This window comes from Bradyrhizobium acaciae, assembly GCF_020889785.1.
GTDB classification, from domain to species: Bacteria; Pseudomonadota; Alphaproteobacteria; order Rhizobiales; family Xanthobacteraceae; genus Bradyrhizobium; species Bradyrhizobium acaciae.
This window is the reverse complement of sequence record NZ_JACMYK010000008.1, coordinates 1-113910: the sequence shown is the minus strand read 5'-3', so window position 1 is coordinate 113910 and position 113910 is coordinate 1. Positions and strand designations below refer to the sequence as shown.

The window sequence follows — 113910 nt, the reverse complement described above, 5'->3', positions numbered from 1 at the left end:
CCCGCCAGTTCATGCACGAGATGGCGACCGATGAACCCGTTCGCGCCGGTAACCCAGACGATCATTGTTCAGGCCTTGTGACAGACAAAGGAGTAGAGCCGGCCGGGCCGATTGTCGAAACGTTCGGCCATCGAGAGCAGCGATCCGAAGACACGCCGCGACCCGAGCGCGGTTCGCCACAGCGGCGCCACCGGAATCTTTTGCGACAGCTTGGTCACGATCGCGGCCTTCAGTGTCTCGAGCGTGTAAGGAAACAGGTTGATCGGGCTTTGCAGCGGCGCCAGCGTGTCGATCGCGGAAAATCCGGCGCTGGTCAGCGCGCCAGTGTAGCGATCGAGCAGGAAGGCATGCTCGCCGCCGTAGAGGTGGTGCAACGGATGCTGCGCGAGGAACTGCGGAAGGTCCGCCTCCTTGCTGATGACATGCTCGCGCGCGGCGATCAGCATGCCGCCGGGCCGCAGCACGCGAAACATCTCCCGGCATGCCCCTTCGAGATCGCGCGTATGGTGCAGCACGGCTCGGGCGAAGACGAGATCGAATGTCGCATCGGCGAACGGCAGCCGCTCGGAAAATTCCTCGGCCACCCGGATCGGCAGCTGGGTCTGCTGCGCCAGATCCCGGATCGCCGCCGCGCCGACGATCGCGCTGGGATCCGGCTCCAGCGCCGTCACGGCAAAGCCGTTCCTCGCGAGCGCGTAGCTCGCAATGCCGCGGCCGGCGCCAACGTCGAGCGCGGTGCCGGACCGGCCGATGAGCAGCGCCGCGACCGCCTGCCACTCCGAACTCTGGAAATAGCGTTCAGCGGCACCGACCAGCGGATCGTCGTAGAATGCGTCGAGCACGAGCTGGCGCTGCTCCGGCTGATTGCGCAGCCAGACCACCGCCTCCTCCCAGGTGGTAAACTTGCGCTCACCGTTCATCGGGGCCGAGCTCCCTCACCAGCACGGCCGGATTGCCCGCCACGATCGAGAACGGCGCGACATCCCTTGTGACGACCGCGCCTGCCGCGACGATAGCGCCCTGCCCGACCGTTACCCCGCGCAACACCATCGCAGCCGCGCCGATCCAGGCATCATCGCAAATCCTTACCGGGCTCTCGTCAAGCGAGATATCGTTCGGATGCCCGCGCGTGAAAATCTGCTGGACCTGCCGGTGCCGCTCCGCCGCCCGCAGCGGATGGGTGAGATTGTCGAACACATTCGCCGAATGCGAGATCAGAACGCGGTTGCCGATCTCGATCGAGGCCGCCGACCAGATCCGGGTTCCCTCGCCGACGTAGCACCACTCGCCGATCTTGATCTCCCCACCATGCGCGAAGGTCAGAAGCTCACCCAGGATCCGGCTATTGCGGCCGACGACGATCTTGTCGGAATCGCCGCGGATGTTTCTGATCCTGGCATGGCGGCCGAGCGCCGCGTCCTCCTGCAACCGGCAAGTCGCGCGACCGATCAGACGCTGGACCAGGTAGTCGAAATTCATGCCGTCAACTGCAGGCAAGCGACGGCGCGCGACGACGCAGCAAGATCATCGCCCTGTCCCTTGCCGGTGTGGATGTCGAATACGGTCGCCTCGGCGAGCGCCTCGGCGCTCTGGCGCGCCCAGCCTTGTCGCGAATAGCCGAAATAGTCGACATGATGAGATGTCGCGCCGAATGCCTCGATGATCCGCTCGATCATGGCAAGATCGAACACCTGATACCAACCGAGATTCCCGCGCCTGCCGAACGGCACGGAGATCAAGCAGGTCCCGCCGGGCTTGAGAATGCGCTTGAATTCCTTCACTGCCGGAACGAAGCCGTCCCGATCGGTCTCGGCGTCGCGCGGATCGTCGGTGTACAGCATCTGATTGTCGAGGCCGATATGCTCAATCGTCGAAATGCTGGCGACGGTGTCAAAGACATGATCGCCGAACATCGTCTTCCGGAGATCGCCGAACACGTAGGAATAGCCATCACGCCAATAGCACCGCCGCTCCGGCGCCAGCGTCATGATGGTGAGATCCGCGCCGCGCAGCGGCGGACGCTGCAGCAGGAAGTCGTGATTGAACGTCGATCCCGCGTCCAGCATCTTGCCGACATTGTTCAATCGGCCGTAGACCCAGGGATATTCCACCACGCGTTCATCCATGGCGATGCCGTAGCCAGGCGGAAGCTCCTTCCCCGCCTGAAGCAGGCCGGCGTCGATGGCGGAGGTGATGGTATCGCGCTTGACCGTCTGATAACCCGGGCCGAACGGCCGCGGCCGCAACCTGAACAGCGGCACAGCAAGTCCGTCTGCAACCCATTTCAGCTGATAGATCAAGTCACTTGCAGACATCATTCCGGTCCGATCGCCCGCCCTCAGGCCGGCTCTTTGCCCCGTCTAGCACGGCTCAATCCGCGCGACGAGATCGATAAACTTTGCCCATTGCATGGCCTTGCCATAGGTCTCCTGCACGCGGCTCCGGCCAGTTGCAGCGATCGCGGCCCATTGCGGCCAATCCTGCAGGCTGCTTGAAATCGCCCCGGCTGCCCTCTCAGGCGCGTCGTAGGTGCGCATCGTGACGCCGTCCTGCATCGCCTCCGGATAGTTGCCCGCATCCGACACCAGCAGCGCCCCGCAGCCCATCGCCTCGAAGCAGCGCATATTGCCGCGATCGTTACCGGCCATGTCGATCGCGCCGTTGAGCACGATCTTGGCTGATCCGAACAGTTCGTAGAGGTCCCGGCCGAACACGGGCGGCCTTGCGATTCGCGCGATGACGTCGGGGCGCCGGTGTTTCGCGAGCGGCAGCAATCGACCGACCGCGCTTTCGGCGAGCCGTGTCAGCCGCGACGCATCGAGACAGAACACGATGTTGCGGTCAGCCGCAAGCGCCGCGACCTGTTCGAGGGTCCTGCCCCGCGCGCTATGATGCCGTGAATATCCACCGACAAACGCTACGTCGATCGGCCGTTCGCCGTGGCCGTACTGCTCCATGACAGGATCGATCGCGGGGAAGAAAAGCTCCGCCCGGCAGCCCTTGCCGCGCCAGGCCTCGAGGATCGAGGGGAAGTTTCCAAGCACCGCGCCATAGGCGCTCAAATCGGCATTTCCCGATGGCGCAGCGCGCCAGCACAGCGTCTTCTTCACACAGCCGGGAAGCTTGGCGACGAACACACTGGGATAGCGCACCGGATCGAGATTGTAGAACACTTCGGTTCTGTGGTGCTCGATCTGCGCCAGTAGAATGGCCTCGAGCGTCGGCGTGCCCTGCATGCCTTGCTCGCGCGCCCACTGCCGCTGCAGCGCTTCGTCGTCGCCATTGGTGAAGAAGGCGTCGGATGCACCGTCAAGCACGGGCTTGAGAATATGCGCCGCGCCAAAGCGATCGTGCAGGAACACGTCGCGGCGCGCCGCGAAGGTCGAGGCTTTTGCCGCCAGCTGATTCAATCGCGGCAGATAAGACGGATAGAGACCGCTATTCTGGAACAGACGCATCGGTTACGCGGCCCTCGCCAACATCCATTTCATGTTCAGGTATGGCCAGATCCGGCCGACGGATTCCCAATCCCAACCCTGCGACGCCGTCAAGCGGCCGACCGCCGTTCGAAGCGGTGCTTCGTCGACGAACTCGGCAAATGCCGGGACATTCCGATCGAGCAATTCCGCGGTCCAGCCTGCCAACGGTCCGTTCAGCCATTCCGGCATCGGCGAGTTGAATCCGACCTTGCGGCGCGCGGTGCGGATGCTTTCGGGCATCAGGTTCGCCATCGCCTGCCGCGCCACCACCTTGGTCATGCCATCGGCCGATTTGCTGGTTTCAGGCAGCGCCATCGTATAGGTCACCAACCGCCAGTCCATGAACGGCATGCGCACCTCGATCCCGTGCGCCATCGAAAGCCGGTCGAAATTGCGCAGGATGGTCGGCAGCGTGGTCGAGTGGAACATGCGGTAGAGGCGTCGGTTCAGCGCGCCCCACGTATCAGGCAGTTCGTCATTCTCGGCGACCAGCGGCAGCGGCGCCGGCATCGCCGTCAGGCCGCCGCGCAGGAAATAGTGTCCCTGGCGCCTGATCATCAGCGCCCGCAGGAAGTCGATGCCGCGCTGCGCAAGTTGCGATCGGGACGTGAGCGCGGCCGCCGCGTTGCGGATTTTGAATGCGGCCGACTGTCCTTCCTGCAAATAGGCCCCCATCAATTCGTCCGCACCGTGGCCGTCAAGCGAGACAGTGACGTTCTGGCGCCGCAGTTCGCGATAGATCAGCCAAGGCGCGCTCGGCAGCCCGATATAGACGTCGTCATTGTCGTCAAGGATGCGATCAAGGTCGGTGAGCGCATCGGAGCGACCGATCTCGAGAAAGCTCGGCGCCACTTTGGCCCACGCGGCCGCCTCCTCGGCCATCGGCCGCTCGTCATTGCTGGCGCCGGGAAAGGTCGCGACAAAGGCGTGTCGCCAGGCGGTCGAGTCACGCGGTCCCATGCCGGCCTTCTCATGGCTCGCCATGGCGCAGATCACCGCGGACGAGTCAAAGCCGCCGGACAGGCAGGTGCCTATCGGAACGTCGCTGCGCATGCGGAGCGCGACGGAATCCTGGAACAGGTCGCGAAAGCGCGCGACGCGTTCAGCTTCGGTATCCGGGATATCAGGCAGGTGATCCACCGTCCGCCACCAGCGGCGCAGCTGCACGCGCCCCTGGCGCAACCACATGCAGTGGCCGCCCTGGAGGCGGCGCAATTGCGCGAACAGGGTCCGCTCGCTGCCTTCGATCCCGAACGGGTCAAGCAACAGCCGCCGCGCCACGTCGACGTCGAGCGACGTCTCGACCAGCCCGCTCCGCGCCAGCGCGCGCTGCTCGGACGCGAACACGAACCGCTCGGACGACAGCGCGTACAGCATCGGCTTGATGCCGAAACGATCGCGCGCGAGAAACAGATCATCCGTGACTGTGTCGTAGATCGCCAGCGCCCACATGCCGTTGAAGCGCAGCAACATGTCTTCGCCCCACGCCTGCCAGGCGGCAAGGATCACTTCGGTATCGGACTGGCTGCGGAAGACTACTCCCTTCGCCTCGAGTTCGCGGCGCAGCTCGAGGAAGTTGTAGATCTCGCCATTGTAGACGATCACATGGCGGCCATCGCCCGATGCCATCGGCTGATAGCCGCCCTCGCCGGGATCGATGATGGCAAGCCGGCGATGGCCGAAGGCGACGTTTCGCTTCGCGTTGAACCAGGTGCCCTCGCCGAACGGACCGCGATGCGCAATCAAAGCGGTGAGCCGCGAGATGTCGGCCGGCTCCACGGGGGCGCCGCGCAGATTGACGATGCCTGCGATACCGCACATGTCTAGACGGCCTTGAACGGCAAGAAGCGGGTGATGATGATGCGGAGATCCCGCCAGCAGACGGCGCGATAGGGACCCAGCTGCGACACGGCGACGGCGGCGACAAAGATCACCGCTGCCGACACGCCGTAGAGCGACACCACATACCACCATGACGGCGCGTGGTCGAACGCCACATGGCCAAGCTGGGAGCGCAGCGCCAGCGCAATGGCTATCCCTGTGCCAAGCGGGATCAAGACGAAGTGCACCATCCGTGACCATATCCCCGAAAGCCTGAAGGTACGTCGCAGCAGCAGCACCGTGACCACCATCTGGGCGACCATGCCGACGCAGGAGCTCCAACCAGCCGCCTGCCAGCCGAAATACGGCAGCGCGACGGCGCTGGTTGCCAACGTGAAGATGCCAGTGACGAGCGAGATCAGCGCATTGGAGCTGGAGCGCCCCTGCGACAAAAGATAGAACGCGAACACGTTGGCGCTCGACCCCAATATTCCGCTGATCGCAAGCACCACCAGCACCAGCTGCGCCTCGGCGGCGACCTCGGCGCCGGTCCATCGATACAGCAGTGCGCCGGCGACCGGGATCAGGCCGCCGAGCGCGCTCGCGGCCAGCACGTTGAGAATCCAGGACGAGCGAAGCAGCAGGTCGACCTTGCGATCGTCATCCTCCTTCTGCAGCGTGCTGAAGAACGGGAACAGGATCTCGCCGATCTTCAGCACACCGATATAGACCGCCTCCTCCAGCCGCTGGGCGACGCTGTAGAAGCCGACGAATTGCGGTTGCAGCAGCGCGCCGAGCAGATAGCGGTCCGCCTGTCCGGCAAACAGCGCGCCGCTTTGTGCCGCAACCTGCCAGCCGCCAAGCTTGACCAACGCGCGCAGCGTACTGCGATCGAGCGCCGGCCGTGCCAGCCAGTCACTGATTGCATGCCGCGACCAGGCGGACGCCATCAGGAGATTCGTTGCGAAGCCCAATGCCTGACAGCCGAGAAAGGTCGAGGCGCGCGGCGCGTACGGGATGAGCAGCAGCATCGACATCGTCGTCACCACAGTGCCCGTGATGCTGATCGACGCGATCCGCCGATAGTCCTGACGCGCCGTGAACAGCGAGAGGAAGACCGCGAACACGCACTGGCACAGCCATCCGGCACCGGCCAAGGCGAAGGCAAGCCCGAGGTCGTCGGCGGCCGGGCCGCCGAGGTGAAATCCCAATCGCGCGAGTGGCGCGCCTGCAAGGCCGAGCAGGGCTGCGATCAGGCAGCCCACAACGATGGCGAGCGCAAGGGCGGTCGCGAAGAAACGCCGCGCCTCGTCGCGATCGGAGGGTTCCAGCCGTTGCGCGAGCTCGCGCGCGGTCGAAAGGCCGAGCGCATTGCTGAACATCAGCGCCGGCGCCACGCAGGCCGTCACCAGCCCTGCAACACCGAACGCGGCGAGGCCGAGACGGAAAATCACGAACGGGAGAATCGCGAGATTGAGCAGCACCGCGACCGCGAAGGCCGTCGCGTTCCATGCCGAATTACCGAGCAGATGGGATGGACCTTTCTTCACCGCCATGCCCGCTTTTGGTCCATCGCCTCGATACGCCTCAAGTGCCTCTTCCATAAGGGCAAAACCCATTCGGCATGGCGAGGGGCTAGCAGCCGGCGGGGTGATTGTCGAGGGTCGGCCGACGGCCGGCCCGCGCAAGGCAGGTCTAAACGACGGCCAAGGCAGAAGCCGGTCTCCACGGAACCATGACTGTTCGTTTCCTGCCCGATTTGTCGTCCCCGTAACAGTTGGAAAGGCCTGCCAAATTGTCTAAGGCAGAGGGGCTGTAGCCCCAGAGCGGCCCGCCAAACAAGAAGGTGTCTCAATGCCCTTTCCCCGCGCATCCCAAGCCCTGTCCCGTTTCACCGTGCTGGATTTGACCCGGGTCCGGTCCGGGCCGACCTGCGTGCGCCAGCTCGCCGATTGGGGTGCCAACGTCGTCAAGATCGATGCACTCCTTGAGGACGGCGGCGGCGAGCAGCCGGGCGGCCCGCGAGGCGGGTCCGATTTCCAGAACCTGCACCGCAACAAGCGCGCCATGACGCTGAACCTGAAGGACCCCAAGGGGCTCGAGGTGTTCAAGCGGCTGGCCGAGCAGGCGGACGTCGTGGTCGAGAACTTCCGGCCGGACGTCAAGGCCAAGCTCGGCATCGACTATGAGAGCATCCGCAAGATCAACCCGCGGATCGTCTATGGCAGCATCTCCGGTTTCGGCCAGGACGGCCCCTACCACAAGCGCCCCGGATTCGATCAGATCGCACAGGGCATGGGCGGTCTGATGTCGGTGACCGGCGCGCCCGGCGGCGGACCGATGCGGGTCGGCATTCCCGTCGCCGACCTCACCGCCGGACTGTTCTGTGCGATCGGCATCCTCACCGCGCTGCTGGAACGCGACGTCTCCGGCGAAGGCCAATGGGTGCAGACCTCGCTGTTGCAGGCGCAGATCTTCATGCTGGATTTCCAGGCGGCGCGCTGGCTGATGGAAAAGGAAGTCGCCAAGCAGGCCGGCAACAACCATCCGACCTCGATCCCGACCGGCGTGTTCAAGACCTCCGACGGCTACATCAACATCGCCACGACCGGCGGGCGGATCTGGGAGCGCTGCGCCCAGGCGATCGGGGCGCCCGACCTGATCACCGATCCCGACTATGCGACCGCACCGGCGCGCTCGAAGAATCGCGACGCGCTGAATGCCAGGATCGACGCCCTGACCGCGAAGAAATCGACCGAGACCTGGGTGCAGGAACTGAATGCCGCCGGCGTGCCGTGCGGGCCGATCTACTCGATCGACCAGATGTTCGAGGACGCCCAGGTCAAGCATCTCGGCATCGCCCAGCATGTCCCCAATGACGAAAACCGCGATATTCAGCTGGTCGCACAGCCCGTGACGCTGTCGCGGACGCCGAGCAGGATGGCGGCCCGCCCGCCGGAATTCGGCGAGCAGACCGAAGAACTTCTCGCCGAATTCGGCTTCGGCCAGGACGAGATCGCCGAGCTGCGGCAGCGCAAGGTGGTCTAGAGATTCTAGTCTCGACGCGTTTTCTTCACGCGAACCGGTGTCCACTTCGCTCGAAAACGCTCCGGAACCTCACGCCTTTGCCGGACGCACCAGACGCGCGACGCCGGCAAAGGCCCGATCGATCACCGGCCAGAACAGCAGCACGATCGCCAAGGTCGTGATGGTGCCGACAAGGCCGTTCGACCAGAACACCTTCATGTCGCCGCCCGAGCCGATCATCGAGAGCCGGAACGCGTCCTCGGCCCGGCTACCGAGCACCAATGCGAGCGTGAATGGCGCAAGCGGGATCCCGATCTTCTTGAAGACATAGCCGACCACGCCGAAGCCCAGCATCAGCCAGATATCGAACATCGCATTCTGGATCGCATAGGCGCCGATCGCGCAGGACACCACGATCATCGGCGCCACGGCCGCGAACGGCACGCGCAGGATCGAGGCGAAGATCGGCACCGTGGTCAGCACCAGCACGAGGCCGACGACATTACCGAGATACATCGAGGCGATCAGGCCCCAGACGAAATCCTTGTGCTCGACGAACAGCAGCGGCCCAGGGTTGAGGCCCCACACCATCAGGCCGCCGAGCAGGATCGCCGCGGTCCCCGAGCCGGGAATGCCGAGCGCGAGCATCGGCAACAGCGCCGAGGTGCCCGAGGCGTGGGCGGCGGTCTCCGGCGCGAACACGCCTTCGATGCGGCCCTTGCCGAAACTCTCCTGATCCTTGGCGAAGCGCTTGGCGAGGTTGTAGCCCATGAACGACGCCGCGATCGCGCCGCCCGGCGTGATACCGAGCCAGCAGCCGATCACGGACGAGCGCAGCAGCGTCACCCAATATTTCGGCAAGTCCTTCCACACCGACAGCACCACGCGCAGGCTGATGCCGGCGGCGTGCCCGCGCAGCGCCAGGCGCTCTTCCATCGTGAGCAGGATCTCGCTGATGCCGAACAGGCCGATCACGGCGACGAGGAAGTTGATGCCGCGCAGCAGCTCCGCAGAGCCGAAGGTCATGCGCAACTGTCCGGACACCGTATCCATGCCGACGCCGGCGAGCAGCAGGCCGAGCGACATCGAGATGACGGTCTTGTGCTTGGCTTCGCGACCGAGGCCGACGAACGAGCAGAACGTCAGCAGATAGACCGCGAAGAATTCCGGCGGGCCGAACTTCAGCGCGAACGACGAGATCATCGGCGCCAGGAAGGTGATCAAGAGCACCGCGACCAGCGAGCCGATAAAGGACGAAGTGAACGCGGCGGTGAGCGCTTCGGCCGCCCTGCCCTGCTGCGCCATCGGGTAGCCGTCGAACGTGGTCGCGACCGACCAGGCCTCGCCGGGGATGTTGAACAGGATCGAGGTGATGGCGCCGCCGAACAGCGCGCCCCAGTAGATGCAGGACAGCATCACGATGGCCGACGTCGGGTCCATCGTGAAGGTCAGCGGCAGCAGGATCGCGACGCCGTTCGGACCGCCAAGCCCGGGCAGCACGCCGACGAAGATGCCGAGCACGAGCCCGACCATCATCAACAGCAGCGTCTTCCAGGTCAAAAGGACGGCGAAGCCGTGCAGCAGGAGACCGAAGGCTTCCATGGTTCGAAATCCTGTCGGTTAGCTAGCGGCCGAGAGCCGCTTCGAGCGGCCCCTTCGGCATGATGACGTCGAACGCGACGTCGAAGGTCACGAACATCGCGGCGGTGAAGACGAAGGCAGTCAGCAGCGACTTCCACAACGCGATCTTGCCGACGAGACGCATGAAGCCTGCGATCAGGAGAAAGCTCGCGACATAGAGGCCGAGATATTGGGTGGCGAGGCAGAACAGGAATGTCGGCACGAACACCGCCATCACCCGGCGCAACTGGGCCCGGGTGACGAAGGTCTCGGCGGCTTCCCGGCGCGAGACGAAGGCAGCACCCAGGCCGTAGAGGCTGGCGGCGCCGAGGATCACCGAGAGATAGAACGGAAAATAACCCGGCTGCGGCCCGGTCGAGTCCCACGAGGCGCCGGTGCGCCAATTGTCCCAGCCGAGCACCGCGGCGAGCGCAAGCAACAGCAGCGAGGCGACGACATCGACGACGCCGGTCGCGACGACGGCAGGCGAATTTTCTTCAGGCGCGGTCGGATCGTCGACGACGATCTCAAGTTCGGTGTTGGACATGGACGAGACGGTCTGGGTTGCGAGGGCAACGATTGGGATAGCGTGCGGATACAATCGCCGTCAATGCAGCCTTCAGCTAACTGGAACGATCGGGAAATGCGCTCGCAAGCGCAGCACGATTCGCATCGAGAACGCCGCGCTCGGTGATCAATCCCGTCACCAGCCTCGCCGGTGTGACATCGAAGCCGAAATTGGCGACCGTTGAGCCGTCCGGAACCACGCACACGGTCTCGATCCGTCCATCCGCCGTCCGCCCGGTGAGGTGCGTAACCTCGCTTGCCGCGCGTTGCTCGATCGGAATCTGCCTGATGCCATCATCGATACTAAAGTCGATGGTCGGCGACGGCAGCGCAACATAGAACGGAACGCCGTTGTCATGCGCGGCGAGCGCTTTGAGATAAGTCCCGATCTTGTTGCAGACGTCGCCATTGGCGGCAACGCGGTCGGTGCCGACGATCGCGAGGTCGACCATGCGATGCTGCATCAAATGGCCGCCGGTGTTGTCGGGGATCACGGTGTGCGGCACACCGTGGTGACCGAGTTCCCAGGCGGTGAGCGAGGCGCCCTGATTGCGCGGCCGCGTCTCGTCGACCCAGACATGGACCGGGATGCCGCGATCATGCGCCTGATAGATCGGCGACGTCGCCGTCCCCCAATCGACGGTTGCAAGCCAGCCGGCATTGCAATGCGTCAGCACGTTCACTGACTCGCCCGGCTTCTTGGTCGCGGCGATCGCCTCGATCAGGCCGAGCCCGTGACGGCCGATCTCGCGGTTGATCTCGACATCTTCATCGGCGATCTCGCGGGCACGGGCGTAGGCCGCATCGGCCCGGGCTGAGGCAGCGAGCGGCGCGAGCGCGCGCTGCATCTCGTCGATCGCCCACTTCAGATTGATCGCGGTCGGCCGGGTCGCGGCCAGCATCTTGCCGGCGCGCTCAAGCGCCGCGTCGGAGGCATCGGCGCGCATCGCCAGCGCCATGCCATAGGCTGCGGTCGCGCCGATCAGCGGCGCGCCGCGGACCAGCATCGAGCTGATCGCCTCGCCGGCCTCGTCGGCGGTGGTGAGTTTGGCGACGACGAACTCATGCGGCAGCCGGCGCTGATCGATCGCGCCGACCGACCAGCCGTCGGGCTCGAGCCAGATACTGCGAAAATGCCGACCATCGACCTTCATGCCCTGCGCCCTTCGCGTCGCGCGCTCCTGGAGGACTTCTTCACGACCGCAACACCCTTCCAGCAACGGCATCGAGTTTGGCAAGCAGTTGCGGATCGCGCGCCGTGGGCGCCGTGATCAGCGCGGTGTCCAGCGCGCGGTCCGAACCGATCGGACACGGCTCGTGCTCGCGCGGAAAATCCCGCGCCAGCCGCGCGACCAGCGCCTTTGCCTTCTCGGCGTTCGAATTCAGCACGCGGATGATATCCTGCACGGTCACGGCATCATGCGCCGGGTGCCAGCAGTCGAAATCGGTGACCATCGCGACGCTGGCGTAGCAGATCTCGGCTTCGCGGGCGAGCTTGGCTTCCGGCATGTTGGTCATGCCGATCACCGAATAGCCCTGCGTCTTGTAGGTCAGGCTCTCGGCGAGCGAGGAGAATTGCGGCCCCTCCATGCACAAATACGTGCCGCCGCGCGCGAACGCGATGGCTTCCGCTTCGGCCGCGGCGGCGAGATGTTTCGCCAGCAACGGCGACACCGGATGCGCCATCGACACATGCGCGACGCAGCCCTTGCCGAAGAACGAGCTCTCGCGCTTATAGGTGCGATCGACGAACTGGTCGACCAGCACGAAGGTGCCCGGCGGCAGTTCCTCCTTGAACGAGCCGCAGGCGGACAGCGCGACCAGGTCGGTGACCCCGGCCCGCTTCAGCACGTCGATATTGGCGCGATAGTTGATGTCGGACGGCGACAGCGCATGCCCCTGGGCGTGTCGCGGCAGGAACACGATCGGCAGTCCCGCCATCTCGCCACGGCGCAGCGGCGCCGACGGTTCGCCCCAGGGGCTCGTGATCGCCTCATCGCGGACATTTTCCAGGCCCGGCAGGTCGTAGATGCCGGATCCGCCGATGATCCCGAGAACGGCTTTGGTCATGATTGCTCCTCACGCTCCCGCAACGGCGCCTTACCGCGGCGCAATATCGATGGCGTGACCGCGCGATGCAAGGCGATTCCGAGCGGAAGGTAAAGCAACGAGGGATGCGTAGCGCACGTCGAGCCAGCGCCGCTGGCCATTTGCTCCGTCATTCCGGGGCGATGCGAAAGCATCGAACCCGGAATGACGAAGTATGTGTGGACGGCAAACCACGACCACTACTTCGCGACGAAGCCCGCCGCATTCATCAGCGAGGTATTGAGCTTGTCGTCATCCTGCAGGAACTCGACCATATCCTTGCCGGTGAGGAAGATCGGCTTCAACGCCTGCTTCTCCATGTAGTCCTTGTATTCGGCCGTCTGCGTCACTTTCTGGAACAAGTCGACATAGAACGCCTGCTGCTCCTGCGTGACCTTGCCGGGCAGGAACATCGCGCGCAGCATCAGATACTGCACGTCGAGCCCCTCTTCCTTGCAGGTCGGGATATCGTTCCAGGATTGCGTGTCGGTGACCTTGGTCTTGTAGGAGATGCGCTCCTTGTCGAACACACAGAGCGCGCGAACCTGCCCTGCGCGCCAGACCTCGAGGTTTTCGCTGGGATTGTTGACATTGGATTCGGTGTGGCCGCCGACCAGCTGGGTCGCGGCCTCGCCGCCGGATTTGTACGGCAGATAGGAGAACTTCGCGCCGGTCTTCTGCTCCATGAACACGGTCAGCACGTGATCCTCGCGCTTGGAGCCGGTGCCGCCCATCTTGAACGGCGCGCTCGCAGCCTTCGCGGCATCGATGAACTCCTTCACGGTCTTCGGCCCGGACGCGTTGTCCCACAACACGAACTGGTCGAGCGCGATCACCGAAACCGGCGTGAGGTCATGCCAGTTGAACGGAATCTTGGCCGACAGAGGCAGCATGTAGATCAGCGAATAGGCGATCAGCACCTTGTTGGGATCGCCCTCGCTGGACTTCATGTACATCAGCGCTTCCGCACCGGAGGCACCGCCCTTCAGCGAGACCACCATCGGCTGCTTCATCAGATTGTTCTTCTGGATCGCCGCCTGCATCATGCGCGCCATCTGGTCGGAGGCGCCGCCGGCGCCGGCCGCAACCACGATCTCGACCGGCTTGCTCGGCTCCCAGCCGGCAAAGGCCGGCGTGCTCAGCAGCAAGGCCGCGATGGCAGCCGTGGCTTTCACAATCTGTCCCACGTGTTTCTTCCCTATCTATTTGTTCGGCTTGGCAAAACCTGCGAAGCGGCGGGTCGCGTCATTGTGCCGAGAATAAAGGTGAGTTCAAGCCGCCGAACTGCCGCATGGCGTATGACTTTGGAATGAGGGGGGTGCGTCATTGCGAATGGAGTCTCAATGGGGCGGCATACACCATCGTCGTCCCGGCGAAGGCCGGGACCCATACGCCGCAGCCAGAGCTGTAAGCGGGACCGTCGTTCCGGTATCGCGCAACGATGATCATTGGGGTTGTGGGTCCCGGCCTTCGCCGGGACGACAGCGAGGACGTTGCGCGGCCGATGAGTCGTATCCGCCGTCATTCCTCGGTACGCAGTTGCGCACCTGAGGGCTCGCGCTTCGCACGCCCCGGGATGACGACGGACAGTCGTGCGCGTCCCAAGCCTCTCGCCGCCGTTACTTGCCCTTGAAGTTGGGCGCGCGCTTGTTGAGGAACGCGTCCATGCCTTCGCGGAAATCCTCGCTCATATAGGCACGCAGGATGAGGTCTTCGCCTTCCTCGCGCGACAGCGTGCGGCGGATGCGGCGCACCGCTTCCTTGGTCACCTCGAGTGTGATCGGCGCATGGCCGGCGACAAGCTTGGCGGTCTCGGTGGCGCGGCGCTGCAGGGTCTCGACGTCGGGCACGACTTCGTTCAACAGCCCGAGCGCCAGGGCTTCCGGCGCCTCGACGAGGCGCGCCTTGAAGATCAGGTCCTTGGTCCGCGCCGGACCGATCAGCGACACCAGACGCGAGATGTTGGACATCGAGAGGCAGTTGCCGAGCGTGCGCGCGATCGGGAAGCCGATCCGCGTCGCCTCGGTGCCGATGCGGATATCGCAGCATGCGGCGATGCCGGCGCCGCCGCCGGTGCACGCGCCGGCAATCGCCGCGATCACGGGCACGCGGCACTGCTCGAGCGTTCCCAGCACGCGGTCGATCCGCGCCTCATAGTCCAGTGCATCCTGCGCGGTCTTGAACGCGCGGAACTGGGAGATGTCGGTGCCGGAGGCGAACGCCTTGTCGCCGGCGCCGGTCATGATCAACGCCTTGATGGAGTGATCCTGATTGATGTTCTCGCAGATCGAGGCCATCTGCTCATACATCGCAAAGGTCAGCGCATTGCGGGCCTGCGGCCGGTTGAACGTGATGCGCGCGATTCCGTCCTCGACGGAATAGATCAGGTCTTCAGTCGGTGCGACGGGCGCGTTCATGTCTCGCTCTTTCTGTTCTTTGCGATTCGATTTCAGCCGACGGCCTTTTTCAAGCGACGGCCTTGGAGGCCTGCGCGGCTTCGCGGCCCTTCAGGACTTCCATCGCCGCCAGCACGCCGCCAGCGCGATGCGGCACCTTGGCCAGATCGAGACCCATTTCGACGCCGGACAGCGTGCCCATCAGCATCAAATCGTTGAAGTGGCCGATATGCCCGATCCGGAACACCTTGCCCTTGACCTTGTTGAGGCCGGTGCCCAGCGACATGTCGAAATTATCCAGCACGACCTTGCGGAAGTGGTCGGCATCATGGCCATCAGGCACCCGCACCGCGGTCAATGCCGGCGAATGCGCGCCCTGCTCCTGGCACTGCGTCTCCAGCCCCCAGACCTTGACGGCCGCGCGCGTCGCTTCGCTGTGGCGCTTGTGGCGGGCGAAGACGTTCTCCAGCCCCTCTTCCTCCAGCATCTTCACGGCCTCGCGCAAGCCGAACAGCAGGTTGGTGGCGGGCGTGTACGGCCAGGTGCCGGCCTTGTTGATGTTGATGACCTCCTGCCAGTCCCAATAGGAGCGCATTCCCGGATTGGCCCTGGCCACCGCCAGCGCCTTCTCCGACACGGCGTTGAAGCCAAGGCCGGGCGGCAGCATCAGACCCTTCTGGGAGCCCGCGATCGAGACGTCGATGCCCCAGGCATCATGCTCATATTCGAGCGAGCCGAGGCCCGAGATGGTGTCGACCATCAGCAGCGCCGGATGTTTGAGGGTGTCGAGGATCTTGCGGACGTCGCGCGGATAGGTGACGCAGGCGGTCGAGGTCTCGTTATGGACCACGCAGACGGCCTTGATCTTGTGCGCCTTGTCGGCCGACAGCCTGGCCTCGATCTGCTCGAGGTCGGCGCCGTGGCGCCAATCGCCCGGAATGAAGTCGACGTCGAGTTTGAACTTGTCGGCGATGCCATGCCACAGCATGGCGAACTGCCCGGTCTCGCACATCAAAACCTTGTCGCCGGGCTGCAGCGTGTTGACGATTGCGGCCTCCCAGGCGCCGGTCCCCGACGAGGGATAGATGATCACGGGCTGCTTGGTGCGGAACACCCGCTGCATCGACGACATCACGGCAAAGCCGATCTCGGCGAATTCGGCACCGCGATGGTCCATGGTCGGCATGTCCATCGCCCGCAGCACCCGGTCCGGCACGTTGGTCGGTCCCGGAATCTGCAGAAAATGCCTTCCAGTATGCACGGTCATGAGCGTCTTTCCCGGTCTTGCCTTGGTCTTGGTAAGCCGCTCGCATATCACTATTCGCAGGCTTTGTCCTCGGCCCGGCGGGGGGCCGTCATGCATATCTGACGGCGCTCCAATGGGGCCGGCAGCCGCTCATTCGGCGGCCACCACCTTGCCCGGAGCGGCCGATTCGCTCGCCTCCTCGAACGGGCACTCGGGGTGCATCAGGAACGCCGAGAAGCCGCCGAGCAGCAGCAGGCCCATCGACATCAGAAACGGCAGGTACCAATTGCCGGTGGCGTCGATGACGAAGCCGGCGACCAGCGGAGAGACGATGGCCGCGAAAGCCGAGCCGGTGTTCATGATCCCCGCAGCGGTGCCGGAATATTTCGGTGCGATATCCATCGGGATCGACCACATCGGGCCGATCACGAGCTCGGCGCAGAAGAAGCCGGCCGACAGGCAGAGCGCGACCACCGTGATGTCGTGAACGAACAGGATCGGCATCAGCGACAGCAGCGCGCCCGCGAATCCCACGACCGTCACGCTGAGCCGCGCCAGGCGCACATTGCCTGATCGTTCCAGGATGCGGTCGGAGATCACGCCGCCGATGCTGTCGCCGATCACGCCGGCGAAGAACACGCCGGACGCGAACAGCGCCGAGTTCTTCAGATCGAGGCTGTAGTTGTTCTTGAAGAACAGCGGCAGCCAGTTGAGGTAGAGCCACAGGCTCCAGCCGTAGCAGAAATAGGTCAGCGTCACCGGCCACATCCGCTGCAACAGCGGTCCCCACGGCACCTTCGGCCGCTCGCCTTTCGGCCGCGGCGGCAATGTCGCGAGTTCGGCGGCGGTGATCGAGCGATGGTCCCGCGGCTCGTTGCGGAAGTACCAGACCCACACGATACCCCAGATGAGGCTGACGATGCCGAGCACGACGAATGCGCCGCGCCAGGTCAGCCAGAGGATCAGGAGCGCGACGACGGGCGGGGTGATGGCATTGCCGAGCCGCGCGAACGAATGCGTCAGACCTTGCGCGAAGCCGCGGCGGTTGGCCGGCGTCCAGTACTGCATGGCGCGCGTCGCGGTCGGGAACGTCGCGCCTTCGCCGAAGCCAAGCGCGAAGCGCGCGACGAACAGCGCGGCAAGGCCATGGACAAAGCCGGTCATGACGGTTGCCGCGGCCCAGATCATGCCGCACCAGAACAGGGTCTGGCGCGGCCCGAAGCGATCGCCGACCCAGCCGCCGATCACCTGGAACAGCAGATAGGGATAGGCGAAGGCCGAGAACACCAGGCCGAGCTGGGTGTTGGAGAGACCAAGCTCCTTCTGGATGTCGCCGGCGGCGGTGCCGATGTTCACCCGGTCGACATAGGTGATGAAATACATCACGCAGAGCATGGCCAACACGACATGGGTGGCCTTGAACCGAAGCCTCATATCCTCCCCTTCCCTGATCTGCGTTGTTGTTTGTCTTGTGGGTGGACGGCTAGGTGCCGACCACCTTCAGATGCGACGCGTTGCGCTGATCGCGCTGCTCCAGCAGCCGCATGGCGGCCTCGACGCCGCCTGAGCGATGCGGCACGCCGGCGACCGACAGCCCCATCTCGACACCGGTGAGCGCGCCAAGCAGCGTCAGCTCGTTGCATTCGCCGAGATGACCGATGCGGAACACCTTGCCGGCGACCTTCGACAGGCCGGCACCGAGTGACATGTTGAAATTGTCGAGCACGACCTGGCGATACTGATCCGCGTCATGGCCGGGCGGCATCAACACCGCGGTCAGCACCGGCGAGAACTCCGAAGGCTCCTGGCAAAGCACTTCGAGTCCCCATTGGTTGACGGCGGCGCGCGTGGCGGCGGCCAGCCGCTGATGGCGGGCGAACACGTTGTCGAGCCCCTCCTCCAGCAGCATCGCGATCGCTTCGCGCAACCCGTAGAGCAGGTTCGTCGCCGGCGTATAGGGGAAGAAGCCCTTGGCGTTCGGCTTCAGCATTTCCTCCCAATCGAAATAGGAGCGCGGCATCTTGTTGCTGCGCGACGCCGCGCGGGCCTTGTCCGAGATGGCATTGAAGCCGAGGCCGGGCGGCAGCATGAAGCCCTTCTGGGAGCAGCTGACGCTGACGTCGACCTTCCACTCGTCGTGGCGGTAATCGACCGAGCCCAGCGACGAAATCGTATCGACCATCAGCAGAGCCGGATGCGAAGTGCGGTCGATGGCGGCACGGATGTCACCGATCCGGCTGGTCGCGCCGGTCGAGGTCTCGTTGTGGACGACCATCACCGCCTTGATGCTGTGCGCGGTGTCCTCGGCAAGCCTTGTTTCGATCTGGGCGGGGTCGGCGCCGCGGCGCCAGTCGCCGGGAATGAAGTCGACCTCGATGCCGAAACGGCCGGCCAGTTGCCGCCACAGCGTGGCGAAGTGACCGGTCTCGACCATCAGGACCTTGTCGCCGGGCGACAGCGTGTTGACGATCGCGGCTTCCCAGGCGCCGGTCCCCGACGACGGGAAGATCACCACCGGCCCTTTGGTCTGGAATATCCTGGCGCTGCCCTCCAGCACCGTCCGGCCGAGCGCGGCGAACTCCGCGCTGCGGTGGTCGATGACCGGCATGTCCATCGCGCGAAGAATGCGATCCGGGACCGGGCTCGGCCCTGGAATCTGCAAGAAATGGCGCCCTTGATGCATGAGAACCTCCCTATCGCCGGATTTTGACCCTTCGAGAACCTATTTTGCATTCATTTTTTGTATTTTCAATCCAATTTTGGTATTCGATTGAGAGCATCGACGCGACCGCACCGACAAACTATTGTTCAGAATATGAAATCTGAGATTCCCGAAACCGGGGTTCCGATCACCCAACCGGCCGCCGGCAACGGCAGCGATCGCCAGGAAGCCTCACTTCACGGCGAGGTGCTGCTGCGCCTGCGCGACTACGTGGTGGAAGGCAACATTCCCGAGGGCGCCCGCGTTCCGGAACGGCAGCTCTGTGAAATGCTGGGGATCTCCAGGACGCCGCTGCGCGAGGCGCTCAAGGTGCTGGCCGCCGAAGGCCTGATCGAGCTCTTGCCCAATCGCGGCGCGCGGGTGCGCCAGCTCAGCCAGCGCGACCTCGAGGAATTGTTCGACGTGATGGCCGGGCTGGAGAGCCTCGCCGGACGACTGGCCTGCGAGCTGATCACCGACGAGGAAATCGCCGCGATCGAGCGGCTGCATTACGAGATGTACGGCCACTATCTGCACCGCGACATGCACGGCTATTTCCAGATCAACCAGCAGATCCACGAGAGCATCGTCGCGGCTGCGCGCAACGAGACGCTGAAGACGACCTACGTCAATTTCGCGGGCCGGATCCGGCGCGTGCGCTATTCCGCCAATTTCGCCCGCAAGCGGCAGCGCTGGGGCGAGGCGATGCGCGAGCACGAGGCGATCCTCGATGCGCTGCGCCGCCGCGCGGCAAGCGAGCTCAGCGACACCCTGTTCCAGCACCTGCGCAACAAGCGATCCGCCGCGATCGATCACCTCGCTGAAGGCCAGAACGCCGGCCTGGAAACGACGCCTCAGGGCGACTAATGGATGGGCCCGAGGGTCGCGAACGGAGTGCGATCCTTGCTCATTTTGAATTCATAATGTAACTCTCAAATCGAGAGATTGCATAATCCATGAGCAGGCGCCCGCGTCGCGTCGTGGATCACATCGGATCTGGGATGAAGAACGCCTCATCGCTCGAACAGCGCCTGCGGTCCGAACTGACCGGCGACGTCTTGTTCGATGCCTTCAACCGCGGCCGCTACGCGACCGACGCCTCGTTCTACCAGATCATGCCGGCCGGCGTGGTGGTGCCGCGCACCGTCGATGAGGCACTGCGGACGCTTTCGATCGTGCGCGACGCCGGGCGGATCGTGACCCCGCGCGGCGGCGGCACTTCGCAATGCGGCCAGACCGTCAATGACGGCATCGTGGTCGACCTCTCCAAGCACCTGAACCGGATCGTCTCGCTCGACGTCGAGAATCGCATTTGCGTGGTCGAGCCGGGCATCGTGCTCGACGACCTCAACCGCCAACTCAGGAAGCACGGGCTGTGGTTTCCGGTCGATGTCTCGACCGCGTCGCGCGCCACCATCGGTGGCATGGCCGGCAACAATTCCTGCGGCGGCCGCTCGTTGCGCTACGGCACGATGCGCGACAACACGCTGTCGATGGATGCGGCGCTCGCCGACGGCACGCTGCTGCATTTCGGCGAGGTGCCGCGCGATCTGACGCGGATCAACGGCTCCGACAACGGATTGAAGCTGTTCCGCGACATGCTCGATCTCGGCGAGCGCGAGGCGGCCGAGATATCAGACAAATTTCCCAAGGTGCAGCGCCGCGTCGGCGGCTATAACCTCGACGCTCTGGTGCCGCGCAACGCGCCGAACAACATGGCACATCTGCTGGTCGGCTCGGAGGGCACCCTCGCCTTCACGACGCAGGTCGAGCTGAAGCTGTGGCCTGTGATCCGTAACAAGGCGCTCGGCGTCTGCCATTTCGGCAGTTTCTACGAGGCGATGGACGCGGCCCAGCATCTGGTGAAGCTGCGGCCCATTGCCGTTGAGCTGGTCGATCGCACCATGATCGCGCTCGGCCGCGAGATCGCGATGTTCCAGCCGATCATCTCTGCAGCCGTGCGCGGCGATCCAGACGCGATCCTGGTGGTCGAGTTCGCCGAAGAGGACCAGGCCGACAATCTCGCCCGCCTGAAGCAGCTCGGCGAGCTGATGGGCGACCTCGGCTTCGGCTGGGACAAGCCGCAGCGCAAATGGGGCGGCGTGGTCGAGATAACAGAGCCTGCGCTGCAAACCGGCATCGCCGATTTCCGGGCCGCCGGCCTCAACGTCATGATGTCGATGAAGCAGGAGGGCAAGCCGGTCTCGTTCGTCGAGGATTGCGCGGTACCGCTGCCGCATCTCGCCGACTACACCGAGCGGCTCAATGCGGTATTTGCGAAGCACGGCACCCGCGGCACGATGTACGCGCACGCCTCCGAGGGCTGCCTGCATGTGCGCCCGGTGCTCAATCTCAAGCTCGAGAAGGACGTCAAGGCGATGCGCGCCATTGCCGAGGAAGCCTTCGCGATGGTGCGCGAATACAAGGGCTCGCATTCCGGCGAGCATGGCGACGGCCTGGTGCGCTCGGAATTCCACGAGACGATGTTCGGGCAGCGCATCGTCGCCGATTTCCGCGAGGTCAAGCAGCGCTTCGACCCGACCAACACGCTCAACCCCGGCAAGATCGTCGATCCGCCCAGGATGGACGACCGATCGCTGTTTCGTTTTTCGCCGGATTATCGCGTCGGCGACTTGAAGACGGCGCTCGACTGGTCGGCCTATCCCGGCGCCGGCGGCGGCTTCCAAGGTGCCGTCGAGATGTGCAACAACAACGGCGCCTGCCGGAAGCTCGAAGGCGGCGTGATGTGCCCGTCCTATCGCGCGACGCGCAACGAGAAGGACGTCACCCGCGGCCGCGCCAACACGCTGCGCCTCGCGATCTCGGGCCAGCTCGGGCCGGACGCGCTCGCTTCCGACGAGATGATGGACACGCTGAAACTCTGCGTCTCCTGCAAGGCCTGCCGCCATGAGTGCCCGACCGGCGTCGACATGGCCAAGATGAAGATCGAGGTGCTGGCCGCGCGCGCCGCGACGCATGGCCTGTCGCTGCGCGACCGGCTGGTCGGCTACCTGCCGCGCTATGTCGATCTCGCATCGCGTGTTGCGCCGATCGCAAACTGGCGCAACCGCAGCCCGCTGCTGCGCGGCCTGTTCGAGAAACTCGCCGGCATCAGCGCCAAGCGCGCGCTGCCGGAGTTTCGCCGCGACACCTTCCGGCCCGATGCCGAGGTGCTGGGCCCAGCGGACGGCCGCGAAGTGGTGCTGTTCGCCGACACCTTCAACCGCGGTTATGAGCGCGAGAATCTCGACGCCGCGGTTGAGGTCCTGATCGCCGGCGGTTATCGCGTGCATCTGCCGAGTCCGTTGGATGGCGTCCGGCCGCCGTGCTGCGGACGCACGTTCCTGTCGGCCGGACTGGTCGAGCAGGCCCGTGCGGAGCTCGACCGGCTGGTTTCGACCTACGCACCATTCGCGGCGCGCGGCGTGCCGATCATCGGCCTCGAGCCGAGCTGCCTTCTCACCTTGCGCGACGAACTGCTGTCGCTGCGATCGGATGGGGCCGCGAAGTCCGTCAGCGCTCACGCCTTGCTGTTCGAGGAGTTTCTGGTGCGCGAAGCGGAGGCCGGACGCCTCGCCCTCCCGCTTGGCGCGGTCGCCGAAAAAGCGGTTGTGCACGGTCATTGCCACCAAAAATCCTTTGGTGCGTTCAAGCCGGTGGAGAAGGTGCTGCGCCTTGTACCCGGCCTCGAGGTCAAGACCATCGAGTCGAGTTGCTGCGGCATGGCCGGCGCGTTCGGCTATGGCGCGGAGACCTATCAGGCCTCGATCGAGATGGCCGAGCTCTCGCTGCTCCCTGCGGTCCGCAGCGCCGATCAGGACACGCTGATCGTGGCCGACGGCACCTCTGCCGGCACCAGATCAAGGACGGCAGCGGCCGCACGCCGCTGCATGTCGCCAGCGTATTGGCGATGAGCCTGAAACGTGCGAAATCGAAATCCGACCAATCATTGCCGACAAAGGAACAGGCCCATGGCTGAGCTCACTCTCGATACCGCCCGCAAGATTCTGGATGCCGCCCTCGCCAAGGGCGTCGAGAAGAGGCTGAAGCCGCTGGTCGTCACCATCCTCGACGCGCGCGGCGCGGTGAAGGTGACCGCGGCACAGGACGGCACCAGCCTGATGCGGGCGGAGATCGCCCACGGCAAGGCCTATGGCGCGCTGGCGCTCGGGATGGGATCGCGGGCGTTATACCAGCGCGCGCAGGAGCAGGCTTATTTCATCGACAGCGTGAACACGTTGGCGCAGGGCCGGCTGGTGCCGGTCCCCGGCGGCGTGCTGATCATGGACGGCGTGAACCTGCTCGGCGCCGTCGGCGTCAGCGGCGACACCTCAGACAATGACGAGATCTGCGCCGTGGCCGGCATCGAAGCCGCCGGCTTGAAGGCCAACGCGGGCTAGTCTGCTGCACTCCGCCCTGTGATCTTTGGAGCCGGTGCGCTCCTGTCGATGATGCCGATAAGAGGCATCATTGAGGTGTTCCGACGCTCCAAGACGAGCGAAAGCCGTCTCGGAGCTGCTTCTCTATTCGCACCACCCCGACAGAATCATCACGAGCGCGACCGTATCTGGATTTGGCGCCGGTGCGAGCGTCGCGCCCTCGGCTCTCCACGCCATCTCGATGTTCGGAACGCCGTTCACCAGACCGACCGGCGCATGGACGACCAATGTCGACATGTAGCCGCCATCGAAGATCGGCGAGAGCGCCCACGTCGAACCCGGCGCGCGAAACCATGCGTAGACCGTCGCGGTCCACTGGTTTGGACCAGTGATGGAGGAGTTGCCGGTCAGGATGACCTCCTTCGCTGTGGCCGGAATATTGAACTGGGGCCAGAGCGGGATTTGTGTCCATGTGTTTGCGCAAGCATCCTTCGGACCCGTTCCATCGGAACAAGTCGCCGGCGTTGTGTTGGGCGCGAAGTTGCATGGATGAAATTCATAGGGAGTGCCGTCGTAACCCGGGCAGATGCCCCAATTCGGCAAGCTCGTATTGTTGAACACGATGGTGGGGTCGCGGACATTGTTCGGGTTGAAGTGCCAGGTCGTGCAGGTGTTGGTCCAGTTGGTCTGAGCTGCAAAAGCCGGCGCGAAAGCCAGCCACGCGACGAGCCTGACGATCAGTTTGCGCATCAACGAACTCCACCTTCCATGATGACGATGCAGGCAAAGCCCGGACTTGCAACGAACTCTCGCGGACTGCCGCGTTCGTCGTCATGACCGCCACCGCGTTATTCCGCCGCAGTGGCCACAGGCCCGTTTCAAGGACAAGCGACGTTGTTCGCCGCCGCGTCGACCCAGCGATCCGAGAGCTTGTAGTAGGAATAGCCATTGGAATTTGCCGCCTGGATGGAGAGCTTTCCGGACTGGCTCGGATCTCCGTAGTAGGCAAGGGTCCCCCACGGAGCAGGCGGCGATGGAAGGGCTGGCGCTCCACTGCTCGCGGACCAGTCTACGCTCGGAATCAACTCATTGTTGTTTCCGCCAACTCCCCACTCAGCGCTCGAGTTGAAATAACAGATATTGCCGGCACCTGTGAGGTAGTTGACCGTGGCTCCCTGGTATCCGAGCAAGACAGTGGCGACGTTGGTATGTAACTGCGCCCACGCCGGCGTGGTCTTTGTCCCGTCACGATAGTACAGGGTGCCATAACTGCCATTCCACGCATCGAGCTTGACCGCATCACCGCGGCAAGCGGGATCAGACGTCGTTTGGCATTTTGGGCTCGCGGCAAAATCCCAACCCGTGGGTTTCGACTGCCACAAGCCGTGGACACTGGCATCAACGAGGGTGAAGCCGTGCGCAGCGGTCGCTTCGTAGAGCTGCCCTCCCGCCGTCAGCTGCTGCACGGTATCTCCGGTGCCGACGACCATTGTGGTTCCGCCCGTGTTGCCTGCGAAGGCTTGCCCGGAAGAGTTCGTATACCAAAGCTTGGTGCTGGGATCGACAAACCATAGGTACGCGTTGTTGACGTGAGGCGCGATGCTGGTCGCTTGCAGATTTGCCCCACCCGACATCACGTTGGAAAATCCGGAGGTGCCGGTCAGGTAAGCCAGCAAGTTTCCGGTCTTTGCCTGAATGATGTAGATGCCGTTTGTAACCGAGCCAATGGCGGAGGCGTTATAGCCGGTGTTGTAGAGGCCTGCCGATGACAGTTCCCACAAACCGCCCGCAACTCCGTCAACGTACCAGAATGCTGGTGCAGTGATGTTGGACGCCGCTGCCGCGCTGGTGAGGTCGTACACCTGATATGTGCGGTTGATCGGAGTGGGATCGAGGAAGCGCGTCTTTCCGAGTGTCGGATTTGCAGGATCGGAAAGACCGACATACGCATAGAGCAGTGTCCTGAAATCCAGCGTCCCCTGGGTGATCATGCCGATGTCTTCCTGCCGGTAGACACCTTCGGGATTGCCCACGCGTTGCGAGAACTGGACGATTGCCGACTGCGAAACGCTTTGGTGGGTCAGCAGACCCCAGAGGCTCACCGGCGCCACAATCGATACAGTTGGATCGACGAACAAGTCGACGCCGGACCCACCACCCGTCCCGGCCCCGAACGCCGCAATGATCGAGTGATCGTCAACAGACGAATCCCTGCTGGTACCGAAATTGGTCACCATGAGCGTTGAGTTCGGCTTGATCTGATAGAACAGTTGCAAAGCCAGGGATGCAAATCCCTGGCATGCGATCCCCATCGTCGCTCGATTGTTGATCGTGTCGATCGCGGACATGGTGGCGTTGATTGGCGTGCACGCGTCGATCAACTCGAACGCCAACGTGCTAGTAAAAATCAGCGCCAGGCCATCGTCGTTGATGCTGCCGTAGAGCGGCGAAGCCGCCGTCAGTTTCGACAGAATTGCGCTCTTCGTGGAGCCGAACAGGCTGGTCAGCTGGGTCGCGAGTTGACCCTGGGCTGAATTAAACTGCGTTTCCGTCGTCTGCGCCGCGGCCGACGCGATCTGATTGAGCTGGTTCGTGGAAAAGAACTGGGTCTGCAGTCCCGGCTGCGAACTGCATGACGCAGATGCCTCCACGGAGAAACCCAATACGCACACCAAGAGCGTCAGCATCAGTCTGATCATCGGCTTCCTCGCGATGGCTTTGAGAGTTCAGAACCTTCTTGCCCTGATCAAAGACAGTTTCAATCTGTAATTGACGATAGATCGATAATCATCCAAATGTTGTGACGCCATGATGACGGAACAGAGGATGACGGACAGCTCCCATTGCGCCTGACCATCGCCGCAACACTTCCGCATGAAGGGGCCGACCATCCACCGACGCTATGGAGACGCAATCCTGTCCACAACGAGGTCGCATCAAGCGGCGGTGGGCATGATGCGACGAAAGCGCAGCCGCACAAATGAACCGCAAAAACAGGCGCACACCGGGCGGCGCCCGAGCGCCACCCCTCACCAATCAATCGTTTTCGAGCAGCGGGCGCGATCGATCTACATCATCAATCCGCGCACAATTCCGAAGGGACTCTACGATTGGCCTATCTATCGCCCGGTCCAGGTGGGCTTGCGCTTCTCGCCGAAGGCCCTGAGGCCCTCCTTGGCGCCTTCGGTCATGGCGAGCAGCGCGATCTGGCTTTCGGCGTTGACGATACTTTCGTCGAACAACATCGACATGATCGCCCGCATCGCGCATTTGCCACAGCGGATCGCGATCGTTCGCGGAGACCCTTCACCCGGAACTCATCGCGCGATGCGTTCCGACTCTCCCCGCAGACGGGCCGGAGCGAGCAAGCACGATTTCGGAATAATGGAAATAGAGCACTGATTTGCCCGACGTGTCAAGGTGTCTTGTCGAACGCCGGCCGACATAGGCTCCTTTGCATGGGGTTGTTTTCGATATTTTGATAGTGCGCGCCCTCGGCTACCGCACGCGGGTGAGATGAAGACGCCCAATGACGCCTCAGCGTCCCGTCCAGGTCGGCTTGCGCTTCTCGCCGAACGCCTTGAGGCCTTCCTTGGCGTCCTCGGTCATCGCGAGTAGCGCGATCTGGCTTTCGGTGTAGGCGATGCTTTCGTCGAACGACATCGAGGCGATCGCGCGCATCGCGTATTTGCCGCGACGGATCGCGGTCGGTGATTTGTCGACGATGCGGCCGATCAGCCAATCGACCTTGGCGTCGAGCTCGGCCGCCGGCACGACGTAGTTGAGCAGACCCGCAGCCTTGGCGGTCGCGGCGTCGAACGGCTCGCCGGTCAGCGCCCATTCATTGACGAGGCGTGCGGGGGCGATCGATTGCAGCAGGCTCAGCACCTGCATCGGAAACACACCGACCTTCACTTCGGGCAGACCGAAGATTACCTGATCGGCGGCGACCGCCATGTCGGTCATGCACAACAGCCCCATGCCGCCGGCCATGCAGACGCCGCCGACCCGCGCGATCGCGGGCTTGGTCGCATTCTGCGACAGCCGCAGCAGGTCGGCGTAGTCGACATTGGGTCGCGAGAAATCCATCGAGAACGCCGCGCCGCTGTTCTGCAGATCGGCGCCGGCGCAGAACGCCTTGTCGCCCGCGCCGGTCAGCACGATGACGCGCACGTCCTTGTCGTCATGCGCCTCGCGATAGCCCTTGGCGATGCCTGCAATCACGCCGGCATTGAGCGCGTTGCGCTTGTCCGGACGGTTGATGGTGATCCAGAACGCCTGCCCGCGCTTCTCGAGAAGAACGCTGTTGTCGGTCATGTTTCCCGCCTGTTTTCTTGCCTGTGCGCTGTTGTCAGCCGACATTTGCGGCAGGATCGGCACCGACTGCAAGCAGGATTTATGCGGCGGCTGGCGCCTTCCTGATCCAGACCTTGTTGTCGTGGAACGCGGCGCCGCCGAGCGGTGCGACGGCCTCCGCGCCGGTCAGCATGTTGATGCCGCGCCCGCCGATATGGGACTTGTTGGGGTGGATCGACTCGGCGATCAGCACGCCGCGGCGGACGCCGTCGAACAGCTTCGCAGTGAGCGTCGTCTCGCCGCGCATGTTGCCGAGCGTCACGGTATCGCCGTCGGCGATCGACAGGCCGGCCGCATCGTCGGGGTGGATCATCACGGTCGGCGCACCCTCGCGGGCCTGCGACGACGGCGTTTCGTTGAAGCTGGTGTTGAGGAAGCTGCGCGACGGCGAGGTTGCGAGCCGGAACGGATGCTGCGCGTCCGCCTCCTCGATGATGGTCCAGTGGTCCGGCAGCGAGGGCATCTTGTCCCATGCCCCCATCAGCCCGCCTGAGCCGACCGGGACCTTGCCCCAATCCACCCTGAAGTGGAATTTCTTGTCGGCATGGGCGAAGCCGTCGAGATAATGCGAGGTGCGGAAATCGGGCTGCAAATCACGCCACAGCTCGGCCTCGAGCGCTTCGATGTTGCCGTGGCCGCTCTTCTTCAGCGTCGCATCGATCAATTCGCGCGCCGTCATGTCGAAGCCGGGATGCACGGCATTGAGGCGGCGGCCGAGCCCCTGCATCACTTCGTGATTGGAACGGCACTCGCCGGGCGGATCGATCAGCTTCGGGCCGACCGAGATATGCTGATGGCCGCCACCGTAATAGAGGTCGTCGTGCTCCATGAACATCGTCGCCGGCAGCACGATGTCGGCCATCTGCGCCGTCTCGGTCATGAACTGCTCGTGCACCGCAACGAACAGATCCTCGCGGGCAAAGCCCTGCCGCACCAGCGCCTGCTCGGGCGCCACCGTCATCGGATTGGTGTTCTGGATCAGCATCGCCTTGACCGGCCCGCCGCCGCGCAACGCCTCGGCATCGCCGGTCAGGATGCGGCCGATCTTCGACTGATCGAGAACCCGCGTCGATGGATCGATCGCGTCGTGGCCTTCGATGATCGATTCGTCGAAGCGCCAGATTCCGGCATTGTTGAAGAACGCGCCGCCGCCCTCATATTGCCAGGCCCCGGTCACCGCGGGAATGCACAGCGCAGCATGCATCTGCGCCGCACCGTTGCGGCTGCGCGTGAAGCCATAGCCAAGGCGGAAGAAGGAGCGCTGGGTCTGCCCGACCAGCCGCGCGAATGCCTCGATCTCCTCGACCGGCACGCCCGAGATCGCCGACGCCCATTCCGGCGTGCGGGTCTTGAGATGCGCTTCCAACTCATCGGGACAATCGGTATAGCGCGCCAGATAATCGCGATCGGCAAATCCCTCGCGGAACAGCACGTGCATCACGGCGCAGGCGAAGGCGCCGTCGGTGCCCGGCCGCAGCAGGATCTTGATGTCGGCCTGCTTCATGGTCTCGTTGTGGTAAACGTCGACCGCCGCGATCTTCGCGCCGCGCTCCTTCCGCGCGCGCGATGCATGCGTCATCACGTTGACCTGGGTATTCACGGGGTTGGTGCCCCAGATCACGACGAGGTCGGAGACGCCCATCTCGCGCGGGTCGACGCCGGCAATCTTGCCGGTCCCGGCGGCAAAGCCGATGCGCGCGATGGTTGAGCAGATCGTACCGTAAAAGCGCGAATACTTCTTCACATGCGACAGCCGGTTGAGGCCGTCGCGCATCACGAGCCCCATGGTGCCCGCGTAGTAATAGGGCCAGACCGACTCGGCGCCGAATTCGCGCTCCGCGGCGTCGAACCGCGCCGCGATCTCGTCCAGTGCCTCATCCCATGAGATCCGCGCGAACTGGCCGGAGCCCTTCGGCCCGGTCCGGCGCATCGGATGCATCAGCCGTTCGGCATGATGGATGCGCTCGGCATAGCGCGCGACCTTGGCGCATACAACGCCGGCCGTGTAGGTCTGCAGCTTGGAGCCGCGTACCCGGCCGATCGAGCGTCCCTCGATCACCTCGACGTCGAGCGCACATGCCGAGGGGCAGTCGTGCGGACAGGTGGAATGGCGGATGTCGACCTTGGCATGCTGGTTCATGCCAAATTGGTAACATCAAATATCCGCTCCGCCGAGGGGCATTATTGCGCCAGTCCGGGCGAAAACCGGGCATGAGCCATGCGGCAAGCGCCGAGACCGGAGTGCGATCCGCCCGACCAGACGATTAGACGCGGAAGATGCGGGTGTAGCGCGCCTTGATCGATTCCCCTTCCCGCTCCACCGCCACGGGATCGTCCTTCATCGTCTTGATGTCCTTCAGCGGCTTGCGCCCGGCTTTCTCCTGGGCCTGCGCGTGGACGGACCTGAGGCCGCCGATCTCGACATTGAGCTGCTGCCCCTCGCGCCCGAGCGCGAACGACTGAAACAGCCTGGCGGCATTCGGATGCGGACAATCCTTGAAGATCCCATTCGGGCCAACAATGATCGGCGACCCCTCCGTGGCGTAGACCGGCTCGACCGGGCGGCCCATCTCCTTCATCTGAAAGATGTTGTACTCGTTGCCGTCGGCCATCACCGCGCGCTCGCCGAGATCGAGCTTCTTCGGCGGATCGGTCGAGGACTGCACCTGCATGATGTTCTGCCTGGCGAGCTGCTCGAAAAAGGTCCAGCCGAGATCGCGCTGCATCTGATAGGTCGCGGTCATGATGGTGCCGCTGTAGCCGGGATGCGCCTTGACGATCTTGCCTTTCCATTTCGGATCGAGCAGATCGGCAAAGCTCTTCGGCGCCTCCTCGGCCTTCACCAGGTTGGTGTTGTAGGCAATGATCGACAACCAGACCCTGAAGCTTGCGAACTGACCGTCCGCATCGCGATGCTCCTCCGGATAGTATTTTGCGACCTCCTCCGGGACATAGGGCGCCAGAATGCCGTCGCGCTTCCACACGATGAAGTGCGCGGCATCCGAGGAATTGACGACGTCGACCGCGTGAATGTTGCTGGCATATTCCTGGCCGACCCGCTGGAACACGCGTTCCGCGCCGGTGCGTTCGACGCGCACGGTGATGCCGGCATACTTCGCTTCGAACGCCTTCGCCAGCTTCTCCGCGACCGGCAGATCGGTCGAGGTGTAGTAGACGACCTGCCCCTCTTTCTTCGCCGCCTCGATCAGCGCCGGCGTCACCGGTTCCGCGGGTGGCGCCGCGGCCATCACGCGCGTTGAAAAAGCGGCCCCTGCCAGCACGGCGCTGGTGCCCTTCAGCATAGCGCGGCGCGATAGCCCAGGATGTTTCCTCATTTGTCTCCCCGCTCGTCATGGCGAAGTTGGCTACGCCGTTCTCCCGGTGCTATTCCGACGCGCGAAAACGGAGTCTGTCGTCGACAGAAGCTTCAGGTTGCAGCTAGACTTCTGCTCAAGAAACAAGACTAAAGTTGGGGGAAACGGTCAATGGCGGGCTTGCCAGTTGGGTGGGGCCCGTCGGCGGTCGATCGACCGCGGTCCAGCCGCTATCGACGAGCAGCGTGCTGCCGCTGACATAGCATCCGATGCAAGATAAGCGACGGCGGTGGCGACTTCGTCGGCGCTTCTGCAGCGATTGAACACGGTGTGGTCGCGGCAGCTCCAGGTCCTGCCCTGAGCGCAAGCGACACCTTGCAGATCAACATTGCGCGACACGCACAGCGTGCGAGATTGCGCAATCTCGCCTACGTCCCTAGGCTCCCTATCGATAACAAAAAGACCAGGGAGGCGAAGGTCATGACCACAAGGCGGGATTTCCTGAAATCGGGAGCGACGGCGGCGGCAGGCATCGTGTTCTGCAGCTGCGGGCTCGTCCACAACGCGAATGCGCAGCAGCCGCGGCAGAAGTTACCGGTCAGCGTCGATGGCAAGCGCATCAAGACCATCGACATCCATTCGCATTGCCACTTCCGCGAGGCAGGCGCCCTGCTTGGTGCCGACGCCGGAAAACTGCAGCTGCCGCCGGTCAACGGCGCCACTGAAGCCTTTGTCGAAATCGACAAACGTCTGGCTGCGATGGATGCGCAGGTTGTCGATATGGAAGTGCTTTCGATCAACCCGTTCTGGTACGACCGCGATCGCGATCTGGCCCGAAAGATCGTCAAGATCCAGAACGAAAAGCTCGCCGAACTCTGCGCCTCGAAGCCCGAGCGGTTCGCAGCCTTCGCCTCGCTGACGCTGCAGGCGCCGGACCTTGCGGTGCAGGAACTGGAAACGGCGGTCAAGAAACAGGGACTGAAGGGTGCGGCGATCGGCGGTGTCGTAGACGGCGTCGAATTCTCCGATTCGAGATTTCATCCCGTATGGGCGAAGGCCGAGGAACTCGGTGTCCCCCTGTTCATCCATCCGCAGGGCGTGCCCGAGCTCAACAAGCGACTGTCCGGCAATGGTTGGCTTGGCAACACGATCGGAAATCCGCTCGAGACCACGATCGCGCTCTCTCACCTGATCTTCGAGGGCACACTCGATCGCTTCCCGGGATTGAAGATCATCGCCGCGCATGGCGGCGGCTATCTCCCCTCATACGCCGATCGCTCCGATCATCCCTGCCTGGTCGGACCGAAGGGGTGCAATCCGGATATCAAGCTTCAGAAGGCGCCGACGGAATATCTCAAGCAGATCTACTTCGATTCCCTGGTCTTCACACCTGAAGCCATCCGGCATCTCGCCGCCCGGGTTGGCGCCAGCCAGATTGTGCTGGGAAGCGACTATCCCTATCCATGGCAACTGGCACCGGTGGATCACATCTTCGCCTGCGCATCGCTGAGCGACGACGACAAGGCCAACATTCTCGGCCGGACCGCCGCAAAGCTGCTCGGCGTTGCCGCGTGAGGATGATCAGTAGGCTCTCACCGTCCGCATCTGATTGCGCGGCTGACCCGTGGGCGCCAGCTCCGCGACGTTGGGCAGCGAATCGGCGTACACGGCCTCAGTGCCGGCGAACTCCGCTTGCGCCGCGTCCGATATCCATTTCACCGCCGCGGGGTGGCTGATCAGCATCCCCATCAGTGCAACGATCACCAGCACCGGCAAAGCGATCAGCTTGATGCTGAAGCTTTGGTAATTGTGCTTCGGGTCCTGCCGTCGATTATCAAATGAGCCCTGCATGGATTCCTCCACATTGCGGATGTGATCCACCGAGGGCTCACTTACCGCAGGGCACGCAAGGCCGATGTGAATGGTTTCACAGGGTTTGTCCGGTTCACCGTTTCGTGAACCTCGAGCAGCCGAAATGGCTACTCGCCGTCATCAGCGCCGGCGTCGACCAGCTCTTGAAGCGACTCGGGCTTCAGCACGACGATCGCGCCATGCTCGAGCCTGACCCAACCGCGCGTCGCCCACGCGCGGAGCTGCTTGTTGATGCTCTCGCGGGTCATACCGACCATCTCGCTGATCTCCTGCTGGGTGATCGAGATGGTCCGCCCCTGTGGCTTGTGCTTGTCGCTCAGGCGCAGCAGCGCGCTCGCCAGACGGCCGGGCAGGTCCTGCAGGATGACCTGCTCGACCTGATCGCTGGTCCAGCGCAACCTTGCGCAAAGCAATTCGATGAACTTCATCGCCAGCGTCGGCTGACTACGCACGAAGGGAATGAACTCGCGCCGGTCGATGACGAACAGTTCGCAATTGGTGTTGGCGGTGGCATCAGCGGTGCGCGACAAGCCGTCGAGCAGAGCGATCTCGCCGAAGATCTCTCCCGCCTCGATCAGGTTCAGGATGGCGTTGCGACCATCCGGCGACGAAATGCTGATCTTGACCGTGCCCGAAATCACCGCAATCAGGCTGGTGCCCGGATCGCCCTTGGAAAAGATCGTCGTGCCGCGCTTCAGCGTGGTGTGCTTGGCGTAACGGCAGAGCTGATCGAACGCTTCGGGTTCGAGATCGGCAAAGTAGGGATGCTTGCGCAGCACCGACAGCTTGTTGTTCGAAAACGACGGCGCGCCGGCAGTTCGTTCTATGTGCGGCGCACCGGTCATTGTGATCCAGACTGATTGTGTTGCGTTCAATCGGCCCGCTACCAGGAGCGGACACCGACAAAGCCATCGATCAATGAAAGCGGAAAGGACTATAGCCCCACCGGGCCACTACAGCAACAATAGGTCCGCCCCGGTGGCATTGGGCTCGAAGGCATCCAAGTACAATTTGGAATAAATATGTGCCTATGCAACGCTCAATTGCAGGCAGCAGACCGTCCGTGATGCGGAATGTCCAGTCCATCAACGACACTCTCGCCCGGCAAAACAGTCACTGCGGGGGGTCTGCGCCAACTTACAGCAGCTTGCCGTCTGGCCCAAAGAACGGGTGCGGTCCGTCAAACTGACCGATCGGGACCTGGTGGGTGACCAACTGTCCGAAATCCTGCCCGGGAAACCAGGTGTGCAGGTGAAAGGCAGGCGGTTCCACCTTGAACGACGGTTCGCGGAGCTGTCCGAGGTCCAGATCGACCGCATGGTTCGGCGCGGGGCACAGCGTCACGGGAATTCCGGCAAAGGCCGTCAGCATGGCGCGGTGGACGTGCCCGCAGCCGATCAACCGCACGCGCGGGTGACGCCTGACGATTCCTGCCAGTTCGTCGGCATTGAACAGGTCCTGGCGGTCCATATGCCAGATGCCGCCCTTGAACGGCGGGTGATGCAGGAAGAGCAGCGCCGGCCGGTCGACGGCCGCCGCCAGCGTCGCATCCAGCCATTGCAGCGTAGCGGGTTCGAGCATGCCGTGCGGTTTCCGGGCAACGCTTGAATCAAGCAGCAGCAGATCGAGGCCATTCACTTCGATCTTCTGATCGAGTGGGCCCGTCGCATGAGCATAGGACGCGGCAGGAAACGCGGCGCGCATCCACTCACGCGAATCGTGATTGCCGGGAATTCCGGCAAACGGCAAGCGCAGCTGCGCGAGCAATCGCTTGAGATAGTCGTATTCTTCAACCGACGGCGTATCGACGAGGTCGCCCGAGATGACGACGAAGTCGGGCGCCGGCTCGAATGCGTTGAGCGCCGCCACACAGCGTTCGAGCGCCTTGGCGGTATCGACCCGGCCATAGGCCAACGCTCCCGGCGGCTTGATGTGGAGGTCGGATATCTGGGCGATGAGGACCGGTTTCGACGGCATCGATCAATCTCAGGGTTCTGAAGGCAGAAGACGAACAGCGTCGGCCGTAATCGAAAGTCCGACCCGATCGCCGACCTTGGCCCGAATGGTGTTGGGCGCGTCGACATTGAGCGGCTTGCCCGATGCGCCGCTCACGACAATTCTCTGTCGGTCGCCAATGAAGCTGACGGAATCGACAGTTCCCGAGAGCTGCCCTGCCCCAGCGTCCGCAACGCGAATGGTTTCAGGGCGGATCATCACGGTCGCGTTCGCAGTTGTCGCACCGCTGTCGATCGGCAGTCGTCCGCCGGGAAGGATCATTGCACCGTTCTCGATCGGTGCTTCAATGATGTTCGCCGCTCCGATGAATTCTGCCACGAACCGATCCTTCGGCGCGAAGTAGACTTCGCGCGGCGTGCCGATCTGGGCGATCGCGCCTTTCCGCATCACGACAATGCGGTCGCCCAACTCCATAGCCTCGGCCTGATCATGAGTGACATAGATCGTCGTGATGCCAAGCGCGCGCAGCAATCGGTTGAGTTCCCCCCGCAACCGGTCGCGCAAGGCGGCGTCAAGCGCAGTCAAAGGCTCGTCGAGCAGCAAGATGCCGGGCCGAATCGCGACCGCGCGCGCCAGCGCAACGCGCTGACGTTGGCCACCCGAAAGCTGGTCGATGCGGCGGTTCTCCAATCCCGTGATGTTCGTGAGAGTCACGAGTTCGGCGACGCGCGCGGCACGCTCGCCCCTGGCGACGCCGCGGATCTTCAAGCCATAGGCGATGTTGTCCGCCACCGTCATGTTGGGAAACAGGGCGTAGGACTGGAACACCATCCCGACATTGCGTCGCTCGATCGGCACCAAGGTCATATCCTTGCCGTCGAACAGGACCTTGCCGCCGGTATCTGGCAGTTCGAGGCCTGCGATGATCCGCAGCATCGTGGTCTTCCCGCAGCCGGATGGGCCGAGCAGCACGAGCGTCTCGCCGCGCGCGATGTCGAGGGTCGCGGGATCGAGCGCACGCGTGCCGTCGGCAAAAGTCTTGCCGCAACTCTCGATCCGCACCGCAGCGCCGTGTCCCGCCGTACTCATCGCTTGTGATCCTTGTCGGCCAGCAGTTGCATCGCGACCAGGAGCGGAATGATCATCACGAAGAAGATCAGCGTGTAGGCCGAGGCCACTTCGAGCCGCATCGAGGCGTAGCTGTCGGCGAGCCCGATCGGCAGCGTCTTCGTCAACGGCGTGTGCAGCATCCAGGTCAGATTGAATTCACCGAGCGAGAGCGTGACCACCATCAGTGCGCCGGCCAGAATTCCCGGCAGCGCATTCGGCACGATGACATCGCAGAAGCGCCGCCATGGCGATGCCCCGAGCGAGGCGGCGCCCTCATCCAGCGTCTTGACGTCGACGGTCGCAAACACCGCCATGACGGACCGCACCATGAACGGCATGGTGAAGATCACGTGTCCGACCAGGATGAAGAGCCAGGAACGGCGGAAGCCACCAAAGCTCCCGTATGCAAGCAGCAATGCAAGCGCAATCGCAAGCCCGGGAATTGCGAGCGGCAGCGTGATGATCTCCTCGACGATGCGGGCAAGCCGTCCTCCCCGCGTATGCAGGGCATAGGCCGCGGGAACACCCGCAAGCAAGGTGACCGCAAGCGTCGCGAATGCGATCACGAAGGAGAGCAGGATGGTGCCGGCATAGAGCTCCCAGACCTGCGCGACCCATTGCAGGGTCACGCCGGATTGGATGCCCCGGAAATAATTGACGGTCACTCCGGCGGAAATGGAAAGCCCCGCGGGCACCACCAGGAAGGCCGCAACGAGCAGCGTGAAGATCAACTGGCCGGTGAAGATCAGACGATCGCGCATGCGTTCACCCGGCCGCCGCAACCGCGCTGCCGCTGAACGTGCGGGCGAGCGCAAGGATGAGCCAGGTGATCAGGCCGAGCCCCACCGACAGCGCGGCCGAGGTCGCAAAGTTGGCGGCCAACGTGAACTCGGTGTAGATCAGCATCGGCAACACGTCGATATTCGTCGCCAGCGTGAAAGCCGTCCCGAAGGCCCCCATCGCGGTCGCAAACGCGATCGCGCCGGACGCAACGAAGGCCGGCGCCAGAGCCGGCAGCACGACGTCACGCTGCACCGCCCAGGGGCTGGCACCGAGCGAACGCGCGGCTTCCTCCAGACCGACATCGAGCTTTTGCACGGCCGCCATGATGGTGAGGATCACGCGCGGGATCGAGAAGTAGAGATAGCCGAGGAAGAGCCCGTAGATCGAATAGGCGAAGACGAATTTCTCGCCGAAGATCCGGTTCGAGAGATCGCCGATCAGCCCTTGCCGTCCCGCCAGCAGAATGATCATGAAGCCGACCACCACGCCGGGAAAAGCCAACGGAAAGGTCAGCATCGCGATGAGCACGGCCCGTCCGGGAAAGCGATGCCGCTGCAGAAACATTCCGGCAATGGTCGCCACAATCAGCGTGACGACCGTCGTTGCGGCCGCCAGCAGCACGGTGTTGATCAACGTCGCGCGATAGCGGCTTTCCGTCAGGATGGCAAGATATCCGGCGAGCCCGTGCGGCCCTTCGGCACCCGCGACCACCAGGCGAGCCATCGGCAACAGGAAGAATGCCGTGGTCACGACCGCGAGCGGCAACAGGCAGAGCCAGACGAAGGATTTTTGCGACATCGGAAGAATGGTGCCTTGGCGAGGGGCACCATATTGCCTCAGCGAACCTCGGCGAGATAGCGGTCGACGAAGGCTTTTTGCACGTTTTCCATCTCACCCCAGTCGACGCTCTTGGCGCGGGCATAGTCGCTGTCGGGGAGGAATTTGCCCTTCACGGAAGCCGGCAGTTCGATCGGGCGGGCCGGACGCAGATAGGCATTGGTCCAGATCGCCTGCCCCTTGTCGGACAGCAGATAGTCCATCACCTTCTTGGCCTTCTCCTTGTCCGGCGCGTTCTTCACCAGACCAACGACATAGGGAAACACCACCGAGCCCTCGCAGGGAATGACAAACTCGAAGTTGCCCTTCTCTGAATATTTGGCGCGATAGGCGTTGAAGTCGTAGTCGAACAGGATCGGCATTTCACCCGAAACGACGCGGGCATACGACGTCTGCTTGGGCACGATCGGATCATTCTTGCGCAGCTCCTTGAAGAAGCTGATCGCCGGATCGAAATTGGTGGGTGAACCGCCAAGCGCCAGATTGACCGCGACCGCGCCGACATAACCGACCGCAGCGGACGACGGATCGAGGTAGCCGACCATCCCCTTGTAGTCGGGCTTCAGGAGGTCCTTCCAGCAGGCCGGCACCGGCTTGCCGCCGAGCGCGTCCTTGTTCACGAACAGGCCGAGCGTGCCGGAGTGGATCGTGGTCCAGTAGCCATCCGGGTCCTTGAGGCCGGCGGGGACCTGATCCCAATGCGCAGGCTTATAAGGTTCAAGCGCGTCCTGGGCCTTGGCTTTCATGCCGAAGGTCACGCCGAAATAGCCGATATCACCGACCGGATTGCTCTTCTCGGCCAGTATCTGGGCCAGCGCCTGGCCGGAATTCTTGTTGTCGTGCGGGATGTCGTAGTTGAGGTCCGCCTTGATTGCCTTCAGCATCGAGGCCCAATCGGCCCATTCCGGCGGGCAATTGTAGCAGATCACGTCGGCCGCCTTGGCGGATTGCCAGGGCGCGATCAGTGCCAGCGCCAGCAACGCAAGGACAAGGCGGACGGTCTTCATGGGAGGCTCCGGTCTGGGAGAGGATGCAATGAGGATTTCAACATCAACCGGGCGACCAAGTATAGGCCGCGTATGAACGTTTTGCGACGCGCTTGCTGCCGTGCAGCAAATGCAGCCGCCCCGACGCCAACGATCGGATGCTCGCGGCAGTTGGCCGTTTCGCGCTAGGCTGGCAGGCAAAAGAGGACGCGCCCATGTACCAGCCGCCTGGCGTCAAGACGTCGCCCGATCTTGTCGTTCCCGACCTGATGAAAGCCTGGGTCCTTGGCGACCCCGATCAGCTCTTCCTTCGAGAAAAGCCAACGCCGATCCCGTCGCGTGCCGAGGTGCTGGTTCGGATCGACGCGGTTGCGATCTGCGCCACCGATCTCGAAATCATCCATGCCGGGTCGCCGGCAAGCATTCAGGGTGGCCCGCCCTTCAACAAGAACTTCACACCGGGCCACGAATACATGGGGACGGTTGCGGCGCTCGGCCCTGATGTCGACGAGTTCAAAATCGGCGAGAGGATCAGCGTCGAGATCCATGCCGGCTGCGGCCAATGCAAACGCTGCCGCCAGGGCATGTACACGTCCTGTCTCAACTATGGAAAGCCCGAGAAGGGTCATCGCGCCAACGGCTTTACGACCGATGGCGGGTTCGCCGAATACGCGGTCAATCACATCAACACGCTGGCGCGGGTACCGGATACCATGAGCGACGCGGAGGCGACGCTGGTGGTGACTGCCGGTACGTCGATGTATGGCTTGACGGAACTGGGGGGATTGGTGGCCGGCGAGAGCGTCGTGGTGATCGGCCCGGGGCCGATCGGACTTCTCGCAGTTGCCGTGGCCAAGGCGCTTGGCGCAAGCCCGGTCATCCTGACCGGCGCGCGCAACAAGCGGCTCGCGATCGGCGGGGAACTGGGGGCCGACCGCATCATCAACATCAACGACGAAGACGCCGTTGCGGTGGTGAAGCAACTGACAGGGGGGATCGGCGCGGACTATGTCGTCGAATGTGCCGGCACCGAAGCGACACTCAACCAGGCCATTCACATGACCAATCGTGGCGGCAAGATCTGCCTGGCCGCCTTCCCGCACGAAGCCGCGACGCTGGACATCGCGCATCTCGTGCGGAACAACATCTACGCTTACGGCATTCGTGGAGAAGGCCGCAGCGCCACCCACCGCGCGATGGAATTGATGGCCGCGAAGCGATTCGATGCGACCAAAATCCACACCCACACGTTTGCGCTGGCCGACCTGCCGACCGCGCTGAGGTATGCGCGGGATCGCGTCGACGACGCGATCAAGGTCATCGTGACCAATCGCCAGGCAGACGTCATCGCAAGCGCTGCGGAGTAAGGTTCCGTTCGTGCCGATGGCACGCAGGCTGATCCGAGAGCCTGCTCACACCGAGCAGTAGCGCTCCTTGATCTCGTCATCGGCGAGCAATGCCTGCGCAGAGGCCTGGTGCACGACGGCCCCCTGATCCAGCACATAGGCCCGATCGGCGATGCCGAGCGCGAGTTCGACGTTCTGCTCGACCAGCAGCACCGTCGTTCCCTGCGCCTTCATGCTGCGGAACAGCTCGAACATCTCGTCGACCAGAACCGGCATGATCCCCTCCGACGGTTCATCCAGCATGATCAGGTCGGGCTTTGCGATCATCGCGCGCGCGATCGCCAGCATCTGCTGCTCGCCGCCGGACATCGTGACCGCCTCTTGATCCATACGCTCGGCCAGTCGCGGGAAGATCACGGCGATCTCGTCGATCAGCCCGGCTTCCCGTTTCTTATACTTCGACGCGACCAGCCCAAGCCGCAAATTCTCCCGCACCGACAGCCCCTGCACGATCCGCCGCTCTTCGGGAACATAGGCGAGCCCCAACGCAAAGCGCACATGCGCCGGCCGGTTCAGCAACTCTTCGCCCTTAAAGATGACCGAGCCGCGCGCCCGCCCCATCAGCCCCATGATCGATTTTAGCGTCGTCGTCTTGCCGGCGCCATTGCGGCCGATCAGGCAGACGATTTCGCCCCTGGTCACCTCGAGGCTGATGTCCTGCAAAGCGTGGCTTGCGCCATACCAGGCATTGAGCTGGCTGACCTGCAGCATCACCTCAATGCTCCCGCTGCCCGAGATAGACACGCTTCACCGCCTCGTTCTGCCGAACCTCCTGTGGTGTCCCCTCGGCAAGCAACTCTCCGTGGTGCAGCACCAGGATCCGGTCGCTGATCCCGAGCACCAGCTTCATCTTGTGCTCGACGAGGATGACCGTGCGTTCCTTTGCGAGTTTCACGATCAGATCCATCATGGTCCGGGTTTCTTCCGGGCTCATGCCGGCGGTCGGCTCGTCAAGCAGCAGCAAACGAGGCCGGCTGGCAAGCGCCATCCCGATCTCCAGTGCCCGCTGCTCGCCATGGGCCAGCGTCTTGGCGGCACGTTCCCGAGACTCCCACAGTCCGACCAGGGCCAGCAATTCGTCCGCCCGCTCGACCAGCTCGGTCAGGCGTGCGCGCGGACGCCAGATGTCGTATCGCGACACCAGCGCCTGCAGGCCGACGCGGATGTTCTCACGCGTCGTGAGCTGCGGAAACACGCTGGTGATCTGAAAGGATTTCGCGATCCCCATGTGGGCAAAGCGGTGCTGAGGGAGCCCCGTGACATCCCTGCCCTCGAACTCGACGCTGCCCTTGGTGGGCGGAAAGGCGCCGCACAGCAGATTGAAATAGGTGCTCTTTCCAGCGCCGTTCGGACCGATGATGGAGGTGATCGCTCCTCGCGAAAACTCGGCCGAGATATTGTTGAGCGCGACAAACTTGCCGAACGTCTTGCCGACGCCACTGGTGCGCAGAATGATTTCTCCGGCTTGGCCTATTGCGGCGCTCATCGTCTGCCCCGCGCAATCAACGTGCCCCAGATGCCGGCGGGGAAAAACAGCACGCATGCAATGAAGATGGCGCCTACGATCAGCTGCCAATGAACGGTCCACACGGAAACGATGTTCTCCAGCACCAGGAAGACCGCGGCGCCGATCATCGGCCCGAAGAATGTCCCCATCCCGCCCAGCAGGGCGATCATCACGACAAGGCCCGACGTCTCATAGTGCAGGATCTCGATCGGAACGATCGACAGATGCAGGGCCTGCAAGGCGCCCGCGAGCCCGCAGAAGCCGCCCGACAAAATGAAAGTCAGCAAGCGCGTCAGAGTCACGTCGTAGCCCGACGCGCGGGCACGCACCCCGTTCTCCCGCACCGCTTCGACGACGGCGCCAAAGGGCGAGGCAAGAATGCGGGACATCACGAAGAATGCGGCGATCACGAAAGCCGCAATGACGTAGTACCGGATCATCGGATTGATGAAGTCGATCCGCAAGCCGAACAAATCGATGGTGCGGACATTGATGCCGCGGAGCCCGTTCTCGCCGCCGGTCAAGTCGACGGCCTGATAGAACAGGTAATAGACACATTGCGACAGCGCCATCGTGACCATCGCGAAGTAGATACCGCGGGTCCTGATCGCAAGCACGCCGATCAACAGCGCCATCAACAGGCCGCCGGCGACCCCGGCCGCAATGGCCGCATACCACGGCCAGCCGAAGTGCACGATGGCGATGCCGCAGAGATAGGCGCCGGTCCCGAACAACGCTGCATGACCGAACGACAGAAGGCCAAGATAGCCAAACACAAGGTTGAAACCGAGAGCGTAGAGCCCATAGATCAGGATATTCACGGCCAAGGCCGTGAACGGCATCACCAGCGGGAAAATCAGGATCACCGCAGCCGCGATGCTGGCGCGGTGTCGTGTTGCGAACTCGTACCAACTTCCCGTCGTGGCACGGTGCGGTTTGATCGATTGAGCAGTTTCCGTCATGCGGGTCTCAGCTCATCAATCCGGCGCGGCCGAAGAAGCCTTGGGGACGAACGATCAGAACGATCGCCATCAGGGCAAAGATCGAAACCTTGGCCATCTCGGGTGCAAACAGCGAGGTCATGCTGACCACCACGCCGACCAGCAGGCCTGCCAATACAGCACCGCCGATCGAACCCATCCCCCCGACGACCGTCACGACGAAAGCCTCGGCGAGGATCGTGCCGCCCATCTCCGGGATGACGCCCTGGAGCGGAGCCGCCAACAGTCCGGCAAAGCCCGCAATCGCGGTACCTATCCCGAACACAATCAACCAGACCCTGGAAACATCGACCCCAAGGACGCGAACGATTTGCGGATCGCGTGCCCCGGCGCGGATAATGAGCCCGTAGCTCGTCTTCTCCAGAAACAGCCAAAGCGCCAGCAGCACAACGGCCGTCGCGCCTATCACGAACAGGCGGTAGAGCGGGAAATAGCCGACGCCGATATCGACGGCGCCCTGCAAGACGTCGGGCGTGTCGAAAGGATAGCCAGTCTTGCCAAAGGCAATGCGAACGCATTCGACCATCACGTAGCTGAGCCCGAACGTCAGCAGCAGCGGATAGTCGATGCCGCGGCCGTAGAGCGGCCGGATCAGCACGCGCTCGACGGCAAGGCCGAACAGTCCGATCACAATCGGTACAGCCACGAGGCAGATCCAGAAATTGCCGCCGATCGATATCAGATAGAGCCCGACATAGGCGCCGACCATATAGAAGGCACCGTGAGCGAAGTTGACGACCGTCAGCATCCCGAAGATCAGCGAGAGGCCGATCGCAAACAGCACGTAGATTGCGCCGAGCGCGAGCCCGGCAAACAATTGCAGCGCGATCAAGTCAAAGCTCAGGCCCGCCATTTGTCCCCCTCGGCACGACGCGCACCGCCCCGCGGCGTGCGTCGGCGCATGGCTCAGCTCTTATGACCGAGCGCCTCGCACGAACGCAGGTACTTCTCATTGGGTTCTTCGGTCGACAGGACCTCGAACACATCGGACTCGTTCTTCATGTCCTTGGACTTCGACTTGATCACGAGCACCGACTGCACCGACTGGTGGTCGCATTTGCGATAATACTGCGGTCCCTTGTAGTAGTCGTACTTCAGCGCCTCCAGCGCAGCGACGACCTTATCGGTCTCGACGCTGCCGGCTCCCTTGACCGCCTCGAGCACGGCCCGAACGCCACCATAGCCGAGCGCGCCGTAATCGGTCGGAAGCTTGCCGTCATACATCTTGCGGAATGCTTCGTTGAACGTCTTGGTCGAGGCGAATTTATCCTCGATGCCCCAATAGAACGAGCAGCCGCCGACAACGCCTTCGAATGCCTGAGGCCCGGCTGCGACGCGGCTGGCATGCGAGAGCAGCGGTGCAATGATCTGGATCGATTTCTTGATGCCGAAGTCGGTCGCCTGCTTCAGCGCGATTTGCTGGTCGCGGCCGAAATTGCTGATGCAGAGAATGTCGGGCTTCAGCGCCTGGAGACGGGGCAGCAAAGTGGAGAAGTCGGTCGTTCCCAGCGGATGACGGATGTCACCGAGGTTCTCGATGTTGAACTCCTTGCCGACCTCGAGGAAGCCGCGAACCATTTCGTGGCCATAAGCGTAATCTGCCGTCAGAAACGCAACCTTCTTGCCGAATTTGGTGAAGGCGTAGCGACCGACCGCGCCCGACGTCATGTGCGGGTTCAACGCTTCATGGAATGTGTATTTGCTGAAGTCCGCCGCCTCGTTGATGGCATCGGACTGGCTGATCGAATTGAAGATGACGCCGCGCTCTTTGGTGACGTTATTGATCGCGAGCTGAACCGCCGCGGACAGGCTGCCGACGACGAAATTCACCTTCTCCTTCTCGACCAGCTCCAACGTCCGCGTCGCCGCCTCGCCCGGATTGAGCTTGTCGTCGCGCACGACGAGCTCGGCCTTGCGGCCGTTGAGACCACCGGCATCATTGAATTGGGCAACGGCGAGCTGGCCCGCCCGCACCTGGTCTTGGGCCTCGGCGCCATACGGTCCGGTCAAGGGAACGGGGAAGCCGATCTTGATGGGCGCCTCCTCGGCCTGCAGCAGATTGATGCGAAACGGCGAGACGGCAAGAACGGCGCCGGCGCTTGCCGTCGTCAGCAGACGACGCCGCGATATCGATCCAGCTTTAGTGACCTTCTTCGTCATGACTATTCCTCCCCAAGAACTGTCTGTGTTTTGCTTATCGTATTGTCTTTGCCCGGAACGTCTCCACCTCAGATTCGTCCCAAGGCCGTCAGGATAACCTGAGGCGTCAGCGGAATCTCGGTAATTTTTGTGCCAAACGGACGGAGCGCGTCGTTAACCGCGTTGGCAACCGCAGCTGCCGCACCAGCCGTACCCGCCTCACCCGCTCCCTTGGCTCCCAACTCCGATTCCCGCGTCGGGGACACCACGTGACCGATGTCGATATCGGGCATCTCGCCGGACATCGGGACCAGGTAGTCCGCCATGTTGGCGTTGGTCAGCTGACCGCGCTCGTCATAGATGCATTTCTCGAACAACGCTGCGCCGAGCCCCTGCACCACCCCGCCCCGGATCTGCTCGTCGACCAGCTGCGGATTGATGATGGTGCCGCAGTCTTCGACAACCCAATGTTTCAGCAGCGTCACGAACCCGGTGTCGGTGTCGATCTCCAGCCAGGAGGCCTGAATTCCATTGGTGAACGCAAAGGGATATTGGCGCGGAACGAAATGGCGGGTCGCCATCAACTCAGGCTGGATACCTGGCGGGAGGGTGTCCGGTCGGAAATAGACGATCCGCGCCAGCTCGTTCAGCTCCATGCGTGGCGCGCCGTCGCCGGCATTGATGATGCTGTTGGTGACGATATCGAGCTCGGCCGGCGTCGATTGTAGGATGGCCGCGGCGACATCCAGGATATTCTGACGCAAGGCCTTGGCAGCCTGCAACGCGGCTTCGCCGCCGATGCCGGCACCGCGCGAGGCCCAGGTGCCGCCGCCGTAGGGCGTATTGTCGGTGTCGCCCAAGGTCACGCGGACCCGATCCATCGAAACGCCGAGCACGCTGCCCACGATCTGAGCCGTCAACGATTCCGATCCCTGTCCTTGCTCCGTGATGCTGGTCTGGCAGATCACCGACCCCTGCGCGTCGAGCCGAACCGCAACGCCGTCCTGCGACGATATTTTCGCACCGCCGACGCCGTAAAAGGCCGCGCTGGGATTGGTCACCTCGATGAAGCTGGCTATTCCGATACCGCGGTGAACGTTTTTGGCGCGCAAGGCCGCTTGCTCGGCGCGCAATGCATCGTAGTCCATCATCTGAAGCAGCTTGGCCAACGAGGCGTGATGCGAGAGCTGCTCGAATTTCATGCCCGACGGTGATGCACAGGGATAGGCATCGTCGGCGATCAAGTTGCGCCGGCGGATCTCGACAGGGTCCATGCCGATCCTGGCTGCGGCAAGGTCAACCAGCCCTTCGGTGACCGAACAGGCAATCGGGTGTCCGACCGCCCGGTACTGGCACATGACATTCTTATTCTGGAAGACGACCCGCGCCCGCGCCCGATAGTTCGGGGTGAGATAGGGCCCACCGACCAGATTGACCACCTGATTTGCCTCGATGGCGCTGGTGCGCGGATACATCGAATAGGGACCGATCCCGGTCAGGTCGTCGATCTCGAAGGCCGTGATCGTTCCGTCCGGTCGGACGCCGATCCGCCCCCTGCATCGATGATCGCGGGCGTGAATATCGGTGTTGAAGCTCTCGACGCGGTCGGCCACGAACTTGATCGGCCGCCGTAGCAGCTTGGACAGCGCGTAGGTCGCCATCTCGTCGGCGTAGATATGAACTTTGATGCCGAACGAGCCGCCAACGTCCTTGCAGATCACCCGGACCTGCGCTTCCCTCAATCCGAGATGCAGGGCCGCGATGTTCTGCACCATGTGAGGCGCCTGCGTGCCCTGATAGATCGTGAGCCGCCCCTCGGCCGCACTCCAGTCGGCAACGACCGCCCGCGGTTCTAGCGTCACGCCGGTGTGGCGACCGAATACGAAGTCGGCCTCGACGACCTCGGACCCCAACAACGCATGGTCGACGTCGCCGGCATTGAGGGTCCGTTCAAAGGCAAGATTGTCGCCGAGCGAGGGGTGAATGACATGCGTTGCCGGATCGAGCGCCGTGCGCATGTCCGTGACCGCCTCGAGCTCCTCGTAGTCGACGGAAATATGCTCCATGGCATCTTCCGCTGCGGCCCGGCTTGTTGCCACAATCGCGGCAACCGCCTCACCCTGCCAGCAGGCCCGGTCGACCGCGATCGCATGCTGCGGCGCCGACTTCAATCCCTTCAGATGCGAGAGCACACCGACCCATGGCGTGATGACAGCCTCAAGTTCACGCCCCGTGACGATGGAAATGACACCGGACATGCGCTTCGCTACGTCGGCATCGATCGCCACGATTTTGGCGTGGGCATACGGCGACCTTAGAAAAACCACGTGCGCCATCCGCGGCAATTCCAGGTCGCTGACATATTGTCCGCGCCCTTGCAGCAACCTGTCGAGGTTCGGCCGCGGCACCGTCTTGCCGATATAGGAATTCGGGCGATCGAGCACCGAAAGCATGCCTGCTGGCGGCCGGGTCACCGTCATGCGCGCCGCTCCGCGCGCGTCCTGGCCGTCGCCTCGACAGCGTCCACGATGGCCTGATAGCCGGTGCAGCGGCAATAGTTGCCGGAAAGATGCTCGCGGATCGCCGGACGATCAGGCATGGACACATGCTTCAACAGATCCTGCGCTGTCATCAGCATGCCAGGCGTGCAGTAGCCACACTGCAAAGCATTGCGTTCGCGAAATGCGGCCTGAAGATCGGCAATTTCACCGCTATCAGACAGCCCCTCGATCGTCTCGACTGACGCGCCCTGCGCCTGCACCGTCAGCATCAGGCAGGAGCGAACGATCTCGCCATCAACCCGGACGGTGCAGGCGCCACAGACGCCGTGCTCACAACCGACGTGGGTTCCAGTTAGCTTGAGATGCTCCCGGATGAAGTCAGCGAGATTGAGCCGAGGCAAAACAACCGCATCGATGGGTTCGCCGTTGACCAGAAGCGAGACTGATACCGGAGCACTCACCTCGTCGCTCCCTTTTCCAGTTCGGGCCGCGCAAGCAACGCGGCCGCACAGCGCCGGAGCAAGGCGGCAGCGAGATGTCGTCGCATGGCCGCAGTAGCCTGCTGGTCTTCCTGCGGATCGAGTTCGTCGGCCAGCGCGGCCGTAGCCTCCGCAAGCAAGGCCGGCGTTACCGATGCATTGATCAGCTTGCCGGCAGCCGCTGCAAGTACCGGCCTGTCGCCAACCGCAAAGAAGCCGAGCCGAAGATCCGAAAAGCTACTGGCGGCAACGACAGCACACGCGGCAAGACCAACGATGGCGTAATCGCCATGCCGTCGGGCATACTCCTGAAAGAAAAATGCTGTGCCTTGGCCTGCGACTGGCACCTCGACCGCGACCAGCAGCTCGTCCGGAGACAGCGCCGTCTCGTAGATTCCCTTGAAGAATTCAGTCGCCGCAATCCGGCGCTCGCCGGCCGGGCCGCGAACAACGATCGTGGCGTCAAGTGCTAGAACACAGGCAGGCAATTCCGATGCAGGATCGGCGTGAGCAAGGCTACCGCCAATCGTTCCGCGATTGCGAATTGCGGGGTGGGCGACGTGGGCAACGGCATCCCGCAACAGCGGCGCGTGCAGTGCAATCTCCGGCGATCCGAGCAGGTCGACGTGCCGGGTCAAGGCGCCAACGACCAGTACGTCTCCCCTCACAGCGATACCGCGCAACTCGGCGAGGCCACCGATATCGATCAGAATGTCCGGGGAGAGGAGTCGCAGGTTCATCGCCGGCATCAGGCTCTGGCCACCCGACAGAACCTTCGCCTTGTCACCGTGCGCGGCAAGCAACTCCAGTGCATTCACGACGCTGGTCGCGCGGGCGTAGGCGAAAGCCACAGCTTTCATGTGGGCGTGGCCTCCCGGGCCCAATTTTGGTTTGCCCGATTAGAGGGCCGCCCTCGTCAAAGGTCAAGTTTGTTTATCGAGTGATTATTTGTGTGGCAGGGCTTGTCTTCGACTCGGGAAGGACGCAGGTTTCCTGCCAACTAAAGTTCAACGCGCAGGGAGGCGGATCTTGAAGCTCGGGTTCTTTACGATGCCGATCCACCCCCTCGACAAGGATTGGCGGCAATCGCTCCGCGAGGATCGAGAGGCCTTCCTGCTCGCGGATGAACTCGGTTTCACCGAGGCGTATGTCGGCGAGCATGTCACCGACAAAGCCGAGAACATCACCTCCAGCATCGCGTTCATTGCCTGGCTCGCAGCCGCAACCAAGCAGATCAAGCTTGGAACCGGCACCATCAACATGCCGAACACTCACCCGGCGGCGGTCGCCGCATCTGTCGCCATGCTTGATCACATGCTTGATGGCCGCTTCATATTTGGCATAAGCCCCGGCGGATTGCTGTCCGACGCAGAGGTTTTCGGCAATCTCGATGCCGACCGCAATGCCATGTTCCTCGAGGCGATCAATCAGGTTCTTGATATCTGGGCCGGCAAGCCGCCCTACGATCTGCAGGGCAAATACTGGAACGTCTCAGTGAAGAGAACTCTGATCGAGGACATCGGCCAGGGGATCGTAGCTCGCCCCTTGCAGGCGCCTCACCCGCCGATCGTGGTGACCGCGGTCGCACCGTTCTCAAAGGGCGTCACGGAGGCCGCCGCACGCGGCTGGGATCCGATCTCGGCAAACTTCCTGATGCCTGCCTGGGTAAAGAGTCACTGGCCCAAATATGTCGAGGGTTGCGAGCGTGCGAACCGGGCCGTCGACACCGCCAATTGGCGCGTGGCCAAAAGCGTGTTCGTGGCAAAGGACGCCGCAACGGCGAAGGCGTATGCCACGTCCTCCGATAGTCCCTACGTCTACTATTATCACCAGCTGTTCACGAAGCTGAAGCGCAGCGGCCGGCTCGAACTGTTCAAGACCCGTCGCGACCAACCTGATGCTGAAGTTACGCTGGAGTCTATCTGCAACAAGCTGGTCATCTACGGCACCCCCGAAAGCGTGGCCGATCAAGTGCTGGCGTTCCAGGACGAGACCGGCACCTTCGGCACCCTGCTGTATGCCGGCAAGGACTGGAAAGACCGCGAGCTCGGCCGTCAATCGATGATCCTGATGGCCGAGAAGGTTCTGCCGCGGATCAATGCCGCTGCTGCCGGATCAGCGGCGTGATCCAGGGAGTTTCGATATGAGCTTTACTGATCGCATTCCCTATCAGGCACAGGTCGATCGACCGAAACTGACATTGCCTCACGGCAAGAAGCTTGCCGTCTGGGTTATCCTCAATGTCGAGGAGTGGCGCATCGGGAGCGCGATGCCGCGTACCGTGCTGAGCCCACCGATGGGCCAACCTCTGCTGCCCGACGTGCCGAACTGGTCGTGGCATGAATACGGCATGCGCGCCGGCTTCTGGCGACAGTTCAAGGCATTCACCGATCGCAAGATACCGGTGACGCTGGCTGCGAACGCCAATGTCTGCAACAGCTATCCACGCGTGGCATCTGCGGCGCTAGAGGCGGGCTTCGAGTTCATGGGCCATGGGTTCGTGCAGGGTCCGATGCACAAGCTGGAAAACCAGGCGGATGCAATCAAGCATGCGGTCGACACCATTGCCGGATTTACCGGTAAGCCACCGCGGTCATGGGAGAGCCCGGGCTTGACCGAGACTGAAGAGACTCTCGATCTCCTGCGGCTCAACGGAATCGAATACGTGGCCGATTGGGTAATTGACGATCTACCTCAGGACATCGCCACGCCGCACGGAACGGTGACGACGATTCCCTATTCCGTCGAGACCAACGATATCGTCATTCACGCGCTACAGCACCTTCCATCGGAGCAGTTCCTGACGCGCTGCACCGACCAATTCGATCGGCTGTACCTCGAAGGTGCGGAGAACGCTCGGATCATGGCGATCTCCGTGCATCCTTATATCACGGGAGTGCCGCATCGAATCAAGTACCTGGAGGCCTTGCTCGATTACGTCATCAGTCACGACGGCGTGGCGCTGATGACGGCGAGCGAGATCGGAGACTGGTATCGGGGTCAGATGGCGACAAGGTAGCGCGGCTCAGCCGACGACCTTGACCGGCGTCCGCCGACGATCGGTCGCGCTCTCCGCCATCCTCTCGAATCCAGCGAGGAAGATATCCAGCGCATCGCTGATCATTTGCGCCTTGTCTTCCAGGACTGGCGCTTCGTAGATGTACTTGCGCACGCCATAATAGAAAATGCCGCCGTGAAACACCCAGGCCAGCTCCAGTTCCGCGGCGCCGGGCCTGCTCTGCGTCGCAAGGCCGGCGTCGTGGCGGCACTCCCTGAGAATTCGGGTCAGGATCTTGTCCTTGACCATGCCGACATACCAACGATTGATATCGAGGCCCTTCAGGCCGGAGTAGAGATAGATTCTCAGCCATTTTCGGTTGAAGATCGCATCCGTATAGATCTCGTAGAATTCCTGAAGCCGCGCGCGGAGTGGGCGCGATCGATCCGACAGCAACCTCTCCCAACCGATTTCAAGGGGCTCAAGATATACCTTGCGGTAGACCTCTTTGATGAGATCGTCCTTGCTCGGAAAGTAGCGATAGAGCAGCGGCTGGGTCACACCGAGCTTCCGAGCGAGCGCACGCGTTCCACCGCCAAATCCTTCCTCCGCAAAGAGCTCGGTTGCCTTGGCGACGAACTCATTGCGACGATCGTCAGCTGATAGTCGCCTCTGCTTGGCACGAACGCGCTTGCCCGGCGTCTTTCGATTCATGATGCCTTGTCACCAGCGTCAGCCAGGAACCTGCCAAAGCCTCCCCGCGCGAACAACAGCGGACTGTTCCGGTTGTAAGCGTAAGCTTCCACCGCGCCCAGGAAAATGACGTGATCTCCACCATAGTAGCGGTTTGCAGCACGGCATTGGAAATTTGCGACCACGCCGGCAAGCACAGGCGCATTCCCGAGACCTGGTGTCCAGCTCACGCCCGCGAACTTGTCACCCGACGATTTGGCAAATTGCATCGCCAGCGCCTGCTGCGACGCATCAAGAACGTTGACCGTGAAATGGCTGGCATTTTGGAAGGTGGCCAACCCCTGCGAAAATGTCCCCAGGCTCCACAACACCAGCGGCGGATTGAGCGACACCGACGCAAACGAATTGCAAGTAATCCCGTACGGTCGCCCTTCGAGTGACATCGCCGTAACGATCGTCACACCGGTCGCAAACGTACCAAGCGCATTGCGGAAGTCACGAGGATCAATCGTCGAGCTGTCGCTCGAGAGCTCACTGGCTGGATCCGGCGGGTGCTTGGGCGAGTCGGACATCCCGCTGACCTCAAAGCGTCAGGTTTTCAGACGGCAGCCCGAGAGCCACCCGCCCGTAATTGGTGCCAGCCGCATCGAAATTGAAGGCGAGATGCGAGTTCACCGCATGCGCATCGCGGAACTGGCGCTGCAATGCACCCGAGGTGAACAGGCTGCGCGCGCCGCTCGCCGCAAATAGAACAGACACCGCTTCCGTGCACAGATTGACCGCAAACGCGCCATCGCGCCGGAGCTTCGTCTTCGCCGCAATGCTCGGGATATCTCCACGCCGGACCTCCGCAAGCACGTCAACGCAGTTCGTGCGCATGATCAGCCGCGCGGCATCTATCTTCGCCGATGCCTCGGCAATCTTGATCTGGGTACTCTGCAGGTCCCCGATCTTGGCCCGGTTATAGGTCGAGGCGCGATGCCGCGCGATCTCGACATAGTCGTCAAGACAAGCCTTGGCATTCCCGAGACCGACTCCAGACAGCACGTAGGGGAACAACGAAAATACCGGTAGCATGTAGAGCGCATTCGGATTGACGACACTGCCCGGCGTCGCACCACCGGCAAGTTCACTGACGGCAACCGTCATGTGCTCGGGAACGAATGCGTCAGTCACCCGCACATCGTTCGATCCGGTTCCGCGCAAACCAGCCGCATTCCAGGTATCGTCGATGCTGTAATCTCGTCTGTTCAGCAGGAATAGTCGATACTCGACACCATCGGCCTCGTCGTCCGAAGCAACGACGCTCGCGAGCATGTTCCATCCGCAAGCTTCCACTCCTGACGAGAACGGCCAATGACCACTCAGGACATATCCGCCACTTGCCTTCCTGGCCCGGCCTGCCGGAAAGACAAAAGAGGAAGCGATCAGCGTGTTCGGATCTTCGCCCCACACCGCGCTCTGCGCCTCGGGCGCGAACATGCCGAGCATCCAGTGGTGACTTGCCAGATTGGCAAAGTTCCAGGAAACCGAAGCATCGCCCTGCCCCAGGGCCTCGGCGCAGTCGACCAAGGCAACATAGTCGAGTTCGCTGCCCCCGACGCGCTTGGGCTGCAGGATCCGGAAGAGGCCGCTGTCGTGCAGATCCCGCGCGGTTTCCGGCGGCAAGCGGCGCAACTCTTCGGTCCGCGGCGCGCGTTCACGCAAGGCCGGAGCAAGCGCTCCGGCTCGTGCGACCATGACCGAATAGCGTTCCATATCTGGACTTGCTGGCACCTTCGCGTCGAGCCCGCGGCGAACCTCAACCATGGTCTCTTCCTTCGTTTCGATCTCCAGGACATTTGCGCGTGCGATCGAGCCGTGCGGGTCAGTTTATCGATCGATCACCAGAGATCAAGACGGCAGAGCTGAATCCGGTGAAATCGACGATCAGGGAAGCGCGGCAGCCGCTGCGTCGGGCCCATTGAAGAAGCGCTCGCAGCGATGCTTCGTTCGCTCGGGTCCGGCGATACTGACAACTCTCTCGCCAGGATTCAATGCGAGTTCGAAGCTCCCGCGAATCGCTGCCTATGGAGGGCTGCAATCACTGGCTCAAAACGCAAAAAGCGCCCGGTGGCTATTCGGCCACCGGGCGCTCCATGTCGTCGCTTTTTTGCGTCAGCCCACCCGCCTCACAGGATCTAGCCGAGCTCCTTCCGCCAATACAGCGTGTGCTGCCATGCCCAGGGCGAGACAGGTTCGAAGAGCCTATACCCTTGTCGGATAAAGTTATTGGCTGAGAAAATATTGAGCGCGCTTCTCGTATGACTCCTCGCAAGCGACCGGATTTGTGTAATCGTCTTGGCCACTCACTTCTCCTGCCAATCGGACGGGAGAAATTCACTCGGGGCGGTATCGATGCAGTCCGTCTCGGGATCAGGTAGTGCCGAACGAAATGCGATTGTTGGAAAGTCCGTCCGCTCGAGGTCGGGACGTGAACGCCGACGGGGGATGAACTGAATGATTTCGGCGCTCATGCTGCGGTCTCCCACACAGCAATGGCAACCAGGCCCGCCAGCGCGAGCGACATCAAATAGGCGGTCATGCAAAACCTCGTTGTCGGGCGGTCCGCGCGATGCGGCCATGGAATGAATGTGCGGCAGATCGCGCAGCGGGCGGCGATCTTTGGGGCGCGAACCTTATCCCTGACGAGTGGGGCCGCGAGCGGCGCCGGCTTTCGCCGCGCCGCAGGGCCGGTGCGTTCGCGCGCACCGGCCAATTCGTGATTGTTCAAGAGGTTCGGACGGCGGCTCGCTTGCGACGCTCAGGCAACGGGCTGGGAGGATGTGGCGTCGTGACGGTGCGGCCGCCGTCCGATTGGTGAAACGGCAAAGAAAAAGCCCGCCGCGGATTGCTCCGCGCGGGCTCAACAATTTCTGATTTTCGGATTATGTCCCTGAGTTGCCCGACGTGTCAAACCCTTTTTGCGAGCTGAATACGATCGGTAAAATATGATGCATCGGCTTCGACGGTGAGAAACCGCCTTGACCGAAAGTCTGGGTCTGATCCGGGAATCGCAACACGAGCCGGCGCCGATCGCCTTATGCTTGTTGCGATGATGTCAGTGTGCCGCTGAGTTGCCCGACGCGTCAAGGGACAAAGCAGCTTACAATTGATCGACCTCAGGACAGTTTTGGCTCGCGTCGGTCGACCCGTGCCGTAGTGTAATTGCTAGGAGGAAGCGCCGATGTATTTCGTTGCTGCCGTGCTCGCGGTCCTGTCCGGCCTGTTCTACGCCGCGGGCCATCATGAGATCGGTTCGATGGGTACCACCATGTGCCAGTATGGCGGCATCTTCTGCGACAGTCCGGTGCTCGTACTCGTCGGCGCGGGGTTCGCTGCGGCGTGGGGCATGCTCGTCAGCGTTCGCTGATCACCAGCGGTATTGCCGACGATGATTTTGTGCCGCTGATTTGCCCGACGAGTCTATCTCCGCCCTTTGTGCCGGGTGCATCGACGCCTCGCATCATTGCGCAGGGATCGGGTTAGCCGGTTGAGCGGGCTTGGGACCCGGTGGAGCCGGCTCAATCGGCGCCTTTGGCTCGGTCGGCATCACCCTCGCACCGGCAGCGCGTGCTGCCTCGCCGGTCGTTGAATAGTTGGCGGAAGCGGCCGGCTGCACCTTCGGCTTGCTCCACGGACCGTGGTCGACGATGAGCATTCCCAACACACCGAGGATCGCAACCACGGCTGCAATCAACAGCGGCGTACCACCATGCCGGTTTCGCTGCTTGACCGAATAGCCATCCGCTATGCCATGCGCATGCACTCTCATCATCATCTCCTCCGTGGAGACAAGCCGCGCCCCGCGTGCAAGTTTCCAGTTCCCCGAGAGAAAGCGAGGCATGCCGGTGGAACCAATCCATGGCTGCTGAATTTTCACGATATGTGGCCGTCAGCCGTTGCTCAAAGCGCGCGCACGCGCGGATGACCCGAGGCGATGGTCACCTTGGCCTTCAGTGAAATGGCGGCACCACGGCACATGAGCACCGAAACACCGGAATCCCCACTTCAGCCCACACTCGGTGAGCGAGCAATCGACACCGCGACAGACGTTTCGCGCACCATCACAGAGGTGTCGGATGGACTTCGAGCGGCCACCGATCGCCTCATCGAGGCGATCGCAAGCTCGCGCCGGCCAGGCGGAACCCTGGCCACGGTGAGCGCGGTCACGCGCGAAGCGCCGCTCGCAAGCCTGTTTGTCGCGTTTCTGCTCGGCTTCGCTGTCGCGCGCCGACGCTAGTCGCCGATGCGCTGCGAAGGCCGCGCTAGAATTTCCCCTTCGCCGCGTCTTTGGTCGCGGACATCACGCTTCCGCTGATCTGTCGCATATGTTCGCCGGCATTGGTGAACTGGCTGCGCAGGAATTCCGACTGGATCCGCATCGCCTCCTGCAGATCGGTCGCATGCACGAGCTTGCGCGCATGCTCGAACGCCGCCTTCATGTTCTGCTCGGTGAACGACAGCGCCTGCTTGGAAATCTCGGTACCCGTACCCGGCATCGCCGTCATCGACTTGCTCGCGGCATCAAAGAACAGGCTGAAGGCCTGTTCGGCCTGGTCGATGGTCTTTTCCGCGAGATCGCGCAACTCCGCGGGAACTTCAAGCTTCGGTTCAATCATGATCGCGCCCCTGCAATAAGCGTCCAATGAGGTTAGCATAGTTTGCGACGCCGTCAGCGCCGTATCGCCGACCAGGGACGGACCTCACTCGCTCCGACTATCGAGGAAAAATTACCTAGCCGCGACCAAACCACGCCGCGGCCGATTCCAATCATGTCAGCACTGTGGCATAATGATTCGGCCTCGTTGTTGGTCGCGTTCGCGTCTCTTGGGGAATAAGGGGATCCGATGCTGCGCGCCGTTCGTCCAACACCGACCTGCACCCGATTCAAGACCAGCATAGAGATGCCGTGCATGAAGTGCGGCGCACAAATGCGGCTCGCTCTGATCGAGCCGCGCGACCAAGTCTACGACGTGCTGACCTATCAGTGCACGCCGTGCAACTCCGGCGAAAGCTTCCTGAACGCGCGCTAGGCTGCGGCCCTTTTAGTCGCCCAGCACCGCGGCTCCCGCCTCGGTCAGCGCAGGCTCGTCGTCGTGCAGTTCGACCAGGCCCAGCTCCGTGAGGAGGCGCAGATCCTCGTCGCTGACCGGTGACAATTTGAGCCTGCGAGCCTGGATATCGCGGAGAGTCCAGCGCAAGCCGATCGCGCGTTCAAGCGAAAATTCAGCGAATGGATTGGTTGCCATTCGCTTCGACTAACGCGGCATTTGGATCAGACTTTGTCTGAGCCGCGGCGGCTTCGTGAACGCCACAGGTTGATGGCGCACGCGATCGAGGTGTTCCGCACCCCGAACGCGTCATGCCTCTCTCGCAGCCGCTCAATAACGATAGGGGTCGATATCGAGCAGCGGGAATGCGCTGAACACGCTCGGCAGATTGGTCGGCATCGCCGGATGCAGGTAGGACTTATCCAGTTCGGCAAAGCTGGTGACGCCGAGCAGCCCAAGGCAGCGGATCACCTCGTCCTCGAGCAACTCAAGCATGCGAACGATCCCCGCCTCGCCGGCCGCGGCGAGCGCCCAGCATTGCAGGCGGCCGATCCCGACCAGGTCGGCGCCCGAGACGATGGCCTTCACGATGTCGGTGCCGCGGCAGATCGAACCGTCGACCATGATCTTGGCACGGCCGGCGACCGCCTGAACGATCTCGGGCAGCACATGCATGGATCCGCGGCCATGGTCGAGCTGGCGTCCGCCATGATTTGAGACGTAGATCCAGTCGACCCCGTGATCGAGGGCGATCCTTGCATCTTCGGCAGTGGCGATTCCCTTGAGTATCAGCGGAATCTTGAACTTGTCCTTGATCAACTTCACCGTCCGCCATTCCAGCCCCTTCTGGAAATCGCCGCCGGTGGCGCGGATGCGGCTTTCGCGGACGTAGCGCTTGGCGATGTCTCGCTCGCGCCGGCTGTAATGGGCGGTGTCCACCGTGAGGCAGAACGCGGCGTAACCATTGTCGATCGTACGGCTGACCACATCCTCGACGAAGGCATCATCGCCCCGCACATAGAGCTGGAAGATGCGCAAGGCGTCAGGCGCCGCCTTGGCAGTGCTCTCCAGCCCAGGCTCGGACACCGAGCTCAGCATATGCGTGGCACCGAACGTTCCCGCTCCGCGCGCGACGGCCGCGCCCGCATCCGGATCGAAGATCTCGAGCGCACCGACCGGAGCGATCATCACCGGAAGCCGGAGCTTGCGTCCAAATAGCTCGGTGGAAGGATCGACATTGATGACGTTGCGCAGGACGCGCGGCCGGAATGCGATCTCGTCGAGCGCCATTCTGTTGCGGCGCATCGTGGTCTCGGTCTCGGAGGCGCCGACGATGTAGTCCCACGCGTTCTGGTTCAGCCTGGTCCGGGCCTTTTGCGCGAATTCGTGCAGGTTCTGGAATTCCTCGCCGCTGGCGCCGAGTTCGACATTGCGCGCCTGCCGAATGGGGGTCCCGTCATTCATGGTGTTTCTTCTCCCGATTTGGCCGGCACATTAGCCGCAGACAAACCGGAAAAGCTACCACCTGAGCGACGAATCCGGTCAGCGAAGAACAGCTATTCGCTTGCGAGATAGATCCGCTTGCGACGCGATGCACCGCGTCCGAACCGAGCTCGCCTGAGGCGAGCTAGCTGCCCGAGAACCGGTTTCGGTACTCGGTCGGCGACACGCCGAGGTGGCGCAGGAAGGCCCTCCGCATTCGTTCGTCGTCGCCGAACCCCGCGCGCTTGGCGACCTCCACGACCCCGCCGATCTGCCGGCTTTCCAGCAGCAGGCGCGCTGTCTCCACGCGCAGCGCCTCAACGCCGCTCGCAGGTGTCATGCCGGTGCGGCTGACATAGGTCCGGGCGAACGTGCGCGGCGTCATGCCGGCCTTCTCCGCGAGCGTCTCGACCTTGAGATCATCAGTGATGTTCTCGATGATCCAGGCATGCAGCGCGCTGAAGCGGCCTTCGACGTCCGACGCCTGGGCCGCAAGGACGGTCGAAAACTGGCTCTGACCGCCGGGTCGCTTCAGGAACACGACAAGCCTGCGCGCGACATCGAGCGCGGTGGTGTGGCCGAAATCCTCCTCGATCATGGCGAGCGCCAGATCGATGCCGGCGCTGACGCCGGCCGACGACCAGACCCGTCCGTCCTTGACGAAGATGGCGTTGGGCTCGACGCGGATATTCGGGAAGCTGTCCTGCAGACGGGGACAATAGCGCCAATGCGTTGCAGCCCGCTTGCCGTCCAGAATTCCTGTCCAGGCCAGCGCAAAGGCGCCGAGACATACCGACGCGATACGGCGCGCCTTCGGCAGCGCCTCCGCGATCCAGTTCATCAACTTGGTGTCGTTGCGGATCTTCCAGATGCCCGGCCCGCCCGGGATCACCAGCGTGTCGACCCCGGCGGGCGCAAGACTGTCGATCGGCGCCGTGTCGATCATCATGCCGACATCGGTCGGCACCAATCCGCCTGAGGTCGACAGATAGGACAGCGAATAGCCGGGCCCGGGCAGCTCAATCGCCTCCAGCTCTGCGAACACCTGCGCCGGACCCGAGATGTCGAGCAAGGTCACACCCGGAAAGGCAACGATCGCGATCGATCGCATCGCTTTCGTGTCGCGCGGCTCCGGCCGCGGCGCTTTGGCAGTTTTCGAGGGCATATTGTCCTTTAAGCCATTCGAGGCCGCCCTGTATAGCTCGCTATGGAATTCTGGAGTTCTGCCATGTCGCGAAATCTGGGCAGCGGGTACCAGGCGATCAAATCGCCGTGGACGGATTACGCGATCTACAGCTTACCGGATGCCTCCCGGATCGAAGCCTGCGACCGTCAGCCGCTGATGGACGCCATGAACGGCATCATTGCCGTCAACTGGCAGGCCACTGAGCCGCACTGGACAGCAACCTCCTCGCCGTTCGACCGGAAGTACAGCCTGATCCTCGTCTATGACGGCTCCGGGCTCGTAGCCTTCTCGGTCTACCGCATCCTGCAGATGTCGGCCGGACTTGGAATCTATCGCAGCGGCACGGAAGTGCTCCCGGCGCACCAGGGCCGCGGCTTCTACGGCTTCTTCACATTGGAAGTCCTGAAATGTTCGGGCGCCGCCGAGAGAGCCGACGGCAACGTGCTCTACGGCTGGCGGACCCGCAATCCGATCGTCTGGGCGGCGAACGCTAAGATTTGCGAAAAAGTGTCTCCATCGTTGCTCGATGATGCGCAAGATCCGGCGTTGCAGGCCGCCTGTATCGAGATGTGCACCTCGCTCTATCCGGGCAAGCCGCTCGAATTGCCCGACATGATCATGCGTGGCGCTTACGGCCATATTAAGCACCATCGGCAGGCCTATCATGGCACCGCATTGCTGGTCGATGCCGCGATGTCGCGCAAGATTCCGAATTCAGCGGATGCCCTTTTCTCGGTCGGCTACGCGAGGGTTTGATGTCGGTGCTCGGACAACAAGCAGTTTACGCCCCGACGTCGCGATTCACCGATCGCGCTTATCTCGCCTGGACAGCGGTCGCCATCGCCTACGCCATCGCCTTCCTGCAGCGCGTGTCGCCGCAATCGATAAGCCTCAGCTTCATGCACGATTTCAACACCGACGCGGCCGGTGTTGCGATGCTCGCCTCGAGCTACTTCTGGGGCTACACCTTGATGCAGATCCCGGCCGGCCTTCTGGTCGACCGCTACGGTGTCAAGCGCGTCGTCCTCGTCAGCATGGTCGCCTCGTCGCTCGGCAGCGCGGCGTTCGCGCTCGCACCCAATCTGCTCGATGTTTTTGCTGCGCGCCTGATCGTCGCCTGCGGCGATGCACTGGTGTTTACCGCACTGCTGAAGCTGGTCGCGCAAAGCTTTGCGGACGAACGGTTCGGCATGATGTCGGGCATCTCGCAGGTCTCCGGCTATGTCGGAGGCGTGATCGCAACCACGCCGCTCGCGGCCGCGGTCTCCGGGTTCGGCTGGCGCGCCTGCTTCCTCTTCATCGCCTGCATTGGCCTCGCCAACCTCGCCTTCGCCAAGCTCGCGCTCAAGCCCGATCCGGCCTCGCAGAGCAACAAGACGCTGAAGGTCATCGTGACGGCTGCGCGGCAAGCGCTGGCCCACATCGCGAACTGGGGTTGCGCGATGACGTTTGCATCGCACTTCGCGGTCGTAACGACGCTGTCGGGTGTCTGGGGCATTCCGATGGTCGCGCATTTATTCAATATCTCTCCGACCGCTGCGGGCACACCCCTGCTCGCCTTCATGATCGGCAACGCGCTCGGCTCGATCTTCCTCGGTCATGCCGCCGATCGCGCCGCAGCGGCGCTCGACCGCGCGTTGATCGGCATCTGCGTGTTGCGCATGCTGCTGATCGCGATGCTGCTGCCGCCGATCGCCCAGACATTTGGCCTCGCCTACGTCACCGTCGTGTTCACGGCCTTAGGCCTCATCGCCGGCGGCACCGTCCCGCTGGTCCTGAAATGCGTCAAGAAGCTCTACACCACCGACCTGATCGGTGTCGGTGCTTCCGTGAACACCACGGCTGCGGGGATATTCGCCGGCATCTCACAGCCCATCATCGGCTTCGCAATGCTTGCCGCGAGCCACGCCTCCGGGACGGACGCCGTGCACAACAAGGCCGTGATCGGCGACGGCGGCTACAGCGCATTGATTGTCATTCTGCTTCTCATGTCGCTGCCGGGCATTGCCGGACCGCTGCTGATGAGAAGCAAGTTGATAGCTCGTTAGTGTCGTTATGAGTGTAGGGGGTGTTATGGAGCGCTTGTTCTTGAGAAAAAGCGAAGTTGCGTCAACCTTTCCGGTCAGCAGCTGGCAAAGCGTGATGTTCTCCGAGTTTGAAGCGCAGATGAGCAGCGAGGCAAGACCGTTTCCTTGCGTATTCGGGGTGACCGGGCATCGCCAGGATCAGCTCCGCTACCTGTTCCTCGACCCGTATGACGTCGCGGTGCTCGGCGATCAACTCGCACAGTATGTGTCGGAGGCCCGCTCGTTCGGCCCCAACACCTCGTTGATCGTTTTCACGCGGCCTCGCCCGGTGCAGACGCTCGACGCCTATTATCGCAAGATGTGGCTGACGCTCGACCAGCTCGCGCGCCTGGACAAGACCCCCTGGCCATCAGAGATTCCGGAGCAGATCGACCACCCGATGTGGGAATTCTCGTTTGCGGGCGAGCCGATCTTCGTGGTCTGCACGACCCCCGCGCATGTGATGCGACAGAGCCGCCGCTCCAGCGCCTTCATGCTCACGTTCCAGCCGCGCTGGGTGTTCGAGAAGATACTTGGAACCGAAAAGGCGGCGGCTGCCGCGTTCGCCGAGGTGCGCAAGCGTTTGATCCCTTATGACAGCGCGAGCCCCTCTCCGCTCCTTGGCCGCTACGGCGCAACCGAGGGCCGCGAATACAAGCAGTATTTCCTGCATGACGACAACAACGCGAGCGGTGGCTGCCCCTTCGCCAAGCTCGCGCAGAACAAGACGCCAGCTATCGCGAACAAGGAACAGGCAGCATGACCCAGATCATCGCAAGCACGAAGACCGAATTTGCCATCGACCGGGAGATCCTGAACCTGCTCCCGGCCCAGGGCTCCGTCGAGCTGCAGCATGATGCTGCCGGCAAGGTGCATCACTTCCATACTCATCCGGTCGATGAAATCCTGATGATCATCAGTGGCCGGCTGAACTTCATCTGGGACGGCGGTGAGCGGGTGGTCGGCGCCGGCGACACCATCATGCTGCCTGCCGGAACCCGGCATCAATCCGAAGCGCTCGAGGGTGGCGCAATTTACGTGATCGCGACGCAGCCGCCTGCGAGGGCGATGAACAACTGACATCCAGGGAAAACGCGAACACCTCAGGACAGTGAAGGATCGCGCGGCGGGTCAACCGCCAAACGTTCGACCAGCTCGATGACCTCGGAACGCTGGTCGGGCGCAAGTCGAAGGAAAGCCTTCAGCAGTCGCAGGCTTTCCAGTGTTTCGCTCGATGGAGCTCCGAGCTTTTTCTGCAGCTCTGCAACATATGTGGGATTTTTCATCTCGCACCTTAAGTGAGGATTACGAATGGCATACCCAGGTAAACGTGAAGGCTTGGCCCAGAAGGTCGACACCGCAGCGCAAGAGGCCGAACGCCTCGGCCTCACCACGGCAACCCTGATACTCAGGATGGCACGCCTCGAGATTGATCGGGCGGAGCCCGAAGAAGTTGAAAGTATGCCAAGGAACAACTTGCGCAGCAAGCCGAACTGAGCTCCCTAAACCGGCCGGTTCCGGCTCGTACGCCGCCGGCACGCGCCGGGGGCCTGTGACGTCCGAACGACGTCGGGCGAGGCGAGAGGCTTTCCTCTCGCCCGCTATGGGGTGGTTTCGCGAATATCTGGCTTTGGTGCAGGATGGCCGCGCTAGCCGGTATTCCCTGCTTTGCCGAACGCGCCCGCCTCCGCCAATGCGGCGATGCGCCGATCGTCGTAGCCAAGCGTCTTGCTCAACACATCGCGTGTGTGCTGACCGAGCAGCGGAGCCGCAACGGGATCGACCGTCGGCGTCAGGCTCATATTGACCGGCGACTCGATGTTCGGAACCGAGCCGGCAGTTGGATGTGCGATGTTGCTCAGGCGATCGCGATCGCGCACCTCGGGTGCGTTGAATCCTTCCTCGACCGTGCGCAGGTAGCCAACCGGGATGTTGGCCTTCTTCATCTTGGCCATCCAGTTCTCGAGCGTGTCGCTCGCAAACACGCTGGCAATAATGGCGCGCAGCTTCTCCTTGTTGGCGGTACGATTCTTGCGGTGAGCAAACTCGGGGTCGGTGACGAGATCCGGGCGCTCCAATACGTCGGTCACGAGCCGGCGATAGAGCCGGTCGTTGGCGCAGGCCATGTAAAGCGGACCATCCGACGCCCGGTAGACGCCGACGGTCGGCGAGCCGTTCGGAGAGTTGCCGAAACGGCCGGGATTGTTACCGTTGATGAGATAGGCCATACCGTAGAAGCCGGTCATCGACACGGCGGTGTCGATCAACGCGACCTCGACCTGCTGGCCGCGACCAAGCCGGTCGCGCGCAATCAGTGCCAGCAGGATGGCGTTGCAGGCCGACATGCCCGTTGCCATGTCCACGATCGGCGGACCGGTGCGCACCGGCTCGCCATCAGGAAAGCCGTTGAGCGACATGAAGCCGCTTTCAGCCTGTGTGATCGGGTCGAAGCCTGGTCGTAGGGCGAAATCGCCTTTGCGGCCGTAGGCCGAGATGGAGCAATAGACCAGCCGCGGATTGGTTGGCGCCACCGACGCATAGTCGAGACCGAATTTCTTCATCACGCCGCCGGAGAAATTCTCTACTACGACGTCGGCCTTGGCAATCAACGCGCGTGCAACGTCGAGCGCGGCCGGATTGTTGAAATCAAGCGCAATGCCGCGCTTGTTGCGGTTGAGGCTTAGATACGCCGCGCTCTCCCCACCGATTTCGGCGTGCTCGTAGGCGCGCGTGTCGTCACCCCCGTCGGGATTCTCGATCTTGATGACCTCGGCCCCGAAGTCGGCCAACGTTTGCGTGCAGGCCGGGCCGGCAACGACGCGGGTGAAATCGACAACCAGCAGGCCATCGAGCGCCGTCGGAACTCCCTCCCCGCGCGGCGTGCGCTCCGGCAATTCTGGTCTGGTCATGATCTGACGCTTCCTCTGTTATTTTGTCAGGCGAAATACCGCGGCCATTGGTAAGACCGGCACAGTTCGCCTTTTAGCGGAAGCCTATCACCAAAACCAAACCCGGATTTTGCAGGGCGGGACCTTCGTCTGACATGGCTGTCAGCGACCATGAGGATCCGGCGGTGCCAGCAGCACCGGCACGGGTCGGACGACCGGAACGTCAGGGAAACGCTGGACAACGGATATTTCAAGGCGTCCGGTTGGTGAAAGAACGTACATCGGCGGGTAGCGACGCCCTGTCGCTACCCGCTTTCCCCATCGGGAGCAGTCGCTCTATTCGGCGATCACTTCGCCGGAGCCGCCGAACTCGGCGGGGAAATCCTTCAGCTTCGGCAAACCATCGCGTATCGGGAGCACCGCCTCGGAATAGTTGACATGAACGCCGGGGCTGAATTTCAGCGTCGGGATTGTTGCCGTGAACACGTCGACAAGCCCGAGCGTCGGGTGATTGGTCATCAGGTGACCGCCGCATTTGGTGCAATATTTGCGCTGGCTCATCGCGGTCTTTTCGAATGTCGCGATATGACCGGCGCCCTTGGTAACCTCGACCGCCTCGGGCTTCCAGAGGCTGAACGCATTCACCGGACCGCCGGACCAGGAACGGCACGAACGGCAATGGCAGTAGCCCATCGCCTCAGGCTCCCCCGTAACCTTGAGTTCGACGGCGCCACAAAAGCAGTTTCCAGTGTGATTCATCGGTCGCTTCTCCTTGGGTGAATTAATCGGACTCCGCGCCGGCATCGACCCACGTTACTCGTGATGTTCGCGATGCAGGATAAGACATAGGCGGGGGTAGCCGCTGCGAACTCCCTTGTGGACGTACCAGACCATCGCCCGCACAAGAGGCAATCACACCGCGCTCGAATGCAGGCAGGTCGTCGACGCGCGCGAAGTTACATGAGAGTCCGCGCCGCTGTCGACCACCTTCGACACACACGGTCGGGCGTACCGCTCATTGCAGACAGATATGGAGCTCAGTGTGAGGCAAAGCACAGTGATACGATGTGACGAGCTGTGCCGGATGCCTGCCCGGCAACCGGCACGTGAGCACATCACTCCAGATCAGCATTGCCGGTCCTTCGCGGGAACCCGGTTCGCCGTGGCAAGCCCGTACATCAGCGCCAACCGATCCAGACATTCCTTGAGACGCCGCGCGAAATAGTCCTGCCAGCGCTGCGTGCGCAGTCCGCGCCGCTGCCCAACCTGCTCCATGGTCATGCCGAGAATCAGGACGTCATGCACCAGCGTCGAACCATCGGCACCGAGCTCATGCTCGGCGCGATTCAAGCGCAGGGTCGCCTGGCGCTGCCCCTCGGTGATCGCCTCACGTTGCTGACCGCCATCGACGTATTCCCGTGTCGTATCCACCGCACGAGGGCCACGCTCGGCTTTCTCCCAGTCGTTCTGGAAGGCCCGACCGCTGCGATACTGTGTGTCGTCGATCTGTCGGTGCGCGTGCAACCGGCCGAGCGGATCGTTACGTATCGAGCGGAACGCAACGATCTTCTCGCCCGACTCGAGCGCAAGGGGATCGTCGACCGCGACTGTCGCCACCTCGGCATTAAAGGGCAGATCCTGGGAGCGTCGATCGTGCATTCCAGCGGGATCGTACGGCTTCCGGCGTTTTGGGCGCGGCATTGGTGACCTCCAAAATGTCTGATGATGAGCGCGCGGCACCTTCCGCGCGGTCGCGGTTGCGATTGCGATTGCGGACTGAAGTCTCGTCGATCGAGAGATGATCGTGCCTCAGCTGGCCCCAACGGCTTGAAGCCAGGCATCGTTCAGGACCGGCCTCGCCGAGGCCTCGGGATCCCTGCTCAAGTCAAAATGCGGAGCGCAGTAGCTCGAGCCCGACCGACATGGATGGCCACAGAAGGTCATGGTCTCGCCTTCGACATCCCCGCCATAGGGATAGCGGCAGTCCCCGCGTTTCAGATCGTGCAGCGAAAGGTGCCGCGGCGCGACCGCAGCGCAACGAAGTTGCGGCATCTCCACCATTTCAGTGAAATTTTTTGGCCAGCGAAGCAGATCAGCCTTCAGTTCGGCCTGCCCTTCCCGCAGCCGCCCGATCCACGGGAGCTCCGGCACGGACGGCCTGGGTGGATCGAGGTGCCCAGGCAGGGACGGCTCGAACCGGTCGAGCCCCGCCAAACCCATGCGCTGCGCCCGGCTGAGGGCCGCATTGCGTGTGTAGGCCGTATTGAAGGTTGCGTTGATCGCGTCAGCGATTTCCGAATAGGACAAGCCGCGGGCGCGCAGGTCCTGCAAGGCAGCCGAATGCTCCGGCAGCCAGTTCATCATTTCCATTCCAAATTCCCATTTTTGTCATTCCGCCGGCGCCTCGCATACCTTCCGATATTCCGAAGAAAAAGTCAAGCTTGATTTCTGATAATCGTAACGGTAGTAATGTATCGGGGTTTGGAAAGGACGAAACATGCTAGACGCGGCACTGATCGAACGGGCACTGGAAAAGACCGGGAAGAGCAAAGGCGGGCTTGCCCGCGCAATGGGGGTTCGGGCCGGGGCGGTGTCCGAAATCCTGTCGGGAATACGGTTGATCAAGGCATCGGAAATCGCCCCGATCATGGAATATCTGGAGCTGAACTCGGTGCCGATCGTGGGCCGGGTCGGCGCCGGTGCCTCGATCCAGCCGGAGCTTGAGCAGGTCCCGCCGGAGGGGCTCGGCGAGATCGAGCTTCCGTTTCCGATGACCGAGGAAACCGTCGCTTTCGAAGTTTCGGGCGATTCGATGCTGCCGAAATACGAGAACGGCGATGTCATCGTGGTGTACCGCGAGCAGCGGTATCCGCTGTCGAGCTTCTACGGCGAGGAAGCCGCGGTTCGGCTGAAGAGCGGCGAGCGCTATCTGAAGACGATCGAACGCGGCAGTTCTTCCGGCACCGTCAACCTCAAGAGCTTCAATGCCAAGCCGATCAACGGCGTAAAGCTCGAATGGATCGGCGAGATCTGCGTCACCCTGCCCCGCGGTCAGATCGAACGGCTGCGCGGCAAGACGGCGGCGAAGGGCCGCAAATCTGGCCGGTCACAGGGCGGACGGTCGTCCGAGAAATAGCGGGGCTGCGTCGGGGGGGCGGCCTGGCCGATTCGGATGCCTTCGGCCCGAATCGTCAGAGCACCCCACGCCGAAATTTCCGGTTATCGGCAATTTCTCTTGACTTAATTCCGATTATCGGAAATACTGGCCTATGAAAGTCAACGCATCGAACTGTCAGGCAATGCAGTATTTTGTCGTGATGATCGACTATGGCCGCCGTGGCCGCGAGGCGATCGTCGATCCCGAAATGACCCGGCGCGAGGTCGTCTCGCGCGTTGCGTCGGGGGAATACACCAACATCAGCTTCATCCACGAGGTCGCCGAGCGCTCGGTTGAGGATGTCACCGACGACATCCTCGCCGAGGCTGCCCTGCCGGAAATCCCCCTGACCGGCACCAATCTGCAGGCGAATACGCTGGATCACGCCCGCGATCTGCGCAAGCACGAGCCGGTCTGAGGTCGCTCAATTGGCGATTGCGAAAACGTGATCTTTCTTGAACCGGCCACTTGGCCGGAACCCGAAACGGACTAGATAGGGCTCACGCAGAGTCTATTCGGACCGGGCGCGGGTTCCCTTTAGATTGGCGTTTCGTTTTCTCGGGCCGGCAGTTTTCAGCTTCAGATGACTTCGACATTAAATCCCGAGATCGCGCGAGCCGATGGCGATCTCAGGATCGCGCTGCTGCTTGGCATCGCGAACTGGTTTCTGTTCCTCGACCACGTTCCGCACAATTTCCTCAGCGCGCTGACGATGCGCAATTTCGGCTTCAGCGGCGCGACCGACCTTTTCGTCTTCATCGGCGGCTACGCGGTGACGCTCATCTACGCCAGGATGGCGCTGGAACGCGGCTTCGTGGTGGCTGCAACCCGCATCTTCAAACGCGTATGGCAGCTCTATGCCGCCTATATCGTTTTGTTCGTGATCTATGTCGAGTTGATCAGCTATGTCGCCGCGCGGACGGCGGCACCTGAGATCATCAGCGAATTCAACATCACGGGCTTCATCGACCACCCGGTCCGGACCCTGATCTACGGCTTGTTCCTGCAAGCCAAGCCGCTCAATCTCGACGTGCTGCAACTCATCATCGCCCTGATGGCCTTCCAGCCGGTTGTCGTATTCGGGCTGCTGTACGTACCGAATGCGACGCTTCTCGCGTCGGTGGCGCTTTACGCGACCGCCCGCCTCCTCGACTGGAACCTGACATCAGATCAGTACGGATCCTGGTATCTTAATCCATTCTGCTGGCAATTGCTGTTCGTGATGGGTGGCTGGCTCGCGCTCATCGGCACGCGCTATGCTCCCGCGATCCGCGCGATGCAGGCCATTCCCGCGCTGCGCGCCACGGCCTTGCTGTACCTGCTGTTCGCACTGACGATCGTGTCCAGCAGCGAGATTCCGGCACTCGCCCAAATGGTGCCGAGCGGGCTGAGCGACGTGCTCCTGCAGAACGATCGGGAAGATGTTGCCCCTCACCGCATCCTGCATTTCCTGACCCTGACATTCCTCTTCACCTGGCTGGTGCCGCGAGACTGGGAATACCTGCGGTCTTGCGCCTTGCAGCCTGTCGTCAAATGCGGCGAAGAATGGCTGGCCGTGTTCTGCGCCGGCGTGTTCCTCTCCTTCGCCGCGCATCTGATCCTGATTACCGGCCCATACTCGCTGGCAAGGCAGGTCGCCGTCAGCATCGCCGGTATCGCTGCGATGACCGCCGTCGCCTATTACGTCTCGTGGTCGAAGCAGCAGGATAACAAATCGGCCGTCGGCGCCCATTCCTGAATCTGGAGCCTAATCGATCAGCAGTGCGCGCCGCAGCCGCGTCTCGCTCTCGTGCAACATTGCACCGTCGAGGCCCCCGCGCGCAGCTGCATCGGTGGCGCAAGCGAACAGGCGATAAAACTGCAGGCCGTCATAGGCAACCAGCAAGAGATCGACGCCTGCGTTCAATGCCTCCACGACCGCGATGCAGACATCGTGTTGATAGATCGCGCCCATCACCAGATCATCCGTCATGACGATGCCCTGGTAATTCCAGGTCTTCCGGATCAGCCCATCGACGACGGCTTTCGAATGCGACGCAGGCCGTCCGGGATCAAGCGCACTCACCGCCACATGCCCGACCATCAGGCGCGCTCCGGTCGTTGCCAGCACGTCGCGGAACGGACGCCAGTCGGACGCCTCGAGTTCGGCGGACGGCGTATAGAGATCGGCAGTGAAATGATGCGTGTCGGCACGCACGCGCCCCAATCCCGGGAAGTGCTTCACGGTGGCACCCACGCCCGCAGACTCGAGGCCTTGGATATAGGCGCCGGCGATCGCGCTCACCTTGGCCGGATCATCGGAGATCGCGCGCTGATTGATCAGCGTATTGAAGTCGAGCCGGTTGCGCTTCGCCGCTGGCCGGAGATCGAGCACCGGCGCAAAATTCAGGTTGATGCCGAGCGACGCCAGCTCCCGTCCATGGATGCGGCCGAACTCCTCAGCCTTTACCCTTTGCTCGTCCGGCGGCAGCTCGGCCAGCGTGGCAAGCGCGGGTAACCTCGTCAACGGCGGTGCGAGGTGCGAAACGATGCCGCCCTCCTGATCCGTCGCGACCGTCAGCGGCGGCAGCCCCGCCGCACGGCGCCTGGCTTGTAGCCCTGCAATTTCTGCCTTCAAGGCGTCAGCCGTCCTGCCGGCAATGTTGCGCCGGGTCACATAGATGCCCGCAACGAATCCCTGCTCCGCCAGCTGCGCGACCTCGTCGAACGATCGGTAGCCCACGATGAAATGCTGCCCGAGGGACCGCGCGAGAACCGGTTCGGTCTGGAGAACACGATGCTTCCGCACTTCGAACACTCCGTGCGCGGCCAGCATCGCCAGCGGCGGCAGGCACCACAGGATCACCAGTAGCTTCCCTGACGACGCCCGCCGGCGCCACGCGCCGCGACGAATCAGCAGGAGCACGACCGCGCTGCTTGTGACGACGAAGAGGACATTGCCTGTCCCACGCAAGGGGACCAGATACGGATCGTTGTTGTTGATGCCCGCGAAGACGAAGACGAGGCCTGCGATCCAGAGCAGGGTAATGCCGACGCATTTGCTGACTTGCATGGGGACCACGAGGGACTGAAGAGGCCGAACGGCTTCGTCCCTATCAGACGAGACTCGTCGGCGCGAGCCGACAAGGCGCGTCTGCACGCCATCTGCATAAAAATCCTGAACACCTGCTGGTCGCGCTCCAGCCGTTTGCACATGCACGCGTCAAGGTGAGCCAAGCAGCGGGTCGGATCCCATACCGGAGCAAGGGACTCCGCCCGCTTCAGCCTGCGCATCCCTTCGATCCCGAGGTCATCATGACAAGCCTTGCGCCACCAGAGACCAAGCCCCAATCAATCGACAGCAATCTGCCGCCGGCGAAAATCGCGGTGGTATTTGCCCTCGCGGCACTGGCCGATTGGTTGTTCTACGACCAGCGCCTCGGCCTCTCGGTCGTCATTTTCGCAATCGCGCTGACCTGCGCGTCGCTGATTGTCAACCTCGGCAATCTCGAGCATCGCCGACTGCTGCTTGCCGGGGCGATCGCGTTCGCCGGGCTACTGCCAGCGCTCGAGGAGCTCAGCGCGGCCTCCCTCGTCATCATCGCGCTTGCCCTCGGCGCGGCCCTCATGCTGACGACCAATCCTTATCTCGACAGTCTCGTCAGAGGAGCCGCCTGCCTGCTCGAGCTCTATCTGGTCGGCCCCATCAGATTATTCCAGGACTCGATCCGCGCGTTCAATTTGCCCGTGCTCACGAGGAGCTTTACCCTGTGGTGCGTACCATTGCTGCTCGGAAGCCTCTTCGTCCTGCTGTTCATGGCGGCCAACCCATTGCTGACGAAATGGATCAATCAGCTGAACCCAGGCGATCCCTCCTCCTATCTCAGCATCGGCCGTACGTTATTTTGGATCGCGGCATTGGCGCTGGTCTGGCCCTTCATCCACATCCGATGGCGCAACCGCATCGAGGTGATGGACGAACGGCCCCGATCTACCGCGAACGATCCGCCCCGCTCGACCGACCTGAGTTTCTTCGGCCCAGGCACCATCTTGCGCTCGCTGATCCTGTTCAACCTGCTGTTTTCGATCCAGACCATCCTCGACCTGATCTATCTCTGGGGCAACGGCACGCTGCCCGCCGATGTCACCTATGCATCGTACGCACATCGCGGCGCCTATCCTCTGATCATCACTGCGCTGCTCGCCGCGAGTTTCGTTCTGGTGACCATGCGGCCGGGCGGCCCTGCCGAGCGATCGCGTGTGATGCGATCGCTCGTTTACCTCTGGATCGGACAGAATGTCCTGCTGGTCATCTCCGCGATGCTGCGGCTTGATCTCTACGTCCAGATCTACCTGCTCACCTATTGGCGTATCGCGGCGTTCGTCTGGATGCTGCTGGTCGTGCTCGGGCTGGTCCTGATCCTGGTACGCATCGTCCAGCGGCGCTCGAACGAATGGCTGATCCGCGCCAACCTGGTCACATTGGCGATGGTCCTCTACACCTGCTCCTTGATCAATTTTGCCGCCATCATTGCCGACTACAACATCGGTCACAGCCGGGAAGCCTCGGGCAGCGGGGTTAACCTGGATATGGATTATCTGATCCGGCTCGGCCCGCAGGCGCTCCCGGCCATCGACAGGGGGCTCCAGCTCCACTCCTTCGATCCGAACCTTGTTTACCGCCGCAATTGCCTTGTACAAGAGCAACGCGAGCAGATGACCTCATGGCGCAGCTGGGGCTTCCGCAGCTGGCGGCTCCAGCGCTTGCTGGATCGTCAGCAAGGAGCGGCCGCAGGCTAGATTACGTTCGTTTCGGAGTGGACGCGTGACCCACCGCATTCTTATCGTCGACGATGACCTGCATATCCGGGAGGTCATCCGCGTCGCTCTCAAGAAAGCGGGCATGAACGTGGTCGAGGCGCGCGATGGCAAGGAAGCGCTGGTCAGATTTTCAAATGACCGGCCGGATCTGATCGTCCTCGATATCGGCATGCCGGAATTCGACGGCCTCGATGTCTGCCGCGAGATTCGCAAATCATCCGACGTGCCGATCCTGTTCCTCTCCGCCCGCGACGATGAGATCGATCGCGTTCTGGGGCTCGAGATCGGCGGCGACGACTACGTGACCAAGCCGTTCAGCCCGCGCGAGCTTGTCGCGCGCGTCAATGTGATTCTGCGGCGGCTGACGCCGCGACCTGGCGCGCCGGAGCCTGGCGCGCTGACCAAAGGACAGCTCTGGGTCGATGCTGAGCAGCACGTCGCAACATTCGCCGGAATGCCGCTGCACCTGACCGCGATCGAGTTCGGCATCCTGCGGACCTTCCTGACGCGACCGGTGGCAGTCTTCAACCGTGAGCAGATCATGAGCGCCGCCTATCAGCTCAATATCCAGGTCTCCGACCGCACCATCGACAGTCATATCCGCAACATCAGAGCCAAGCTCGCCGCGGTGAATTGCGACAATGTCATCGAGACCGTGCACGGCGTCGGTTTCAAGCTCGGCCGGTGCGAGCCTTAGGCATGACGTCCTTCCGCGCCCGCCAGAAGTGGCGACCGTCGCTCAGCTTCATCATCTTTGCCGTGCTCGCCCTTGTCGCGGTCCTCCCGCTACTTGGGCTATTCTTCTTCCGTCTCTACGACAACCAGCTCATTCGTCAAACTCAGGCCGAATTGATCGCGCAAAGTCGTGTGCTGGCCGTGATCTATGCGCAGGACGTCCGCGCACAGCTTCGCAATGACATCCCGCTCGGCGCCGCAGTTCCAACTGAGGCGCTGCCGGACCCTGGCGATCAGGTGACGCCAATCCGGCCCGAGCTCGATCTTGCCGGCAACGACCTCTTGAGGCGACGGCCCGACGCGCTGCCGGCGACCAAGCCCGCAGACCCGGCCTATGTCGCAATCGGTGCGCGGCTGATGCCCCTTGTGCTGGACACCCAGAAGGTGACGCTCGCGGGCTTCCGGATTCTCGATCCGCAGGGCGTCGTCATCGCGGGACGCCAGGAGGCCGGACAATCGCTGGCCCATATCGAAGAGGTGGCCGCAGCGCTGCGCGGCCAGTATAGCGCAGCGTTGCGCATCCGCGTCCCCGACAAACCTCCGCCTCCGATCTATTCGATCAGCCGCGGCGTCGGCGTTCACGTCTTCTCGGCAATGCCGGTCATCGTCAATGACCGCGTCGCCGGCGTGATCTATGCGTCGCGGACGCCAAGCAATATCTTCGAGCATCTGTATCGGGAGCGTGGCAAGTTCCTGCTCGCCGCGATGGCCGTCATCCTGGCAACAATCGCCATCGGCCTGGTGTTCTCGCGCACCGTCACGCGGCCGATGCGCGAGCTGGTCGACCGCGCCGTGCGGATTGGCCGCGGCGACCGCGATGCATTCAAGCCGCTGCGGCACTATGGCACCCGCGAGCTGGCCCAGCTCTCCGACAGCTTTCTCGACATGGCCCGGCAGCTGTCGCACCGCTCCGACTACATCGCTACCTTTTCGGCACACCTGACGCACGAACTGAAATCGCCGCTGACATCGATCCGGGGCGCAGCCGAGCTGTTGCAGGATTCGTTTCAAAGCGAATCGGATACGCTGACCCGATCCGAGCAACAAAGCTTCATCTCGAACATCCTCGGTGACGTCGAGCGGCTCGATGCGATGAGCCAGCGGCTGCGCGAGCTGGCCCGCGCGGAAAGCGCTCCGCAGAACGAGCAAACCACGCTCTCCGCCGTCATCGAGAACCTGAACAGCCGCTTTCCCGGACGGCTCATCGTGGCCAGCGGTTGCCTCCACCGCCCGATCGGGATCTCCGGCGAGAAGGCGCTGATCGTTCTGGCGCATCTGGCCGACAATGCGTTCCGTCACAATGCGACGTCAGTCCGGATCGAGGCGACCGACGAGGTCTCCACCGTCAAAATGACGGTCAGCAACGACGGCGACCCCGTCTCCGAAGCCAACAGCGACAAGATATTCGACGCCTTCTTCACCACTCGTCGTGATAGCGGCGGCACCGGAATGGGGCTAGCCATCGCGCGGGCCGTCATGGCAACCCATGGCGGCACGATCCGTCTCGTGCCCTCCAGCCGGGGCGTCGCGTTCGGGTTGGAGTTTCCCGCAATCTGATCGGGTCGGATCGGCTCGATGACGATCGCCGGCGCTGCCGCCGGTGCCACACCTGAGGAAATTTCCCGCGTGGTGGACAAAGCGCAGGCGTTCCATTCTCGCGGTAGACCGGATCAAGACTTTCGTCGACGCGCCCGCCCCTTGATCGCGGTTGCCGCCCGCGTCTCGCTTTCAAAATCCAGGCCCACTCCGACGTCCGCTCGCGTGCCTCTACCATCGTCGTAATCGCGTCGACGCATGACGCTGCGCGCTCTCCGGTTGTCTGATCAGGCATGCTCAGCCGAGCCCTGCTTGACGCGCAAATTCGTTTGTGCGCAGCTGCCCAAAACAACAAGGCTACTCAGGGGCAGGAAATATGGGCGGGCTTCGGCAGGCGCTGGCCGGTTACGGATTCCTCATCGCATCGATCAACCTGGCGGCAGCGGCGGAGCCGATCAAGCTGCGGATCGCCGACTCCTTTCCGAAGGGACACTACCTCGTCCGCCTCGTGCTCGAGCCCTGGATGGCCGAGGTGCAGAAGCGCACCAACAACGCGGTGACGTTCGAGCATTATCCGGCCCAGCAGCTCGGCAAGGCTGCAGACATGCTCAAGCTGACGCAAACCGGCGTCGCCGATATCGGCTATGTCGCGCCCGCCTATGTCTCCGACAAGATGCCGGTCTCCGAGGTCGCGATGCTCCCCGGCGCGTTCGAGCATTCCTGCCAGGGCACGCTCGCCTATTGGAAGACGGCGCGGAGCGGCGTGATTGCGCAGCAGGATTATACCGCGAACGGCATACGCCTGCTGCTCGCGGTGAGCCTGCCGCCCTATCGCATCCTGACCGTGAAGCAGCCGGTGAAGGACACAGCCGACATCAACGGACTGAAGCTCCGATCGACCGGCGGTGCGCAGGACCTCACCTTGCGCGCGATCGGCGCCGTACCGGTGCGCATGGCGGCGCCCGACGCCTATGAGTCGCTGTCGCGCGGCACCATGGATGGCCTGTTGTTTCCGCTCGAAAGCGTCGTCGCCTACGGCGCCGACAAGCTCGTGAAGCATTCCACCGATGGTTTCGGCTTCGCGAGCTTCGTGGTCGCCTATTCGATCAGCGAGACCGCCTGGAAAAAACTGTCGCCGGATATCCAGAAGGCGATGATCGACGTCGCCGAAGAGATCCTGCCGTCCGCCTGCAAGGAAGTGCAGAAGCAGGACAGCGAGACCATGAAGTCGATGGAGGCCGCAGGTGTTCACTTCGACACCCTGCAGCCCGACGCCGTCGCAAAGCTCAAGGAACTGACGAAGGGCGTAGGCAAGGCATGGGCCGACGGGCTCGATGCGCGCGGCAAGCACGGCAGCGACGCCCTGAAGGAATTCAGCGCCGCCGTTGCGGCCGTGCCGGCCCAATAGCGCGGACGGAGCCCAAATTGATCAAGACAAGCCTGAAGGCTCTGACTGCCATCGAGAAGGTGACCTCGGCCCTTGCCGCGGCCATGATGTTCGCAATCATGATCATCGTCTTCTCCGACGTCGTGATGCGCTACGTCTTCAACCGGCCGTTCTCCTGGGCCTATGACCTGATCTCGCTCTACGTGATGGCCGGCGTGTTCTTCCTGTCGCTCTCCGGCACCTACGCGGTGAACGGGCACATCAGCGTCGATATCCTGCTGCCGCGCTTCTCGGCGATCATCCAGCGCCTTTGTGTCATCATCTCAAACATCGTCGGCCTCGCCATCTTCGTTCCAATCACCTGGCTCGGTTATCAGCGCGCGCTCGACAATTATGTCTCGGGTGACGTCATGGCCGGCGCGATCCCGTGGCCGACCTGGGCGTCCTCGATCTTCGTGCCGGTCGGTGCGGGAATTCTCGCGCTGCGCCTTGCCGTGCATCTCATTGCCAATGTTGCAAGCCTCCTGACCGGCGAAAACCTGTTGCCGTTGCCGGCCATCTCCGGCCATTCGGAGAAGGCTGCCGGAGGTTTCGAATGATCCCGACTTTCATCCTCGCGCTGCTGTTCTTCCTGCTGGCGATCGGAACGCCGGTCGCGTTCGCCATGGCCTTCTCCGGCGGGCTCGGCCTCTATCTGACCGGCGGCTTGCCGATCCTGCTCGGCGTGCTGCAGACGACGCCGCTCTCGGCCGTCACCTCCTACGAGCTGATCACGATCCCGATGTTCCTGCTGATGGCAGACCTGGTGCTGCTGTCAGGCGTTGCCGACGATCTGTTCAAGACCGCCGCGGCCTGGGTTGGACGCATCCCCGGCGGTCTCGGCATGGCGACCGCGCTGGCCGGTGCGGGTTTCGGCTCGATCTGTGGCACCAGCACGGCCTCCGCCGCAACGCTGTCCTCGACCAGCCTGCCAGCGATGATCCGCCAGGGTTATGAGCCGAAAATGGCTGCCGGCGTCGTAGCAATTTCAGGCACCCTTGCGATGCTGCTGCCGACCTCGGTGGCGCTGGTCATCTTCGGCCTGCTCGCCGAGGTGAACATCGGAAAGCTGCTGATCAGCGGCATCATCCCTGCGATCTTCGTCACCATCATCATCATGTCGACGATCTATATCCTGGTGCTGCTCGATCCCTCGCGCGCACCAACGATATCGGCGGTGACTTGGTCGGAGCGGTTCAGCCTGCTCTGGCAGGTCAGCCCGATGGTGGTTCTGTTCTCGATCGTGACCGGCACGATCTATCTCGGGATCGCGACGCCGACGGAAGCTTCGGCGTTCGGCGCGTTCGGCGCCTTCTGTCTCGCCTGCTGGAAACGCAAGATCAACCTGACGTCGCTCTACACGACGTTACGGCATGCGGCTCAAGGCACTTGCATGATCGTTCTGATCATCATGTGCGCGCATATCTTCGGCTATTTCTTCACCCTCACCCAGGTGACGCAGAATATCGTCGGCTGGGTCGGCGGGCTCGACGTCTCGCGCTGGATCATCATCACGCTGATCCTGTGCGGCTACATCGTGCTCGGCTCGTTCATGGACCAGATCGCGATCCTGGTGCTGACGGTTCCGATCGTGCTGCCGCTGATCAAGTCACTCGGCTTCGATCCGATCTGGTTCGGTGTCATCAAGATCGTGACCGCCGAGGTCGGCATGATCACGCCGCCAATCGGATTGAACTGCTTCATCGTGGCGCGTTACGCACATCGCCCCGTCGGCGAGGTGTTCCACGGTACATTCCCGCATTTCATCGCGCATCTGATCGCTATCGCCATTTTCGTGGCATTTCCGGAGATCATCCTCTGGCTGCCGAACCACATGCAACATTGAAGAAGCCGTCGGTCGAGACGGCCATCTCTGGGAGACCATGATGAACCTCTATTCCCGTTTCCTCGCAAGCGCCGGCGTCGGTGCGGCCCTGCTGGCCGCCTCCGCATCCTCGGGCTTCGGCCAGGAGAAGATCACCCTCCGGCTTGCCGACAGCCTGCCTTCCGGCCACGTGATCCATGAACTCGTCGGCAAGCCGTTTTCCGAGCTCGTCACCAAGCTGACCAATGGTCAGGTCACGTTCCAGCACTTCCCGGCCGAGCAGCTCGGCAAGGCCAAGGACATGGCGCAGCTCACTGCGCTCGGCGTTGCCGACGTGTCCTACATCGTGCCGTCTTACTCCTCCGACAAGTTTCCGCTGACCGCCGTTGCCGAATTGCCCGGCATTTTCGACAGCGAATGCCAGGGCTCGCTCGCCTTCTACAAGATATCGCACAATGGCGGCGTCCTGGAGAGCAAGGAATTCGCGCCCAACCAGCTCCGGCCGCTGGTGACGCTCGCGCTACCCGCCTACCAGGTCCAGCTTGCGACCAGCCGCGATGTGAAGACGGCAAAGGACCTGGAAGGCCTGAAGATCCGTACCACCGGCGGTGCGATGGACCTGATGATGCGCTCGATCGGCGGCGTTCCGGTGCGGATGGCCGCGCCCGAGATCTATGAATCGCTGACCCGCGGCACCCTCGACGGACTGATCTTCTCCTACCAGAGCTCGGCGTCCTACGACTTCGGCAAGATCCTGAAGTCGGGCACCGAAGGGCTGAACTTCGGCACCGCGATCTTCACCTATTCGATGGGTGAGCTGAAGTTCAAATCGTTGCCCGAGAACGTGCGCAAGGCGCTGATCGAGGCCGGCGAGCAGACCACGCGCGAGGCCTGCAAGCGGTTCGAGGACGGCGAGAAGGCCGCAGCCGACAAGATCAAGTCGCAGGGGATGAAGGTCATCAACTTCAGCGCCGACGACAAGAAGGTGTTCGACACCGCCTTCAAATCGGTGGCACAGGATTGGGTGAAGGATGTCGACAAGCGCGGCAAGCCGGGCACCGACGTCTTCAAGGCCTTCACCGAAGCGCTGGCCGCCACCCATTGAGCCAGGCACCGACGAGCGGCAGACCATCCGCGCCGGCAGGCCCGCTCGCCGGCGTCAGGATCATCGACCTCACCAGCGTGATGATGGGGCCCTACGCGACCATGATCCTCGGCGACTACGGCGCCGACGTGATCAAGGTCGAGAGCCCGGACGGCGACGTGATGCGCCATGCGGCCCCGATGCGCCATCCCGCGATGGGCGCGATGTACCTGCAGGGCAATCGCAACAAGCGTTCGATCGTGCTCGACCTGAAGAAGGCCGGCGGCCGCGCGGCGGCGCTGCGGCTGGCCGCAGCCGCTGACGTGTTCGTCCACAACGTCCGTCCCGCCGCGATGGCGCGGCTGAAGCTCGGCGCCGACGATCTTCTCGCGACCAACCCGCGGCTCGTCTATGCCAGCCTGCACGGCTTCGGCGAGACCGGGCCCTATGCGGGCCGGCCCGCCTATGACGACCTGATCCAGGGACTGACGGCCCTGCCCGCGCTGACCGGCAGGATCACCGGCGAGCCGCGTTACTCTCCGGCGACCATGGCCGACCGCATCGTCGGCCTCAATGCCGTCCACGCCATCCTCGCGGCGCTGTTCCATCGCGAGCGGACCGGCGAAGGCCAGGCAATCGAAATACCGATGTTCGAGACCATGGCGCAGTTCGTGCTCGGCGATCACATGGCCGGCCGCAGCTTCGAGCCTCCGATCGGACCACCCGGCTACTCCCGGCTGCTGTCGCCGGACCGCCGGCCCTATCAGACCAGCGACGGCTATATCTGCGCGCTGGTCTATTCCGACAAGCAGTGGAACGCGTTCTTCGCCAAGATCGGCCTTGCCGATGAAGCCGGCCGCGACCCACGGCTGAACAGCATCTCCGCGCGAACCAGGAATTACGACTTCGTCTACGACTGGTTCTCGCAGATGATGAAGACCCGCAGCACGGCCGAATGGATGCGCTTCTTCGAAGAGGCAGACATTCCGCACGCGCCGCTGCACGACCTCGGCGGCCTGATCGACGATCCACACCTGGCGGCCGTCGGACTGATCCAGTCGCTTGAGCATCCGACCGAAGGCACGCTGCGGGTCGCAGGCCCGGCTGCGACCTGGAGCCGGACGCCACCGTCGATCCGGACCTATCCGCCGAACCTCGGCGAGCATGGCCGGGAAATCCTGCACGAGGCCGGGCTTGCGGAAACGGAGATTGCCGCCCTCATCGCGGAGGGCGCGCTGATCGAGCCCGGTTCCTGCTGACTATTTCCTGCGCGATGCCAGGATCTTCTCGGCAGCGCGTAGATGCGGCTTATCCAGCATCTTGCCGTCCATCTTGGCGACACCCGATGGATTGTTGGCGAATGCGGCAATCACCCGCTCCGACCATGCGATCTCCTCCTCCGTCGGCATGAAGGCCGCGTTGACGACGTCGACGTGCTTGGGATGGATCACGGCCTTGGCCAGGAAGCCGTCCTGCCGTGCGGCAATCGCCTCCGCCTTCAACGCATCGAGATCGTTGATGTCGGTGGCGATGGTGTCGATCGCGACCACGCCGGCCGCGGCCGCGCCGATCAGGCAGAGATCGCGGGCCAGGATGAAAGGCGAATGATAGTGGCCGTCGGTGCGATTGCGGGTTGCGCCGAGCGAAGCCGCGAGGTCTTCCGCACCCCACATCATGCCCCACAGCCGCGGGCTCATGTTCTCGAAGTCGAGGATTTTCAGGACCGCTCGCGCCGTCTCGGTCGCGACCGTGACGATCCGCGTAGACCCTTGCGCGATGCCGGAGGCGGCCTCGAATGCATCGAGATAAAGCGCGAGCTTGTTGACGTCGGCGGCACCGGCGCATTTCGGCAGTACGATGCCATCGGGCTTGCCGGGCATCACGGCCGCGAGGTCGCCGAGCGTCAGATCGGTATCAAGCGCATTGACCCGGATATAGAGCTTCTGCTCGGGATTGCGCGCATCGAGCATCTGGCGCGTGACTCCGCGCGCGACGACCTTCTGGTCCGGAGCAACGGAATCCTCGAGGTCGAGGATCAGCGCGTCGGCCGCAGTCTTCTTCGCGCTTTCATACTTCCGGGTGCTGTCGCCGGGAACGAACAGGAACGATCGCATCGTCTACGCCTTCGGCTTGCAGTGCATCAGGCCGGTGCGTCGGCAGCTCGCGACCACCTCGCCGCGCTGATTGGTCATGGTGTGCTCGAACTCGACGATGCCCTGGGTCGGTCGCGACTTGCTGGCGCGTTTGCCGATGATCTTGGTATGCGCTCTCAACGTATCGCCGTGAAAGACTGGTTTCGGGAACTTGACGTCGGTCATGCCGAGATTTCCGACCGTGGTTCCCAAGGTCGTGTCGTACACGCTCATGCCGATCATGATGCCAAGTGTGTAGAGGCTGTTGAACAGCCGCTGGCCGAACTCGGTCTTCTCCGAGAAATGCGCATCCAGATGCAGCGGCTGCGGGTTCATGGTCAGCAGGCTGAACATGGTGTTGTCCATCTCCGTCACGGTCCGGCTGAACTCGTGATGGAATTCCCGCCCGACCTCGAACTCTTCGAAATACAATCCAGCCATTTACCGTCCCTTGTAGTTGGGCGCCCGCTTTTCGACGAACGCGTTCAGCCCTTCCTGGCAGTCCTCCGTCGAGGCGACCACCACGAAACTCTCCGCGGTGTTTTCGACCGAGCGGCGGAAATCGGCATCGACCGCACGCATGAAGGCGTCGCGGCCGATCTTCATCACGACTGGCGATTTCGCCGCCAGTTTCCGCGCGATCTCATGGGCCCGATCGAGCGCGGTACCCTTCGGCACGACTTCGCTGAGCAGGCCCATGCGAAATGCAGTTGCGGCATCGAAAGGCTCGCCGAGGAACAACGGGCCGAACGCCTGGTGCTTTCCGACCAACCGCGGCAGCTGCACGAAATGGATCGCCGGGATCAGCCCGACATCGATCTCGGGATAGCCGAAGGTCGAGCTGTCCCCGGCAATGATCATGTCGCAGGAGATTGCGATCGTCATGCCGCCGGCGCGCACCGCGCCATCGACCGCCGCGATCGTCGGCTTGCCCATGCGGTACTGCGTATCGTTCAGCGCGAAATACAGCCGCTCGAGGAACGTCTTGGTCTCGATCGCGGGCTTGCCCCTGACGATGTCGAGGTCGAGGCCGGCGCAGAACACCTTGTGGGCGCTGCTGATGATGACGGCGCGTACCGCGTCGTCATCGCGTGCTTTCGCCAGCGCCGCCAGCAAGGCGTCGATCAAGGGAATGCTGAGCGCATTCACCGGCGCGCGGTCCAGCACGATCTCCGCAATCTGATCGCTGACCGAGTAACGAACGAGGTCCGTGCTCATATTGTCCTGTCTCCCATCATCTCTTGGCTTGCCGCACAGCGCCCGACAGCAGCAAGCCGTCGATCTCGTCCGAACCAAGACCAGCCTCAGTCAGCACGGCGCGGCTATCCTGCCCGACATCCGGCGCGGGACAAAGATGATCCTCGGACCGGCTCGCGATCCCCGGCGTCCGCGGCGAATAGACAGCGCCGACACCGGGCGTATCCTGGCGCACCGAGGCCCCGGTCGCCTCGACATGGGCGTTGCGCAGCCATTCGCCGGGATTGAGGATCCGCTCCGCGATGATATCGGCGGCATGGAGCCGCGTCAGCCAGGTATCCGTCGCCTCGGTCAGGAACACCTCGCGCAACTGCGGGATCAACGTGTCGGCCGCGTCCGCACGCCGGGCAAAGTCGGCAAAGCGCGGATCGGTGGCGAGATCCTCACGGTCGATCGCACCGCACAGCCGCTTGTATTGCGGCTCATTCACCAGCGTCACCATCATCCAGCCGTCCCGCGTCTGGTAGGTTCCGGCCGGCACATTGAGCGCGCGCGGCGCGCCGCCCTCGAGGATGAACTCCGCGACCTTGTGCCCGAGCAGCGCCGACGTCGACTGGCAGAGGTTGACATCGATCCAGCGACCGGTGCCGACGGTGGCGCGTGCGAACAGAGTGGTGGCAATGGCCTGGAATGCGTACACGCCGGTGACCACGTCGGAGATCGTGGTGCCGACCCGATGCGGCACGCCATCGGTGCCGACATTGACCGAGACCAGCCCAGAGAACGCCTGCGCCACCGAATCCGAGCCGGGCCGCTTCGAATAGGGCCCGCTCTGCCCGAAGCCGCTGACCGACAGATAGACCAGGCCCGGATTGTCGCGCGACAGGCTCTCATAGCCGAGCCCGAGCCGCTCTGCGACACCGGGGCGAAATCCTTCAATGAGGACGTCGGCCTCACGCGCCAGTCGCTGCGCGACCGCGATGCCGTCCTTGTGCTTCATGTCGAGGCACAGGCTACGCTTGCCTCGGTTATAGACCGCCGACAGCGTCGTGTGATTGCCGTAGGTCGTGCCGAGATAACGCGACCAGTCGCCTTCCGGCGGCTCAACCTTGATGACATCGGCGCCATAGACCCCGAGCAGCATCGCACAATAGGGCGAGGCGATGCCCTGCCCGAAATCGAGCACTTTCAGCCCACGATACGGCGCCTCGTGCGTCGGCGTCAGCCTGCGTTCGCCGGCCATTTGTCCTCCCACTTCTGTCGAAGAGCCCTACAGCGCCAGATAGCGCTGCCGGATGTTGTCGTTGGCCTTCAGCTCTTCGATGGAGGATGTGTAGACGATCTGTCCCTTGTCGATAACCGTCGCGTGGCTCGCAAGGCCAAGGCAAAAATGCATGTTCTGCTCGGCGATCAATACTGTAGCACCGGTACCGCGGAGCTGCCGCAGCAGTTCGCCGATGCGCTGCACGATGATCGGCGCCAGCCCCTCGCTCGGCTCGTCCAGCAGCAGCAGCACCGGATTTCCCATCAGCGTGCGGGCGATCGCCAGCATCTGCTGCTCGCCGCCGGACAGCCGTCCGGCGATCCGGTGCCGCAGCGGCTCCAGCAACGGAAACACGTCATAGACCCGGCGGATCGACCACTCGTCCTCGCCATCAGGCCCCTTCTTCTGGCCGATGACGAGATTGTCCTCGACCGTATGCTCTGGAAAGATCTGGCGGTCTTCCGGCACAAAGCCGAGCCCGGCGCGGGCGATGTGATGCGGGCGCATTCCGGACACCACCTGGCCGCGCAAGCTCACCGTGCCGCGGCGCGCCGACGCCAGCCCCATGATCGCCTTCATGGTGGTCGACTTGCCGGCGCCGTTTCGGCCGAGCAGCGCCATGGTCTCGCCCTTGCGCACGGAGAGGCCGACGCCGAACAGGATCTGACTGGTGCCATAGTAGACGTCGAGATCCTCGACCTGCACCACCGGCTGCGTGCTCATGCCACCGCTCCCGCGTGGTCGTCGCTGCCGAGATAGGCTTCGATCACGGCCTCATTCCTGCGGATCGCGTCCGGCGTCCCGGTCGCGAGGATCCGGCCGTAACACAGCACGACAATCTCTGGCGCGATCTTGAACACGATGTCCATGTCGTGCTCGATGAATACGACCGTGATCTTCTGCTTCTCCCAGAGCTCGCGCACCTTGTCGATCATGCGCCAGCGCTCCTCGGTACCCATGCCCGCGGTCGGCTCGTCGAGCAGCAGCACCTTGGGATCGAGCACCAGCGCGAGCGCGATATCGAGCAGCTTCTGGTCGCCGTGCGACAACGTCGCCGCGGTCCTGTTGCGCTTGCCGGCGAGGCCGAGCAGCTCCATTGCGTGCTCGGCGCGATCACGCGTCTCGGCCAGTGGAAAGCGGCGATGCATCACACCGGCGCGGCGCTGATCAGCGCCAACCGCTGCCAGCATCGTCTCCTCGACCGTCAGCGACGGGAAGATGCTTGCAACCTGGAAGGCCCGGCCGATGCCTTGGCGCACGATCTCGGGCGGCGTCCGGCCCGCCATGTCGACGCCATTGAGCAGAATCTGCCCGGCGTCCGGCCGCAGCGCGCCGGTGATCAGGTTGAAGAAGGTGCTCTTGCCGGCGCCGTTGGGGCCGATCACGGCGGTGAGCGAACCATCGGCAAAGTCGAGCGAGACGTTATCAGTCGCCTTGACGCCGCCGAAGGATTTCGAGAGCCCGCGAATTTCAAGCATGGCTAGCCGCGCCCCTCGCCGCGACGCTGCGCGAACCATTCCACGACAAAATCCATAAGGCCCTTTCGCAGGCCGATGGCAAAGAACAGGATCACGACGCCGAGCACGATGCCGTGATACTCGGTCAACCGCGTAACAGTATCGTTGAGGATCAACAGCAGCACGGTGCCGACCATCGGGCCGAGGAAGGTGGTCACGCCGCCGAGCATGTTGATGAAGATGCCCTCGCCGGAGATCGTCCAGTAGGCGAATTCGGGATAGGCGCCCGAGACGAACAGCGCCATGATCATGCCGCCGGTCGCGGCGAACAGCGCCGCCAGCACGAAGATGACAAGCTTCGCGCGCCAGACGTTGATGCCGATGAAGCTCGCCCGCGTGGCGTTGTCACGGATCATGCGCAGCGTGTAGCCGAACGGCGACTGCGCGATCTGGCGCATCAGGAACAGCCCGATCACCAGCAGCGCGCAGCTCGTGATGTAGAGGTGCAGATGGTTCGCCAGGTCGATGCCGAGAAACGGCGGCCGCGGGATGCCGCCGCGCAGGCCCTGGTCGCCGCCGGTCAGCGACTGCCAAGACAGGATGGTCGAATGGATCAGCATCTGGAACGCGAGCGTGACGAAGGCGAAGTAGATTTCCTTCAACCGCACGCAGATCGCACCGATCACGACGGCGACGACCAGCGTCATCGCCAGCGTGGCGACGAAAGCCACCGGGATCGGAACGCCGGTCTTCTGCATCATGAGGCCGAAACCATAGGCGCCGAGGCCGAAGAACATGCCGTGCCCGAACGAGATCAGTCCGGTGTAGCCGACCAGGAGGTTGAGCGAGGTCGCGAACAGCCCGTAAGCCGCGCAGCGGATCACGAAGTCGAGCAGCTGCTTGCTGCCGAACAGCATCGGCAGCAGCGCGAGCAGGACGAAGGCCACGAGCGCGATCAGGAGGTCGCGATAGCGCTGCGGCCTGGCGTCGATCCGGGGCACTTCGAGGGGCTGCGCGCTCTGCCCGGCCTGCAACTCGGTCATGCGACTTCCTTGCCGAACAGGCCGGTCGGACGTGACACCAGCACGATCACCATGAAGAGATACATCAGCCCCTCGGTGAACAGCGGGAAGCCGAGCGATCCGAAAGAGCGGATCAGGCCGATCAAAAGCGCACCGATCAGCGCGCCCAGAATCGAGCCCATGCCACCGATCACGGTGACAATGAAGGACTCGATCAGAACCGAGAAACCCATGCCCGGCGTCAGCGAGCGCACCGGTGCGGCGAGCGCGCCCGCCAGCCCCGCCAGCATGCCGCCGAGCGCGAACACGCCGCCATAGATCAGCCCGGTGTTGATGCCGAGCGCCGACACCATGCCGGGATTATGAGCAGCCGCACGGATCACCTTGCCGATCCTGGAGCGTGCCAGCCCCAGCCCGAGAACAGCGGCCGCAGCCAGCGCCACGCCGATCAGCAGCAGATAATATGGCGGCACCACGCCGCCGGCGATGAACAACGGCGGCACCTGGAACGCGGCCGGCATCCCCATCGACTTGAATTCAGGACCCCAGATCATGCGGACAACGTCATCGAAGATCAGCACGAAGGCGTAGCAGACCAGAAGCTGCATCAGCACGTCGCGGCCGTAGACCCGGCTCATGAACACGCGTTCGAAGATCAGGCCGAGGATCGCGGTGCCGGCAGCGCCGCTCAGGATCGCCAGCGCAAAGCTGCCGGTGAGTTGATAGGCCGTCATCGCGAAATAGGCGCCGAACATATAGAAGGCGCCGTGGCTGAAATTGACCACCTTGAGCACGCCGAAAATCAACGTCAGCCCGACGGCGACGAGAAACAGCAGCATGCCGATGATCAGGCCGCTGGTGGTTTGCGTCACCAGGCATGAAGGGCTGGCGAGGCAACTGGCGAGCGCGTCGAGGTCCACGAGAATCATCCATTACGGCGGGCCGCAACGCCGGCGCGCGACAAGCATCAGATCAAGGGCGGAGACAGCGTGCTGCCTCCGCCTCATATGCGGATCAGGTGTAGCCCTTGCTCTTCTTCCATTCGGCTTCGAGCTCGAAGATAGCCTTCCAGTCTCCGGCCTTCACGTCGGGGACGTAAGGCTCCTGCGGGATCGTGGTGCCCCATCCGATCGCGTAGCCGACCAGCGTATGATCGTCGGCACGCATGGTGACCGTGCCGTCGGCGCCGAACGGGCACTTGATGGTGAGCCCGGCGAGAACCTCCGCGACCTTCTTGCCGTCGGTCGAGTTGGCCTTCTTGACGGCCTCATTGAGGAACATGACCGCCGTTGCGTTCTGCCAGGACCAGTTGGTCGGGTACTCGTTGTATTTCGCCTTGTAGGCATCGCCCCAGGCCGCATTCTCCGGCGTCGGCGGGAATGTCTTGATGTAGCGGTCGCCGGAGTGGATGCCCTTCGGCAGGTTCTTCACCACGGTGAGCGCGGTGTAGTCGGCCATGTTGACCGCGAACACCTCCATCTGGGTGAACATCGCGTAGATGTTGGCCTGGTCGATGTAGGAGGTGAGATCGCCGCCCCACAGGCACGAATAGAGCGCCTGCGGCTTGGCTTGCAGGATCTTGGTCACCACCTCGGTGTAGTCGGGCTGGAACAGTTTGGGCCAGGACTCGCTGATGATCTCGACATCGGGCGCGAACTTCTTCAGGTACAGCACGAACTCGCCGGTGGTGTCGCGGCCATAGGCATAGTCCGGCGAACAGGTCGCCCATTTCTTCAGGCCCTTGGCCTTGGCGATCCCTGCCGCGTAGCCGGCGCCGACGATGGAGTCATGAATGCCCTGCCGCACGCAGCGGAAGGCGTTCGGGATGTGCTGCTTGGGATCGGCGGTCAGGGACGACGCTTCCGAGCAGGTGTGGATGCAGAGCACGCCGAGATCGCGCGCGACCTCGTGAACCGCGAACGATCCCGACGACGCCTCGCCATCGAGCAGCATCTCGCAACCGTCGGTATTGACGAGCTCGCGCGCGATCCGCGCAGCTTCCTGCGGCTGTCCCTTGGAGTCGCGGATCACCATCTCGATCTGGCGACCGGCAAGCCCGCCGGCGGCATTGACCTTCTCGACTTCCAGCATCACCGCATTGCGCGAAGACGTGCCGAGCTGCGCGACGCGGCCCGACAGGATGGTCGGCATGCCGATCTTGATGGACTTGGCCTGCGCGCGCGCCACCCACGGCGCGGCAAAGGTCACCGCTCCGGCGCCCATCAGCGCCAGCGTCGAACGTCGGCTGATGCCCGGTTTCCGGGTCCTCTTCATATTCCCCTCCCTGTCGGGTTCGCGTTCCCAAAAGCCCTGTCGGAGATCGTGCCGTCTCCGTGACTACAATGTTTTCAGAGCAAGGGGGGTGACGTCAAGCCAAAGATGAATTACGACTCATAATTCACCTAGGGAGAAAACGGCGCCGGAATCGGCCGGACGAGCGGCATATGATCAATCTTTCCAGCTTCATCGCATTTCATGCCGGGCGGACTCCGGCCCGCTGTGCGCTGAAATATCGCGGCGAGGACGTCTCCTACGCCGACTTTGACCTGCGAATCCGCCAGGTGGGCGCCTGGCTTGCCGCACGCGGGATTACACCCGGCGACGTCGTTGCCGTCCTGATGAAGAACAGCACGGCGTTTCTCGAACTGGTGTTCGCGACCAGCCACATCGGCGCGGTGTTCCTGCCGATCAACTATCGCCTGTCGGCCGACGAAGTCGGCTACATCGTCGGCAACTCCGGCGCGCGCCTGCTGGTCGCCGACGAGGAGTTTGCCGCGATCGCAACCGGCGATGCGCCGGTGGTGCTGCTCGATGAAGTCGCGCAGTCCGGCATCACCAGTCGTGTGCCTGACATCGCGCCGGCGCCTGCGCATCTACGCCAACCACGCGACCTGATGCGGCTGATGTACACCTCGGGCACGACGGATCGTCCCAAGGGCGTGATGCTCACCTATGAGAACATCTACTGGAAATCGGCCGACCAGACGCTGGTGCTCGGATTGAATGCGGACACGCGGCTGCTCGTGGTTGGTCCGCTCTATCACGTCGGCGCACTCGATCTGCCCGGCATCGCCGTGCTTTGGCACGGCGGCATGCTGTGTATTCACCGCACCTTTGAAGCCGAGCCGGCCCTGGTCGCGATCGAGCGCGAGAAGCTCAACGCGGCATGGTTCGCGCCGGTCATGACCACGGCTCTCCTCACCTGCCCGAACCGCGACCGCTACGACGTCTCCAGCCTGAAATGGGCGATCGGCGGCGGCGAAAAGACGCCGGAGCTCCGCATCCGCGCCTTCTCGGATTACTTCAAGAACGCGCGCTATATCGATGCCTACGGCCTCACCGAAAGCTGCGGCGGCGACACCTTCATGGATGCTGGCCGCGAGATCGAGAAGATCGGCTCGACCGGCCGCGCCGTCGCCCATGTCGAGATCGCGATCCGCGACGACACCGGCAAGCGCCTGCCCGCCGGCCAGAACGGCGAGATCTGCCTGCGCGGCCCGAAGGTCACGCAAGGCTACTGGAAGGATCCGGAGAAGACGGCGTCCGCCTTCTTCGGCGACTGGTTCCGCACCGGTGACGTCGGGTATCTCGACGAGGAAGGCTTTCTCTATCTGACCGACCGCAAGAAGGACATGATCATCTCAGGCGGCGAGAACATCGCCTCCTCCGAGGTCGAGCGTGTCATCTACGAAATGCCCGGAGTGCGCGAGGTCGCGGTGATCGGCCTGCCGGATGACCGCTGGGGCGAGAAGCCGGTCGCCATCGTGGTGCTGGCCGATGACGCCAAGCTCGATCTGCCCGGTCTCACCGATTTCTGCCGGACAAGGCTCGCGGGCTTCAAGGTGCCGCGGCAATTGATCGTTCGCGACAGCCTGCCGCGCAATCCATCCGGCAAGGTGCTCAAACGCGTGCTCCGCGCCGAACTCGAGGCTGATGCATGACAGAAGCGACATCCGCCAAGGTGACAAAGCTCAACCGGGTTGAGCGCAACGCCTGGACCAAGCAGAAGATCTTCGACGCCGCGACCAAGATTGTCGGCAAATACGGCTATGCCGAAGCCTCGGTTGCCCGCATCACCGAGGCCGCCGGCGTGGCGCAGGGCACCTTCTACAATCATTTCGAGAACCGCCAGGAGTTGCTCGACCAGCTGCTGCCGAAGATCGGTCTCGACATGGTCCGCTTCATCCATGCACGCACGGGCACCGCCAATGAGGCCCAGCAGGAGGTCGAGCGCTTCAGCGCTTTCTTCGATTTCATTCGCGAGGTTCCGGAGTTCCTGCGTATCCTGAACGAAGCGGAGTTCTTCGCGCCGATCGGCTACCAGAAGCATTTCGACAACATCTCGAACGCTTATGTCCGGATCCTCCAGCGCGCGCGGGCCGCGGGAGCGACCAACACATTCAGCGATGAGGAATTCGAGGCCATCGTCCAGGTCTTGATGGGCGCGCGCGGCTATCTCAGCCGCCGCTATTCCTATTCCGAGCAAGGCGTCACCGCCGTGCCCGACTGTGTCATCACGGCCTATCAGAAGCTGGTCACGCATGGCCTGTTCAACAGCAGCGGAGGAAAGAAACGATGAGCGTTGACGGCACCATTCTCGTCACCGGCGGCAGCCGCGGCATCGGCGCGGCGACCGCAACGCTGCTTGCCGATCAGGGGCACCGCGTCGTCATCGTCGATATTGCGCCGGAGCCGCTGGCCGGCACGAACGCGATCCTTTGGCCGGCGCCGTTCGATGTTGCGAGCGAAGCTGCCGTCGTCGCCGGAATTGCCGACATCGAGAAGGCGCACGGGCCGATCAGCGGCCTCGTCAACGCGGCCGGCGTGTTCGGCAAGATGCACGCGATCGAGCGGGTGCGGATGGAGCAATGGGACCGCGAGGTCAATATCGACCTGCGCGGCACCTTTTTGGTCACGCGCAGCGTCGGCATCGGCATGGCGAAGCGACGGCGTGGTGCGATCGTCAATATCGCCTCGGTGGCCGGCATGACGTCGGGTCCGATCCACGCCTATACCGCGGCCAAGGCCGGCGTCATCCAGATCACGCAGACGCTCGCCGCCGAATGGGGCCGCTCCGGCGTGCGCGTCAACGCAGTCTCGCCCGGCTTCACCCGCACGGCGGCGCTCGAGGCCGGCATTGCATCGGGCGCATTGAACAAAGACCTGCTGGCACGCCCGACCGCGATGAACCGGCTGGTCGAGCCCATGGAGGTGGCACAGGCGATCGCCTGGCTGCTCTCGCCGCAGAGCAGCGGCATCACCGGCATCAACCTGCCGGTCGATGCCGGCTACATCGCGGGCACCACCTGGGCCGCCTATGGCGGCCTGCCCGAAGCACCGGCGAGTTGAGGACAACGCATGAATATCGAGCTTTCGCGCAAGCCCCTCGATCTGTCCTCCGCCATCGCGGAGGGCGACATCCGTGTGCTGCTGATGGTGCTGGTGCACATAACCGGCGACGAGAAGTGGCTGGAGCCGCCCTACAAGCCGAAGCGCGACGTTTGCCTGATCCCCGATCCGGACGCCGGTGTGCCGCAGGAGATCCAGGACGAGATCCGCGCCGCCGTGCTGAACCTGTTCGCCAATGGCACGCCGAAACCCGCCATCACCGATCCCGGCGATGAGTTGATGCTGCGGATGATGCGCGCGACGCTCGGCGAGAACGTCGCGCCGGAGTATGCACCGCTGATGCGGGAGGAGATGGGCTTCGTTCCCCGCGAAGCCAAATGGCGCGAGCGTCCGTCCGACGCAAGACTGGCGCAGCAGCATGTGCTGATCGTCGGCGCCGGGGTCTGCGCGATCGCCCTTGGCGTCGCGCTCGGCCGGCTCGGCATTCCCTACACGATCGTCGAGAAGCAGGACGAGATCGGCGGCACCTGGTACGTCAACCGCTATCCCGGCTGCGGCGTCGATACGCCGAACCACTCCTATTCGTTCTCGTTCGGCGCCCGCAATCCGTGGACCCGCTATTTCGCGCAACGGCAGGAATTGCTGGATTACCTGCTCAAGGTCGTGCGCGAATACGACATCCGCAAGCACGTCCGCCTTTCGACCGAGCTTGTCGCCTCGCGCTGGGACGAAGGCAAGCGGCGCTGGATCTCGACGCTGAAGACTGCGGGCGGCGAAGAGACCTTCGAGTCTACCGCGCTGGTCAGCGCGATCGGACAACTCAATGATCCCTTGCCCGCTCGCTTTGAGGGCGACGAGGATTTCACCGGGTTGAAGATTCATTCGGCGCTGTGGTCCGACGACGTCAAGCTCGACGGCAAGCATGTTGCCGTGATCGGCACCGGCGCAACCGCGATGCAGCTCGTGCCGTCGATCGCCGACCGCGTCGCCTCGGTCACCGTCTACCAGCGCACCGCGCAGTGGGCGCGGCCGGTGAAGGGCTACGCCGATCCAATCACCGAAGGCGCGCAGTGGCTGCTGGCACATCTGCCGTTCTACGTGCAGTGGTATCGCTTCAACATGTTCTGGCGCTATGGCGACGGGCTGCTGCCGTTCCTGCGCAAGGATCCGGCGTGGCCGCATCCGGAGCGCGCCGTCAACAAGGGCAACGACCGGCATCGCCAGGAGCTGGCCGACTTCATCCTCTCCGAGCTGAAGGATCGCCCGGACCTGATCGAGAAGTGCATGCCGACCTATCCGCCCTACGGCAAGCGCATCCTGCTCGACAACAACTGGTTCAAGACGCTGACCAAGCCGAATGTCGAACTCGTTACCGACAAGATCGACCATTTCGCGGCGCACGGCATCGTCACGGCCGACGGCACATCGCGGCCGCACGACGTCATCGTGATCTCGACCGGCTTCAAGGTCTCCGAGATGGCGGCGCGCCTCAACATCACCGGGCGCGACGGCAAGAACCTCCAGCAGACGTGGGGCCATGACAATCCGACCGCGTATCTCGGTCTCACGGTGCCTGACTTCCCCAACCTGTTTCTGATGCTCGGCCCGAACACGGGGCCTGCGCATGGCGGCAGCGTGATCTTCCAGTCGGAATGCCAGAGCCGCTACATCTCCGCCTGCCTCGTCGAGATGATCGAGAACGATATCGCTGCGATCGACGTGCATCCCGACGCGCATGATGAATACATCCGCAACGTCGATGCCGAGCATGAGCAATTGATCTGGACGCATCCAGGCATGACGACCTACTACCGCAACAGCAGCGGCCGCGTGTTCTCGGCAATGCCGTGGCGTTTCGTCGACTATTGGAAAATGACGCACGATCCGGACTTCACCCGGTATCGAAAGACCAAGTCGCGACAGGAATCCTGACCTGAATTCTCTCGCTCGTTAACTTGACAGCAGGCCATAACTGCCGCAGCATTTCGCTGACTGCACCTGTTGGGGTGCTGGAGCGCTTGCTCCTCACGTCGCAGGAATTGACGGACGATTATGGGATCGGCCGTCAGGCAGCAAAAGCGGACAGAGGTCCGTCGGCCCACTCTTGGAGAGGAGCATGACGCCACCGGCGCAAGCCAGTGACCTTGCTCAGCGGCAAGGTCTCGGTGCACGTGAGGCGAACAGCAGCTGCTAGCCGCGTGTACCACCGACAATCTGAACATATCCGCAGGACAGGAACGCAAAGGCCACGCGCTCTTAGGTCCCGAAACACCACTGGTCTACACCAGAGATCCTTCGCAAAAACGAAGTTGCAGGGCCCCGCGATGCTTGACTGCACCGGGGCCCACTCGTTTGCGCACCATCTCCCTTCATCACGCCGCATTGCGCCACTGCGCGGGATCGGGAACAATTGTCCTCACGCATGAGGAACGAGAATGGAAAAGCCGAAGGTCAGGATCTACACCGACTACAAGTCTCCCTACGCCTATGTCGCCAACAAGCGGCTGTTTGAGCTCGAGGAGACCTACGGCGTCGCGCTGGAATGGCTGCCCTACACGCTTCGGATTCCCGAGTTCATGGGCACGGTCGAGCAGCGCACGCCGCACTTCTGGCGCAAGGTGCGCTACTCCTACATGGATGCGCGGCGGTTCGCGAATGCGCAAGGACTGACCATGAAGGGCCCGCGTCGGATTTACGACGCGTTCTACGCCAGCGCCGGGATGCTGTTTGCGCAGCGGCAGGGATTGTTCCGGCCCTATCATGACACGGTATTCCGAAGGTTCTGGAACCACGAGCTGGAAATCGACGACCTGTCGGAGATCTCCGGCGTGATCACCGCGATCGGCGGCTCCACCGAGGCGTTCGAGGCCTATGTCCGTGGGCCAGCCCGCGCCGAACACGATCGCATCGTCGACGAGGCCGAAGCGCTCGGCGTGTTCGGCGTTCCCAGCATGGTGTTCAACGGCGAGCTGTTCTGGGGCGGCGACCGCATCGACATGCTGATCGAGCGGATCAAGCAGCCGGAGACGATCGCCGCCGCGCTCGGGAGCCGGCACCGGACCTGAGCTCACGCCGTTTTGAAGCCCCCCTATCCATCAGCCCCCCTCCAGGATAGCCCAGCAGCCCGCGCGTTCCAGCACGGGCTTCAACGCCGCGCGATCGCCGGCATCGAGCGCGGCAAACTTCGCGCGCAACTGCTGCAGGCACTTGACCTGATATTTGAACGGCGCGAGCGCGTAAGGCAGACCCCAGACGTTGATCTCGAGCCGCTCGAGGCCTTTCGCGAATGCATCCGCGTTGGCCGCCAGGAACGGCAGATAGAGCTCGCCCGCAATCCGCAGCAGCGCCTCGGCGAACCCGCCGAGCGCCTGCTCACGCGGATACCAGTTGCCTTCGACACCGGACGCATCGTCGAGCCGCCTCACCCAGTGGTCGGTAAACGGCGCACGGTCGCGCATGATCCGCATCGGGCTCGGGTCGGTCGCCATCTCGCTGAGCTGACCGAACCAGGCAAAATCTGCCAGCGACGGCCGGCTGCCGAACAGATAGTTCGTCATGCCGACATGCGGCTCGAACGCCGCAAGCGTCCGCCGATAGCTTTCCTCGAGCAGCGGCCTGTTCTCGTCCGTCGCGCCGAGAATGACCATGCGCGAGATTTGCCGCTGCCGGAACTCCTCGATTTCCTCGCGGCTGCCGGCTTCGGCGTCCGACGTCGACCATTCCTCTGCCGCCCAACGCGAGACGTAGGCCTGATCTTCCGGATCCCACCAGCGATAGAGAAACAGCGGCTTCACCGCCCATTCGTCGGCGAGATCCTCGAGCAAATCGCAGACAAAGGCGACCGCCCTGTCCTCCGGGACGACCGAGCGCGCCTGATGACGCGCTTCCAGATCATAGGCCAGCGTGGTGGTCTCACCGCGGTAGCTCCCATCAGGATATTGCAGCACCGGGATCAGCATCGGCTTCAAATGCGCGGTCGCCGCCCGCAACGCCTTGGTCATGATCACCCAATCGTGCGGAATGCGTCGGTAGCGCATCAGTGCGCGCAGCTTGATCGCATAGGGCGACGCGGTCGAACCAATCAGGCGATAGCGGCCTTCCGTCATGACGATGCCCCCGAAAACGCATACTTGCGATCGCTCATTTCAATGCGCCTCGGCTGTTTTCCGCATAGTGGCATTGATCCTGTGGCGCGCCAATCCGCATTCGGTTTTTGCCCGCCAGACCTGCAAATAAGCCGACGCGCCACGGCTTGCCGCCGCGTGGATTCTGCTATGTTCCAGGGCAACGAACAGGCTGCGGCCTCGCAGACATCTCAAGGAGAGAACGCCATGAATCCCCCCGTCAGCTCGCCCGCGATCAAGGTCGTCAAATCCGTTCGCGAGCAGGTGAGCGCCGAGGAGTGGCAGGCCCGTGTCGATCTCGCCGCCTGCTATCGCCTCACCGCGATGTACGGCATGACAGAGATGATCGCGAACCACATCTCCTGCCGCGTACCCGGCACCCCCGACCAGTTCCTGATCAACGCCTACGGCATGCTGTATGAGGAGATCGACGCTTCCAGCCTGATCAAGGTCGATGTCGAGGGCAACACGCTGCTCAACGCGACAGACTATGACGTCAATGTCGCCGGCTTCGTGATTCACAGCGCCATCCACATGGCCAAGCACGACATGGACTGTGTCGCGCACACCCACACACCGGCCGGCATGGCGGTGTCCGCGATGGAATGCGGCCTGCTGCCGCTGGCGCAGACCTCGATGCGCTTCCTGCACATCGCCTATCACGACTTCGAAGGCATCGCCGATAATGTCGACGAGCGCGAACGGCTGGTTCGTGACCTCGGCGACAACGAGGCGATGATCCTGCGCAACCATGGCCTCCTGGTCGTAGGCCGCACGGTGCCCGCCGCCTTCAACGTGCTGTTCCGTCTCGAGCGCGCCTGCCAGACCCAGGTGATGGCGCTGTCCTGCAACACCAAACTGGTCTATCCGCCGCAGAACATCCTCGAAGACACTTATGAGCGGATGCTGCCGAAGCCCGGCCGGGCCGCGCGCAACGGCGAACTCGCCTGGCCGGCCCTGCTGCGCAAGCTCGATCGGGCCGATCCGTCGTATCGGCAGTGAGGGGTTGAACGCGAGGCACGGTTCCCGACAACGGCAGCGCTATCGCATATAGCCTGCCTCCGCAGGAACGCGCTGCCAAAAAATCGAAAACAACCCCATGCAAAGCAGCCGGCGGCGTGCCGGCATTGGACATGGCAACTTGACATGTCGGGCAAATCAGCGGCATTATTCTAATATTCAGAAATATGTTGGCACACCTCACCCCGCACGACGGGACGAGGCCACATGCGATTGCCGTGCCGACAACAGTGTCGTCCCGGCTTTCGCAATTTCACGACGAAAGCCAAAATCCTTTCAATCGCAATTGCTTGCTTACTCGCGCAAGTTGCAACCAGGGTGTTGGCACGTCAAACCATGTCGGGCAAGTCCTCCCCGCGCCCATTCAACCTGACACGTGCCTTGGTCACCCGTCGACGGTATCGCGGCGACACGAATTATTTGATGCCGGTCGCCATCGACACGAATTGAGGACCTTGCGCTAGACGTGCCGGCGATGATCAACTCGCAATTCGGACTGTTCCTGCACCGTTGGGGGAAGCATGAAGTTCAAGATGATTGCGATCGCGGCCGGTCTGGGGCTCGCACTCGCCGCCGCGGCGGCTGCCCAGACACCGCGCAAAGGCGGGACCATTCGCATGACGGCGCCCTATGGCTCCAGCTTCACCAGCATGGACATCCACACCACACCGCGCGCCCAGGACGAGATCTACGCCAAGGCCCTTCACCGCTCGCTCTACATCTGGGATTCAACCGAAGGCAAGCCGGTCCTGGAACTTGCCAAGGAGGTCACGGTCTCGGGCGGGGGTCTCGTTCATACTTTCAAGCTGCGCGACGACGCCTATTTCCATAACGGCCGGAGGATGACGGCCGACGACATCATCTGGTCCTACAACCGCATCATGGACGGCACCAAGGCCTACCCCGGCGCGCGCTTCGTGCGCATCATCGAGGGCGCGGCCGAGGTCGAGAAGGGCCAGGCCAAGGAGATCTCCGGCCTGAAGAAGATCGACGACTTCAGCCTCGAAATGAAGCTGACCGAGAAAGTCGATCCTGCCTTCTATTTCTTCACCGCACTGACCTCGATCTATCCGGCCGACGAAGGCGGGAAGGAAGGCTTTCTCCAGAAACCGATCGGTCTTGGTCCATTCAAATTCGTCGAGCATGTGCCGGGATCGCGCATCGTGCTGGACAGGTGGGACCGGTTCTACAAGCCCGGCAAGCCCTACGCCGACAAGATCGTGATTTCGCTGATGGGTGAAGCCGCGGCGCGCGATGTCGCCTTCCGTAACAAGGAGATCGACACCTCGGTGCTCGGCCCCGCGCAGTATGTCGCCTATCAGGCCGACCCCAACCTCAAGGGCACCATCGTCGAGGTCGCCGAGGTCTTCACGCGCTATATGGGGATGAATCCAGCGTTCAAACCTTTCTCCGACAAGCGGGTTCGGCAGGCCATCAATTACGCGATCGATGCCGATCTGATCATCAACAAGCTGGTCAAGGGCAAGGCCTACCGCGCGACAAGCTGGCTGCCGCTGACCTCACCCGCCTACGACAAGGCCATGAAGCCCTACCCTTACGATCCCGCGAAGGCGAAGCAATTGCTGGCGGACGCAGGCTACCCCAACGGCTTTGAATTCGAATGGACCACCAGTCAGAATGAAAGCTGGGGCTTGCCGATCGTCGAAGCCGCCATCCCGATGCTGGATAAGGTGGGCATCAAGGTGAAAGTCAAGCAGGTCGAGACCGCGGTGCTGGCGGAGGTCATTCGCAAGGGCGACTTTCAGGCCTTCATCTATTCCCAGGCGACCGGCCCGGATCCGCAGGCATCGCTCAAATGCTTCCACTCGACGACGCCGCAATCGGCCTGCAACTACACGAACTTCAAGAACACCGACTTCGACAAGGTGATCGATGAAGCCGGGCAGACCGACGAAGCCGCCAAGCGCGTCCAGCTGCTGCAAAAGGCCAATGCGCTGCTCTTTGAGGAAGCGCCGATCTGGTTCTTCAACTACAACAAGGCTGTCATGGCGGTGCAACCCTGGCTCAAGGGAATTCAGTTGGATGCGACGGAATTGACCCATCAGAACGTCGAAGACCTCTGGGTCGACGACACCTCGCCGGCGAAGTGACGGGTGCCATCGCTCTCCCGCCATCGCGAGAAACGATGGAGGGAGTGAGGAGAACGTTCAATGCTCTCTTTCGCGATCCGTCGAGTCCTGCAAACCATCCCGACCGTGCTGGCTGTCGTGCTGCTGATCTTCGTGCTGTTCAGCGTCGTTCCGGGCAGCATCGTATCGAGCATGGGTGACGACGGCCGCGGTCCGACGGACCCGCAGGTCGTGGAACGCATGAAGAAACAGCTCGGCCTCGACGATCCCGTTTACGTGCGCTTCGGCTCCTACATCGCCAAGCTCATGACAGGTGATTTCGGGACCTCGTTCCGGACCCGCGAGCCGGTCACAGCCATGATCGCCAAGCGGATGTGGCCGACCCTGCAGTTGATATTCGCAGCCCTGGCGTTTGCAGTTGCGGTCGGCGTGCCGCTCGGCTTCATCGCGGCGCTGAGGCCGGGCAGCATCGTCGATACCGTCTCGATGGTCCTTGCGGTGTCGGGCCTTTCAATGGCCAAGTTCTGGTTCGGGCTGCTGCTGATGTATCTGTTTGCCTTGAAGCTCGGCTGGCTGCCGAGCTTTGGCTATGGCGATGGCGGGCTGAAAAATCTGATCCTGCCTGCCGTGACGCTCGGTGTCTCGCCGATGGCGCTGCTGGCGCGGACGACGCGTGCAGCGGTGCTCGAGATCATGACTGCGGATTTTGTCCGGACGGCGCGCTCGAAGGGCATGAGCGAGACCCGGGTCGTGACGTGGCATGTGATGCGCAATGCCCTCGTCATCATTCTCACCGCGATCGGCCTGCAATTCGGCGTCGTGATGGGGCAGGCCGTCGTCGTCGAGAAATTGTTCTCCTGGCCGGGCATCGGCTCGCTGCTGGTCGACAGCGTCCTGCAGCGCGACATTCCCGCCGTGCAGGGCACGATTCTCGTCGTGGTGCTGTTCTTCCTCACCGTCAATACATTGGTCGATCTGCTCTACGGCGTGATCGATCCCAGGATCAGATACGCATGAGCCGCTGCCAGCCTCATCACGCCTGCGCAAGTCCAGCCGCGCAGCCTGTCACGGCGGAGCGGCCGCGATGAAGCTTGGCACCAGTGCGATCATCGGCGGGCTGCTGTTCGCGCTTGCGATCTTCGTCGGCCTGTTCGCGCCCTGGCTGGCACACACGGATCCAGTCATGGGCGCCAACCTCATGAACGCGGAAGAGCCGCCGAGCTGGATCTGGTGGTTCGGTACCGACGCGCAGGGCCGCGATATCTATTCCCGCGTCGTGCACGGCGCACGCATCTCGCTGACGGTCGGCATCGTCTCGCAACTCGTCAACAGCATCATCGGCGTGACGCTGGGCCTGACCGCGGGTTATTGGGGCGGTTGGTGGGACGATGTCGTCAACGGGCTGACCAACCTGATGCTCGCGATCCCCTCGCTGATCTTCGCACTCGCCATCATGGCGGTGCTTGGGCCCGGCCTCACCAGCCTGCTGATCGCGCTCGGATTGACCAACTGGTCTTTCACCTGCCGGATCGCGCGGGCCTCGACGCTGTCGCTCAAGAGCCAGGGCTATGTGCAGGCGGCGCGCGTGCTCGGCTATGGAGACTTGCGTATCATGATCACGCAGCTGCTGCCGAACATGGTCGGCCCCATCATTGTGATCGGCACGCTCGGCATGGGCGGCGCGGTCCTCGCCGAAGCTTCACTCTCGTTCCTCGGCCTCGGCATTCGTCCACCCTATCCAAGCTGGGGCAGCATGCTGTCGGAGGCCCGCGACCAGATCACCACGGCGCCATGGCTGTCGGTCTTCCCCGGCCTTGCGATTTTCCTGACGGTGCTCGGCCTCAATCTGCTTGGCGACGGCTTGCGTGACGTGCTCGATCCCCAGTCGCGGAGCCGGCGCACATGACGACCGCTCCGCTGATCGAAGTCGAGGACTTGCGCATCGATCTCGACGACGGCGCCAACCATGTAGCAGCGGTCGAGGGCGTTTCGTTCCGTATCGATCGCGGCGAGACGTTCGGCCTGGTCGGCGAGTCCGGCTGCGGCAAGAGCATCACGGCGCTCGCCCTGATCGGCCTGCTGCGCCGGCCGCTCTCGGTCGCTGCCGGCGCGATACGTTTCGAGGCCCGCGAAATTCAGCGACTTTCCGCGGCCGAGCAGCGGGCGCTGCGCGGCAACCGCATCGCCATGATCTTCCAGGAGCCGATGACCGCGCTCAACCCGGTCTCGCCCGTCGGCCGGCAGATCGCGGAGATGTTTGTGCTGCACAAAGGCAAGAGCTGGCGCGAGGCCAACCAGCTCGCCGTCGAGGCGCTGGCGAGCGTCCGCGTCCCGGCACCGGAGCGGCGCGTGAAGGATTACCCGCACCAGCTTTCGGGCGGCATGCGCCAACGCGTGATGATCGCCATCGCGCTCGCATGCGATCCGGATCTTCTGATCGCCGACGAGCCGACCACCGCGCTCGACGTGACGGTGCAGGCTGAGATCATCGAGCTGATGCGCAATCTGTGCGCCGAGCGAGGCACGGCGATCCTGATGATCAGCCACGATCTGGGCCTGGTCGCCAACGTCTGCCGCCGGGTCGGCGTCATGTATGCCGGTCGTATCGTCGAGGAACGCCGCTCGGACGACATCTTCAGCGCCTGCGCCCATCCCTACACCCAGGGCCTGGTCGACTCGCTGCCACGGCTGGGGAGCCGCGCAGCACTCGGCCGGTCGCGGCTCAGGGAGATCGCCGGCGTCGTACCGGCGATCGCGGACTTTCCAGCCGGTTGCCGCTTCAATCCGCGTTGCGCGCAGGCGACCGAGATCTGCCGGACCACCGCACCGGAGACGACATGGCTCGGCGCGGGCGGCCTCGTCAGGTGCCACCACCATGCATGACCCCCCGGTAAAGCCCGGCGACGATGTCATTCTCAGCGTGGAGGATCTCGCGGTGCATTTTCCGCTCGGCGGCGGCTTGCTGGGCGGCGGCCAGCGGCTGTTGCGCGCGGTCGACGGGATCGATCTCGAACTGAAGCGCGGCGAGTGCCTCGGTCTCGTCGGCGAATCCGGTTGCGGCAAGTCGACCGTCGCCCTTTCGCTGCTTGGGCTCCTGACGCCGACGCGGGGCAGGATCGTGCTCGACGGGCACGTCGTGACGGGCCGGCAATCGGGCGATCGAAAACTGTTGGCCCGGACCGCCCAAATGGTGTTTCAGGACCCCTACGCCTCGCTCAATCCACGCCAGACGGTTCGTCGCACGCTCGAAGACCCGTTGCGCCTGCATGGGGTGACGGCCAAAAGCGAAGTCGACGGACGCGTTGCGGCGATGCTCAGGCATGTCGGCCTGCGGCCCGAACAGGCCGGCCGCTACCCGCATGAGTTCTCGGGTGGCCAGCGCCAGCGCATCGGCATCGCCCGCGCGCTGATCCTCAATCCGAAGATCGTCATCTGCGACGAGCCGGTCTCGGCACTCGATGTCTCGATCCGTGCCCAGATCATCAACCTGCTGCTGGAGCTGAAGGAAACACTCGGCCTCTCCTACATCATGATCAGCCACGATCTCGGCGTCGTCGAGCACATGAGCGACAGGGTCGCGGTCATGTATCTCGGCCGCATTGTGGAGACGGGCGGCTGGCGCGAGATCTTCGAACGGCCGGCGCACCCGTATACGCAAACCCTAATCGCCGCCATTCCCGATCCGCTCCGCCGCGCACCGCTCGCGACGACGAGGGGTGAGCTTCCCAATCCGCTCAATCCGCCGGACGGATGTGCATTCAGTCCACGCTGTCGTTACGCAGAAGCGGTGTGTCAGCGCGAGCCTCGGCCTTCGCTTCAAACCCGTCCGGACGGACACGCGGTCCGGTGCTGGCGGGCCGACGAGATTGCCGGTCAGCTTCCAAGCTGAATGGTGCGCTCCAGCGCCGCGGCAAAGCCGTTGAGCGGGACGTTGAAGACGACGGCCTGCCCGTTCCCGATGTTCTGCGCGGCAATAGCGGAAATGGTAGTCCGCAGGGCTCTACCCAACCCACGCCTCGACCTTCCTCCCGAGATTTGCGCGCGGGGGGCATTTTCCACTAAGGTTGCCGGATGGACATGCTCGTCAAGCTCTACGCCCTGCCCGATTCAAGGCCCGCCTACGATCGATTGCAGCAGGCCGGAATTGTCATGCGCCGGGCGCTCGCCCCTGAGAAGCACAAGGTCATAGCCTGGGTGCGAGAAACATTCAGCGAGGCGTGGGCCAGCGAAACCGACGTGGCATTCAGCCGCCGACCGGTCTCCTGCTTCATCGCGATCCAGCAGAAGAAGATCGTGGGATTCGCCTGCTACGACGCGGCCTGCCGCAACTTCTTCGGTCCGACCGGCGTCGCGCCGAAGGCGCAACAGAGCGGAATCGGCAAGGCGCTGCTGTTCGCCTGTCTCGAGGACATGAAATATCAGGGCTTCGGCTACGCCATCATCGGCGGAGTCGGGCCGGCGGAATTCTATGCGAAGGCCGTCGGCGCGGTGGCCATCGACGGCTCCGCGCCGGGGATTTATCGCGGATTGCTGTAGCTGCGCCGCAGGATCGAGCCGGCTCTCAGGAGATCGGATAACCCAAGGATGACTGGCGGGTTGAAGATCACGACCGGCATCATCGCCGCGGTACTGGTCATCGCGGCGGTGGCTCAGGCACGCAGTGTGCTGGCCCCGCTTGCGGCCGCGCTGTTCATCATTGCGATCGTCTGGCCCGTTCAGGAACGGCTGCAGTCGTGGCTGCCGAAACTCCTCGCGCTCGCCATCACCGTCGTCGTTACGACCACGACCTGCGTCGCGTTCGCCTCGCTGGCGGCGTGGGGATTCGGCCGTGTCGGGCGCTCGTTGATTGCGGATGCGGCGCGATATCAAGCCTTCTACGACGCCGCGGTGATTTGGCTGGACGGTCACGGCGTCTCGTTCGCCGGCCTTTGGGCGGAGCATTTCAATGTCGGCTGGCTGCTGCGCATCACGCAATACGTCACCGGCCGCGTCAACACCACGTTGAGTTTCTGGCTCATCGCGCTGGTCTATGTCGTGCTGGGACTTCTCGAGGTCGAAGATGCCGGTCGGCGAATCCGGCGATTGGAGAACCGCACGGCCGCGCGCATCCTGCTCAAGGGCAGCAAAGCGACGGCCGCCAAGTTTCGCCAATATATGCTGGTGCGGACGCAGATGAGCGCGGTCACAGGTCTCCTGGTCGGCCTGTTTGCTGCGGTGACCGGACTGCCATTCGCGTTCGAATGGGGCGTCATCGCTTTTGTCCTCAACTACATTCCCTTCATCGGCCCTTTCATCGCGACACTGTTCCCCACGCTGCTGGCCATGACCCAGTTCGAGAGCTGGCCCGCGGTGTTTGGAGTGTTCGCCTGTCTCAACGTCATCCAGTTCGTGGTCGGCAGCTATGTCGAACCGCGAGTGGCTGGCTCGACGCTATCGATCTCGCCGTTCCTGGTGCTGTTTGCGATCTTCTTCTGGAGCTCGCTCTGGGGCCTGTTCGGGACTTTCATCGGCGTGCCGATCACGCTCGCTATTCTGACCTTCTGTGCCGAGAGTCCGTCGGCCGCATGGATCGCCGATTTGTTCGGCGGAACGCCCGAAGATAAGCCGGAAAAGTCCTAGCTCCCGGCAATTTCCACCCGCTCGGGCTCGGCGAGGCAGAGCTTCCGGTCCGGACCGACCACCATTGTGTGGATATAGAAATAGGTGACTGCATCATCCGCCGCCCCCATCACCGGCGACGGAGCTGAGACGATCTTCGACGCACCGCATGTACCGATCCAATCGATATGCCGGTGACCGTGCATCACGACCGAGCGATCGGAAAACCTTTGCAACTTGCGCACAAACCAACTGCCGTTGATCAGGGCGGTCCCGATGCGTTCGGCAAACGTCTTGACCGGCATAGGATACTCCATCAAATGATGATGCAGCGCGATGGTCCAATATGCCGTCGGGAAATGGCGGATTGCAGCCTCCAATCGCCGCGTTTGCGCTTCCGAAACCAAACCGAGCGCGTTGGTGAAGGAGAAGTGGGTTTCTGCGTTGGAGTTGAGAACTGCGATCCCGAGGCCGCCATCCCGGTCCGGCGGCAGGATCATTGGGAATTGATCATCGAACAGACCGCGGAGCGCTGCTGCGCGCCGCACGCCCCCGTGCTGCGCAAATTGCGTGATCCGGTCACGGTAAGATGCCAGCGACTGGTTCAGCGTAGCCGATGGTTTGCCGGAATCGTCGATGACACGCACGCGATCGCCCTGGACGGCCGCAATCGCCGACAGGGTACGCATCTGCCGTAGCCGCTTGCCTGGGCTGAACGGCAGGTCGAGGCGCGCGGGATTGGCGCGATCGACGACGTTGACGTCATGATTGCCCGGAAGCATGACGATGCGAGCGGCAAGCTCGGGATGACCTGCCAGCGCATCGAGAAATTCCGCCCATTCGCCAGGCCGGCCGGCATCCGTCATATCGCCGCTGATCAGCACATGGTCGAGCGGATCGACGGCGTGAATTTCGGCGAGGCGAGCCAGCACGCGGTTGAAGCGCTGGTTTCCCCGTGGACCGGCCGTCCCGCTTTCGATGCGGAAGCCATATCGCTCGCCGACCACGTGAAGATCAGACAAATGCGCAACGCGCCAGCAGCGGCCTCCCGGCGGCGGCGCGTCGAAGCCGGCAAGGTCGGCCGGTTGATCCATACTGGCATCGGCCACACTCCAGGCCAGCGATGCAACCGCAAGATAGCTGGACACCAGCACCACGGCGTTCGCGAACGTCGGCACCACGAGACGATGAATCAGAACAAGGTCGTTGACGGTCGCAGTCCATTGCGAAACAGGCCAGGCCAGGACCGCGATCAATGCCGCACCTGCAGAGAGCAACATGCCGGCGCCGATCGAGCAACTCCGGCGCAGCCTCATGCGAGAGGCGGCAGTTGAGCCGGTTCGCCAGAGCAGCTCCGCCAGATGGCGCAGCGCCTCGCGCGTGAAGGCGTAGCTCGGTTGCACCGCGAGTGCGTTCAGTGACCAGAAGTTTGTTTCGGCGATTTGAAGCAGCGGTCGCCCGCCAAGCCAGCCTAACGCCGCGATCACAATCAACGCCAGCACGGCCCCGACCTCGGACAATGCCAGTACGTGTTGCGAAAGGCTCGAGATCCAGGCGGACGCAACCAGCGGCGCAAGGCCGAGCAACACGCCCGGAAGCAGAAGCGAAACCGTCCAGGCGAACAGCAGCTTCGCCGGGCTTATCTCAACCAGAAGGCTGCCCATGATCGCGAACAACGAACGCTGTTCGGGACTGGCGGCGTTGTCCTCGAAGTCGCCATGGCGGGGATCAAGCAGCACGCCGACGTCCCTCCGTTACGCAGCGCATTCTGACACAAACGCTGCTAGCGCAGCATCCCGAAGAACTTGCGCACCTCGCCGACGAACAGCTCGGGCTGCTCGAACGCCGAGAAGTGCCCGCCCTTCGGCATCTCGCTCCAGTGCCGGATGTTGGTGAAGTTCGTCTCCATCCATTTGCGGACCGGCGTGACGATCTCCTTGGGGAACACGGCAACGCCGGTCGGCACACTCACCTTGTGTGGAGTCCGCTTGCCCGGCCCGAAGCTTTCCCAGTACAGCCGCGCCGAAGACGCGGCCGTCGCGGTGACCCAGTACAGCATGACATTGTCGAGCAGCTCGTCGCGGCTGAGGATGTTTTCCGGATGCCCGTCGCAGTCGGTCCAGGCCCAGAACTTTTCCAGGATCCAGGCCGCCTGCCCGCTCGGTGAATCCGTCAGGCCATAACCAAGCGTCTGCGGCCGGGTGGACTGCTGCTTGGAATAGCCGGAATCCCAGTCGGCATAGTATTTGATGCCGTTGAGCGCACGGGTCTCCTCCGGCGTCGGCTGCCCCTCGACATTGGGCCGGGTCGACATCGCAAGCGTGATGTGGATGCCGCCGCAATGTGCCGGGTCCTGGCCGCCGATCGCGGTCGTGACCGCCGAGCCCCAATCGCCGCCTTGCGCGAAATAGCGGGTGTAGCCGAGCCGCTGCATCAGGACGGCCCAGGCGCTGGCGATCCTGTCGACGCCCCAGCCTGTCTCAGCAGGCTTGGCCGAGAAGCCGAAGCCCGGCAATGACGGGCACACCACATGGAACGCGTCACGCGCGCTGCCGCCATGCGCTGTCGGATCGGTCAGCGGCTCGATCACCTTGTGGAATTCGACCACCGATCCCGGCCAGCCATGGGTGATGATCAACGGCCGCGCCTCCGGATGCTTGGAGCGGACGTGGATGAAGTGGATGTCGAGCGCGTCGATCTCGGTGGTGAACTGGCTGAAGCGGTTGAGCCGCGCCTCGCGCTGCCGCCAATCATACGTCTCGGCCCAATAGTGGCAGACGTCCTTGATCCATTTCAGCGGCGCGCCCTGGCTCCAGTCGTCGACCAGTTCGGCTTCCGGCCAGCGGGTCCGGCGCAGCCTGAAGCGGAGATCCTCAAGGACACCGTCACTGACGGCAATGCGAAACGGGCTGATGGCGGTATTCATGGTGTCTCCCCGGAGATGCAGACTTTCCGGAGAAGATAGGCTCGCGCTGGTCGCCGATCAAACTGCCATGCGGTGCTATTTACCGATCGCCGTCTCCAGCAGCGCCTGGGCCTGTTTGGCGGCCTCGGCGAACGCCGGCTGCTCCGGGGCGTGCTGAACGAAGCAGCGCTTGAATGCGTCCTCGCCCTGCTGGCGGAGGTCGCCGAGATTGTCATACGCCTTCCTGGTGATCTGCTTGCGCTCGAGCTTCTCGGCCGCTTCATCGGCCTTTTTGTTGTAGTCGGTGCGGATCGCCGTGCAGGCGGGCACTTTCACATTGGGCTCGATCTCGCCATAGGCGATGTAGAACTTGCCGTTGGCGAGAACAGCCACGAACACCTCATCGGCGGCCTCAGGGAACGAGTCCTGGGTGCGGCCGGCCAGGAAGCCGTAAGTCAGGGTGGCCGACGCCGGCTTGGCGACCGGCAGGTCGTTGAAATTGACCACCGCGGCGTCGGTCGAGATCGCCTGGGTGTAGAGGCCTTCGAACTTCACCGCTGCGTCGATCTGCTGCGGCACGTTCTTGCTGCCCTTGTCCCACCAGGCCTTGTGCTCCTGCAGCCAGCGCGTGAACAAGGCATCGGTGGTGACGATGATGTGGGCTTTCGGCTCGACGAAGCTCCCGTCGGCGCGCTTCTCTCCGATCTTGGCGCCGTCCCTGCCCCTGTCGGCATCGAAGCGCAGGCCGTCCAGCATGCCGAACCCCATGTCGCCCTTATATAAAGTATCGAGATTGAGCTGGGCGGGGCCAAAGCCCGGCCGGGCGGGCTCGGACAGGATGGCAGCCAGCTGCGCCTTCAGCCCGTCTCGCGCGGCCGCCTCGGCCTTGTCGACGGCCTCGTTGATCTTGTTGTCGCTCGACAGCTTGGCGAATTTGGCGATCGCGGCATCGCGCGCGGCGATGTAGCGGTCTTCCGGCGACGCCGCGTGGGCGCGCGAGAGGACCAGGATCGGGGAAAGCACGAGGGCAAGACGAAAAATAAAATGCATGCCCTGTGGTCGCCCGCAGGGCATGCAAGGTTCAAGGTCACGGGTACTACCAGCATATCCGTCGCCGGCAGGCCCTCCGCCGGCGCAGGATCTCGTCAGAGCGAGCCGATCAGGCTGCCGTCCTCAAGCCGCCTTGGACTTCGCCACGTGGGTGGCGATCGCGTCCATCAGCGCCGGCGACAGGCAGTCATAGGGCTCGAGCCCAAGCTCCTTCAGCCGCGACCTGATCCCGGCCATCTCCGCCGGCTTGACGCCGGACTCGATCACCGACGACACGAAGGCGGCAAATCCCGGAGCCGCCGAGCCGGACTCCTGGAACAGCTCGGGGTGGATGAAGTCGAGGCCGTAGAACGGATGGCCCTTGTTCTCGATCCGGCCGTACATATGGGTGCCGCAGCCGGTGCAGGCGTGGCGCTGGATCACCGCGGCCGCGTCGACGATCTTCAACTTGTCGCCGTTCTCCAGCACGGTGACGTTCTCGCGCGGAACCACCGCGACCACCGAGAAGGTGGCGCCCGCGGGCTTCCAGCATTTGGTGCAGCCGCAGGCGTGGTTATGGGCGACGTCGCCCTTGACCCCGACCTTGACCTTCTTGTCCGCGCATTTGCAGACCAGCGTGCCGCCGGCAAAATTGCCGGAGCCTTGCTTGACGCCATTGTCGACCGACGGGTGGATATGAACAGTCATTGGTCTATCCTCCTAGTGCTTGGTGTTTTGATTTCAGAATACGACGACCGAACGGATCGATTTGCCCTCGTGCATCAGGTCGAAGCCCTTGTTGATCTCGTCGAGCTTCAGCACGTGGGTGATCATCGGATCGATCTGGATCTTTCCGCCCATGTACCAGTCGACGATCTTCGGCACGTCGGTGCGGCCGCGTGCGCCGCCGAACGCTGTGCCCTTCCAGACGCGTCCGGTGACGAGCTGGAACGGCCGGGTCGCGATCTCCTTGCCGGACTCCGCAACGCCGATCACGACCGAGACGCCCCAGCCGCGGTGGCAGGCTTCCAGCGCCTGCCGCATCACGGTGGTGTTGCCGGTGCAGTCGAAGGTGTAGTCGGCGCCGCCGTCGGTGAGGCCCACCAGGTGCTGGACGATGTCGCCCTGCACCTTGGTCGGATTGACGAAGTGCGTCATGCCGAACTGGCGACCCCAGGCGTCCTTCGAGTCGTTGATGTCGACGCCGATGATCTTGTCGGCACCGACCATCTTGGCGCCCTGGATCACGTTGAGGCCGATGCCGCCGAGGCCGAACACGACCACGTTGGAGCCCGGCGTCACCTTGGCGGTGTTGACGACGGCGCCGACGCCGGTGGTGACGCCACAGCCGATGTAGCAGCTCTTGTCGAACGGCGCGTCCTCGCGGATCTTGGCGACCGCGATCTCGGGCAACACGGTGAAGTTCGAGAAGGTCGAGCAGCCCATGTAGTGGAAGACCGGCTTGCCCTTGTAGCTGAAGCGCGAAGTGCCGTCGGGCATCACGCCCTTGCCCTGCGTGGCGCGGATCGCGGTGCAGAGGTTGGTCTTCTGGCTCAGGCAGCTTTTGCACTGCCGGCATTCGGGCGTGTAGAGCGGGATCACGTGATCGCCCGGCTTCACCGACGTCACGCCGGCGCCGACTTCGCGAACGATGCCGGCGCCTTCATGGCCGAGCACCGAAGGGAAGATGCCTTCGCTGTCGAAGCCGTCCAGCGTGTAGGCATCGGTGTGGCAGATACCGGTCGCCTTGATCTCGACGAGGACCTCGCCGGCCTTGGGGCCTTCCAGGTCGAGCTCGACGATCTCGAGCGGCTTCTTTGCTTCGAATGCGACTGCGGCGCGGGTCTTCATCTTGGTCTCCACTAAACATCAAACAGGTTTGTCGTTCGCGCCGGTCACGCTCACTTCTTGTTGCCCATGCAGGCATCTTCGGCCTTGCCATAGGCTTCCGACTTGTCTTCATGCTTGGCCGGCCGAACACGCCCGACTGCATCATTGGCGCGGGCGCGCAGGTACACATAGAGGTCGTCCATGTAGCAGGCAACGTTGGGGTTATCGCCGAATGCCGGCATCACATTCTCCTGCGCCGTGGACACGTTCTTGCGTCCGCTCGCGACCACGCCCATGAAGTCCGCGTAGTTCATGCTCTTCAGCGAATTCGCCAGCGCCGGAGCATAGGTCGATCCCATGCCGTCGGGGCCGTGACAGACGTGGCACTCCGAATGATAGCGGCGGTATCCGGAGTAGGTGTACCAGTCCACCGTGCCGTCGGACGTTACCTTGAACGTCGGGTTGCCATCCTTGTCGAGATACTTGCCGTCCTCGCTCTTGACGGCGGTCGGATCACCCACGTCCTCGGCGGAGGCAACTCCACCCATTGCCACGACGAAAATCGCAGCAGTCACAAACCAGATCTTACGCAAAAGCATATCCTCGCGTGCAGATTGAAGACGGACCGGCGCATGGAGTTCGCTCCATGCGCCGGAACGAGGTCGCTCAGCTCACTGCTGCGGCAGCGAGAACACGGTGAGCGTTCCACCGAGCGCGGTGTAGTTGCTCAGCGCGGCATAGCCGCCGACTGCACCGAGACCGGCCGTCGGATCAGTCAGACCGGCCGCGAGACCGATGCCTGCCCAACCACCGACACCTGACAGAACCGCGACGTACTGCTTGCCGTTGTTCTCGTAGGTGGTGACGTTGCCGATGATCCCGGACGGGGTCTTGAACTTGTAGAGCTCCTTGCCCGTCTTGGCGTCGACTGCCTTCAGGTAGCCTTCCAGCGTGCCGTAGAACACCACGCCGCCGGCGGTCGCGAGTGCACCCGACCAGACCGAGAACTGCTCCTTGTTCGACCAGACGATCTTGCCGGTCTTGCCGTCCCAGGCGATGAAGTTGCCCATGTTGGTTTCACCGGGAGGCGGATACATCGACAGCGTCGCACCGACATAGGGCTGACCTGCGGTGTAGCTCACCTTGAACGGCTCGTAGTCCATGCAGACGTGGTTGGTCGGCACGTAGAACAGCTGCGTGTCGGGCGAGTAAGCCGCCGGCTGCTCGTCCTTCGAGCCAAGCGCTGCCGGGCAGATTCCCTTGACGTTGACGTCCTCGCCGGCCTTGTCGGTCGACGCTGCGTCAAGAACCTTCGGACGACCATAGGTCGGCGAATCCTTCTTCATGTCGACGCCGGAGGTCCAGTTCACCTTCGGATCGTACTTCTCGGCGACCAGCAGTTCGCCGGTGGCGCGATCGAGCGTGTAGCCGAGGCCGTTGCGATCGAAGTGGGTCAGGAGCTTGCGCGCCTTGCCGTCGATCGACTGATCCGAGAGGATCATCTCGTTGATGCCGTCATAGTCCCATTCGTCATGGGGCGTCATCTGGTAGACCCACTTGGCGACGCCGGTATCCGGGTTACGCGCCCAGATCGTCATCGACCACTTGTTGTCGCCGGGACGCTGCTTCGGATTCCAGGTCGAGGGGTTACCCGATCCGTAGTAGACGAGGTTGAGTTCAGGATCGTAGGAGATCCAGCCCCAGGTCGCGCCGCCGCCGATCTTCCACTGATCGCCTTGCCACGTCTTCAGGCTCGAGTCCTTGCCGACCGGCTTGCCGAGCTCGGTGGTCTTGTCGTCGACCAGGATCTGGTCATCCGGACCTTCCGAGAATCCGCGCCAGACCAGCTTGCCGGTCTTGATGTCGTAGGCGCTCATGTGCGCCTGCACGCCGAACTCGCCGCCGGAGATACCGATCAGGACCTTGTCCTTGACCACCATCGGCGCGGAGGTGCCGGTCGAACCCTTGCTCGGATCGCCGTTCTTCACCGACCACTCCACCTTGCCGGTCTTGGCATCGAGCGCGACCAGCGTGGTGTCGGCCTGGTGCAGGAAGATCTTGCCGTCACCATAGGCGACGCCGCGGTTGACGGTATCGCAGCACATCACCGGAATGACGTTCGGATCCTGCTTCGGCTCGTACTTCCAGACGATCTGGTTGTCCTTGGAAAGGTCAATAGCGTAGACCTTGTTCGGGAACGGGGTGTGCACGTACATCATGTTGCCGATGATCAGCGGACCGCCTTCGTGGCCGCGCAGCACGCCAGTCGAAAACGTCCACGCTACCTGCAACTTTCCGACGTTCGAGGCGTTGATCTGATTCAGCTTCGAATAGCGCTGATTGGTGTAGTCGCCGGTCGGCATCACCCAATCTTTCGGGTTCTGCGTCATCTTGTGGAGTTCGTCATTGGCAGTGGCAGCTCCGGCGGCGAATACCGCCATTGCCCCAAGGCTGGTCGCGTATAGCAGCTTGCGCATCGTGGATTTCCTCCCAGGTTCAAGAGCTCAAGGGTTTCCGCCGAAACGGCCCCACTTCTTCCATTTTGGTTCCCCATTCGTAGTCCGATCGCATCCGGTTGACTTGCCCAATAGAGAAGCGCCGTTTGCACAGAAGCGAAGCTGCGTCAGATTTTTGCTGGCCGCCGCCGGATCGGCGGGAAAGCTTGCTTCATGTTGCAGGGCATCAATCGCGGCCGGCGCAATCCGAGCGCCAGTTTGACGCGTGCTAAGGTTGCGCTTGACGAGCCCAGAACTAAGTCGGAGGATCGCTCGCCATTAACCGGGAAGAAATCCCGCCGCCTCCCTAACCTATTCAGAATCAGGGAGAAGGCGCATCATCCCGAACCAGACTTAAGCGCGGTGGGCAGTCACGTTGGGGATCGAATCGGTGGCTGGAAAGATGTCCGATACAGTCCATTCACTCAGCACGAACGGATTGACGCCCAAGCGTCAAATCCAGCGCTGGTCGGATGCGCTCACTGATCTTTGCGGCCAGTTCGACGTCGATGCGCTGGAAGGATCCTCGCTCGAAGGCCGGATCAACTACACCACCGTGTCGCGGTTGAAGCTGTGCCAGATCGAGGCAAGCCAGCATCGCATCGCCCATGCGCTCTCGCGCATCAGGCTGAGCGAGCACCCCTACATCAAGATCGTTTTCCAGACTCACGGCGTCTCGCATTTCGAGCAGGACGGTCTGCACTTCGACATCATGCCGGGAGACTGCTTCGCATATGACGTCTCATGTCCGCACACGATCATCAGCCCGTCCCTGACGCGTCACGAGGTCGTCATCGTTCCAAAGGACCTGCTCAAGGAGCGCGGCTTCCAGCTCTCCAAGATGGCACCCTGCAAGCTGTCGGCGCGCAACGGCACCGGCCGCATCGCCTATGATTTCGTCCATGCCGCATTCGGCGAGGCACCGACGCTGACCCCGGTCAACGCCGTCGGCGTCGCCGATGCGCTGATCGACCTGCTGCTGCTGCCGCTGCGCGAGACCGGCGCGATGTTCGACCGCGGCAGCGCCGAGGCGACCTATGTGCGGGCCCAAGGGTTCATCCGCGAGCATCTGCGCGATCCCGATCTCTGCATCGACCGCATTTCCGCGGCGCTCGGCTGCTCGAAGCGCTATCTGCACATGCTGTTCAGCGATCGCGGCATGACGGTCAGCGATTACATCTGGAAGGCCCGCCTGCAAAATTGCCGGCAGGAACTGGAATCACAGAACGGCAAGACCATCACGGATGTGGCGTTCTCGTGGGGCTTCTCGAGCTCCTCGCATTTCAGCCGCGTCTTCCGGAAGTATTTCGGTATCGCGCCTTCCTCCGTCCACAAGGGTCTGCACGGCGGCATGCCGGTGGACGTCGTGCTGGAATAGCGCTTCCGTTCGGCGTGCAGGCGCCCGCCATGCTGTCCGCCATCAAGCATTCCTCAAGCAAGACCCTTACCTCAATCAAGGCCTGGGCGCGCAACCTCAAGCGGGACAGCGTCGCGCTGTATCTCGCTTCGCGTGATCCAGGCGTACCGTGGTACGCCAAGGCCGTCGCAATCGCAGTGGCAGCCTATGCGCTTTCACCGATCGACCTGATCCCGGATTTCATTCCGGTTGTCGGCTATCTCGACGATCTGATTCTCGTGCCGCTTGGCATCTGGCTTGCCATCTCGCTCGTTCCGGACGAGGTGATGGCGGAATGCCGCGCCAAGGCCGGCGCGGTATTGCAGCGACCGACCAGCCGAGCCGGAATGATCGCGATCATCGCGCTCTGGATCGCCGGCGCATTCGCACTGGCGTGGGCCGCGTTCACATCCTGGCCGCGAACAGCCCCCTAGAGCGGGATGGGTTTTGGTTGAATCGGCC

General features: G+C 63.0%; 109 protein-coding genes and 3 pseudogenes (1 of these 112 only partly in view). 42 read left to right on the top strand and 70 right to left on the bottom strand.

Features of this window, described 5'->3' with window-relative positions:
- The 7 genes in view from H8A92_RS06535 to H8A92_RS06505 are tightly spaced (at most 45 nt apart) and all read right to left on the bottom strand, a layout consistent with a single transcriptional unit that may run on beyond the window.
- Positions 1-65 carry the beginning of an NAD-dependent epimerase/dehydratase family protein gene (locus H8A92_RS06535; RefSeq protein WP_229195006.1) on the bottom strand. The gene continues 865 nt to the left of window position 1, outside the view, so only the first 65 of its 930 coding nucleotides appear in the window; the start codon lies at positions 63-65; its stop codon lies off the left edge, out of view.
- A 3-nt stretch (positions 66-68) separates the two neighbouring features.
- Complete coding sequence (locus H8A92_RS06530) at positions 69-920, bottom strand: class I SAM-dependent methyltransferase (RefSeq protein WP_229195005.1); 852 nt, start codon at positions 918-920, stop codon at positions 69-71.
- Positions 910-1479: an acyltransferase gene (locus H8A92_RS06525; RefSeq protein ID WP_229195004.1), complete on the bottom strand. Its 570-nt coding sequence runs from the start codon at positions 1477-1479 to the stop codon at positions 910-912. The genes H8A92_RS06530 and H8A92_RS06525 overlap by 11 nt, the downstream gene beginning before the upstream one ends.
- The gene (locus tag H8A92_RS06520) at positions 1476-2315 is read right to left on the bottom strand and encodes a methyltransferase domain-containing protein (protein ID WP_229195003.1); all 840 of its coding nucleotides are present in this window, start codon (positions 2313-2315) and stop codon (positions 1476-1478) included. The genes H8A92_RS06525 and H8A92_RS06520 overlap by 4 nt, the downstream gene beginning before the upstream one ends.
- Positions 2316-2360: 45 nt before the next feature.
- Positions 2361-3458: a glycosyltransferase family protein gene (locus tag H8A92_RS06515; RefSeq protein WP_229195002.1), complete on the bottom strand. Its 1098-nt coding sequence runs from the start codon at positions 3456-3458 to the stop codon at positions 2361-2363.
- 3 nt (positions 3459-3461) lie between these two features.
- Positions 3462-5300: an asparagine synthase (glutamine-hydrolyzing) gene (gene asnB / locus H8A92_RS06510; RefSeq protein ID WP_229195001.1), complete on the bottom strand. Its 1839-nt coding sequence runs from the start codon at positions 5298-5300 to the stop codon at positions 3462-3464.
- Between the two features lie 2 nt (positions 5301-5302).
- Positions 5303-6856 (bottom strand): lipopolysaccharide biosynthesis protein, encoded by a 1554-nt coding sequence (locus H8A92_RS06505; RefSeq protein WP_229195000.1) that lies wholly within the window; start codon positions 6854-6856, stop codon positions 5303-5305.
- 298 nt (positions 6857-7154) lie between these two features.
- Between H8A92_RS06505 and H8A92_RS06500 the strand changes: the two genes are divergently transcribed.
- A complete protein-coding gene (locus H8A92_RS06500) occupies positions 7155-8348 on the top strand; it encodes a CaiB/BaiF CoA transferase family protein (protein WP_229194999.1) in 1194 nt (397 codons plus the stop codon).
- A 69-nt stretch (positions 8349-8417) separates the two neighbouring features.
- Here the strand turns inward: H8A92_RS06500 and H8A92_RS06495 are convergent, their stop codons facing one another.
- The 9 genes from H8A92_RS06495 to H8A92_RS06455 form a co-directional block, all read right to left on the bottom strand.
- Positions 8418-9929 (bottom strand): tripartite tricarboxylate transporter permease, encoded by a 1512-nt coding sequence (locus H8A92_RS06495; protein WP_229194998.1) that lies wholly within the window; start codon positions 9927-9929, stop codon positions 8418-8420.
- Positions 9930-9951: 22 nt separating this feature from the next.
- On the bottom strand, positions 9952-10494 hold the full coding sequence (locus H8A92_RS06490; RefSeq protein ID WP_229194997.1) for a tripartite tricarboxylate transporter TctB family protein: 543 nt from the start codon (positions 10492-10494) through the stop codon (positions 9952-9954).
- Between the two features lie 76 nt (positions 10495-10570).
- Positions 10571-11668, bottom strand: a complete 1098-nt coding sequence (gene mtnA / locus H8A92_RS06485; protein WP_229194996.1) for an S-methyl-5-thioribose-1-phosphate isomerase — start codon at positions 11666-11668, stop codon at positions 10571-10573.
- Positions 11669-11708: 40 nt separating this feature from the next.
- Positions 11709-12584 carry an S-methyl-5'-thioadenosine phosphorylase gene (locus H8A92_RS06480; protein ID WP_229194995.1) on the bottom strand — a complete coding sequence of 292 codons (876 nt, stop codon included), beginning with the start codon at positions 12582-12584 and terminating at the stop codon, positions 11709-11711.
- A gap of 218 nt (positions 12585-12802) precedes the next feature.
- A complete protein-coding gene (locus H8A92_RS06475; RefSeq protein WP_163162580.1) occupies positions 12803-13789 on the bottom strand; it encodes a tripartite tricarboxylate transporter substrate-binding protein in 987 nt (328 codons plus the stop codon).
- A 432-nt stretch (positions 13790-14221) separates the two neighbouring features.
- Positions 14222-15019: an enoyl-CoA hydratase/isomerase family protein gene (locus H8A92_RS06470; RefSeq protein ID WP_229194994.1), complete on the bottom strand. Its 798-nt coding sequence runs from the start codon at positions 15017-15019 to the stop codon at positions 14222-14224.
- Positions 15020-15068: 49 nt separating this feature from the next.
- Positions 15069-16265, bottom strand: a complete 1197-nt coding sequence (locus H8A92_RS06465; RefSeq protein WP_229194993.1) for a pyridoxal-phosphate-dependent aminotransferase family protein — start codon at positions 16263-16265, stop codon at positions 15069-15071.
- A gap of 129 nt (positions 16266-16394) precedes the next feature.
- A complete protein-coding gene (locus H8A92_RS06460) occupies positions 16395-17678 on the bottom strand; it encodes an MFS transporter (protein WP_229194992.1) in 1284 nt (427 codons plus the stop codon).
- Positions 17679-17727: 49 nt separating this feature from the next.
- Positions 17728-18927, bottom strand: a complete 1200-nt coding sequence (locus H8A92_RS06455; protein ID WP_229194991.1) for a pyridoxal-phosphate-dependent aminotransferase family protein — start codon at positions 18925-18927, stop codon at positions 17728-17730.
- Between the two features lie 132 nt (positions 18928-19059).
- Here H8A92_RS06455 and H8A92_RS06450 point away from each other — a divergent pair, with 132 nt between their 5' ends.
- The 3 genes and pseudogenes from H8A92_RS06450 to H8A92_RS06440 all read left to right on the top strand — a co-directional run bounded on the left by H8A92_RS06450 (position 19060) and on the right by H8A92_RS06440 (position 23345).
- Positions 19060-19812, top strand: a complete 753-nt coding sequence (locus tag H8A92_RS06450) for a GntR family transcriptional regulator (RefSeq protein WP_229194990.1) — start codon at positions 19060-19062, stop codon at positions 19810-19812.
- A 134-nt stretch (positions 19813-19946) separates the two neighbouring features.
- A pseudogene (locus H8A92_RS06445) lies at positions 19947-22924 on the top strand (FAD-binding and (Fe-S)-binding domain-containing protein).
- Positions 22917-23345, top strand: coding sequence for a GlcG/HbpS family heme-binding protein (locus H8A92_RS06440; protein WP_229194989.1), 429 nt, complete (start codon positions 22917-22919; stop codon positions 23343-23345). Before H8A92_RS06445 ends, H8A92_RS06440 begins: the two are co-directional and overlap by 8 nt.
- Positions 23346-23468: 123 nt before the next feature.
- On the opposite strand, the gene H8A92_RS06435 is transcribed toward H8A92_RS06440, so the two are convergent.
- From H8A92_RS06435 to H8A92_RS06410, 6 genes and pseudogenes are all read right to left on the bottom strand, one after another.
- Positions 23469-24074, bottom strand: a complete 606-nt coding sequence (locus H8A92_RS06435) for a hypothetical protein (protein ID WP_229194988.1) — start codon at positions 24072-24074, stop codon at positions 23469-23471.
- 128 nt (positions 24075-24202) lie between these two features.
- The gene (locus tag H8A92_RS06430; protein ID WP_229194987.1) at positions 24203-26023 is read right to left on the bottom strand and encodes a hypothetical protein; all 1821 of its coding nucleotides are present in this window, start codon (positions 26021-26023) and stop codon (positions 24203-24205) included.
- 420 nt (positions 26024-26443) lie between these two features.
- A pseudogene (locus H8A92_RS06425) lies at positions 26444-26611 on the bottom strand (enoyl-CoA hydratase/isomerase family protein); the annotation flags it as partial.
- A gap of 250 nt (positions 26612-26861) precedes the next feature.
- Complete coding sequence (locus tag H8A92_RS06420) at positions 26862-27641, bottom strand: enoyl-CoA hydratase/isomerase family protein (RefSeq protein WP_229194986.1); 780 nt, start codon at positions 27639-27641, stop codon at positions 26862-26864.
- A 79-nt stretch (positions 27642-27720) separates the two neighbouring features.
- Positions 27721-29820: a molybdopterin oxidoreductase family protein gene (locus H8A92_RS06415; RefSeq protein ID WP_229194985.1), complete on the bottom strand. Its 2100-nt coding sequence runs from the start codon at positions 29818-29820 to the stop codon at positions 27721-27723.
- A gap of 124 nt (positions 29821-29944) precedes the next feature.
- A complete protein-coding gene (locus tag H8A92_RS06410) occupies positions 29945-31015 on the bottom strand; it encodes an ABC transporter substrate-binding protein (RefSeq protein ID WP_229194984.1) in 1071 nt (356 codons plus the stop codon).
- A gap of 459 nt (positions 31016-31474) precedes the next feature.
- On the opposite strand from H8A92_RS06410, the gene H8A92_RS06405 reads away from it, so the two are divergent.
- The gene (locus H8A92_RS06405; protein WP_229194983.1) at positions 31475-32569 is read left to right on the top strand and encodes an amidohydrolase family protein; all 1095 of its coding nucleotides are present in this window, start codon (positions 31475-31477) and stop codon (positions 32567-32569) included.
- Positions 32570-32575: 6 nt separating this feature from the next.
- Here H8A92_RS06405 and H8A92_RS06400 read toward each other — a convergent pair whose 3' ends face one another.
- The 7 genes from H8A92_RS06400 to H8A92_RS06370 all read right to left on the bottom strand — a co-directional run bounded on the left by H8A92_RS06400 (position 32576) and on the right by H8A92_RS06370 (position 38559).
- On the bottom strand, positions 32576-32875 hold the full coding sequence (locus tag H8A92_RS06400) for a hypothetical protein (RefSeq protein ID WP_229194982.1): 300 nt from the start codon (positions 32873-32875) through the stop codon (positions 32576-32578).
- Between the two features lie 98 nt (positions 32876-32973).
- On the bottom strand, positions 32974-33711 hold the full coding sequence (locus H8A92_RS06395) for a Crp/Fnr family transcriptional regulator (RefSeq protein WP_229181361.1): 738 nt from the start codon (positions 33709-33711) through the stop codon (positions 32974-32976).
- Between the two features lie 292 nt (positions 33712-34003).
- Entirely contained in the window at positions 34004-34843 is an 840-nt protein-coding gene (locus H8A92_RS06390; protein WP_229194981.1) for a phosphodiesterase, read from the bottom strand.
- 9 nt (positions 34844-34852) lie between these two features.
- Positions 34853-35911: an ABC transporter ATP-binding protein gene (locus H8A92_RS06385; protein WP_229194980.1), complete on the bottom strand. Its 1059-nt coding sequence runs from the start codon at positions 35909-35911 to the stop codon at positions 34853-34855.
- On the bottom strand, positions 35908-36693 hold the full coding sequence (locus H8A92_RS06380) for an ABC transporter permease (protein ID WP_229194979.1): 786 nt from the start codon (positions 36691-36693) through the stop codon (positions 35908-35910). Before H8A92_RS06380 ends, H8A92_RS06385 begins: the two co-directional genes overlap by 4 nt.
- 4 nt (positions 36694-36697) lie before the next feature.
- Positions 36698-37513, bottom strand: coding sequence for an ABC transporter permease (locus tag H8A92_RS06375; protein ID WP_229194978.1), 816 nt, complete (start codon positions 37511-37513; stop codon positions 36698-36700).
- A gap of 38 nt (positions 37514-37551) precedes the next feature.
- Complete coding sequence (locus H8A92_RS06370; RefSeq protein WP_229194977.1) at positions 37552-38559, bottom strand: ABC transporter substrate-binding protein; 1008 nt, start codon at positions 38557-38559, stop codon at positions 37552-37554.
- A gap of 194 nt (positions 38560-38753) precedes the next feature.
- Here H8A92_RS06370 and H8A92_RS06365 point away from each other — a divergent pair, with 194 nt between their 5' ends.
- Entirely contained in the window at positions 38754-39905 is a 1152-nt protein-coding gene (locus tag H8A92_RS06365) for a zinc-dependent alcohol dehydrogenase (protein ID WP_229194976.1), read from the top strand.
- Positions 39906-39950: 45 nt separating this feature from the next.
- On the opposite strand, the gene H8A92_RS06360 is transcribed toward H8A92_RS06365, so the two are convergent.
- The 8 genes from H8A92_RS06360 to H8A92_RS06325 form a co-directional block, all read right to left on the bottom strand.
- The gene (locus H8A92_RS06360) at positions 39951-40655 is read right to left on the bottom strand and encodes an ABC transporter ATP-binding protein (protein ID WP_229194975.1); all 705 of its coding nucleotides are present in this window, start codon (positions 40653-40655) and stop codon (positions 39951-39953) included.
- Between the two features lie 4 nt (positions 40656-40659).
- Complete coding sequence (locus tag H8A92_RS06355; protein WP_229195016.1) at positions 40660-41430, bottom strand: ABC transporter ATP-binding protein; 771 nt, start codon at positions 41428-41430, stop codon at positions 40660-40662.
- Positions 41427-42413 (bottom strand): branched-chain amino acid ABC transporter permease, encoded by a 987-nt coding sequence (locus tag H8A92_RS06350; protein WP_229194974.1) that lies wholly within the window; start codon positions 42411-42413, stop codon positions 41427-41429. Before H8A92_RS06350 ends, H8A92_RS06355 begins: the two co-directional genes overlap by 4 nt.
- Before the next feature lie 7 nt (positions 42414-42420).
- Positions 42421-43305, bottom strand: coding sequence for a branched-chain amino acid ABC transporter permease (locus H8A92_RS06345; protein ID WP_229194973.1), 885 nt, complete (start codon positions 43303-43305; stop codon positions 42421-42423).
- 53 nt (positions 43306-43358) lie between these two features.
- A complete protein-coding gene (locus tag H8A92_RS06340; protein WP_229194972.1) occupies positions 43359-44612 on the bottom strand; it encodes an ABC transporter substrate-binding protein in 1254 nt (417 codons plus the stop codon).
- Positions 44613-44680: 68 nt separating this feature from the next.
- Complete coding sequence (locus H8A92_RS06335) at positions 44681-47071, bottom strand: xanthine dehydrogenase family protein molybdopterin-binding subunit (protein WP_229194971.1); 2391 nt, start codon at positions 47069-47071, stop codon at positions 44681-44683.
- Complete coding sequence (locus H8A92_RS06330; RefSeq protein ID WP_229181349.1) at positions 47068-47553, bottom strand: (2Fe-2S)-binding protein; 486 nt, start codon at positions 47551-47553, stop codon at positions 47068-47070. The genes H8A92_RS06335 and H8A92_RS06330 overlap by 4 nt, the downstream gene beginning before the upstream one ends.
- The gene (locus H8A92_RS06325; RefSeq protein WP_229194970.1) at positions 47550-48431 is read right to left on the bottom strand and encodes an FAD binding domain-containing protein; all 882 of its coding nucleotides are present in this window, start codon (positions 48429-48431) and stop codon (positions 47550-47552) included. Before H8A92_RS06325 ends, H8A92_RS06330 begins: the two co-directional genes overlap by 4 nt.
- 169 nt (positions 48432-48600) lie before the next feature.
- Between H8A92_RS06325 and H8A92_RS06320 the strand changes: the two genes are divergently transcribed.
- Positions 48601-49698, top strand: coding sequence for an LLM class flavin-dependent oxidoreductase (locus H8A92_RS06320; protein WP_229194969.1), 1098 nt, complete (start codon positions 48601-48603; stop codon positions 49696-49698).
- 16 nt (positions 49699-49714) lie between these two features.
- The gene (locus H8A92_RS06315) at positions 49715-50590 is read left to right on the top strand and encodes a polysaccharide deacetylase family protein (protein WP_229194968.1); all 876 of its coding nucleotides are present in this window, start codon (positions 49715-49717) and stop codon (positions 50588-50590) included.
- Positions 50591-50596: 6 nt separating this feature from the next.
- Here H8A92_RS06315 and H8A92_RS06310 read toward each other — a convergent pair whose 3' ends face one another.
- The 5 genes and pseudogenes from H8A92_RS06310 to H8A92_RS06290 all read right to left on the bottom strand — a co-directional run bounded on the left by H8A92_RS06310 (position 50597) and on the right by H8A92_RS06290 (position 53778).
- On the bottom strand, positions 50597-51283 hold the full coding sequence (locus H8A92_RS06310; protein ID WP_229194967.1) for a TetR/AcrR family transcriptional regulator: 687 nt from the start codon (positions 51281-51283) through the stop codon (positions 50597-50599).
- Positions 51280-51834: a flavin reductase family protein gene (locus tag H8A92_RS06305; protein WP_229194966.1), complete on the bottom strand. Its 555-nt coding sequence runs from the start codon at positions 51832-51834 to the stop codon at positions 51280-51282. Before H8A92_RS06305 ends, H8A92_RS06310 begins: the two co-directional genes overlap by 4 nt.
- 10 nt (positions 51835-51844) lie before the next feature.
- Positions 51845-53020: an acyl-CoA dehydrogenase family protein gene (locus H8A92_RS06300; protein WP_420831294.1), complete on the bottom strand. Its 1176-nt coding sequence runs from the start codon at positions 53018-53020 to the stop codon at positions 51845-51847.
- 422 nt (positions 53021-53442) lie between these two features.
- Positions 53443-53550, bottom strand: a pseudogene (locus H8A92_RS06295) (GNAT family N-acetyltransferase); the annotation flags it as partial.
- Between the two features lie 60 nt (positions 53551-53610).
- The gene (locus H8A92_RS06290) at positions 53611-53778 is read right to left on the bottom strand and encodes a hypothetical protein (RefSeq protein ID WP_229181338.1); all 168 of its coding nucleotides are present in this window, start codon (positions 53776-53778) and stop codon (positions 53611-53613) included.
- 710 nt (positions 53779-54488) lie between these two features.
- On the opposite strand from H8A92_RS06290, the gene H8A92_RS06285 reads away from it, so the two are divergent.
- Positions 54489-54674 carry a hypothetical protein gene (locus H8A92_RS06285; RefSeq protein ID WP_229194964.1) on the top strand — a complete coding sequence of 62 codons (186 nt, stop codon included), beginning with the start codon at positions 54489-54491 and terminating at the stop codon, positions 54672-54674.
- Between the two features lie 93 nt (positions 54675-54767).
- Here the strand turns inward: H8A92_RS06285 and H8A92_RS06280 are convergent, their stop codons facing one another.
- Entirely contained in the window at positions 54768-55184 is a 417-nt protein-coding gene (locus H8A92_RS06280) for a hypothetical protein (protein ID WP_338026505.1), read from the bottom strand.
- Between the two features lie 99 nt (positions 55185-55283).
- Here H8A92_RS06280 and H8A92_RS06275 point away from each other — a divergent pair, with 99 nt between their 5' ends.
- On the top strand, positions 55284-55544 hold the full coding sequence (locus tag H8A92_RS06275; RefSeq protein ID WP_229195014.1) for a hypothetical protein: 261 nt from the start codon (positions 55284-55286) through the stop codon (positions 55542-55544).
- Positions 55545-55569: 25 nt separating this feature from the next.
- On the opposite strand, the gene H8A92_RS06270 is transcribed toward H8A92_RS06275, so the two are convergent.
- A complete protein-coding gene (locus tag H8A92_RS06270; protein ID WP_163158000.1) occupies positions 55570-55923 on the bottom strand; it encodes a phasin in 354 nt (117 codons plus the stop codon).
- Positions 55924-56151: 228 nt separating this feature from the next.
- On the opposite strand from H8A92_RS06270, the gene H8A92_RS06265 reads away from it, so the two are divergent.
- Positions 56152-56337: a hypothetical protein gene (locus H8A92_RS06265; RefSeq protein WP_229194963.1), complete on the top strand. Its 186-nt coding sequence runs from the start codon at positions 56152-56154 to the stop codon at positions 56335-56337.
- A gap of 12 nt (positions 56338-56349) precedes the next feature.
- On the opposite strand, the gene H8A92_RS06260 is transcribed toward H8A92_RS06265, so the two are convergent.
- The 3 genes from H8A92_RS06260 to H8A92_RS06250 all read right to left on the bottom strand — a co-directional run bounded on the left by H8A92_RS06260 (position 56350) and on the right by H8A92_RS06250 (position 59002).
- A complete protein-coding gene (locus H8A92_RS06260) occupies positions 56350-56553 on the bottom strand; it encodes a hypothetical protein (RefSeq protein WP_229194962.1) in 204 nt (67 codons plus the stop codon).
- Positions 56554-56685: 132 nt separating this feature from the next.
- Entirely contained in the window at positions 56686-57819 is a 1134-nt protein-coding gene (locus H8A92_RS06255; RefSeq protein ID WP_229194961.1) for an alpha-hydroxy acid oxidase, read from the bottom strand.
- A gap of 163 nt (positions 57820-57982) precedes the next feature.
- Positions 57983-59002 (bottom strand): GlxA family transcriptional regulator, encoded by a 1020-nt coding sequence (locus H8A92_RS06250; RefSeq protein ID WP_229194960.1) that lies wholly within the window; start codon positions 59000-59002, stop codon positions 57983-57985.
- A 63-nt stretch (positions 59003-59065) separates the two neighbouring features.
- On the opposite strand from H8A92_RS06250, the gene H8A92_RS06245 reads away from it, so the two are divergent.
- The 4 genes from H8A92_RS06245 (at position 59066) to H8A92_RS06230 (ending at position 62169) form a co-directional block, all read left to right on the top strand.
- A complete protein-coding gene (locus tag H8A92_RS06245; protein WP_229194959.1) occupies positions 59066-59779 on the top strand; it encodes a hypothetical protein in 714 nt (237 codons plus the stop codon).
- Positions 59779-61071: an MFS transporter gene (locus H8A92_RS06240; RefSeq protein WP_229194958.1), complete on the top strand. Its 1293-nt coding sequence runs from the start codon at positions 59779-59781 to the stop codon at positions 61069-61071. The genes H8A92_RS06245 and H8A92_RS06240 overlap by 1 nt, the downstream gene beginning before the upstream one ends.
- A gap of 94 nt (positions 61072-61165) precedes the next feature.
- Positions 61166-61852, top strand: coding sequence for a YqcI/YcgG family protein (locus tag H8A92_RS06235; RefSeq protein WP_229194957.1), 687 nt, complete (start codon positions 61166-61168; stop codon positions 61850-61852).
- Entirely contained in the window at positions 61849-62169 is a 321-nt protein-coding gene (locus tag H8A92_RS06230) for a cupin domain-containing protein (protein WP_229181329.1), read from the top strand. Before H8A92_RS06235 ends, H8A92_RS06230 begins: the two co-directional genes overlap by 4 nt.
- A 23-nt stretch (positions 62170-62192) precedes the next feature.
- Here the strand turns inward: H8A92_RS06230 and H8A92_RS06225 are convergent, their stop codons facing one another.
- Entirely contained in the window at positions 62193-62375 is a 183-nt protein-coding gene (locus tag H8A92_RS06225) for a hypothetical protein (protein WP_163157983.1), read from the bottom strand.
- 25 nt (positions 62376-62400) lie between these two features.
- Between H8A92_RS06225 and H8A92_RS06220 the strand changes: the two genes are divergently transcribed.
- Positions 62401-62586, top strand: coding sequence for a hypothetical protein (locus tag H8A92_RS06220; protein ID WP_016847356.1), 186 nt, complete (start codon positions 62401-62403; stop codon positions 62584-62586).
- A gap of 152 nt (positions 62587-62738) precedes the next feature.
- Here H8A92_RS06220 and H8A92_RS06215 read toward each other — a convergent pair whose 3' ends face one another.
- The 4 genes from H8A92_RS06215 to H8A92_RS06200 form a co-directional block, all read right to left on the bottom strand.
- Entirely contained in the window at positions 62739-64001 is a 1263-nt protein-coding gene (locus H8A92_RS06215) for a CaiB/BaiF CoA transferase family protein (protein WP_229195013.1), read from the bottom strand.
- Between the two features lie 312 nt (positions 64002-64313).
- Complete coding sequence (locus tag H8A92_RS06210; protein WP_229181328.1) at positions 64314-64736, bottom strand: GFA family protein; 423 nt, start codon at positions 64734-64736, stop codon at positions 64314-64316.
- 366 nt (positions 64737-65102) lie between these two features.
- Positions 65103-65678 carry a DUF6456 domain-containing protein gene (locus tag H8A92_RS06205; protein ID WP_229194956.1) on the bottom strand — a complete coding sequence of 192 codons (576 nt, stop codon included), beginning with the start codon at positions 65676-65678 and terminating at the stop codon, positions 65103-65105.
- Between the two features lie 108 nt (positions 65679-65786).
- A complete protein-coding gene (locus tag H8A92_RS06200; RefSeq protein WP_229194955.1) occupies positions 65787-66347 on the bottom strand; it encodes a GcrA family cell cycle regulator in 561 nt (186 codons plus the stop codon).
- A 127-nt stretch (positions 66348-66474) separates the two neighbouring features.
- On the opposite strand from H8A92_RS06200, the gene H8A92_RS06195 reads away from it, so the two are divergent.
- The 3 genes from H8A92_RS06195 to H8A92_RS06185 all read left to right on the top strand — a co-directional run bounded on the left by H8A92_RS06195 (position 66475) and on the right by H8A92_RS06185 (position 68872).
- A complete protein-coding gene (locus H8A92_RS06195) occupies positions 66475-67113 on the top strand; it encodes a LexA family transcriptional regulator (RefSeq protein WP_163156165.1) in 639 nt (212 codons plus the stop codon).
- A gap of 163 nt (positions 67114-67276) precedes the next feature.
- Positions 67277-67552, top strand: coding sequence for a hypothetical protein (locus H8A92_RS06190; protein ID WP_229194954.1), 276 nt, complete (start codon positions 67277-67279; stop codon positions 67550-67552).
- A gap of 165 nt (positions 67553-67717) precedes the next feature.
- Positions 67718-68872 carry an OpgC domain-containing protein gene (locus H8A92_RS06185; protein WP_229194953.1) on the top strand — a complete coding sequence of 385 codons (1155 nt, stop codon included), beginning with the start codon at positions 67718-67720 and terminating at the stop codon, positions 68870-68872.
- Between the two features lie 9 nt (positions 68873-68881).
- On the opposite strand, the gene H8A92_RS06180 is transcribed toward H8A92_RS06185, so the two are convergent.
- On the bottom strand, positions 68882-70186 hold the full coding sequence (locus tag H8A92_RS06180) for a glycoside hydrolase family 3 N-terminal domain-containing protein (protein ID WP_229195012.1): 1305 nt from the start codon (positions 70184-70186) through the stop codon (positions 68882-68884).
- A gap of 242 nt (positions 70187-70428) precedes the next feature.
- Here H8A92_RS06180 and H8A92_RS06175 point away from each other — a divergent pair, with 242 nt between their 5' ends.
- From H8A92_RS06175 to H8A92_RS06140, 8 genes are all read left to right on the top strand, one after another.
- Entirely contained in the window at positions 70429-71913 is a 1485-nt protein-coding gene (locus H8A92_RS06175; RefSeq protein WP_229194952.1) for a DUF4153 domain-containing protein, read from the top strand.
- A gap of 25 nt (positions 71914-71938) precedes the next feature.
- Positions 71939-72631, top strand: coding sequence for a response regulator transcription factor (locus H8A92_RS06170; RefSeq protein ID WP_229194951.1), 693 nt, complete (start codon positions 71939-71941; stop codon positions 72629-72631).
- Positions 72632-72633: 2 nt separating this feature from the next.
- A complete protein-coding gene (locus tag H8A92_RS06165; RefSeq protein WP_229194950.1) occupies positions 72634-74226 on the top strand; it encodes an ATP-binding protein in 1593 nt (530 codons plus the stop codon).
- Between the two features lie 355 nt (positions 74227-74581).
- Positions 74582-75613, top strand: a complete 1032-nt coding sequence (locus H8A92_RS06160) for a TRAP transporter substrate-binding protein (protein ID WP_229194949.1) — start codon at positions 74582-74584, stop codon at positions 75611-75613.
- A 17-nt stretch (positions 75614-75630) separates the two neighbouring features.
- Positions 75631-76191 carry a TRAP transporter small permease gene (locus H8A92_RS06155; protein WP_229194948.1) on the top strand — a complete coding sequence of 187 codons (561 nt, stop codon included), beginning with the start codon at positions 75631-75633 and terminating at the stop codon, positions 76189-76191.
- Positions 76188-77477, top strand: coding sequence for a TRAP transporter large permease (locus H8A92_RS06150; protein WP_021080340.1), 1290 nt, complete (start codon positions 76188-76190; stop codon positions 77475-77477). The genes H8A92_RS06155 and H8A92_RS06150 overlap by 4 nt, the downstream gene beginning before the upstream one ends.
- 40 nt (positions 77478-77517) lie before the next feature.
- The gene (locus H8A92_RS06145; RefSeq protein ID WP_229194947.1) at positions 77518-78561 is read left to right on the top strand and encodes a TRAP transporter substrate-binding protein; all 1044 of its coding nucleotides are present in this window, start codon (positions 77518-77520) and stop codon (positions 78559-78561) included.
- Positions 78558-79799, top strand: a complete 1242-nt coding sequence (locus H8A92_RS06140; RefSeq protein ID WP_274613253.1) for a CaiB/BaiF CoA transferase family protein — start codon at positions 78558-78560, stop codon at positions 79797-79799. The genes H8A92_RS06145 and H8A92_RS06140 overlap by 4 nt, the downstream gene beginning before the upstream one ends.
- Here H8A92_RS06140 and H8A92_RS06135 read toward each other — a convergent pair whose 3' ends face one another.
- From H8A92_RS06135 to H8A92_RS06095, 9 genes are all read right to left on the bottom strand, one after another.
- The gene (locus H8A92_RS06135) at positions 79800-80654 is read right to left on the bottom strand and encodes an HpcH/HpaI aldolase/citrate lyase family protein (RefSeq protein WP_229194946.1); all 855 of its coding nucleotides are present in this window, start codon (positions 80652-80654) and stop codon (positions 79800-79802) included.
- A 3-nt stretch (positions 80655-80657) separates the two neighbouring features.
- The gene (locus H8A92_RS06130) at positions 80658-81113 is read right to left on the bottom strand and encodes a MaoC family dehydratase (protein WP_163156184.1); all 456 of its coding nucleotides are present in this window, start codon (positions 81111-81113) and stop codon (positions 80658-80660) included.
- Positions 81114-81890, bottom strand: a complete 777-nt coding sequence (locus tag H8A92_RS06125) for an enoyl-CoA hydratase/isomerase family protein (RefSeq protein ID WP_229194945.1) — start codon at positions 81888-81890, stop codon at positions 81114-81116.
- 16 nt (positions 81891-81906) lie between these two features.
- Positions 81907-83112, bottom strand: coding sequence for a CaiB/BaiF CoA transferase family protein (locus H8A92_RS06120; RefSeq protein ID WP_229194944.1), 1206 nt, complete (start codon positions 83110-83112; stop codon positions 81907-81909).
- Positions 83113-83139: 27 nt separating this feature from the next.
- Positions 83140-83856: an ABC transporter ATP-binding protein gene (locus H8A92_RS06115; protein ID WP_229194943.1), complete on the bottom strand. Its 717-nt coding sequence runs from the start codon at positions 83854-83856 to the stop codon at positions 83140-83142.
- On the bottom strand, positions 83853-84611 hold the full coding sequence (locus H8A92_RS06110; RefSeq protein WP_229194942.1) for an ABC transporter ATP-binding protein: 759 nt from the start codon (positions 84609-84611) through the stop codon (positions 83853-83855). Before H8A92_RS06110 ends, H8A92_RS06115 begins: the two co-directional genes overlap by 4 nt.
- A gap of 2 nt (positions 84612-84613) precedes the next feature.
- Positions 84614-85633 carry a branched-chain amino acid ABC transporter permease gene (locus H8A92_RS06105; RefSeq protein ID WP_229194941.1) on the bottom strand — a complete coding sequence of 340 codons (1020 nt, stop codon included), beginning with the start codon at positions 85631-85633 and terminating at the stop codon, positions 84614-84616.
- Positions 85630-86532 carry a branched-chain amino acid ABC transporter permease gene (locus H8A92_RS06100; protein ID WP_338026504.1) on the bottom strand — a complete coding sequence of 301 codons (903 nt, stop codon included), beginning with the start codon at positions 86530-86532 and terminating at the stop codon, positions 85630-85632. Before H8A92_RS06100 ends, H8A92_RS06105 begins: the two co-directional genes overlap by 4 nt.
- Before the next feature lie 94 nt (positions 86533-86626).
- Entirely contained in the window at positions 86627-87886 is a 1260-nt protein-coding gene (locus H8A92_RS06095) for an ABC transporter substrate-binding protein (RefSeq protein ID WP_229194939.1), read from the bottom strand.
- A gap of 170 nt (positions 87887-88056) precedes the next feature.
- On the opposite strand from H8A92_RS06095, the gene H8A92_RS06090 reads away from it, so the two are divergent.
- The 5 genes from H8A92_RS06090 (at position 88057) to H8A92_RS06070 (ending at position 94026) form a co-directional block, all read left to right on the top strand.
- A complete protein-coding gene (locus H8A92_RS06090) occupies positions 88057-89553 on the top strand; it encodes an AMP-binding protein (RefSeq protein WP_229194938.1) in 1497 nt (498 codons plus the stop codon).
- A complete protein-coding gene (locus H8A92_RS06085) occupies positions 89550-90191 on the top strand; it encodes a TetR/AcrR family transcriptional regulator (RefSeq protein ID WP_229194937.1) in 642 nt (213 codons plus the stop codon). Before H8A92_RS06090 ends, H8A92_RS06085 begins: the two co-directional genes overlap by 4 nt.
- Positions 90188-90961: an SDR family NAD(P)-dependent oxidoreductase gene (locus H8A92_RS06080; RefSeq protein WP_229194936.1), complete on the top strand. Its 774-nt coding sequence runs from the start codon at positions 90188-90190 to the stop codon at positions 90959-90961. The genes H8A92_RS06085 and H8A92_RS06080 overlap by 4 nt, the downstream gene beginning before the upstream one ends.
- A 9-nt stretch (positions 90962-90970) precedes the next feature.
- Positions 90971-92893, top strand: coding sequence for a flavin-containing monooxygenase (locus H8A92_RS06075; protein ID WP_229194935.1), 1923 nt, complete (start codon positions 90971-90973; stop codon positions 92891-92893).
- Between the two features lie 503 nt (positions 92894-93396).
- Complete coding sequence (locus H8A92_RS06070) at positions 93397-94026, top strand: 2-hydroxychromene-2-carboxylate isomerase (RefSeq protein WP_229194934.1); 630 nt, start codon at positions 93397-93399, stop codon at positions 94024-94026.
- 30 nt (positions 94027-94056) lie between these two features.
- On the opposite strand, the gene H8A92_RS06065 is transcribed toward H8A92_RS06070, so the two are convergent.
- The gene (locus H8A92_RS06065; protein WP_229194933.1) at positions 94057-95067 is read right to left on the bottom strand and encodes a glutathione S-transferase N-terminal domain-containing protein; all 1011 of its coding nucleotides are present in this window, start codon (positions 95065-95067) and stop codon (positions 94057-94059) included.
- Positions 95068-95292: 225 nt separating this feature from the next.
- Here H8A92_RS06065 and H8A92_RS06060 point away from each other — a divergent pair, with 225 nt between their 5' ends.
- The 8 genes from H8A92_RS06060 (at position 95293) to H8A92_RS06025 (ending at position 103814) form a co-directional block, all read left to right on the top strand.
- A complete protein-coding gene (locus H8A92_RS06060; protein WP_229194932.1) occupies positions 95293-96087 on the top strand; it encodes a class II aldolase/adducin family protein in 795 nt (264 codons plus the stop codon).
- A 539-nt stretch (positions 96088-96626) separates the two neighbouring features.
- Positions 96627-98216 carry an ABC transporter substrate-binding protein gene (locus H8A92_RS06055; RefSeq protein ID WP_229194931.1) on the top strand — a complete coding sequence of 530 codons (1590 nt, stop codon included), beginning with the start codon at positions 96627-96629 and terminating at the stop codon, positions 98214-98216.
- A 60-nt stretch (positions 98217-98276) separates the two neighbouring features.
- On the top strand, positions 98277-99212 hold the full coding sequence (locus H8A92_RS06050) for an ABC transporter permease (RefSeq protein ID WP_163157644.1): 936 nt from the start codon (positions 98277-98279) through the stop codon (positions 99210-99212).
- Positions 99213-99279: 67 nt separating this feature from the next.
- Positions 99280-100101: an ABC transporter permease gene (locus H8A92_RS06045; protein ID WP_163157646.1), complete on the top strand. Its 822-nt coding sequence runs from the start codon at positions 99280-99282 to the stop codon at positions 100099-100101.
- On the top strand, positions 100098-101078 hold the full coding sequence (locus H8A92_RS06040; RefSeq protein WP_229194930.1) for an ABC transporter ATP-binding protein: 981 nt from the start codon (positions 100098-100100) through the stop codon (positions 101076-101078). Before H8A92_RS06045 ends, H8A92_RS06040 begins: the two co-directional genes overlap by 4 nt.
- Positions 101071-102084, top strand: a complete 1014-nt coding sequence (locus H8A92_RS06035; RefSeq protein ID WP_229194929.1) for an ABC transporter ATP-binding protein — start codon at positions 101071-101073, stop codon at positions 102082-102084. Before H8A92_RS06040 ends, H8A92_RS06035 begins: the two co-directional genes overlap by 8 nt.
- 182 nt (positions 102085-102266) lie before the next feature.
- The gene (locus H8A92_RS06030) at positions 102267-102731 is read left to right on the top strand and encodes a GNAT family N-acetyltransferase (RefSeq protein WP_229194928.1); all 465 of its coding nucleotides are present in this window, start codon (positions 102267-102269) and stop codon (positions 102729-102731) included.
- Between the two features lie 48 nt (positions 102732-102779).
- On the top strand, positions 102780-103814 hold the full coding sequence (locus H8A92_RS06025; RefSeq protein WP_229194927.1) for an AI-2E family transporter: 1035 nt from the start codon (positions 102780-102782) through the stop codon (positions 103812-103814).
- On the opposite strand, the gene H8A92_RS06020 is transcribed toward H8A92_RS06025, so the two are convergent.
- The 7 genes from H8A92_RS06020 to xoxF5 form a co-directional block, all read right to left on the bottom strand.
- Complete coding sequence (locus tag H8A92_RS06020; RefSeq protein WP_229194926.1) at positions 103811-105532, bottom strand: metallophosphoesterase family protein; 1722 nt, start codon at positions 105530-105532, stop codon at positions 103811-103813. The genes H8A92_RS06025 and H8A92_RS06020 overlap by 4 nt on opposite strands.
- A gap of 44 nt (positions 105533-105576) precedes the next feature.
- Positions 105577-106719: an epoxide hydrolase family protein gene (locus H8A92_RS06015; RefSeq protein ID WP_229194925.1), complete on the bottom strand. Its 1143-nt coding sequence runs from the start codon at positions 106717-106719 to the stop codon at positions 105577-105579.
- A gap of 75 nt (positions 106720-106794) precedes the next feature.
- Entirely contained in the window at positions 106795-107748 is a 954-nt protein-coding gene (locus H8A92_RS06010) for a hypothetical protein (protein ID WP_229194924.1), read from the bottom strand.
- A 123-nt stretch (positions 107749-107871) separates the two neighbouring features.
- A complete protein-coding gene (gene gfa / locus H8A92_RS06005) occupies positions 107872-108435 on the bottom strand; it encodes an S-(hydroxymethyl)glutathione synthase (RefSeq protein ID WP_163157664.1) in 564 nt (187 codons plus the stop codon).
- 33 nt (positions 108436-108468) lie between these two features.
- The gene (locus tag H8A92_RS06000) at positions 108469-109578 is read right to left on the bottom strand and encodes an S-(hydroxymethyl)glutathione dehydrogenase/class III alcohol dehydrogenase (RefSeq protein ID WP_163157666.1); all 1110 of its coding nucleotides are present in this window, start codon (positions 109576-109578) and stop codon (positions 108469-108471) included.
- A gap of 50 nt (positions 109579-109628) precedes the next feature.
- Positions 109629-110105, bottom strand: coding sequence for a c-type cytochrome, methanol metabolism-related (locus H8A92_RS05995; protein ID WP_229195010.1), 477 nt, complete (start codon positions 110103-110105; stop codon positions 109629-109631).
- Between the two features lie 123 nt (positions 110106-110228).
- Positions 110229-112034, bottom strand: a complete 1806-nt coding sequence (gene xoxF5, locus H8A92_RS05990; RefSeq protein WP_229194923.1) for a lanthanide-dependent methanol dehydrogenase XoxF5 — start codon at positions 112032-112034, stop codon at positions 110229-110231.
- Positions 112035-112455: 421 nt separating this feature from the next.
- On the opposite strand from xoxF5, the gene H8A92_RS05985 reads away from it, so the two are divergent.
- Positions 112456-113430, top strand: a complete 975-nt coding sequence (locus H8A92_RS05985) for a helix-turn-helix domain-containing protein (protein ID WP_163157670.1) — start codon at positions 112456-112458, stop codon at positions 113428-113430.
- 29 nt (positions 113431-113459) lie between these two features.
- Positions 113460-113882, top strand: coding sequence for a YkvA family protein (locus tag H8A92_RS05980; protein ID WP_229194922.1), 423 nt, complete (start codon positions 113460-113462; stop codon positions 113880-113882).
- The last annotated feature ends 28 nt before the right edge of the window (positions 113883-113910 follow it).

Coding starts and splice junctions, on each gene's coding strand:
- H8A92_RS06530 (WP_229195005.1), bottom strand. CDS start 920: ATGAACGGTGAGCGCAAGTTTACCACCTGGGAGGAGGCGGTGGTCTGG.
- H8A92_RS06525 (WP_229195004.1), bottom strand. CDS start 1,479: ATGAATTTCGACTACCTGGTCCAGCGTCTGATCGGTCGCGCGACTTGC.
- H8A92_RS06520 (WP_229195003.1), bottom strand. CDS start 2,315: ATGTCTGCAAGTGACTTGATCTATCAGCTGAAATGGGTTGCAGACGGA.
- H8A92_RS06515 (WP_229195002.1), bottom strand. CDS start 3,458: ATGCGTCTGTTCCAGAATAGCGGTCTCTATCCGTCTTATCTGCCGCGA.
- asnB (WP_229195001.1), bottom strand. CDS start 5,300: ATGTGCGGTATCGCAGGCATCGTCAATCTGCGCGGCGCCCCCGTGGAG.
- H8A92_RS06505 (WP_229195000.1), bottom strand. CDS start 6,856: ATGGCGGTGAAGAAAGGTCCATCCCATCTGCTCGGTAATTCGGCATGG.
- H8A92_RS06500 (WP_229194999.1), top strand. CDS start 7,155: ATGCCCTTTCCCCGCGCATCCCAAGCCCTGTCCCGTTTCACCGTGCTG.
- H8A92_RS06495 (WP_229194998.1), bottom strand. CDS start 9,929: ATGGAAGCCTTCGGTCTCCTGCTGCACGGCTTCGCCGTCCTTTTGACC.
- H8A92_RS06490 (WP_229194997.1), bottom strand. CDS start 10,494: ATGTCCAACACCGAACTTGAGATCGTCGTCGACGATCCGACCGCGCCT.
- mtnA (WP_229194996.1), bottom strand. CDS start 11,668: ATGAAGGTCGATGGTCGGCATTTTCGCAGTATCTGGCTCGAGCCCGAC.
- H8A92_RS06480 (WP_229194995.1), bottom strand. CDS start 12,584: ATGACCAAAGCCGTTCTCGGGATCATCGGCGGATCCGGCATCTACGAC.
- H8A92_RS06470 (WP_229194994.1), bottom strand. CDS start 15,019: ATGAACGCGCCCGTCGCACCGACTGAAGACCTGATCTATTCCGTCGAG.
- H8A92_RS06465 (WP_229194993.1), bottom strand. CDS start 16,265: ATGACCGTGCATACTGGAAGGCATTTTCTGCAGATTCCGGGACCGACC.
- H8A92_RS06460 (WP_229194992.1), bottom strand. CDS start 17,678: ATGAGGCTTCGGTTCAAGGCCACCCATGTCGTGTTGGCCATGCTCTGC.
- H8A92_RS06455 (WP_229194991.1), bottom strand. CDS start 18,927: ATGCATCAAGGGCGCCATTTCTTGCAGATTCCAGGGCCGAGCCCGGTC.
- H8A92_RS06450 (WP_229194990.1), top strand. CDS start 19,060: ATGAAATCTGAGATTCCCGAAACCGGGGTTCCGATCACCCAACCGGCC.
- H8A92_RS06440 (WP_229194989.1), top strand. CDS start 22,917: ATGGCTGAGCTCACTCTCGATACCGCCCGCAAGATTCTGGATGCCGCC.
- H8A92_RS06435 (WP_229194988.1), bottom strand. CDS start 24,074: ATGCGCAAACTGATCGTCAGGCTCGTCGCGTGGCTGGCTTTCGCGCCG.
- H8A92_RS06430 (WP_229194987.1), bottom strand. CDS start 26,023: ATGATCAGACTGATGCTGACGCTCTTGGTGTGCGTATTGGGTTTCTCC.
- H8A92_RS06420 (WP_229194986.1), bottom strand. CDS start 27,641: ATGACCGACAACAGCGTTCTTCTCGAGAAGCGCGGGCAGGCGTTCTGG.
- H8A92_RS06415 (WP_229194985.1), bottom strand. CDS start 29,820: ATGAACCAGCATGCCAAGGTCGACATCCGCCATTCCACCTGTCCGCAC.
- H8A92_RS06410 (WP_229194984.1), bottom strand. CDS start 31,015: ATGAGGAAACATCCTGGGCTATCGCGCCGCGCTATGCTGAAGGGCACC.
- H8A92_RS06405 (WP_229194983.1), top strand. CDS start 31,475: ATGACCACAAGGCGGGATTTCCTGAAATCGGGAGCGACGGCGGCGGCA.
- H8A92_RS06395 (WP_229181361.1), bottom strand. CDS start 33,711: ATGACCGGTGCGCCGCACATAGAACGAACTGCCGGCGCGCCGTCGTTT.
- H8A92_RS06390 (WP_229194981.1), bottom strand. CDS start 34,843: ATGCCGTCGAAACCGGTCCTCATCGCCCAGATATCCGACCTCCACATC.
- H8A92_RS06385 (WP_229194980.1), bottom strand. CDS start 35,911: ATGAGTACGGCGGGACACGGCGCTGCGGTGCGGATCGAGAGTTGCGGC.
- H8A92_RS06380 (WP_229194979.1), bottom strand. CDS start 36,693: ATGCGCGATCGTCTGATCTTCACCGGCCAGTTGATCTTCACGCTGCTC.
- H8A92_RS06375 (WP_229194978.1), bottom strand. CDS start 37,513: ATGTCGCAAAAATCCTTCGTCTGGCTCTGCCTGTTGCCGCTCGCGGTC.
- H8A92_RS06370 (WP_229194977.1), bottom strand. CDS start 38,559: ATGAAGACCGTCCGCCTTGTCCTTGCGTTGCTGGCGCTGGCACTGATC.
- H8A92_RS06365 (WP_229194976.1), top strand. CDS start 38,754: ATGTACCAGCCGCCTGGCGTCAAGACGTCGCCCGATCTTGTCGTTCCC.
- H8A92_RS06360 (WP_229194975.1), bottom strand. CDS start 40,655: ATGCTGCAGGTCAGCCAGCTCAATGCCTGGTATGGCGCAAGCCACGCT.
- H8A92_RS06355 (WP_229195016.1), bottom strand. CDS start 41,430: ATGAGCGCCGCAATAGGCCAAGCCGGAGAAATCATTCTGCGCACCAGT.
- H8A92_RS06350 (WP_229194974.1), bottom strand. CDS start 42,413: ATGACGGAAACTGCTCAATCGATCAAACCGCACCGTGCCACGACGGGA.
- H8A92_RS06345 (WP_229194973.1), bottom strand. CDS start 43,305: ATGGCGGGCCTGAGCTTTGACTTGATCGCGCTGCAATTGTTTGCCGGG.
- H8A92_RS06340 (WP_229194972.1), bottom strand. CDS start 44,612: ATGACGAAGAAGGTCACTAAAGCTGGATCGATATCGCGGCGTCGTCTG.
- H8A92_RS06335 (WP_229194971.1), bottom strand. CDS start 47,071: ATGACGGTGACCCGGCCGCCAGCAGGCATGCTTTCGGTGCTCGATCGC.
- H8A92_RS06325 (WP_229194970.1), bottom strand. CDS start 48,431: ATGAAAGCTGTGGCTTTCGCCTACGCCCGCGCGACCAGCGTCGTGAAT.
- H8A92_RS06315 (WP_229194968.1), top strand. CDS start 49,715: ATGAGCTTTACTGATCGCATTCCCTATCAGGCACAGGTCGATCGACCG.
- H8A92_RS06310 (WP_229194967.1), bottom strand. CDS start 51,283: ATGAATCGAAAGACGCCGGGCAAGCGCGTTCGTGCCAAGCAGAGGCGA.
- H8A92_RS06305 (WP_229194966.1), bottom strand. CDS start 51,834: ATGTCCGACTCGCCCAAGCACCCGCCGGATCCAGCCAGTGAGCTCTCG.
- H8A92_RS06300 (WP_420831294.1), bottom strand. CDS start 53,020: ATGGAACGCTATTCGGTCATGGTCGCACGAGCCGGAGCGCTTGCTCCG.
- H8A92_RS06290 (WP_229181338.1), bottom strand. CDS start 53,778: ATGAGCGCCGAAATCATTCAGTTCATCCCCCGTCGGCGTTCACGTCCC.
- H8A92_RS06285 (WP_229194964.1), top strand. CDS start 54,489: ATGTATTTCGTTGCTGCCGTGCTCGCGGTCCTGTCCGGCCTGTTCTAC.
- H8A92_RS06275 (WP_229195014.1), top strand. CDS start 55,284: ATGAGCACCGAAACACCGGAATCCCCACTTCAGCCCACACTCGGTGAG.
- H8A92_RS06270 (WP_163158000.1), bottom strand. CDS start 55,923: ATGATTGAACCGAAGCTTGAAGTTCCCGCGGAGTTGCGCGATCTCGCG.
- H8A92_RS06265 (WP_229194963.1), top strand. CDS start 56,152: ATGCTGCGCGCCGTTCGTCCAACACCGACCTGCACCCGATTCAAGACC.
- H8A92_RS06260 (WP_229194962.1), bottom strand. CDS start 56,553: ATGGCAACCAATCCATTCGCTGAATTTTCGCTTGAACGCGCGATCGGC.
- H8A92_RS06255 (WP_229194961.1), bottom strand. CDS start 57,819: ATGAATGACGGGACCCCCATTCGGCAGGCGCGCAATGTCGAACTCGGC.
- H8A92_RS06250 (WP_229194960.1), bottom strand. CDS start 59,002: ATGCCCTCGAAAACTGCCAAAGCGCCGCGGCCGGAGCCGCGCGACACG.
- H8A92_RS06245 (WP_229194959.1), top strand. CDS start 59,066: ATGTCGCGAAATCTGGGCAGCGGGTACCAGGCGATCAAATCGCCGTGG.
- H8A92_RS06240 (WP_229194958.1), top strand. CDS start 59,779: ATGTCGGTGCTCGGACAACAAGCAGTTTACGCCCCGACGTCGCGATTC.
- H8A92_RS06235 (WP_229194957.1), top strand. CDS start 61,166: ATGTTCTCCGAGTTTGAAGCGCAGATGAGCAGCGAGGCAAGACCGTTT.
- H8A92_RS06230 (WP_229181329.1), top strand. CDS start 61,849: ATGACCCAGATCATCGCAAGCACGAAGACCGAATTTGCCATCGACCGG.
- H8A92_RS06225 (WP_163157983.1), bottom strand. CDS start 62,375: ATGAAAAATCCCACATATGTTGCAGAGCTGCAGAAAAAGCTCGGAGCT.
- H8A92_RS06220 (WP_016847356.1), top strand. CDS start 62,401: ATGGCATACCCAGGTAAACGTGAAGGCTTGGCCCAGAAGGTCGACACC.
- H8A92_RS06210 (WP_229181328.1), bottom strand. CDS start 64,736: ATGAATCACACTGGAAACTGCTTTTGTGGCGCCGTCGAACTCAAGGTT.
- H8A92_RS06205 (WP_229194956.1), bottom strand. CDS start 65,678: ATGCCGCGCCCAAAACGCCGGAAGCCGTACGATCCCGCTGGAATGCAC.
- H8A92_RS06200 (WP_229194955.1), bottom strand. CDS start 66,347: ATGGAAATGATGAACTGGCTGCCGGAGCATTCGGCTGCCTTGCAGGAC.
- H8A92_RS06195 (WP_163156165.1), top strand. CDS start 66,475: ATGCTAGACGCGGCACTGATCGAACGGGCACTGGAAAAGACCGGGAAG.
- H8A92_RS06190 (WP_229194954.1), top strand. CDS start 67,277: ATGCAGTATTTTGTCGTGATGATCGACTATGGCCGCCGTGGCCGCGAG.
- H8A92_RS06185 (WP_229194953.1), top strand. CDS start 67,718: ATGACTTCGACATTAAATCCCGAGATCGCGCGAGCCGATGGCGATCTC.
- H8A92_RS06180 (WP_229195012.1), bottom strand. CDS start 70,186: ATGCAAGTCAGCAAATGCGTCGGCATTACCCTGCTCTGGATCGCAGGC.
- H8A92_RS06175 (WP_229194952.1), top strand. CDS start 70,429: ATGACAAGCCTTGCGCCACCAGAGACCAAGCCCCAATCAATCGACAGC.
- H8A92_RS06165 (WP_229194950.1), top strand. CDS start 72,634: ATGACGTCCTTCCGCGCCCGCCAGAAGTGGCGACCGTCGCTCAGCTTC.
- H8A92_RS06160 (WP_229194949.1), top strand. CDS start 74,582: ATGGGCGGGCTTCGGCAGGCGCTGGCCGGTTACGGATTCCTCATCGCA.
- H8A92_RS06150 (WP_021080340.1), top strand. CDS start 76,188: ATGATCCCGACTTTCATCCTCGCGCTGCTGTTCTTCCTGCTGGCGATC.
- H8A92_RS06145 (WP_229194947.1), top strand. CDS start 77,518: ATGAACCTCTATTCCCGTTTCCTCGCAAGCGCCGGCGTCGGTGCGGCC.
- H8A92_RS06135 (WP_229194946.1), bottom strand. CDS start 80,654: ATGCGATCGTTCCTGTTCGTTCCCGGCGACAGCACCCGGAAGTATGAA.
- H8A92_RS06130 (WP_163156184.1), bottom strand. CDS start 81,113: ATGGCTGGATTGTATTTCGAAGAGTTCGAGGTCGGGCGGGAATTCCAT.
- H8A92_RS06125 (WP_229194945.1), bottom strand. CDS start 81,890: ATGAGCACGGACCTCGTTCGTTACTCGGTCAGCGATCAGATTGCGGAG.
- H8A92_RS06120 (WP_229194944.1), bottom strand. CDS start 83,112: ATGGCCGGCGAACGCAGGCTGACGCCGACGCACGAGGCGCCGTATCGT.
- H8A92_RS06115 (WP_229194943.1), bottom strand. CDS start 83,856: ATGAGCACGCAGCCGGTGGTGCAGGTCGAGGATCTCGACGTCTACTAT.
- H8A92_RS06110 (WP_229194942.1), bottom strand. CDS start 84,611: ATGCTTGAAATTCGCGGGCTCTCGAAATCCTTCGGCGGCGTCAAGGCG.
- H8A92_RS06105 (WP_229194941.1), bottom strand. CDS start 85,633: ATGACCGAGTTGCAGGCCGGGCAGAGCGCGCAGCCCCTCGAAGTGCCC.
- H8A92_RS06095 (WP_229194939.1), bottom strand. CDS start 87,886: ATGAAGAGGACCCGGAAACCGGGCATCAGCCGACGTTCGACGCTGGCG.
- H8A92_RS06090 (WP_229194938.1), top strand. CDS start 88,057: ATGATCAATCTTTCCAGCTTCATCGCATTTCATGCCGGGCGGACTCCG.
- H8A92_RS06085 (WP_229194937.1), top strand. CDS start 89,550: ATGACAGAAGCGACATCCGCCAAGGTGACAAAGCTCAACCGGGTTGAG.
- H8A92_RS06080 (WP_229194936.1), top strand. CDS start 90,188: ATGAGCGTTGACGGCACCATTCTCGTCACCGGCGGCAGCCGCGGCATC.
- H8A92_RS06075 (WP_229194935.1), top strand. CDS start 90,971: ATGAATATCGAGCTTTCGCGCAAGCCCCTCGATCTGTCCTCCGCCATC.
- H8A92_RS06070 (WP_229194934.1), top strand. CDS start 93,397: ATGGAAAAGCCGAAGGTCAGGATCTACACCGACTACAAGTCTCCCTAC.
- H8A92_RS06065 (WP_229194933.1), bottom strand. CDS start 95,067: ATGACGGAAGGCCGCTATCGCCTGATTGGTTCGACCGCGTCGCCCTAT.
- H8A92_RS06060 (WP_229194932.1), top strand. CDS start 95,293: ATGAATCCCCCCGTCAGCTCGCCCGCGATCAAGGTCGTCAAATCCGTT.
- H8A92_RS06055 (WP_229194931.1), top strand. CDS start 96,627: ATGAAGTTCAAGATGATTGCGATCGCGGCCGGTCTGGGGCTCGCACTC.
- H8A92_RS06050 (WP_163157644.1), top strand. CDS start 98,277: ATGCTCTCTTTCGCGATCCGTCGAGTCCTGCAAACCATCCCGACCGTG.
- H8A92_RS06045 (WP_163157646.1), top strand. CDS start 99,280: ATGAAGCTTGGCACCAGTGCGATCATCGGCGGGCTGCTGTTCGCGCTT.
- H8A92_RS06040 (WP_229194930.1), top strand. CDS start 100,098: ATGACGACCGCTCCGCTGATCGAAGTCGAGGACTTGCGCATCGATCTC.
- H8A92_RS06035 (WP_229194929.1), top strand. CDS start 101,071: ATGCATGACCCCCCGGTAAAGCCCGGCGACGATGTCATTCTCAGCGTG.
- H8A92_RS06030 (WP_229194928.1), top strand. CDS start 102,267: ATGGACATGCTCGTCAAGCTCTACGCCCTGCCCGATTCAAGGCCCGCC.
- H8A92_RS06025 (WP_229194927.1), top strand. CDS start 102,780: ATGACTGGCGGGTTGAAGATCACGACCGGCATCATCGCCGCGGTACTG.
- H8A92_RS06015 (WP_229194925.1), bottom strand. CDS start 106,719: ATGAATACCGCCATCAGCCCGTTTCGCATTGCCGTCAGTGACGGTGTC.
- H8A92_RS06010 (WP_229194924.1), bottom strand. CDS start 107,748: ATGCATTTTATTTTTCGTCTTGCCCTCGTGCTTTCCCCGATCCTGGTC.
- gfa (WP_163157664.1), bottom strand. CDS start 108,435: ATGACTGTTCATATCCACCCGTCGGTCGACAATGGCGTCAAGCAAGGC.
- H8A92_RS06000 (WP_163157666.1), bottom strand. CDS start 109,578: ATGAAGACCCGCGCCGCAGTCGCATTCGAAGCAAAGAAGCCGCTCGAG.
- H8A92_RS05995 (WP_229195010.1), bottom strand. CDS start 110,105: ATGGGTGGAGTTGCCTCCGCCGAGGACGTGGGTGATCCGACCGCCGTC.
- xoxF5 (WP_229194923.1), bottom strand. CDS start 112,034: ATGCGCAAGCTGCTATACGCGACCAGCCTTGGGGCAATGGCGGTATTC.
- H8A92_RS05985 (WP_163157670.1), top strand. CDS start 112,456: ATGTCCGATACAGTCCATTCACTCAGCACGAACGGATTGACGCCCAAG.
- H8A92_RS05980 (WP_229194922.1), top strand. CDS start 113,460: ATGCTGTCCGCCATCAAGCATTCCTCAAGCAAGACCCTTACCTCAATC.